99 protein-coding genes and 2 tRNA genes (1 of these 101 cut by a window edge) are annotated in these 105,083 nt (G+C 70.8%); 38 read left to right on the top strand and 63 right to left on the bottom strand.

The annotated features are described in order from the left end of the window. The 6 genes from ACZ59A_RS06640 to ACZ59A_RS06665 all read left to right on the top strand — a co-directional run. Positions 1-577 carry the 3' portion of a glycosyltransferase family 2 protein gene (locus tag ACZ59A_RS06640; protein ID WP_470954328.1) on the top strand. It extends 1,289 nt beyond the left edge of the window, so 577 of the gene's 1,866 nt are visible here — the last part of the coding sequence; the start codon falls outside the window, past its left edge; it ends in the stop codon at positions 575-577. Positions 578-580: 3 nt separating this feature from the next. Beyond that, positions 581-2,524: a radical copper oxidase GlxA gene (glxA, locus tag ACZ59A_RS06645; protein ID WP_470954331.1), complete on the top strand. Its 1,944-nt coding sequence runs from the start codon at positions 581-583 to the stop codon at positions 2,522-2,524. Between the two features lie 9 nt (positions 2,525-2,533). Continuing rightward, positions 2,534-3,952 (top strand): DUF6177 family protein, encoded by a 1,419-nt coding sequence (locus ACZ59A_RS06650; protein ID WP_470954334.1) that lies wholly within the window; start codon positions 2,534-2,536, stop codon positions 3,950-3,952. 152 nt (positions 3,953-4,104) lie between these two features. After that, on the top strand, positions 4,105-4,533 hold the full coding sequence (locus ACZ59A_RS06655) for a DUF6507 family protein (protein ID WP_470954337.1): 429 nt from the start codon (positions 4,105-4,107) through the stop codon (positions 4,531-4,533). After that, complete coding sequence (locus tag ACZ59A_RS06660; RefSeq protein ID WP_470954339.1) at positions 4,530-7,337, top strand: hypothetical protein; 2,808 nt, start codon at positions 4,530-4,532, stop codon at positions 7,335-7,337. Before ACZ59A_RS06655 ends, ACZ59A_RS06660 begins: the two co-directional genes overlap by 4 nt. 11 nt (positions 7,338-7,348) lie before the next feature. Further along, positions 7,349-8,206: an immunity 49 family protein gene (locus ACZ59A_RS06665; RefSeq protein WP_470954341.1), complete on the top strand. Its 858-nt coding sequence runs from the start codon at positions 7,349-7,351 to the stop codon at positions 8,204-8,206. A 33-nt stretch (positions 8,207-8,239) separates the two neighbouring features. Here ACZ59A_RS06665 and ACZ59A_RS06670 read toward each other — a convergent pair whose 3' ends face one another. The 5 genes from ACZ59A_RS06670 to ACZ59A_RS06690 all read right to left on the bottom strand — a co-directional run bounded on the left by ACZ59A_RS06670 (position 8,240) and on the right by ACZ59A_RS06690 (position 11,957). Next, positions 8,240-9,319 (bottom strand): glycoside hydrolase family 6 protein, encoded by a 1,080-nt coding sequence (locus ACZ59A_RS06670; RefSeq protein WP_470954343.1) that lies wholly within the window; start codon positions 9,317-9,319, stop codon positions 8,240-8,242. A gap of 156 nt (positions 9,320-9,475) precedes the next feature. After that, entirely contained in the window at positions 9,476-9,838 is a 363-nt protein-coding gene (locus tag ACZ59A_RS06675; RefSeq protein ID WP_470954346.1) for a hypothetical protein, read from the bottom strand. Continuing rightward, positions 9,835-10,542, bottom strand: coding sequence for a class F sortase (locus ACZ59A_RS06680; protein WP_470954349.1), 708 nt, complete (start codon positions 10,540-10,542; stop codon positions 9,835-9,837). The genes ACZ59A_RS06675 and ACZ59A_RS06680 overlap by 4 nt, the downstream gene beginning before the upstream one ends. Further along, complete coding sequence (locus tag ACZ59A_RS06685) at positions 10,535-11,080, bottom strand: hypothetical protein (protein WP_470954352.1); 546 nt, start codon at positions 11,078-11,080, stop codon at positions 10,535-10,537. The genes ACZ59A_RS06680 and ACZ59A_RS06685 overlap by 8 nt, the downstream gene beginning before the upstream one ends. Before the next feature lie 94 nt (positions 11,081-11,174). Further along, entirely contained in the window at positions 11,175-11,957 is a 783-nt protein-coding gene (locus ACZ59A_RS06690; protein WP_468052865.1) for an HAD-IIA family hydrolase, read from the bottom strand. Positions 11,958-12,097: 140 nt separating this feature from the next. On the opposite strand from ACZ59A_RS06690, the gene ACZ59A_RS06695 reads away from it, so the two are divergent. Beyond that, a complete protein-coding gene (locus tag ACZ59A_RS06695) occupies positions 12,098-12,286 on the top strand; it encodes an antitoxin (RefSeq protein WP_470954355.1) in 189 nt (62 codons plus the stop codon). Between the two features lie 31 nt (positions 12,287-12,317). On the opposite strand, the gene ACZ59A_RS06700 is transcribed toward ACZ59A_RS06695, so the two are convergent. Together ACZ59A_RS06700 and ACZ59A_RS06705 are read right to left on the bottom strand one after the other, a co-directional pair. Continuing rightward, positions 12,318-13,724, bottom strand: coding sequence for a hypothetical protein (locus ACZ59A_RS06700; RefSeq protein ID WP_470954358.1), 1,407 nt, complete (start codon positions 13,722-13,724; stop codon positions 12,318-12,320). 117 nt (positions 13,725-13,841) lie between these two features. Beyond that, positions 13,842-14,990, bottom strand: coding sequence for an ROK family transcriptional regulator (locus tag ACZ59A_RS06705; protein ID WP_470954679.1), 1,149 nt, complete (start codon positions 14,988-14,990; stop codon positions 13,842-13,844). A 68-nt stretch (positions 14,991-15,058) separates the two neighbouring features. Between ACZ59A_RS06705 and ACZ59A_RS06710 the strand changes: the two genes are divergently transcribed. The 5 genes from ACZ59A_RS06710 (at position 15,059) to ACZ59A_RS06730 (ending at position 20,683) form a co-directional block, all read left to right on the top strand. After that, positions 15,059-16,174, top strand: a complete 1,116-nt coding sequence (locus tag ACZ59A_RS06710; RefSeq protein ID WP_470954361.1) for a Gfo/Idh/MocA family oxidoreductase — start codon at positions 15,059-15,061, stop codon at positions 16,172-16,174. After that, the gene (locus ACZ59A_RS06715; RefSeq protein WP_470954364.1) at positions 16,171-16,656 is read left to right on the top strand and encodes a heme-degrading domain-containing protein; all 486 of its coding nucleotides are present in this window, start codon (positions 16,171-16,173) and stop codon (positions 16,654-16,656) included. The genes ACZ59A_RS06710 and ACZ59A_RS06715 overlap by 4 nt, the downstream gene beginning before the upstream one ends. A gap of 54 nt (positions 16,657-16,710) precedes the next feature. Beyond that, complete coding sequence (locus ACZ59A_RS06720) at positions 16,711-18,108, top strand: DHA2 family efflux MFS transporter permease subunit (RefSeq protein ID WP_470954367.1); 1,398 nt, start codon at positions 16,711-16,713, stop codon at positions 18,106-18,108. A gap of 7 nt (positions 18,109-18,115) precedes the next feature. Beyond that, a complete protein-coding gene (locus tag ACZ59A_RS06725; protein WP_470954369.1) occupies positions 18,116-18,622 on the top strand; it encodes a GNAT family N-acetyltransferase in 507 nt (168 codons plus the stop codon). A 99-nt stretch (positions 18,623-18,721) separates the two neighbouring features. Then, complete coding sequence (locus ACZ59A_RS06730) at positions 18,722-20,683, top strand: alkaline phosphatase family protein (RefSeq protein WP_470954372.1); 1,962 nt, start codon at positions 18,722-18,724, stop codon at positions 20,681-20,683. A gap of 76 nt (positions 20,684-20,759) precedes the next feature. On the opposite strand, the gene ACZ59A_RS06735 is transcribed toward ACZ59A_RS06730, so the two are convergent. The 5 genes from ACZ59A_RS06735 to ACZ59A_RS06755 all read right to left on the bottom strand — a co-directional run bounded on the left by ACZ59A_RS06735 (position 20,760) and on the right by ACZ59A_RS06755 (position 25,154). Continuing rightward, positions 20,760-21,626, bottom strand: a complete 867-nt coding sequence (locus ACZ59A_RS06735) for a fumarylacetoacetate hydrolase family protein (RefSeq protein WP_470954373.1) — start codon at positions 21,624-21,626, stop codon at positions 20,760-20,762. Positions 21,627-21,755: 129 nt separating this feature from the next. Continuing rightward, entirely contained in the window at positions 21,756-22,463 is a 708-nt protein-coding gene (locus tag ACZ59A_RS06740; RefSeq protein WP_470954375.1) for a YidC/Oxa1 family membrane protein insertase, read from the bottom strand. 120 nt (positions 22,464-22,583) lie between these two features. Beyond that, positions 22,584-22,892: a DUF6412 domain-containing protein gene (locus ACZ59A_RS06745; protein ID WP_470954378.1), complete on the bottom strand. Its 309-nt coding sequence runs from the start codon at positions 22,890-22,892 to the stop codon at positions 22,584-22,586. 36 nt (positions 22,893-22,928) lie between these two features. Further along, positions 22,929-23,768 (bottom strand): class E sortase, encoded by an 840-nt coding sequence (locus ACZ59A_RS06750; RefSeq protein WP_470954380.1) that lies wholly within the window; start codon positions 23,766-23,768, stop codon positions 22,929-22,931. A gap of 48 nt (positions 23,769-23,816) precedes the next feature. Beyond that, entirely contained in the window at positions 23,817-25,154 is a 1,338-nt protein-coding gene (locus tag ACZ59A_RS06755; protein ID WP_470954382.1) for a DUF445 domain-containing protein, read from the bottom strand. A gap of 274 nt (positions 25,155-25,428) precedes the next feature. On the opposite strand from ACZ59A_RS06755, the gene ACZ59A_RS06760 reads away from it, so the two are divergent. After that, the gene (locus ACZ59A_RS06760; RefSeq protein ID WP_470954383.1) at positions 25,429-26,736 is read left to right on the top strand and encodes an SGNH/GDSL hydrolase family protein; all 1,308 of its coding nucleotides are present in this window, start codon (positions 25,429-25,431) and stop codon (positions 26,734-26,736) included. Between the two features lie 22 nt (positions 26,737-26,758). Here ACZ59A_RS06760 and ACZ59A_RS06765 read toward each other — a convergent pair whose 3' ends face one another. The 4 genes from ACZ59A_RS06765 to ACZ59A_RS06780 form a co-directional block, all read right to left on the bottom strand. After that, positions 26,759-27,499 carry a DUF1707 SHOCT-like domain-containing protein gene (locus tag ACZ59A_RS06765; protein ID WP_470954681.1) on the bottom strand — a complete coding sequence of 247 codons (741 nt, stop codon included), beginning with the start codon at positions 27,497-27,499 and terminating at the stop codon, positions 26,759-26,761. Between the two features lie 90 nt (positions 27,500-27,589). Further along, entirely contained in the window at positions 27,590-28,624 is a 1,035-nt protein-coding gene (locus tag ACZ59A_RS06770) for an ABC transporter ATP-binding protein (protein ID WP_470954684.1), read from the bottom strand. 18 nt (positions 28,625-28,642) lie between these two features. Next, positions 28,643-29,407, bottom strand: a complete 765-nt coding sequence (locus tag ACZ59A_RS06775; protein WP_470954687.1) for an ABC transporter permease — start codon at positions 29,405-29,407, stop codon at positions 28,643-28,645. A gap of 58 nt (positions 29,408-29,465) precedes the next feature. Then, positions 29,466-30,266, bottom strand: coding sequence for an ABC transporter permease (locus ACZ59A_RS06780; protein WP_470954384.1), 801 nt, complete (start codon positions 30,264-30,266; stop codon positions 29,466-29,468). Between the two features lie 269 nt (positions 30,267-30,535). On the opposite strand from ACZ59A_RS06780, the gene ACZ59A_RS06785 reads away from it, so the two are divergent. Next, the gene (locus ACZ59A_RS06785) at positions 30,536-32,827 is read left to right on the top strand and encodes a transglycosylase domain-containing protein (protein ID WP_470954386.1); all 2,292 of its coding nucleotides are present in this window, start codon (positions 30,536-30,538) and stop codon (positions 32,825-32,827) included. Positions 32,828-32,905: 78 nt separating this feature from the next. On the opposite strand, the gene ACZ59A_RS06790 is transcribed toward ACZ59A_RS06785, so the two are convergent. Further along, the gene (locus tag ACZ59A_RS06790) at positions 32,906-33,247 is read right to left on the bottom strand and encodes a GroES family chaperonin (RefSeq protein ID WP_123104969.1); all 342 of its coding nucleotides are present in this window, start codon (positions 33,245-33,247) and stop codon (positions 32,906-32,908) included. A gap of 66 nt (positions 33,248-33,313) precedes the next feature. Further along, the gene (locus tag ACZ59A_RS06795) at positions 33,314-33,664 is read right to left on the bottom strand and encodes a DUF3618 domain-containing protein (protein WP_470954388.1); all 351 of its coding nucleotides are present in this window, start codon (positions 33,662-33,664) and stop codon (positions 33,314-33,316) included. A gap of 158 nt (positions 33,665-33,822) precedes the next feature. Here ACZ59A_RS06795 and bcp point away from each other — a divergent pair, with 158 nt between their 5' ends. Further along, positions 33,823-34,290, top strand: a complete 468-nt coding sequence (bcp, locus tag ACZ59A_RS06800; protein ID WP_470954390.1) for a thioredoxin-dependent thiol peroxidase — start codon at positions 33,823-33,825, stop codon at positions 34,288-34,290. Between the two features lie 494 nt (positions 34,291-34,784). Here bcp and ACZ59A_RS06805 read toward each other — a convergent pair whose 3' ends face one another. Then, on the bottom strand, positions 34,785-35,201 hold the full coding sequence (locus ACZ59A_RS06805) for a hypothetical protein (protein WP_470954392.1): 417 nt from the start codon (positions 35,199-35,201) through the stop codon (positions 34,785-34,787). A 122-nt stretch (positions 35,202-35,323) separates the two neighbouring features. Here ACZ59A_RS06805 and ACZ59A_RS06810 point away from each other — a divergent pair, with 122 nt between their 5' ends. Beyond that, a complete protein-coding gene (locus tag ACZ59A_RS06810; protein WP_470954394.1) occupies positions 35,324-35,782 on the top strand; it encodes a DNA-processing protein DprA in 459 nt (152 codons plus the stop codon). 25 nt (positions 35,783-35,807) lie between these two features. Beyond that, positions 35,808-37,151: a hypothetical protein gene (locus ACZ59A_RS06815; protein WP_470954397.1), complete on the top strand. Its 1,344-nt coding sequence runs from the start codon at positions 35,808-35,810 to the stop codon at positions 37,149-37,151. Between the two features lie 1,892 nt (positions 37,152-39,043). Here the strand turns inward: ACZ59A_RS06815 and ACZ59A_RS06820 are convergent. Continuing rightward, positions 39,044-39,463 carry a hypothetical protein gene (locus ACZ59A_RS06820; protein ID WP_470954400.1) on the bottom strand — a complete coding sequence of 140 codons (420 nt, stop codon included), beginning with the start codon at positions 39,461-39,463 and terminating at the stop codon, positions 39,044-39,046. Between the two features lie 610 nt (positions 39,464-40,073). Continuing rightward, positions 40,074-41,339, bottom strand: a complete 1,266-nt coding sequence (locus tag ACZ59A_RS06825) for a TerD family protein (protein ID WP_470954403.1) — start codon at positions 41,337-41,339, stop codon at positions 40,074-40,076. A 1,094-nt stretch (positions 41,340-42,433) separates the two neighbouring features. Here ACZ59A_RS06825 and ACZ59A_RS06830 point away from each other — a divergent pair. The 3 genes from ACZ59A_RS06830 (at position 42,434) to ACZ59A_RS06840 (ending at position 43,928) form a co-directional block, all read left to right on the top strand. After that, entirely contained in the window at positions 42,434-43,123 is a 690-nt protein-coding gene (locus ACZ59A_RS06830) for an HNH endonuclease signature motif containing protein (RefSeq protein WP_470954406.1), read from the top strand. Further along, on the top strand, positions 43,120-43,791 hold the full coding sequence (locus tag ACZ59A_RS06835) for an HNH endonuclease (protein ID WP_470954409.1): 672 nt from the start codon (positions 43,120-43,122) through the stop codon (positions 43,789-43,791). The genes ACZ59A_RS06830 and ACZ59A_RS06835 overlap by 4 nt, the downstream gene beginning before the upstream one ends. A gap of 53 nt (positions 43,792-43,844) precedes the next feature. After that, positions 43,845-43,928: transfer RNA gene (locus ACZ59A_RS06840), tRNA-Leu, on the top strand. A gap of 57 nt (positions 43,929-43,985) precedes the next feature. Here ACZ59A_RS06840 and rdgB read toward each other — a convergent pair. From rdgB to ACZ59A_RS06860, 4 genes are all read right to left on the bottom strand, one after another. After that, complete coding sequence (gene rdgB / locus ACZ59A_RS06845; protein ID WP_470954412.1) at positions 43,986-44,627, bottom strand: RdgB/HAM1 family non-canonical purine NTP pyrophosphatase; 642 nt, start codon at positions 44,625-44,627, stop codon at positions 43,986-43,988. 14 nt (positions 44,628-44,641) lie between these two features. Continuing rightward, entirely contained in the window at positions 44,642-45,046 is a 405-nt protein-coding gene (locus ACZ59A_RS06850; RefSeq protein WP_470954414.1) for a hypothetical protein, read from the bottom strand. Positions 45,047-45,106: 60 nt separating this feature from the next. Then, positions 45,107-45,832: a ribonuclease PH gene (gene rph / locus ACZ59A_RS06855; RefSeq protein ID WP_468052823.1), complete on the bottom strand. Its 726-nt coding sequence runs from the start codon at positions 45,830-45,832 to the stop codon at positions 45,107-45,109. Between the two features lie 101 nt (positions 45,833-45,933). Then, entirely contained in the window at positions 45,934-46,227 is a 294-nt protein-coding gene (locus ACZ59A_RS06860) for a PTS sugar transporter subunit IIB (RefSeq protein ID WP_470954690.1), read from the bottom strand. A gap of 196 nt (positions 46,228-46,423) precedes the next feature. Here ACZ59A_RS06860 and ACZ59A_RS06865 point away from each other — a divergent pair, with 196 nt between their 5' ends. Then, positions 46,424-47,659, top strand: a complete 1,236-nt coding sequence (locus ACZ59A_RS06865) for a PTS transporter subunit EIIC (RefSeq protein ID WP_470954417.1) — start codon at positions 46,424-46,426, stop codon at positions 47,657-47,659. A gap of 74 nt (positions 47,660-47,733) precedes the next feature. On the opposite strand, the gene ACZ59A_RS06870 is transcribed toward ACZ59A_RS06865, so the two are convergent. The 8 genes from ACZ59A_RS06870 to clpS all read right to left on the bottom strand — a co-directional run bounded on the left by ACZ59A_RS06870 (position 47,734) and on the right by clpS (position 53,292). Continuing rightward, a complete protein-coding gene (locus tag ACZ59A_RS06870; protein WP_470954420.1) occupies positions 47,734-48,486 on the bottom strand; it encodes an MBL fold metallo-hydrolase in 753 nt (250 codons plus the stop codon). Positions 48,487-48,678: 192 nt separating this feature from the next. Beyond that, the gene (locus tag ACZ59A_RS06875) at positions 48,679-49,629 is read right to left on the bottom strand and encodes a PLP-dependent cysteine synthase family protein (protein ID WP_470954422.1); all 951 of its coding nucleotides are present in this window, start codon (positions 49,627-49,629) and stop codon (positions 48,679-48,681) included. After that, on the bottom strand, positions 49,629-49,907 hold the full coding sequence (locus ACZ59A_RS06880) for a MoaD/ThiS family protein (protein ID WP_358633090.1): 279 nt from the start codon (positions 49,905-49,907) through the stop codon (positions 49,629-49,631). Before ACZ59A_RS06880 ends, ACZ59A_RS06875 begins: the two co-directional genes overlap by 1 nt. Positions 49,908-50,017: 110 nt before the next feature. After that, positions 50,018-50,134, bottom strand: coding sequence for a putative leader peptide (locus tag ACZ59A_RS06885; RefSeq protein ID WP_468052815.1), 117 nt, complete (start codon positions 50,132-50,134; stop codon positions 50,018-50,020). Positions 50,135-50,225: 91 nt separating this feature from the next. Further along, positions 50,226-50,648 (bottom strand): M67 family metallopeptidase, encoded by a 423-nt coding sequence (locus tag ACZ59A_RS06890; RefSeq protein WP_470954425.1) that lies wholly within the window; start codon positions 50,646-50,648, stop codon positions 50,226-50,228. A gap of 80 nt (positions 50,649-50,728) precedes the next feature. Then, positions 50,729-52,135 (bottom strand): amino acid permease, encoded by a 1,407-nt coding sequence (locus ACZ59A_RS06895; RefSeq protein ID WP_470954428.1) that lies wholly within the window; start codon positions 52,133-52,135, stop codon positions 50,729-50,731. 237 nt (positions 52,136-52,372) lie between these two features. Further along, positions 52,373-52,981, bottom strand: a complete 609-nt coding sequence (locus ACZ59A_RS06900) for a DUF2017 domain-containing protein (protein WP_470954429.1) — start codon at positions 52,979-52,981, stop codon at positions 52,373-52,375. Then, a complete protein-coding gene (gene clpS, locus ACZ59A_RS06905; protein ID WP_063735273.1) occupies positions 52,981-53,292 on the bottom strand; it encodes an ATP-dependent Clp protease adapter ClpS in 312 nt (103 codons plus the stop codon). The genes ACZ59A_RS06900 and clpS overlap by 1 nt, the downstream gene beginning before the upstream one ends. An 82-nt stretch (positions 53,293-53,374) precedes the next feature. Here clpS and ACZ59A_RS06910 point away from each other — a divergent pair, with 82 nt between their 5' ends. After that, entirely contained in the window at positions 53,375-54,709 is a 1,335-nt protein-coding gene (locus tag ACZ59A_RS06910) for a nicotinate phosphoribosyltransferase (RefSeq protein ID WP_470954432.1), read from the top strand. Between the two features lie 95 nt (positions 54,710-54,804). Further along, the gene (locus ACZ59A_RS06915) at positions 54,805-55,389 is read left to right on the top strand and encodes a nicotinamidase (RefSeq protein WP_468052805.1); all 585 of its coding nucleotides are present in this window, start codon (positions 54,805-54,807) and stop codon (positions 55,387-55,389) included. Positions 55,390-55,541: 152 nt separating this feature from the next. Here the strand turns inward: ACZ59A_RS06915 and ACZ59A_RS06920 are convergent, their stop codons facing one another. Together ACZ59A_RS06920 and ACZ59A_RS06925 are read right to left on the bottom strand one after the other, a co-directional pair. Beyond that, complete coding sequence (locus tag ACZ59A_RS06920; RefSeq protein WP_468052803.1) at positions 55,542-55,853, bottom strand: hypothetical protein; 312 nt, start codon at positions 55,851-55,853, stop codon at positions 55,542-55,544. Between the two features lie 112 nt (positions 55,854-55,965). Then, positions 55,966-58,353 carry an immune inhibitor A domain-containing protein gene (locus tag ACZ59A_RS06925; RefSeq protein ID WP_470954436.1) on the bottom strand — a complete coding sequence of 796 codons (2,388 nt, stop codon included), beginning with the start codon at positions 58,351-58,353 and terminating at the stop codon, positions 55,966-55,968. Between the two features lie 331 nt (positions 58,354-58,684). Between ACZ59A_RS06925 and ACZ59A_RS06930 the strand changes: the two genes are divergently transcribed. Continuing rightward, positions 58,685-58,957, top strand: coding sequence for a hypothetical protein (locus ACZ59A_RS06930; RefSeq protein ID WP_470954437.1), 273 nt, complete (start codon positions 58,685-58,687; stop codon positions 58,955-58,957). On the opposite strand, the gene ACZ59A_RS06935 is transcribed toward ACZ59A_RS06930, so the two are convergent. From ACZ59A_RS06935 to ACZ59A_RS06945, 3 genes are all read right to left on the bottom strand, one after another. Next, entirely contained in the window at positions 58,943-59,449 is a 507-nt protein-coding gene (locus ACZ59A_RS06935) for an RDD family protein (RefSeq protein ID WP_468052798.1), read from the bottom strand. The two genes, ACZ59A_RS06930 and ACZ59A_RS06935, sit on opposite strands and share 15 nt — an antisense overlap. 61 nt (positions 59,450-59,510) lie before the next feature. Continuing rightward, positions 59,511-60,092 carry an RDD family protein gene (locus ACZ59A_RS06940; protein WP_470954440.1) on the bottom strand — a complete coding sequence of 194 codons (582 nt, stop codon included), beginning with the start codon at positions 60,090-60,092 and terminating at the stop codon, positions 59,511-59,513. A gap of 76 nt (positions 60,093-60,168) precedes the next feature. Continuing rightward, on the bottom strand, positions 60,169-61,857 hold the full coding sequence (locus ACZ59A_RS06945) for an RDD family protein (protein ID WP_470954443.1): 1,689 nt from the start codon (positions 61,855-61,857) through the stop codon (positions 60,169-60,171). A 286-nt stretch (positions 61,858-62,143) separates the two neighbouring features. Between ACZ59A_RS06945 and ACZ59A_RS06950 the strand changes: the two genes are divergently transcribed. Together ACZ59A_RS06950 and ACZ59A_RS06955 are read left to right on the top strand one after the other, a co-directional pair. Beyond that, positions 62,144-63,049 (top strand): helix-turn-helix transcriptional regulator, encoded by a 906-nt coding sequence (locus ACZ59A_RS06950; protein ID WP_470954446.1) that lies wholly within the window; start codon positions 62,144-62,146, stop codon positions 63,047-63,049. Positions 63,050-63,145: 96 nt separating this feature from the next. Continuing rightward, positions 63,146-64,195: an NAD(P)-dependent alcohol dehydrogenase gene (locus ACZ59A_RS06955; RefSeq protein ID WP_470954448.1), complete on the top strand. Its 1,050-nt coding sequence runs from the start codon at positions 63,146-63,148 to the stop codon at positions 64,193-64,195. A 98-nt stretch (positions 64,196-64,293) separates the two neighbouring features. On the opposite strand, the gene ACZ59A_RS06960 is transcribed toward ACZ59A_RS06955, so the two are convergent. Then, a complete protein-coding gene (locus tag ACZ59A_RS06960; RefSeq protein WP_470954451.1) occupies positions 64,294-65,661 on the bottom strand; it encodes an FAD-binding oxidoreductase in 1,368 nt (455 codons plus the stop codon). Positions 65,662-65,740: 79 nt separating this feature from the next. Next, on the bottom strand, positions 65,741-66,811 hold the full coding sequence (locus ACZ59A_RS06965) for a phage baseplate protein (RefSeq protein WP_470954454.1): 1,071 nt from the start codon (positions 66,809-66,811) through the stop codon (positions 65,741-65,743). 216 nt (positions 66,812-67,027) lie between these two features. Between ACZ59A_RS06965 and ACZ59A_RS06970 the strand changes: the two genes are divergently transcribed. The 3 genes from ACZ59A_RS06970 to ACZ59A_RS06980 are packed head-to-tail and all read left to right on the top strand — an operon-like array spanning position 67,028 to position 69,267. Continuing rightward, positions 67,028-67,528, top strand: a complete 501-nt coding sequence (locus ACZ59A_RS06970; RefSeq protein WP_468052787.1) for a SigE family RNA polymerase sigma factor — start codon at positions 67,028-67,030, stop codon at positions 67,526-67,528. Continuing rightward, positions 67,521-67,955 (top strand): hypothetical protein, encoded by a 435-nt coding sequence (locus ACZ59A_RS06975; RefSeq protein ID WP_470954458.1) that lies wholly within the window; start codon positions 67,521-67,523, stop codon positions 67,953-67,955. Before ACZ59A_RS06970 ends, ACZ59A_RS06975 begins: the two co-directional genes overlap by 8 nt. Positions 67,956-67,992: 37 nt before the next feature. After that, positions 67,993-69,267, top strand: coding sequence for a mannosyltransferase family protein (locus ACZ59A_RS06980; RefSeq protein WP_470954461.1), 1,275 nt, complete (start codon positions 67,993-67,995; stop codon positions 69,265-69,267). 30 nt (positions 69,268-69,297) lie between these two features. On the opposite strand, the gene hppD is transcribed toward ACZ59A_RS06980, so the two are convergent. Continuing rightward, positions 69,298-70,443 (bottom strand): 4-hydroxyphenylpyruvate dioxygenase, encoded by a 1,146-nt coding sequence (hppD, locus tag ACZ59A_RS06985; RefSeq protein ID WP_470954463.1) that lies wholly within the window; start codon positions 70,441-70,443, stop codon positions 69,298-69,300. Positions 70,444-70,577: 134 nt separating this feature from the next. Here hppD and ACZ59A_RS06990 point away from each other — a divergent pair, with 134 nt between their 5' ends. The 3 genes from ACZ59A_RS06990 (at position 70,578) to ACZ59A_RS07000 (ending at position 71,930) form a co-directional block, all read left to right on the top strand. Continuing rightward, the gene (locus ACZ59A_RS06990; RefSeq protein WP_468052780.1) at positions 70,578-71,045 is read left to right on the top strand and encodes an Lrp/AsnC family transcriptional regulator; all 468 of its coding nucleotides are present in this window, start codon (positions 70,578-70,580) and stop codon (positions 71,043-71,045) included. Positions 71,046-71,106: 61 nt separating this feature from the next. After that, a complete protein-coding gene (locus ACZ59A_RS06995) occupies positions 71,107-71,727 on the top strand; it encodes an ArsR/SmtB family transcription factor (protein WP_470954467.1) in 621 nt (206 codons plus the stop codon). Between the two features lie 23 nt (positions 71,728-71,750). Beyond that, on the top strand, positions 71,751-71,930 hold the full coding sequence (locus ACZ59A_RS07000) for a hypothetical protein (RefSeq protein ID WP_470954469.1): 180 nt from the start codon (positions 71,751-71,753) through the stop codon (positions 71,928-71,930). Here ACZ59A_RS07000 and ACZ59A_RS07005 read toward each other — a convergent pair. From ACZ59A_RS07005 to ACZ59A_RS07035, 7 genes are all read right to left on the bottom strand, one after another. Next, the gene (locus tag ACZ59A_RS07005) at positions 71,927-72,727 is read right to left on the bottom strand and encodes a S16 family serine protease (RefSeq protein WP_470954471.1); all 801 of its coding nucleotides are present in this window, start codon (positions 72,725-72,727) and stop codon (positions 71,927-71,929) included. The genes ACZ59A_RS07000 and ACZ59A_RS07005 overlap by 4 nt on opposite strands. A 66-nt stretch (positions 72,728-72,793) precedes the next feature. Further along, positions 72,794-73,435 carry an IclR family transcriptional regulator gene (locus tag ACZ59A_RS07010; protein ID WP_468052772.1) on the bottom strand — a complete coding sequence of 214 codons (642 nt, stop codon included), beginning with the start codon at positions 73,433-73,435 and terminating at the stop codon, positions 72,794-72,796. Positions 73,436-73,677: 242 nt separating this feature from the next. Then, positions 73,678-75,474 carry a DEAD/DEAH box helicase gene (locus tag ACZ59A_RS07015; protein ID WP_470954474.1) on the bottom strand — a complete coding sequence of 599 codons (1,797 nt, stop codon included), beginning with the start codon at positions 75,472-75,474 and terminating at the stop codon, positions 73,678-73,680. Between the two features lie 114 nt (positions 75,475-75,588). After that, positions 75,589-77,115, bottom strand: coding sequence for an MFS transporter (locus tag ACZ59A_RS07020; RefSeq protein WP_470954476.1), 1,527 nt, complete (start codon positions 77,113-77,115; stop codon positions 75,589-75,591). An 87-nt stretch (positions 77,116-77,202) separates the two neighbouring features. Next, positions 77,203-78,273 carry a YeiH family protein gene (locus tag ACZ59A_RS07025; RefSeq protein ID WP_470954479.1) on the bottom strand — a complete coding sequence of 357 codons (1,071 nt, stop codon included), beginning with the start codon at positions 78,271-78,273 and terminating at the stop codon, positions 77,203-77,205. Between the two features lie 37 nt (positions 78,274-78,310). Next, a complete protein-coding gene (locus ACZ59A_RS07030) occupies positions 78,311-78,871 on the bottom strand; it encodes a cysteine dioxygenase family protein (protein ID WP_470954482.1) in 561 nt (186 codons plus the stop codon). Positions 78,872-78,958: 87 nt separating this feature from the next. After that, complete coding sequence (locus ACZ59A_RS07035; protein ID WP_468052764.1) at positions 78,959-79,864, bottom strand: LysR family transcriptional regulator; 906 nt, start codon at positions 79,862-79,864, stop codon at positions 78,959-78,961. Positions 79,865-80,021: 157 nt separating this feature from the next. On the opposite strand from ACZ59A_RS07035, the gene ACZ59A_RS07040 reads away from it, so the two are divergent. The 4 genes from ACZ59A_RS07040 (at position 80,022) to ACZ59A_RS07055 (ending at position 86,324) form a co-directional block, all read left to right on the top strand. After that, on the top strand, positions 80,022-80,906 hold the full coding sequence (locus tag ACZ59A_RS07040; RefSeq protein WP_470954485.1) for an alpha/beta fold hydrolase: 885 nt from the start codon (positions 80,022-80,024) through the stop codon (positions 80,904-80,906). A 115-nt stretch (positions 80,907-81,021) separates the two neighbouring features. Next, positions 81,022-81,096 (top strand) — tRNA-Cys (locus tag ACZ59A_RS07045). A 317-nt stretch (positions 81,097-81,413) separates the two neighbouring features. Beyond that, the gene (locus tag ACZ59A_RS07050) at positions 81,414-85,406 is read left to right on the top strand and encodes an amino acid adenylation domain-containing protein (RefSeq protein WP_470954491.1); all 3,993 of its coding nucleotides are present in this window, start codon (positions 81,414-81,416) and stop codon (positions 85,404-85,406) included. 150 nt (positions 85,407-85,556) lie between these two features. Further along, entirely contained in the window at positions 85,557-86,324 is a 768-nt protein-coding gene (locus tag ACZ59A_RS07055) for a sulfite exporter TauE/SafE family protein (RefSeq protein WP_470954498.1), read from the top strand. A 1-nt stretch (position 86,325) separates the two neighbouring features. Here ACZ59A_RS07055 and ACZ59A_RS07060 read toward each other — a convergent pair whose 3' ends face one another. The 12 genes from ACZ59A_RS07060 to ACZ59A_RS07115 form a co-directional block, all read right to left on the bottom strand. Then, positions 86,326-87,087 carry an SDR family NAD(P)-dependent oxidoreductase gene (locus tag ACZ59A_RS07060; RefSeq protein WP_470954500.1) on the bottom strand — a complete coding sequence of 254 codons (762 nt, stop codon included), beginning with the start codon at positions 87,085-87,087 and terminating at the stop codon, positions 86,326-86,328. Positions 87,088-87,128: 41 nt separating this feature from the next. Further along, positions 87,129-87,518: a DUF3592 domain-containing protein gene (locus ACZ59A_RS07065; RefSeq protein WP_470954503.1), complete on the bottom strand. Its 390-nt coding sequence runs from the start codon at positions 87,516-87,518 to the stop codon at positions 87,129-87,131. Positions 87,519-87,604: 86 nt separating this feature from the next. Next, entirely contained in the window at positions 87,605-89,926 is a 2,322-nt protein-coding gene (locus ACZ59A_RS07070; RefSeq protein WP_470954506.1) for a xanthine dehydrogenase family protein molybdopterin-binding subunit, read from the bottom strand. After that, a complete protein-coding gene (locus tag ACZ59A_RS07075; protein ID WP_470954508.1) occupies positions 89,923-92,022 on the bottom strand; it encodes a (2Fe-2S)-binding protein in 2,100 nt (699 codons plus the stop codon). The genes ACZ59A_RS07070 and ACZ59A_RS07075 overlap by 4 nt, the downstream gene beginning before the upstream one ends. Next, a complete protein-coding gene (locus tag ACZ59A_RS07080; protein WP_468052754.1) occupies positions 92,019-92,918 on the bottom strand; it encodes an FAD binding domain-containing protein in 900 nt (299 codons plus the stop codon). The genes ACZ59A_RS07075 and ACZ59A_RS07080 overlap by 4 nt, the downstream gene beginning before the upstream one ends. Positions 92,919-93,193: 275 nt before the next feature. Further along, the gene (locus tag ACZ59A_RS07085; RefSeq protein WP_470954510.1) at positions 93,194-94,861 is read right to left on the bottom strand and encodes a beta-N-acetylhexosaminidase; all 1,668 of its coding nucleotides are present in this window, start codon (positions 94,859-94,861) and stop codon (positions 93,194-93,196) included. 4 nt (positions 94,862-94,865) lie between these two features. Continuing rightward, the gene (locus ACZ59A_RS07090; RefSeq protein WP_470954512.1) at positions 94,866-95,747 is read right to left on the bottom strand and encodes a carbohydrate ABC transporter permease; all 882 of its coding nucleotides are present in this window, start codon (positions 95,745-95,747) and stop codon (positions 94,866-94,868) included. Beyond that, positions 95,744-96,730: a carbohydrate ABC transporter permease gene (locus ACZ59A_RS07095; protein WP_470954514.1), complete on the bottom strand. Its 987-nt coding sequence runs from the start codon at positions 96,728-96,730 to the stop codon at positions 95,744-95,746. Before ACZ59A_RS07095 ends, ACZ59A_RS07090 begins: the two co-directional genes overlap by 4 nt. Then, a complete protein-coding gene (locus tag ACZ59A_RS07100; RefSeq protein WP_470954517.1) occupies positions 96,727-98,091 on the bottom strand; it encodes an extracellular solute-binding protein in 1,365 nt (454 codons plus the stop codon). Before ACZ59A_RS07100 ends, ACZ59A_RS07095 begins: the two co-directional genes overlap by 4 nt. Positions 98,092-98,188: 97 nt before the next feature. Then, a complete protein-coding gene (locus ACZ59A_RS07105) occupies positions 98,189-98,626 on the bottom strand; it encodes a recombinase family protein (RefSeq protein WP_470954520.1) in 438 nt (145 codons plus the stop codon). Positions 98,627-98,765: 139 nt separating this feature from the next. Further along, positions 98,766-99,062: a DUF3039 domain-containing protein gene (locus tag ACZ59A_RS07110; protein WP_079152402.1), complete on the bottom strand. Its 297-nt coding sequence runs from the start codon at positions 99,060-99,062 to the stop codon at positions 98,766-98,768. Positions 99,063-99,077: 15 nt separating this feature from the next. After that, a complete protein-coding gene (locus ACZ59A_RS07115; protein ID WP_470954522.1) occupies positions 99,078-100,268 on the bottom strand; it encodes an MFS transporter in 1,191 nt (396 codons plus the stop codon). A 99-nt stretch (positions 100,269-100,367) separates the two neighbouring features. Here ACZ59A_RS07115 and ACZ59A_RS07120 point away from each other — a divergent pair, with 99 nt between their 5' ends. Continuing rightward, positions 100,368-101,279: a LysR family transcriptional regulator gene (locus tag ACZ59A_RS07120; RefSeq protein ID WP_470954525.1), complete on the top strand. Its 912-nt coding sequence runs from the start codon at positions 100,368-100,370 to the stop codon at positions 101,277-101,279. A gap of 24 nt (positions 101,280-101,303) precedes the next feature. On the opposite strand, the gene ACZ59A_RS07125 is transcribed toward ACZ59A_RS07120, so the two are convergent. Then, positions 101,304-101,894, bottom strand: a complete 591-nt coding sequence (locus ACZ59A_RS07125; RefSeq protein ID WP_468052740.1) for a YqgE/AlgH family protein — start codon at positions 101,892-101,894, stop codon at positions 101,304-101,306. A gap of 240 nt (positions 101,895-102,134) precedes the next feature. Between ACZ59A_RS07125 and murA the strand changes: the two genes are divergently transcribed. Then, entirely contained in the window at positions 102,135-103,478 is a 1,344-nt protein-coding gene (gene murA / locus ACZ59A_RS07130; protein ID WP_468052738.1) for a UDP-N-acetylglucosamine 1-carboxyvinyltransferase, read from the top strand. A 228-nt stretch (positions 103,479-103,706) separates the two neighbouring features. On the opposite strand, the gene ACZ59A_RS07135 is transcribed toward murA, so the two are convergent. Beyond that, positions 103,707-103,988 carry an HU family DNA-binding protein gene (locus ACZ59A_RS07135; protein ID WP_009717479.1) on the bottom strand — a complete coding sequence of 94 codons (282 nt, stop codon included), beginning with the start codon at positions 103,986-103,988 and terminating at the stop codon, positions 103,707-103,709. Positions 103,989-104,243: 255 nt separating this feature from the next. After that, positions 104,244-105,083 (bottom strand): NAD(P)-dependent malic enzyme (locus ACZ59A_RS07140; RefSeq protein WP_470954528.1); only part of this gene is annotated, 840 nt, incomplete at its 5' end.

The following is a 105,083-nucleotide window of genomic DNA, read 5'->3' on the forward strand; positions in this document are numbered from 1 at the left end:
GCTGCCCGCGGGCAAGCTCTTCAACTACACCCTGATGGTGATCTTCTATCCGATGTCGGCGCTGAACTGGATCCTCGCCGGGATCAGCTGCGCGCTGTTCCTCGGATTCGGGGCGTCCGGCATCCAGATCGATCCCGCCATCTGGATGATGCTCTACGGCAACGCCTCCGCGCTCCAGATCGGGCTCTACATCTGGAACCGGCGGCACAACGTCTCGCCGCATGAGCCGGAAGGGTCGGGAGGCGTGGCCGGAATGGTGATGTCGGCGATGTCCGCGCCGATTTACGCGCGCTCCCTGATGGATGCCGTACTACGCCGGAAGAGCCGCTTCGTCGTCACCCCCAAGGGCGACTCGTCGAGCCCCGACACCCTCTTCGGTACCTTCAGGATCCACCTTTTCTTCCTGGTGGTCTTCGGCGGGTCGCTCGCCTCTTCCTTCTACTTCGGCCACAGTCATCCAGCGATGACCGTTTGGGCATCACTCGCCCTGGCTATCACAGCCGCTCCGATCATCGCCTGGCGGTGGACCGTCCGCCAGGAGAAACGGACAACGCAGCCCGCTCTTGGGGGACGATAAGACGTGAAGTACCGACCGAGTCGCCGCACCCGCCGCTTCGGAATCGGTGCGGCGGCCGTCACCGTGCTGGCCGGGATGAACGGCCCGGCGCTCTACCGATTCAGCTCCGAGCAGTATCACGATTACAAGATCAACCAACCGGAGTACAAGGCCGAGAACGGCCACTGGGACGTCGTCAACGTCCCGAAGGCATATCGGATCAATACGATCCACGCCGCTCTGCTGCACACCGGAAAGGTGCTGCTGGTCGCCGGTTCCGGGAACAACGCCAAGAACTTCGACGCGAAGTCGTTCCGCACCGTCCTGTGGGACCCGGAGAAGAACACGTACCGGAACATCCCCACGCCCCAGGACCTCTTCTGCTCCGGGCACAGCCAGCTCCCGGACGGAAAGCTGCTGGTGGCGGGCGGTACGCAGCGGTACGAGAAGCTCAAGGGCGACGTCGAGAAGGCGGGCGGACTGATGTTCGTCCACAACGAGGACCCGGACAAGCCGAAGACCTTCCCGTCCGGGACGCGCTTCACGGGCAAGGAGAGCGGCAAGACCTTCGAGTCCAAGGACCCGGTCCTCGTCCCGCGCGCGAAGAAGAAGACGAACGCCAAGACGGGAAAGGTCACCGTCACCGCCAGCACGGCGCGGGTCTATGTCGAGGCGCGCCGGAAGGGGAAGAAGTACCAGACCGGGACCGAGGACAATTACCGGATCGCCGGGCTGAAGGGCAAGGACAAGCAGAACTACTACGGCATCGCGCAGAAGCTGTCGTTCGACAAGAAGGACTTCCAGGGCATCAGGCAGGCCTACGAATTCGACCCGGAGTCGGAGCGGTACATCACCGTGGACCCGATGAACGAGGCCCGCTGGTACCCGACCCTGACCACCCTTCAGGACGGCAAGGTGCTGGCCGTGTCCGGGCTCGATGAAATCGGCCAGGTCGTGCCGGGCAAGAACGAGGTCTACAACCCGAAGACGAAGAAGTGGAAGCGTCTGCCGAAGCAGCGCTTCTTCCCCACCTACCCCTCGCTCTTCCTCACCGAGAAGGGCCGCGTCTTCTACACCGGGTCGAATGCCGGATACGGCCCGGACGACAAGGGCCGCACCCCGGGGATCTGGGATCTGAAGAGCAACAAGTTCCAGGTGGTGCCGGGCATCAGCGACCCGAAGCTGCTGGAGACGTCGATGTCGGTCATGCTGCCGCCGGCCCAGGACCAGCGGTTCATGGTGGTGGGCGGCGGCGGGGTCGGCGAATCCGCCGCGGCCACCGCCGGAACCCGGATCGTCGACCTGAAGGAAGACAAGCCGCGATTCAAGGACGGACCGGATCTGTACGAGAAGGTGCGCTATCCGAGCAGCGTCATCCTCCCGGACGACACGATCCTGACCACCAACGGCTCCGGCGACTACCGCGGACGCAGCGACACCAACGTCCTGAAGGCCGAGCTGTACAACCCCAAGACCAACCGCACCCGCGGCGTCGCCGACCCCCTGGTCGGGCGCAACTACCACTCGGGCGCCCTGCTCCTGCCGGACGGCCGGGTCATGACCTTCGGATCCGACTCGCTGTTCCAGGACAAGGCGAACACCAAGCCGGGCGAGTTCCAGCAGCAGATCGACCTCTACACACCGCCGTATCTGTTCCGCGACTCACGCCCCAAGCTCGCCACCGAGGGCGGCCCGAGGACGGTCAAGCTGGGCGCGACGACCACGTACAAGACCGCACACGCCTCGGCGATCAAAAAGATGCGCCTCATCCGGCCCAGCTCCTTCACCCATGTGACCAACGTCGAGCAACGGTCGATCGCACTCGACTTCAAGCGCACGAAGGACGGCATCACGGTGACCCTGCCGAAGGACCCCTCACTGGTACCGCCGGGCTACTACATGCTCAACGCGGTGGACGACGAGGGCACGCCGTCGAAGGCGCTGTGGGTGAAGGTGCCGAAACGTTAGTCTCGCCGCATGACCAAGGACGTCATAGCCCTCACCCGGCAGATGCCCGACCCCTGGGCCGTGCTCGCGGGTCTGCTCTCCGGGGGCCCCGACAAGCTGGTGGACACGACGGGTGAGGGGGCGGTCGTACAGCTCTGCGACGAGCACGGTCGGCCGCTCGTTTCGGTGGAAGCACCGATGCTGGTGCAGGTCCCGGGTGAGGCCGAGCGGCTGCTCGGGGCCACCGCGCCGCCGGTCCCCTTCTGGTGGACCGAGGCCCGCGCCGCCACCGGTGTCGCAGAGGCCGAGCGGCTCGCCGGAACGTTCGCGGCCCGCCTCGCCTCCCTGTCCGGCGGGGCGGCCTGGCCGCGGGAGGCCACGCGCTCGCTGGGGGTGGTGGAGACCGACGGAGTAAGCGTCGCCCCCACACCCGCCGCGGCGCAGCCCGCCGTGGACGTGCTGACCTCCAAGGTCGCCGTCATCATCATGGACCGCCCGGTCGTCGCCATGACGGCCTGGCTTTCGGACGCCTTCCGGGGCGCCGCGGCTGCCGAACGGGGCCTGCAGATCGTCACCCCGCCCGGGACGACGCTCTCCCCCGCGGTGCTGGGGAACATGCCGGACTGGCCGTCGCGGTGGGTCGTGCAGGACGAGCGGGAGGGCTACTTCGACGGCCTTTCGGGCGCGGTGCTGCGCTGGCAGGACGGCATGTTCAGCGCGGTGGCGGCCCCGGACGCCACGGAGGAGAACCCGCGCACCCCGGCCGCGGCCTCGTACAAGGAGGTCGCGAACACGGGAGAGCGGCAGCTGTCCCTCACCTTCCGTACGATCCACCCCGCGGACGAGCGGCTGGTCCTCGGCGGGGCCCTGGAGACGGTGTGGCGCGAGCTGACCGGTGAGCCCCCGGCGGGCTGGGGCACCGCCGAACCGGCGAACCTGCCCTGGTCGCCGGGGCGGCTGACCGAGGTGGCCTTCGCCAGGGCTCCCGAGCCGACGTGGTTCGTGGTGGTCGGCGGCCCGGAGCGGCCCGGTCTCGCCACGGTGCGGATCAGCCGTACGAAGGCGGGCGTCGAGGAGACCGTGACGCTGGCGTTCGGCTACGGCGCCGACGAGGAACCGCCGCTGGATGCCCTGCGCGGGACCGCGGAAGCGCTCGTCACCCGTCACCGTCTCCAGTCGATGCTCGTGCAGCTCCGCAAGGCGCGCCGCGACCTGCTGGTGCCGCCCCGATTCGAGGGACCGGGGGTCCCGCTGGCCTTCGTGCTCGGGGCGGAGGAGGTCCGGGCGATGCCGGGCGACCGTGCGCGGCGAACGCCGCTGGCCGAAGCGCCGGTCGAGCTGGGGCCGAAGGCGCGCCCGGCGTACTACTACCCGCTGCCCGGGGACCCGTCGGACCTGGCCGGGTGGGCCGACTTCGAGCGGCTGATGCGGCACTTGAAGGGCGAGTGACCAACGCCCCATCGGTGTCATGCGTTGGTCACAAGTGGCCGGTGGAACGTCAATAGGGGCGACACGTGTTGGCAGAAACGGACATACTTGCGGTAGTTGGTAGTTCGAGTCAGTCGCCAAGATGACAGGTTGAAACGCCCGGGGGGACGTCGATGGCGTGGTGGGACATCAAGCCGCAAGGCGTACAAGGTCAGTTGAAGACCGTCGGCGGGAACGCCGGTGAGCTGGAAAAGGCCCTGAACGCCCTGGTGAAGAACATGTCGGAGGCGGCCCAAGCGGCGGGTACGGCCGTGCCCGGCTCGCAGGCGGAGACGAAGCTGCAGGGCCCGGTGGCCCCGGGGCAGCAGCCCCTGTCGCACAAGGCGATGGGTCCGGTGGCGGCCGCTCTGAGTGAGTACCTGGAGGGGCGTCAGAAGCAGTTCACGTCGATGGCCGAGCGGATCGAGGCGTGCGTGCTCGGCGCGGCGAAGGCGACGAACGAGTACGTCGCAGGGGATCTGGACGCCGCCAAAGAGGCGCAGAACGCGGCGAAGTCCGTGAATCTGGAGGCCCTGCGGGAGCAGCCGGGGGGCAAGAAGTGAGTGGGGACGCGCCGGTCGACCCGGCCGAGGTGCCGGTGTTCACCGGCGATCTGACGGTGCTGGACGAGAAGGTGAAGGCGATCTCGTCGGGCGGAGTCACCGTCTCGACGAAGGCCACCGACGTACACACGAGTTTCGGCGGGCTGTCGGCGTTCTATCAGGCGCCGGAGGCCGACCAGCTGTTCGCGACGACGAAGCCGGTCTCGGACGTGGGCCTGACCGTCAGCTCGGACATGTGCACCATCGCGGGGGCGCTGGGCACGTATGGGCGCGATGCCGAGCCGCTGGTCAAGAAGCTGGACAGCCTGAAGCAGGAAGCGGCGGACTTCCGCACGAAGGTCGCGGACGACGACGACTGGCGCGAGGACGGCGACCTGATCGAGGAAAACCTCAATCGCCGCAATGAGATCGCCGAGGTGTGGGCCCAGTTCCAGGAGGTGGAGCGGACCGCCTACGCGAAGATCGTCGCGCTGGTGGGCGGTAAAGCGCTCAAGGTGAACGACGGTTCCAACGGCAAGGGCATGTACGGCTATGACGCGGAGGCGTTGAAGCAGTCGAAGTCCCTGCCGTGGGGCGATGCGGTGGAGGAGTCGGTTCCGGCCTGGCAGGTGTGGGAACACGCCTGGGACTTCGGCAAGGGCCTGATCGTCGACGGCGTGTGGGGCACCATCAAGGGTCTCGGCGGTCTGGTCGGGCTGTCCGGCTGGGACACGTTCAAGGCGTCCTGGACGGGGCTGGGGAAGCTGGCGACGGGCCTGGCGATCTCCTCGATTCCCGGTGTGCGTGACCTGTACTGGGCCGCTCCCGACGACAAGCTCCCGTCGTGGCTGCGTGATTCGCGTACGGCGATGAAGGAAACCGGCAAGGCGCTGCTGGCGTGGGACCAGTGGGGTTCGAACCCTTCCCGTGCGGCGGGTGCGGTGACCTTCAACGTGCTGACGACGGTGTTCACCGGTGGCTCGGGGGGCGCGGTGTCGGGCGCCGGAAAGGCGGGCGCGGTGGCCAAGACGCTGTCCTTCGCCGGCAAGGCGGGCAGGGCCATCGACCCGATGACGTACATCTTCAAGGGCGCTGGGGCGGGCGTCTCGAAGATCGGCGATGTGCTGGCCGGTCTCAAGGGCATGGGCAAGGTCGAGATCCCGAAGATCGACGTGGACGGTGCGGTGGCCTTGCCGGACGGCGCGCGCGTGCTGCCGGACGGCACGATCGACGTGCCTCCCGGCACGGCGATACCCGAGGGGGCGACCAAGCTCCCGGACGGCACCATCAAGCTCCCCGAAGGCACCGCGACCCTGCCGCCCGGCACGGTCAAGCTGCCGGTCGACGGGCCACCGCAGTTCATGGACCTCAAGGGCAACATCTACGACGCGGACGGCGCGATCACTCAGCACGCCGCCGACGCCCCGCCGGGCAAGCCGGGGACGGGGGCGGGGGCGGACGTCCCGAAGGGCGACTCCCCGACGATGGACAGCCCGGCCACGGCCAAGGTGCCGGACCGCGAGCTGGTGGGTGTCGGTGGCCGTGGCGACGACGTGGTCCGCGTCGGCAGCGACATCTCCGACCCGGTCCGCGTCGGCGACGAACTCCCGGGCGGCCGCCCGGACACCACCCCGGGCGGCACGGCGGGCCACACGCCCGGCGGTCACGCGGGCGACCACATGCCCACGAACAGCTTGGACAACCCTCCTCGCGGCGGTCACGCGGACACCCCGGGCACTGGCGGCCACGCCGACACCCCGGGCACGGCGGGCGCAGCGGGCCACGCGGACGGGCCCGGCGGCACCACGCACGCCGATGGCCCCGGCGCGGGTGGTGGCGGCCACCATGAGCCCCCATCGCCGGGCGGCGCCCACCCGGGCGGAGCGGACGACGCGGCGCGGGGTGCGGACGACGCTGCGCACCGCGCGGAGTACGAGGCCGCCCGGGAGAAGCCGGCCAGCGAGCGGACCGCCGCTGAGCGGATGGCCATCAGCCGCGAGCACGTCCGGCTCGCCGATGAGAACCCGGCCTGGCGCGCGAAGCACTACGACATCCTCGGCCGACGTATCAGGTCCCGCGAGCTGGTCGATGGCCAGGTGCTTCCGGTCCTCAAAGAGAAGCCCGGCGGCGGCTGGATGGCAGCCGATGACGTACCGTACGCGTCCCCCGAGCACTACCGGCCCGGCACCTTGGAGCGGGACCAGTCCACGGTCCCCGCCCACAACATCAACGACCTAGACGATGTCTCGGCCAAACGCCGGGCGGGCATGGGGCTGACCCAGGCCGAGACCAAGTTCGAAGCCGACCCGAGCAGCAAGCACGCCCAGGAACTCGCCGCCGCGCAGAAGCACTACGACGACACCGTCGGCGCTGATGTACCCAACAACAGCAAGCTCGGCGAGGCCCTCGGCGAGGAGGCCGCACGGCGCCACATGCTCCGACAGCCGGAGTTCCAAGGGGCAAAGGAGATCACCGACCTCCCCGAAACGCCCAATGGTGCGAAGCGGTTCGACCAACTCTGGCGCACCAAGGAAGGCAACCTGCTCATCGTCGAGGCGAAGGGTCCCAAGGCGGACTTGGACTGGCGTATGGGCAACGGCCGACTCGACCAAGGCACCAAAGTGAAGCAGGGCACGATCGAATACGTCCGCACCATCGTGGCCGACATGGAGAAACGCGCCCTGACCTCGCCGGAGGACGCCAAGTACGCCAAGGAAATCAAGGACGCGATCAAGAACAAGACCCTGCAGTACGTTCTCGTCCAGGCCACCGAGAACACCGGTACGTATGCTGGAGCCAAGCTCAAGTATTTCAAGCTCTTCTAAGGAGAGACGCGTTGGTCTCGATCGTTTCCCGCCACCCCTTTCCCACAGGGAACGCGGCTGCGGGCCTCGCCGTACTCCAGGAGAACTCGTCAGAGCTGATCGAAGGACTTGAGGCCGACTCCAGCGACCTGGGCGACGCCCTGAGTACCACGCTCACCCTGGCGGAGGGGCACTTCCTTCTGGACCCCATCGGGCAGAATCTTCCCACCTGGCTGTCGTGGGTGAGCGCGATGCAGCTCGGCTCCGCCGTGTTCGCCGCCGCCACCACCACCGAGCCGACCGTGACCTGCCGTATCGCGGACAAGGACCGTACGCTCCAGGCCACGGGAGTGCAGCCGTATACGCACGCGGGCACCTGGCTCACCGCCTTCTACCTGGCAGCGGTGTGCCGGGAGAGGGACCGGATCACGGCCCTGTGCCGGGTGCCGGTGTCCCTGCTGCGGGAATCCGGGGCCCAGTTCGATGAGTTCCAGTACCAGTGGATCGAGACGCTCCAGGAGTACTGGGTCGGCACTGGCGATATCGTCCCGCCGCTGACCGCCGCAATCCATGGAACGGACCCGGAGGCGTTCACCATCGCGGACCCGGAGACGGTGGCGAAGCAGCTGTATCCGCCGATGGAGATGTTCCATCGGTTCATCACGCGGAACCACGAGAAATTCAACCGGGCGCTCGTCGATGCCCTGGAGTGGCACAAGGACTACTGGAGCGAGGAGAGCCGGGCCGTCATGACCTCGGGCCTCGTCGCCCTCGCCCCGCTCGCGATGGCCTGCTTCGCCCACGACGCGGGGATGCCCATCGAGGTGGAGTCCGAGTACCTGCCCATCGCGCTCCTGGAGCGCGACCGGATCGGCGAGTGCCAGACCTGAGGCTGAGCGCGGCCCGCGCCCGGGGGTGCGGGCCTACTCGGCGTTCCGGGCGAGGTCGAGGGCGTAGCGGGGCCACCATTGGCCCGCCCTGGGGCCGCCCTTGCAGGGGCCGTCCGACTCGCCCGGGCGCTTGATCCAGAGGTAGGCGTCGACGTTCTTGTCGCCGGTGACGGTGGTCGGCGGCTCGCCCAGGGCTCGGCCCTTCGGGTTGCACCAGGCTTCCGGGTCGTCCTTGCCCGGGGCCGGGCCGTTGCCGTTGCGGCTGGTGTCGATCACGAAGGGCTTGCCGCCGACCATCGCGGACAGCCTCTTGCCGTAGGTCTTGTTCTCCGCGGTGGTCTGGTAGTTGGAGATGTTGAGCGCGAAGCCGTCCGCCTTGGCGATCCCGGCGCGCTTCAGGGGTCCGGCCATCGCCCGCGGGTCCTTGATCCAGTGCGGGTTGCCCGCGTCCAGGTAGACCTTGGTGCGGGGCAGGCCCTTGAGCTTGTCGACGGCGCCGGTGAGCAGGTCGTACCGCTCCTCGTGGAACTTCTTCGGCGTGCAGCCGTCCGCCGCGTGGGGCAGCGCGTCGGGTTCCAGTATCACCGTGGCGGGGCGGTTGCCGATGCCCCGGACGGCCTTGTCGAGCCATGCCCGGTAGGCGTCGCCGTCCGCCGCGCCGCCCTTGGAGTACTGGCCGCAGTCGCGGTGCGGGATGTTGTAGAAGACCAGTAACGCGTCGCGGTCCGCGTGCGCGGCGGCCTCGGTGAAGCCGCGCGCCTGTCCCTCTGGGTCGTCCACCCCCAGCCACTCCGCGACCGGCTGCTCGGCGATCTTCTGTATCAGCCGGGCGTCCTTGTCGGAGCCCTTCTTGCGGTACGAGGCGACCTGCTTGGCGGCGCTGCCGTCGGGGTTGACCCAGAAGGGGACGGTGGCCTTGGGGCGCTGCTTCTGATGGGCGGGCGGGGCGGCGTGGTCGTTCCCCTTGGGGCCCTCGGAGGCGCCGAAGCAGCCGGTGAGCGTCGCGAGCGACAGCAGCGCTCCGGCGGCCGCCACGCTGTTGCGCCTGGGATTCCGCTTACGGTTGTGGTGACGGGCAACAGTGTGCCGACGGCCGGTGTAACTGCCGTACATCCACTCCCCCTTGGGTGCACGCTCCGGGGGTGGACAGTGGGCCCCCGGGTGGGACAAGCCGGTCGAATCCATCCTTGCACAGGGCCCCTGCCGCCCGGGGACGCATCGTCAACGGGAGGCGGGTTTTCGCCCGTCCGGCGCGATTCGCACGGTGTTCTACGCACCTCCGCGACGGAAGCGACGGCGCAGGCTCCGGCGGAGGCGGCCACGGCGGGGAGCGTGGGCCGCCGGGCGCGGCGAGCCCAGGTCGCGGCTGGCCGGACGCCAGGGGTGATCGGGGGACTCGATCGGTGCTTTGCGTTCCGCTTGTGCCCGGACCTCAAGGTGGGACTGATAGCCCGACACCTGCCACGCCTGGTCGTGGGCCGCGACGGCCGCGCGGATCGCCGAGCCCGCGACGCCCCGGCGGCGGGCTATGACCGCCAGCCGGGCGAACAGGCCCATGACGGCGGCCAGTACACCGACGAAGATCAGATATGGCAGCACTCCACCCATGCGGTCGGAACGGGCGAGCGTCACTCCGCGTTCCCCGCGGTCGAGGGGGTGCTCCGGCGCGGGAGCCGCTTCGTGTCCGTCAGGTACGCCGACACCACCACGTTCGCCGCGTACGTCCGCGTCTTCCGGTCGAACCGTCCCCCGCACGTGATCAGCCGCAGCTCCGCCCGGCCGCCGGTCCGCGCCCCGTACACCCGGCGCGCGTCGAACCGCTTGGCGGTCACCATCGCCACGTCCTCCACCGTGAACTCCGCCGTCGAACCGTCCGACCGCGTGACCCGGACCGTCTCCCCGCGCCGGAGGTCGCGCAGCCGGTAGAAGACCGCGGGCTTGGACCGGGTGTCGACGTGGCCGACCAGCAGCGCCGCCCCCGCCGTGCCCGGCTCGGGCCCGCCCCGGTACCAGGCGACGGAGTTCGCGCGGCTGAACGGCGGCGGCTTCACCGCCCCCTTGCGGTCCAGTCCCGCACCGAGGACCGGGGCGTGGACCCCGGCCGCCGCGATGTCGACACGTTGCGGCCGCGCGGCCGCAAGCGGGGCGTGCGCCTCGGGCAGCGGATGCGCCGGGGGGCGGCCGACCGCGGCGGCGTCCCCCGTCATCGGCGCCGGGGCGCCCGTACCGTCGGTGATGTCCCGGCCCCACATCCACAGCCCGAGCAGCAGGGCCACCCAGGCCAGGCCCATGGCCAGCCGTCCGGCCCCGGAGAAGCGCGTATCGGAATCAGACATCGCCGCCCACCCGCTGCCGTCGCCGCCGTACCGCGAGCCCCGCGACGGCCACCGCCGTGCCGCCGGACAGCACCAGGCCGTACGCCGTCGCGCCGCCGATGCCGTCCTCAGGCGCCCGGCCCTCGTCGGTGTCGGCGGGCCGCGGGGCACCGCCGCCGCCCGCCTGGACGGGCGCGACGGGCGAGGGTGGGCGCTCCACGGCGACGGACACCTTCCCGGTGCCCGGCTCCAGCGCGCCGCCGCAGTCCACGGAGACCCGATGCGCGCCCTTGGCCGCCGTCGAGCGGATCGTCGCCTCGCTGAACAGCCCGTCGCCGTCGGGGGTCAGCTCGGCATCGCTGACGAACACCGGGGATGTGGCCGTCGCGATCGTGCCCTGGCAGCCGAAGGCCCGTACCTCCACCTCGGCGCCGGGCGCGATGGCGAGGGGGCTGACCCGGATCGTGGCGGTTCCGTCGTGGCGCTGATCGGCGAGCGCGGGGCCTGAGGCGATGAGGCAGAGAGTTGCCGCACAGAGCGTGAGGGTGGCGATGCGCATCGTGAACCTCCCACTTCGAGGCTCACGCGCCGGGCCGGGCACCGCATCCGCTGCGGACCCGGCCCTGCTCCGAATGGGTGCTCGGAACGCGCGCTCAGACGACGCGGTCCACGAGGTCGGCGATCGAGTTCACGACGGTGGACGGCCGGTACGGGAAGCGGTCGACCTGGTCCGCCTGGGTCACGCCGGTGAGCACGAGGAACGTCTCCATACCCGCCTCCAGACCGGCTCGTACATCCGTGTCCATCCGGTCGCCGATCATCGCGCTGCTCTCGGAGTGCGCGCCGATCGCGTTCAGTCCGGCGCGCATCATCAGCGGATTCGGCTTGCCGACGAAGTACGGCTCCTGGCCGGTCGCCTTGGTGATCAGCGCCGCGACCGAGCCGGTGGCGGGCAGCGCGCCCTCGGCCGAGGGGCCGGTCTCGTCCGGGTTGGTCGCGATGAACCTGGCCCCGTCGTTGATCAGGCGGATCGCCTTGGTCAGCGCCTCGAAGCTGTACGTACGGGTCTCGCCGAGGACGACGTAGTCCGGCTCGACGTCGGTGAGGACGTAGCCGATGTCGTGCAGGGCGGTCGTCAGCCCCGCCTCCCCGATCACATACGCGGTGCCGCCGGGGCGCTGCTCGTCCAGGAACTGGCCGGTGGCCAGCGCCGACGTCCAGATGTTCTCCACCGGTACGTCGAGACCGATACGGGACAGGCGGGCGTGCAGGTCGCGCGGGGTGTAGATGGAATTGTTCGTGAGCACGAGGAACGGCCTGCCGGACTCGCGCAGCCGCTTGATGAAGGCGTCGGCCCCGGGCACCGGTATGCCCTCGTGCATCAGCACCCCGTCCATGTCGGTAAGCCATGACTCGATCGGCTTGCGCTCTGCCACTGGTTGCTCTCCGCTCGGCTTGACCGTCTGGTCGACGTCCACAGCCTAACCGGGGGCTGCTCAGCCTCAGCGCGACAGACCCGCACAGGTGTCCGATGCTGAGGGGAGGGGGAACGCGAGCCGACGGTTAGGAGACCGCCATGGGCATCATGGACAAGCTGAAGGACGCGATCGGCAAGAACCCCGACAAGAGCCGACAGGGCGCACGCAAGGGGGCGGACGTCGCCGACAAGAAGACCGGCGGTAAGCACTCGGATCAGATCCAGCGCGGCGCGGACAAGGTCGACGACGAGCTCCGCCGCCGGGGCGAGGGGCCCCGGGGCGGATAGCGGCCACGTCCTCAGCGCCTAGCGCCCATCTCTAGCCCCAGCGCTTCGCGCGCCGGGACTTCACGACGAGGGCGGCGCCCCCGGCCACGAGTCCGATACTGACGACGCCGAGCCCGGCGAGGCGGACGTCCCGGCCCGTGGCGGCCAGCTCGGGCTTCCAGTGCCCGGGGTGGCGGGCGCCGTCCTCGTTCCTGTCCTCGTCCTGACCCTGACCCTCGTCCTCGTGCCGGTCGTCGCCCTTGTCGGGGTCGGTGCCGGTCTCGGTGCCGGGGTCTTCGGTGCCGGTCTCGGTGCCAGGGTCTTCGGAGTCGTATCCGGGGTCGGTTCCGGTGTCGGGATCGGTTTCGGTACCTGTTTCGGTATCGGATTCGGTACCGAGGTCGGTGCCGGAGTCGGTTTCGGTGTCGGTACCGGCCTCGGTGTCGGTGCCGGGGTCCACGTCGGTGCCGGGGTCCGCCTCCGTATCCGCCTCGTCCGAGCCCGTACCCGTACCCGTATCCGTGCCCAGATCCGTGTCCACGCCCAGGTCCTCGTCGGTGCCGGAATCCGCCTGGTCCTCGGTGCCCTCATCCGTCTCGCTGTCGGGGCTCGGCGGCACCGCGACGGGGCTCCGGTCCAGACGGCGGGCCGGGCTCGGCGCGACATTCGGCTCAGCGGTCGGGTCGGCGTTCGGCTCGGTCTTGGGCTCGGCCTCGGGCTCGGGCTCGGCGCTGGGGACAGGATCCAGCCCGGCGCTGGGCTCACGTTCCGGCGGCTCGGCGCTCGGCTTCGTCTCCGGAACCGGAACCGGCACCGGCACCGGCACCGGCGCGCTGTCCGCCCCCGACGTGCCGTCCGCGCTGGGGCCCGGCCCCGCGTCGATCCGGAACGCGTAGTCGTTCGACTGTCCGACCCAGCCCCCGTCGTCCGCGCGCCGCTGTACGGCGATGGCGTTGGCCGTGACCGGGCCGAGGGGCGCGTCGGTAGTGAAGCGGGAACGTATGCGTACGTCGACCGTCTTCCCGGCCGCCACGGTGAACCCCTTGAAGTCCTTCTCGAACACCCCGATGTTCTCGTCCTCGTCGGTCATCTGGAAGGAAACCTCCCGCCAGGTGCCGCCGTCCGCGTACGGGTCCAGGAACTCCAGCTGGATCTGGCGGGGCCGCAGCGCATGGCCCTGGTCGGCGAGGACCGCGACGGGGTGGACCGCCCGGCAGCCGGTGTCCGTGGTGTTGCGCAGTTCGAGGTGCCACTGCTGCCACCCGGCACCCCGCGCGTAGTGGTCGGGGCCGCCGCGCAGCCGCGTCTCGATGGGGAAGTCGGACGTGGTCTCGTCCCCGCAGGCCGGGGCGGGTTCGGCCGCGGCGGCGGGCGCTCCGAGCCCGTACAGGGCCGGGGCGAGCGCGAGCGCGGCCGCGGGCAGGGCGGTACGGAGGGACAGGGCGGTGGGCAGGCGCATGGGTGACCTCTGCTGGCAGCGGCGTATCCCCGAGCACTCCGCCACATTCCGCGCGCGCACGCCGACACACCGCAAGAGCCGCCGATTGACCCCGACTGGCCGTCAAGAAGCCCTCGATCAGCCCAATGCGAAGAGCTGGCCGAGCACGAGCTGCGCCGCTCCCTCGACCACCGCCCGCGCCCCGCCGCGTACGACGTCGACCGGGACCGTGGGGCGGCTGGCGCGGGCGGCGTCCTCGGCGAGCACGGCGGCCACGCCGCGTACGTACGGGGCCGGGTCGGCCAGCACGATCCGGCCGCCGAGCAGCACCCGGTCGATGTCGAGGAGCCGTACGAGGTTGGCCGCGCCGACGCCGAGCAGCCGAGCCGCCTGCCCCTGTGCGCCGCGGGCGACGGCGGCCAGGCACAGGGCTTCGAGGCAGCCGTAATTGCCGCAGCCGCAGCGCGGCCCGTCGAGCTGCACTACCTGGTGGCCGAACTCCCCCGCGTCCGTCCGCGCGCCCCGGTACACGCCGCCGTCGAGCACGAGCCCGGCGCCCAGGCCGGTGCCGAGGTGCAGATACGCGAACGAATCGACGGAGGCGCCCGGGGCGGCGAGGCCGAGGGCGGCGGCGTTGGTGTCCTTGTCGAGGACGACGGGCAGGCCGAGCCGCCGGGCGAGCGCGTCGCGCAACGGGAGCCCGTCCCACTGCGGGAAGCCGGTGACCCGGTGCAGCACGCCGGAGCCGTGATCGAGCGGACCGGGCGCGGCGACCCCCACCCCCAGCAACCCGCCGCTGGGCGACCCGCCGCCCGGCGGCCCGCCACTGAGCACCCCGCCCCCGGCCAACCCACCCCCGCCCGCGTCGGCGATCAGCGCCTCGACCTCCGATGCCGCCGCCGTCAGGGCCCGCTCCGCCTCGGCGCCGAAGTCGAAGCGTGCCGTACGGAGGGCCACCGGCGTGCCCGCGAGGTCGACCAGGACGGCCGTCAGCTCGTCGCGGTCCAGGTGCAGGCCGATCGCGTGACGGGCGTCCGGCACCAGGCGGAGCACGGTGCGCGGCTTGCCGCCGGTCGAGGCGCGGCGGCCCGCCTCGGCCGCCAGGCCCTCGGCCCGCAGCCGGGCCGTGATCTTGCTGACGGCCTGGGGGGTGAGGCCCGTACGGTCGGCCAGTTCCAGCCTGCTGACACCGTCCTCGCCCGCGTCGCGCAGCAGGCGCAGGACAAGGGCGGCGTTGTGGCTGCGCAGGGCGGACAGATTGGCTCCGGGCCCGGCCGCCCCCGACATCGTGCTGTTCACACCCCCATTGTGGTCATCGCTTGCGCTTTAGCAACACTGTTGTCAAAGTGAACGGCATGGATGACAAGAGCAGCGATGAGAACAGGACCCTCCGCGCGGGGCTGATCGGCTACGGCCTCGCGGGATCCGTCTTCCACGCCCCCCTGATCGCCGCCGCCGACGGCCTCGCCCTCGACACCGTCGTCACCGCCAGCCCCGAGCGGCAGCAGCAGGCCCGCGACGAGCACCCCGGCGTACGGATCGCCGCGTCCACCGACGAGCTGTGGGCCCGCGCCGATGAGCTGGACCTGATCGTCATCGCCTCCCCCAACCGCACCCATGTCCCGCTCGCGCGCGCCGCGCTGCGGGCCGGGCTGCCGGTCGTCGTGGACAAGCCGCTGGCCGCGACCGCCGCCGAGGCCGAGGAGCTGGCCGCGCTCGCCGAGGCCCGCGGGCTGCTGCTGAGCGTCTTCCAGAACCGCCGCTGGGACAACGACTTCCTCACCCTGCGCGCGCTGCTCGCCGACGGCTCGCTCGGCGAGGTGCTGCGCTTCGAGTCGCGCTTCGAGCGGTGGCGGCCGCAGCTCAAGGGCGGCTGGCGGGAGTCCGGCGACCCGGCCGAGATCGGCGGGCTGCTGTACGACCTCGGCAGCCATCTGGTCGACCAGGCGCTCACCCTCTTCGGCCCGGCCGACTCCGTCTACGCCGAGGTCGACGTACGCCGCGCCGGGGCGGAAGCCGACGACGACACCTTCATCGCCATCCACCACGCGAACGGCGTCCGCTCACAGCTGTGGATGAGCGCGCTCACCGCCCAGCTCGGCCCGCGCTTCCGGGTGCTGGGCAGCGAGGCGGGCTATGTGAAGTACGGCCTCGACCCGCAGGAAGCGGCCCTCCGCGAGGGGTTGCGCCCCACCGAGTCCGCCGCGTGGGGCGCCGAGCCCGAGTCCGCGTGGGGCCGACTTGGCGCGGGCGAATCGCCGCTGACCGGCGGCGGGCGGCCCGTCCCGACCGCCCACGGCGACTACCCCGCGTACTACGCCGCCATCGCCACCGCCCTCCGCGACGGCACCCCGCCCCCGGTCACCGCGGCCGAGGCGGCGGCGGCGCTGCGGGTGCTGGAGGCGGCCCGGGTGTCGGCGACGGAAGGCCGTACGGTCCGTATCGCCGAGCGCATCGGAGGCGCCGCATGAGCACCCCCGCATTCGACCTCACCGACCTCATCGCGCAGTTGGAGGAGCAGGAGCGGCGGCTGCGCCTGCCGTCCCTGAGCAACGACGACGCCTGGCGCCTCGGCTGCCTGATCGCCGACATGGCCGAGGAGCGCGGCGCGGCCCTGACCATCGGTGTACGCCGCAACGGCCAGCGCCTCTTCCACCGCGCCCTGTCCGGCACCTCGGCCGACAACGACGCCTGGCTGGAACGCAAGTGCCGGGTCGTCGACCGCTACGCCGCCTCCTCCTATCTCGTCGGCACCCGCTTCCGGGCGAAGGGCACGACGTTCGAGGAGTCCTCCCGGCTCGACCCCGACCGCTACGCGGCGCACGGCGGCGCGTTCCCGCTCCATGTGACGGGCGCGGGCGTCGTCGGCACCGTCGCCGTGTCGGGCCTGCCGCAGGCCGAGGACCACGCGCTGGTGGTGGGGGCTCTGGAACGGTTCCTCAACCTGCCCTGACCCGCGGCATCGCTTCGCCGGGCGCCGAAGCTTTCCGCGCCTACGGTGAAGTGCATGGCGACGAAAACCGGCACCCCGGACATACCGGCCACCCGCGAACCCGCGCGCGTCGTGTCGTTCGCGCTGGTCGCGGTGTGTACGGGCTACTTCATGGTCATCCTCGACAGCACGATCGTGAACGTCGCCCTGCCCGCCCTGCGCACCGATCTGCGGGCGGGCGTGAATGGCCTCCAGTGGGTCGTGGACGGCTATCTGCTGGTGCTCGCGGCCGGGCTGCTGTCCGGCGGGGCGCTCGCGGACCGCTTCGGCGCCCGGCGGGTGTTCCAGGCGGGGCTCGCGGTGTTCGTGGCGGCGTCGCTCGGCTGCGGGCTGGCCCCCGGCATGCCGGTGCTGGTGCTCGCGCGGGTGGCGCAGGGCGCCGGGGCGGCCCTGTCGGTACCGGCCTCGCTGGCGCTGCTGCGGGCCGCGTACACCGACCGGACGACGCGCGCCCGCGCGGTCGGGGTGTGGGGCGGGATCGCCGGGGTGGCCGCGGCGGGCGGCCCGCTCCTCGGCGGCGTGCTGGTCGCCGCGGTGGGCTGGCGGTGGGTGTTCTTCGTCAACGTGCCGATCGGGCTGGCCGCGATGGCGCTGACCGCGCGATACGTTCCGGCACCGCGCCCGCAGACCGGGAAGGGGCTGGACCCGGCCGGGCAGATCATCGGCGTCACGGCACTGACCGCGCTGGCGCTCACCATGATCGAGGGCGGCCGCTCCGGAGTGAACGCGCTGGTGGCGTGCGGTGCCCTGGCGTTCGTCCTGGCGGGCGCCGGGTTCGTCGCCGTCGAACGGACGGTCCGTACGCCGATGCTGCCGCCCAGCCTGTTCCGCGACGCCACCTTCGCCGGGGGCACGGCGGTCGGCCTGCTCATCAACCTCGGTTTCTACGGCGAACTGTTCGTCGTCAACCTCTACTTCCAGCAGACGCTGCACTACTCCGCGCTGCTCGCCGGGCTCGCGCTGCTGCCGCAGATGGGCGTGGTCGCGGCCGGTTCATGGCTGTCCGGGCGCTTCACCGCCCGGGTCGGCAGCCCGCGGCCCACGCTGCTCATCGGCCTGGTCACGGGCGGGGCGGGGCTGCTCGCGCTCACCGGGCTCACCGCCGCGGTGGCGCACGTTCCGTATCCGCTGCTGGTGCTCCCGCTGATGGCCACCGGCTTCGGGATGTCGTTCACCATGCCCGCCGTGACGACGGCCGTCACCGATGGCGTGCCCGGCGAACGGGCCGGGCTCGCCTCCGGCGTGATCAACGCGTCCCGCCAGACCGGCGGCGTCATCGGCGTCGCCCTCCTCGGCGCGCTGGCCGGTGGGGGCGCTGCCGCCGGGCTGCGTACGGCGCTCGCCCCCGCGGGGCTGGCCTTCCTCGCCGGGGCCCTGATCACCCTGCGCACCGTCGACCGCGCCGTGCCATGATCCTGCGGTGCCCGAAGCGACGATACGGCCCCGAAGCGGCCGGGACCTGCCCGCCTGTGTCACCGCGCTCGCGACCGTGCAGCGGGCCGACCGCTACCCGGTCAACTGGCCCGACGACCCGGAGGGCTGGCTGACACCGGACGGGATGCGCGGCGCCTGGGTCGCGGCCGAAGGCCCCGCCGTACTCGGCCATGTGATGCTCACCCGGACCGATCCCGCCCTCGCGGACGCCATCGGCGCACCGGCCGAAGGGCTCGCCGCGGTGGCCAGACTGTACGTCAGCACCACGGCCCGCCGCCGCGGTCTGGCCGCCGGGCTGCTCGGGCACGCGGCGCGGGCGGCCGTGGCGGACGGGCTGCGGCCCGTACTGGAGGTCGACGCGAGCGCCACCGCGGCCATCGGGCTGTACGAGCGTGCCGGGTGGCGCTTCGTCAGGGCCATGACCGCCGACTGGCACACCGCCGACGGACGGCTCGCCGTGGTGCGCGCGTACAGCGGACCTGCTGGTCATTGAACACATCCGGCCGTCGGGCCGTACGGATAACGGCGGCCCTCGCCCCCCGAGCCTGGGCCGCCGTGTCACCACCGGGCCACGCACGGAAGGACCTTCGGGATGCGTCAGCTGCCGAACAAGGACGAGAACGGCAAGGCTGCCCCGGAGGAGGGCAAAACCCCGGAAGACCGCCCGCCGGAGCGGGCACAGGACGAACCCGCCGGTGACGCCACCGAGGCCCCGAAGAGCCAGGACAAGGCCGAGGGCGAGGACAAGGCCGAGGGAAAAGACGAGGACAAGACCGACGACACGGCCGACGACGACGCGCCGACCGAGCTGCTCGGCGGCGCCACCGCCGGTGATGGCGCCGAGGACGACGGCCCGGACCGGGCGGTCACCGGCCGCGGGGGCTGGCGGGGCCGGTATCCCGTCGCGGCGCGCGCCCTGTCGTGGACGGTCACCGGCCTGTCCGTCGCCCTGGTCTTCCTCGCCCTGCTGCTGCCGACGAAGCTCGAACTCCTCACGGTCGACCACTTCGCCCGCATCCCGGTGGAACTGATCTTCGGGGCCGGTCTGCTGCTGCTCCTGCCGACCGTCGCCCGGAGAGTGGTGGCGGTGGTGGCGGGGCTGTTCCTCGGCGCGCTGGCCATCCTCAACATGCTCGACATGGGCTTCAACGAGTTCCTGGGCCGCGGCTTCAACGTGGTGCTCGACTGGATCCTGTTCGACGACGCCCAGTCGTATCTGGAGGACTCGGTCGGCCAGACGGCCGCGGCGGCCGCCGTGGTCGGGGTCGCGGTGCTCGCTCTCGCCTTGCTCGCCCTCATGGCGCTGGCGGTCCTGCGGATCGGCAACGTCATGGCCCGCAACAGCGTCGTGGCGACCCGCACCACCCTGGTGGCCGGGACCGTCTGGGTCGCCTGCGCGTCGGTCGGGGCGCAGGTCGCGGGGCTGCCGGTGGCGTCCCGGAGCACGTCCGAGCTGGTCCAGGACCGGGCGGAGCGGGTGGAGAAGACGATCAAGGACGAGAAGGAGTTCAAGAAGATCGCCGCGTTCGACACCTACGGCGACACCCCGGGCGATCAGCTGCTGACCGGGCTGCGCGGCAAGGACATGATGATCACCTTCATCGAGAGCTACGGCCGCAGCGCGATCGAGGACCCGGCCATCGCGCCCGGCGTCGATTCGACGCTGAAGAAGGCGACCAAGCGGCTGGACAAGGCCGGATTCGCCGCCAAGAGCGGCTGGCTGACCTCGGCGACGTACGGCGGCAACAGCTGGCTGGGCCACTCCACCTTCCTGACCGGCCTGTGGATCGACAACCAGAACCGCTACCGCACCGTCACCGCGGGCGACCATCTGTCCATCACCCGCGCCTTCCAGCGCACCGGGGCGTGGCGAACGGTCGGCATCATGCCGGGCGTTCAGAAGAGCTGGCCGGAGGGCACGTTCTACGGCCTCGACCATGTCTACGACTCGCGCGAGCTGGGCTACAAGGGGCCGAAGTTCAGCTGGTCGACCATGCCCGACCAGTACGCGCTGAAGGCGTTCGAGCAGCTGGAGCACGGCAAGAAGCACGACAAGCCGCTGATGTCGCTGAACATCCTGACCTCCAGCCACCAGCCCTGGGCGCCCATCCCGAAGACCATCCCGTGGAGCAAGGTCGGGAACGGCTCGGTCTACAAGGGCATCGAGAAGGCGGGCAAGCGGCCCGAGGACGTGTTCACGGACTCCACCAAGGTGAAGCAGGAGTACGGCAAGTCCGTCCAGTACTCGGTGAACAGCCTGATCAACTACATGATCAAGTACGGCAACGAGAACACCGTGCTCGTCTTCCTCGGCGACCACCAGCCGCTGGCCCGGGTCAGCGGCAACCACGCGAGCCGGGACGTACCGGTCTCCATCGTCGCCCATGACCCGAAGGTGCTGAAGCGGATCTCGAGCTGGAACTGGGCGGACGGGCTGATGCCGCGCGCGGACACCCCGGTGTGGAAGATGAACAGCTTCCGCGACCGCTTCCTGAAGGCATACGGCTCGACGCCGAGCGCGTCCCCGCAGCAGGCGAAGCGGGCGGCCGAGTAAGCAGCGCGGCCCCCGGACACCGGTGGCGTCGGGGGGCCGCGCTGAACGTCGGGCGCCAGGCCCCGAGCGTGTGGCGTCAGGCGTCCTTGAACTCCTGGCGCTGGCGGCCCAGCCCGTCGATCTCCAGCTCCACCACGTCCCCGGCCCGCAGATACGGCTTGGGCTCGGGGCGGCCCATGGCGACGCCCGCCGGGGTGCCGGTGTTGATGACATCGCCCGGGTAGAGGGTCATGAACTGGCTGAGGTAGCGCACCACGTGGGCGACGCCGAAGATCTGCTCGGCCGTCGTACCGTTCTGCTTGATCTCGCCGTTGACCCACAGCCGCAGGCCGAGGGCCTGCGGGTCGGGGATCTCGTCGGCGGTGACCAGCCAGGGGCCCAGCGGGTTGAACGTCTCGCAGTTCTTGCCCTTGTCCCACTGGCCGCCGCGCTCGATCTGGAAGGCGCGCTCGGAGACGTCGTGCGCGATCGTGTAGCCCGCGACGGCGGCGAGAGCGGCCTCTTCGGAGTCGAGGTAGCGGGTGGTGCGGCCGATGACGATGGCCAGCTCCACTTCCCAGTCGGTCTTCACGCTGTTGCGCGGGACCAGCACCGTGTCATCGGGGCCGATGACCGTGTCGGGTGCCTTCATGAAGACGATCGGCTCCTCCGGGAGGGCGGCGCCGGTCTCGGCCGCGTGATCGTGGTAGTTCAGCCCGATGCACACGATCTTGCCGATACGGCCCAGCGGCGGGCCGACCCGTACGCCGCCGTCCTGGATCACCGGCAGCGCGTCCGCGCCCTCGGCCCCGGCCGCCGCGCGGATCCGGGCCAGCGCCGCCTCGTCGGCGAGCAGGGTCCCGTCGATGTCGGGGACCAGGCCGGAGAGGTCGCGGAGCGTGCCGTTCTGGTCGAGGAGGGCCGGGCGTTCCGCCCCGGCCGGTCCGACGCGCAGCAGCTTCATCCTCACAACTCCCTGGGGTCAGGACGGTGGCCAGGGGCTACACCATGGCCTCTGGCCGCTCGATCCTCTATGAGCCCCATGCGCCCCGCAAGACCCCGTTCACGGACTGGACCGGGGTCCCGCCACCGCTCACCGCCCGCGGAGCAGCAGGGCCCGCTCCACCGCCGTCCAGGTGGTGCTGGTCGCCAGGTAGAGCGCGGCCGCCAGCGGCACCAGGGCGGCGGTGACGAGCGTGCCGAACGACAGCAGCGGCAGCATCCGCGCCAGCCCGGCCGCGCCGGGCGCCGCGGGGGCAGCGGGAGTGCTGGGGGCCGCCACCGCGTCACGGGCCGCCTTGCGGGTGCGGACATACGTCCAGGTCGCGACGGCCGCGATCAGCGTGAACAGGCCGAGGTAGACCAGCCCCTGCTGCCCGGCGAGCGCCCCGCCCCAGCGGCCGTCGAGCGGGGCACCGGCCAGCGTGTGGTCGAGCAGGTCACCGGCGCCGCTGCCGGTGGAGAACACGTGGTACATGACGAAGAAGACCGGCAGCTGGATCAGGGTCGGCAGACAGCCCGCCAGCGGGGACGCGCCCTCCTTGGCCTGCAGCTCCGCCATCGCGCGGCGCAGCCGCTCGGGGTCGTTCTTGTGCTTGCGGCTCAGCTCGGCGATCTTCGGCGCCAGCGCGGCGCGCGCCTTCTCCCCGCGCGCCGCCGCCCGGGCGAGCGGATGGAGCGCGGCCCGGACGCACAGGGTGAACAGGACGATCGCGGCGGCCGTCGCCGAGGCGCCGAACAGCGGATCGAGCCGGTCGGCCAGGGTGGTCAGCAGGGTGCCGAGGGATGCGAAAACAGACATGGGAGCCCTCCACGGGTCTCGTCATGGGCCGGATGACCGAAGAGAAAACGGATCGGCATGACGAGCCGCGTGAGCGCGGCAGCAGGGAGGTGATGACCGGATGCTGCGGGTGCGTCGCGCCTACGCGGCCGTCGGAAGACGACGGCCGGGCGCCCGGGGCCTGGGGCGGCCCGCGGCATCGGGGTCCCGCTGCGGCAGGAACGCGGTGCGGCGCTCCCGGTCCCGTATAGCGGTGCGTATGCGCCCCGGGGGCGCGGGCACCCGGGCCCGGGCGGCGAGCACCGCGCAGGTCAGCAGCGCGGCCGCGACGGCGGCGGTGGCGGCGAGGGCGACGGCGCTGAGCAGCCCGGTCTGGGTGAGCAGGGTGCCGGTCAGCAGGAAGAGGAGCACGCCCAGGTGCATGCGCAGCAGTTCGGCGCGATGCGTCATCTGGATCTCCCCCCTTCTCGGTCCGTCGCATTCAGTCTAGGGGGCACCACCGACAACGCGCGGCCCGGCCGCCTTCAGCCTCGCCCACACCACCAGCCGGTAGCGGGAGGTGTATTCGGGGGTGCAGGTGGTCAGCGTGAGGTAGGAGCCGGGCTCGGTGTAGCGGTAGCGCGGATGGACCGTGCTGTACGGCACCTTCGCGATCACCGTGCCGTCGGAGGGCGAGGTGCGCGGCAGGGTGCGCTCGACGACGTACGTGTAGCGGGCGTGGAACGTCTCGATGCTCACCCGGTCCCCGGGGCGCAGCTCATCGAGGTGGCGGAACGGTTCGCCGTGCGTATTGCGGTGGCCCGCGAGCGCCACGTTGCCCAACCGCCCCGGCTGGGCGGTCCCCGGATAGTGGCCCACGTACCCCTTGTTGAGGACGTGCGGTTTGCTGATGCCCTCGGCGACCGGGGCCGTGAGCCCGAGGCGCGGGATGCGGATCACCGCGTACGTCTCGTCCCGGCGCGGGGTTCCGGCGCGGAGCGTGGGGGTGGCGGTGCCGCTCCGGCGCTGCGTACCGCCCGCGCCCGTACGCCCCGGTTCCGTACCGCCCGCGTCCGTACCGCCGGATTCCGTGGAGTCGCCACCACCGGACGGGGGATCCTCGGTGCCCCACTGCTGTTCCAGCCGCACCACTTGGCGCCTCGCGCCCTCCCGCGCCTCCCGGTTGGTCCACCACAGCTCGTGGACGACCAGCAGGAGCACGACGATCCCGATCGTGACGGCGATCTCGCCGCCGGTCCACAACACCCGGGCCAGCACCTGTCTTTTCCCTGGGCGCCGCCGTCGCACACCGACCTCCCCACCCCAGACCACCGGGAGGGGCACCATAGGCCCTGCGGCGCGCACCCGCCAGAGACGCGACCCGGCGGACAGGGCCTAACCGCCGCCCAGCGCCCGCGAGACGGTGTAGATGACCAGCCCCGCGAGCGCTCCCACCACGGTGCCGTTGATCCGGATGAACTGGAGGTCGCGGCCGATATGGGCCTCGATCTTCCGGGAGGTGTGCTCCGCGTCCCAGCCTGCGACCGTCTCGGAGATCAGCGAGGTGATCTCGTTCCGATAGGTCGTCACCACATAGACGGCGGCGTCCTCCAGCCAGCCGTCGATCTTGTCGCGCATCCGAGGGTCCGTCACCATCCGCGAGCCCAGCGACAGGATCGCCGCCCGGGCCCGCAGCCGCAGTTCGCTGCGCTCGTCCTCGGCCGCCGCGACGATCATCGACCGCACCGCGGCCCAGGTGGAGGCGATCAGGTCCTGCACCTCACCGCGGCCCAGCACCTCGCCCTTGAGCCGTTCGACCCGGTCGCGGGTGGCGCTGTCCGACTGGAGGTCCCCGGCGAAGTCGGACAGGAAGCGGTCCACCGCCCCGCGCGCCGGATGGTCCGGCATGTCGCGCATCTCACGGACGAACCGCAGCAGTTCCCGGTAGACCCGTTCGCCGACCTTGCGGTCCACGAACCGCGGCGTCCAGCCGGGCGCACCGCCGGTCACCGCGCCCATCACCGACTCGTTGTGCTCGACCAGCCAGTCGTGGGCGTGGACGCAGACCAGGTCGACGGCCCGGTGGTGGCCGCCGTCCGCGACGATCCGCTCCAGCAGCTTGCCGAGCCCCGGCGCGATCTCCTGGGCGTCCGCGCGCCGCGTGATCGCCTCGCCGACCACCGCCTGCACATCGGAGTCGCGCAGCACGGTGAGCGCGCCGCGCAGCGCGGTCGCCAACTCGGCCGTCACCCGGTCGGCGTGCGCGGGTTCGGCCAGCCAGGTGCCGAGCCGGCTGCCGATGCCGACGGCGCGCAGCCGCAGCCGTACGACATCGCCGGACAGGAAGTTCTCCCCGACGAAGTCGCCCAGGGTCGCCCCGAGCTGGTCCTTCTTGGTGGGGATGATCGCGGTATGCGGGATGGGCAGCCCCATCGGCCGCCGGAACAGTGCGGTGACGGCGAACCAGTCGGCCAGCGCGCCGACCATGCCCGCCTCGGCGGCCGCGGCCACATACCCGGCCCAGCCCCCGGCGCCGGAACCCTGCGCCCACTTGGCGACCGCGTACACCAGCGCGACGCCGAGCAGCATGCCCGTGGCGATCGCCTTCATCCGGCGCACGCCGCGCCGCCGCTCCTCGTCGAGGGGCGTGTCCGCGAACGCGACGACGCCACCGGCCGCCGCCCGCGCGCCGGGCGGATTCGGCCCCTTTTCTTCCGTCGTTGTCCGGTTCATACGCTCCACCCGATCGAGCCGTCCCCTCTGCATTGTCTCGTTCCTGTCTCACTCATCCCTGAGTGGAACGAACGGCGAGTTCCCGACGTCTGTCTGGGGGAGCGACCCCGTCCAACCGGGGGCAGGCCGACAGGCGGACCTCTGTCCGGACATGGGATCATGGAGGACCGACCGGACCGCATCGGCGAAGCAGCGTCGCTCGCCGTTCCCGTTCACATTCGGAGCCTGAGGCTCCGGCTGCCCGAGGAGACCTCCGCCCATGAGCGTGCCCCCTATGCCCAGACGCACGGCCTATGCCGTGTTCGCTGCGCTGGCGGCTGTGGTGGTCCTCGTCTCAACCGCGATATTCGTCGGGGTCGGCGGCCGGGACCGGAATGTGAACGAGGCCGCGCAGGGCACCCGCAACTCCGCGGCCCCGGCCTCGTCGGGGTCCTGGGTGGGCACCTGGTCGGCATCCGCGGCCGCGGCCGAGCCGAACACGCTCCGCGGCCTCTCCGGCATGTCGATACGGAACGTCATCCACACCAGCATCGGCGGCACCGGCGCGCGCATCCAGCTCTCCAACCTGTACAGCGCCCGCCCGCTGACGATCACGCATGCCTCGCTGGCGCTGGCGGCCGCCCCCAGCAACCCGACGGCCGCGGCCGACACCATGCGTCGGCTCACCTTCGACAACCGTCCCTGGGTGACCATTCCGCCCGGCCAGGCCGCCACCAGCGACCCGGTGCGCATGAACATCCCGGCCGCCGCCGACCTGCTGATCACCACCTACGCCCCGCAGGCGTCGGGCTCGGTGACGTACCACCCGCACGCCCGCCAGACCTCGTACCTGGCGCGCGGCGACCGTACGGAGGACACGGCAGGCGCCGCGTACACCGAACAGAGCCCGTTCTGGCGGTACCTGAGCAGCGTGGACGTGTGGTCCAAGGAGGCGCAGGGCACGGTCGCGGTCCTCGGCGACTCGATCACCGACGGCATCACCTCCACCGCCGGGGCCAACCGCCGGTGGACCGACTTCCTCGCCGAGCGGCTGCGCACCGAGCCGGGAGCGCCCCGCCTCGGCGTGCTCAACCAGGGCATCAGCGGGAACCGGGTGCTGAGCGACGGCACCCAGTTCCCGCCGAACAACCCCAGCGGACTGTCCCGCTTCGGACGTGACGTGCTGGACCGTACGAACGTCAAGGCCGTGATCATCGAGCTGGGCGTCAACGACATCCTCCGCATCCCCCACCAGACCGACCCGAACAAGATCGTGGAAGGGCTGCGGCGGCTGACCGAGCAGGCGCACGCCCGGGGCCTGCGGGTCATAGGGGCCACCCTGTCGCCGTTCTACGGCCACCGCGGCTACACGCCGCTGCTGGACTCGGTGCGCGAGCGGGTCAACGGCCAGATCCGGGCCGGGAAGGTCTTCGACGAGGTCGTGGACTTCGACAAGGCGCTGCGCGACCCGGCACAGCCGCTGCGGCTGCGGCCGTCGTACGACTCGGGCGACCACCTCCACCCGAGCGACGAGGGCTACCGGGCGATGTCGCGGGCGCTCCCCCTCGACTACCTCCGGGGGAGCGCGGCCGCCGCGCTGTGACGCCCCGGCGGGCCTGGGAGCGCTAGTGACCCCAGTCGTGCCTGCGGGCGCGGCGCTCGGCCTGGCGCTCCTCCAGCTCCGCACGGCGCTCACGGCGCTCGGCGCGCAGTTCCTCCCTGTGCGCCTCCCTCTCCCGGCGGCGCTCCGCCTTGAGCCGCTTCTGCTCCTCCTTGCGGAGCTTGCGCTCGACGCTGACCCCGCCGAAGATCGCCAGGCCCGTGATCGTCACCCGCGGGCCGGTGGGGTCGCCGTCGGCCGACCCCGAGTGGTCGAAACCGCCCATGATGCCGATGCCGCTGACATGCGTCTCCAGCTCCGGCGGCACGATGACCTGTATCCCGCCCATCATCGTGAAGCAGCGGATCACGATCTCGCGGCCCTCGAAGCGGGCCTCCCGCAGATCGATCTCGCCGCCGCCCATGAGGGCGAAGGCGGTGAAGGCGCGGGGCGTGGTCCAGGTGCCCTTGCGCTGGAAGCCGCCCATGATCGCGACGGCCATCTTCGACGTCGGGGTGCCGCCGATCCGCCCGGCCCAGTCGTCCCGGGCGGCGAGGTCCGTGGCGTCGGCGGACAGCGGTGCGGGGGCGGTCGCCGCGCCGGGCACCGGGAGGTCCCGGACCAGCGGCTCCAGCTGGGCGTGGGTGCGCGCCTTGTAGGCCGCGTCCAGCCGCTCCTCGAACTCCTCCATGTCCAGGCGGCCTTCGGCGACGGCATCGCGCAGGACCTCGGCGATGCGCTCGCGCTCGGCGTCGGAGGCACGCATCTCGACGGCGTCGGAGGCGCGCATCGGGGACCCGCCCGGAAGGTCGGGGGCCGCTCCCTGGGAAGATCCCTCAATTGTCATACGGACAGACTAATGCGGACCGACCGACCTGACCGCCCCATACGACGCCCCCTCTTCGGCGCCCGCTTCGGCCTCCCGCTCGGGGAACAGCATGCGGGCGATGACGTCCTCGATCTCCGGCTCCCGCACCGACAGGTCCGCCAGCGGATAGCCGTCGGCCACCGCCGCGACCAGGGGTGCCGCACTGGCGGCGGCCGGGAACGCCAGCCACTGCCGCGGCCCCTCGACCCGCACGGTCCGCGCGCCGGGGACGTCGATCGGCGGCAGCTCCCGCTCCAGATCCACGACCAGGGTGCGTTCGCTCCCGCCCACCGCGTGCAGCCCGTCCAGCCCGCCGTCGTACACCAGGCGGCCATGGTCGATGACCATCACCCGCTTGCACAGTTGTTCGATATCGGTCAGGTCATGGGTGGTCAGCAGCACGGTGGTGCCCTGCTCCGCGTTCACCTCCCGCAGGAAGCCCCGTACCTTCGCCTTGCTGACCACGTCCAGCCCGATCGTCGGCTCGTCCAGATACAGCACCTCGGGATCGTGCAGCAGGGCGGCCGCGATGTCGCCGCGCATCCGCTGGCCGAGCGAGAGCTGACGGACCGGCACGTCCAGCAGGTCGCCGAGGTCCAGCAGTTCGACACAGCGGTCCAGGTTCCGCCGGTAGCGGTCGTCGGGGATCCGGTACATCCGCCGCACCAGCGCGTACGAGTCGCGCAGCGGCAGGTCCCACCACAGGGTGGTCCGCTGCCCGAACACCACCCCGATGCGCCGCGCGAGCCGCGTGCGCTCCCGGGACGGATCGATCCCGGCGACCCGCAGCCGCCCGCCACTGGGCACCAGGATCCCGGTCAGCATCTTGATCGTGGTCGACTTCCCGGCCCCGTTCGGACCGATGTAGCCGACCATCTCGCCGCGCGGCACCCGGAAGCTGATGCCGTCCACCGCGCGCACCTCGCGCCGCTCCCGGCGCAGCAGCCCGGCCCGGCGCCGCACCTCGAACACCTTCTGGATGTCGTCGAGTTCGATGAAACCGTCTTCGGTGATGCCGCTCATGCCGTCCACGCCCCCTCCTCAGCTTCCCGTGCTCTGATACGCCCGCAGCCCCGCCCGCCAGGCCAGCCCCGCGACCGCCGCACAGCCGAGCGCGACCAGCGGCGCGGCGAAACCGAGCCAGCCGGGCAGGCCCAGCGGGTTCGGGCGGCCCAGGACGTACAGCGCAGGCAGCCAGTTGACGAAGGCCAGCGGGATCAGATACGTGACCCCGCGCAGCAGCTCCTCCGCGAACAACGTCGGCGGGTACTGGAGCATCGTCGTCCCGCCGTACGTGAACGAGTTCTGCACCTCGGAGGCGTCCTTGGCCCAGAACTGGAACGCCCCGCCCAGCACGAACACCGCCCCGAAGATCACCGCCCCGCTCAGCAGCATCAGCGGCACCAGCAGCACCCGGTCGGCCGTCCAGCCGATGTCCAGCCGGGTCAGCGACCAGCCGAGCAGCAGCGCCCCCTGGCTGATCCGGCCCAGTCGGCGCAGCGCGAAGCGGTCGGCGGCGACCTGGGCGAGGATCGGCACCGGCCGCACCAGCAGGGTGTCCAGCGTGCCGTCGCGGATGCGCCGCCCGACCCGCTCCATGCTGCCGAGCGCCAGATCGGCCAGCCCGAAGGCGGTGCTGGACGTGCCGTACAGGAAGGCGACCTCGGCGAGGGTGAAGCCGCCGAGCGTGTCGATGTGCGAGAACATCAGTGCGATCGCGGCGAAGTCCAGCGCGTTCACGGCGAAGTTCCCGAACGCCATGATCAGGAACGAGGTGCGGTACGCCATCGTGGAGCGCACCCACATGCCGACGATCAGCGCATAGGCGCGCAGTCCGTCGTACGCCCGGGAGCGGGCCGGGGGCTCAGCCACCCTGGACCACCACCTTCCGGGTCGCGACCGACTGGAGCGCCCGCCCGGCCGCGAACAGCACCACCGCCCACCCCGCCTGGAAGGCCAGCGCCCCCGCCACCGCGGCCCCGTGATGGCGCCCCAAGAGGACATCCGCGGGCACCTGGAGCATCGCCGCCCACGGCAGCGCCTCGGCGATCTCGCCGAGCCGCCCGGGGAAGACGTTCAGCGGCAGCACCATCCCGGAGAAGAACATGCACAGCAGCCCGCTGATCAGGCTCAGCCCCGACCCGTCCAGCAGCCAGAAGGCGGCCAGCGCGACCAGATAGCGCACCGCGAACCCCACGCACACCGCGAGCAGCACCGACAGCAGAAAACACAGCCAGGTCAACGGGGAGCCGGGCAGCGTGAGTTCGAAGGCCAGCGCGCCGCACACCATGGGTACGATGCCGCGCCCCAGCAGCTGGAAGGCGGCCCGGCCGAGGTCCGACGCCAGCCACCACAACTGGAGGTCGACCGGGCGGTAGAGGTCGACGGCGATGTCACCTGACCGGATCCGCTCCTGAAGCTCGTCCTGGAAGCCGCCGCCGAACAGCGCCACGGCCGCCAGCAGCGCCTGCCCCAACCAGACGAACGTGAGGGCTTGGGAAAGGTTGTACCCGCCGAGATGCGGCCGTTCGTCCCACAGCGCGGCGTACGTGTACGCGACGATGAAGCCGAAAACGGTGTTGGTGAACACCCCGGCCACGGTGGCGACCCGGTACGTCGCGTAGCGTTTGAAGCCGCTCAGCGCGACGGCCGCGTAGAGCCGCATCAGCCTGTTCCCCCTCCCCCGTCCGCACGGCACCAAAGCGTGGAAGCCTAGTCCGCGGGCAGGTGACCCAGCCAGATATTTTTCACCGGATGGTGTGAGGGGAATCACTCGTTCGGCCGGTCACAGACCAGTCACGGGTGCGTGCCACGTCCCTGGCCCGGAACGGATGATGCGACAGTGTTTTATGGGGCGTACGACGCGAATCGCCCGACCGTGCACGATTCCGCCGCGGCGCAACCCTCGACGGCGGCCGAGGAGTCTCAGGAGACATGAGCGACGAGCCCCAACTGATCCACGGCGGCGCGGCCGGCGCGGGCGACCCGAGCAGCCGCAACGGCTCCGGCAACGGCGGCACCACGGGCAGAAAGGGCCGCCCCCGGCGCACCGGCTGGCGTCGGCTGCTCCCCACCTGGCGGATGGCGCTGGGCGGCTCGCTGCTGTTCCTCCTGCTCGTCGCGGGCGCCCTGGTCACCGGCTATCTGCTCGTCGACATCCCCGCGGCCAACAAGGCCGCCATCGCCCAGAGCAATGTCTTCCTGTACTCCGACGGCTCCCCGCTCGCCCGCGAGGGCAAGGTCAACCGGGAGAACGTGCAGCTCAGCCAGGTGCCCAAGCGGACCCAGCACGCGGTGCTCGCCGCCGAGGACCGGGACTTCTACACCGAGTCCGCGATCAACCCCGAGGCGATGGTCCGGGCCGCCTGGAACACCGCCACCGGCAAGGGCAAGCAGTCGGGCTCCACGATCACCCAGCAGTACGTGAAGAACTACTACCTGGACCAGGAACAGACGGTCACCCGCAAGGCCAAGGAGTTCTTCATCGCGATCAAGCTGGATCGCGAGGTGAGCAAGGACAAGATCCTCGAGGGCTACCTCAACACCAGCTACTTCGGCCGCAACGCCTACGGCATCCAGGCCGCCGCCCAGGCGTACTACGGCAAGAACATCGACGAGCTGAACACGGCCCAGAGCGCCTACCTGGCCACCCTGCTCAACGCCCCCAGCGCGTACGACATCATCGCCCACCCGCAGAACAAGCCGCGCGCCGAGGCCCGCTGGAACTACGTCCTCGACGGCATGGTCAAGAAGCACTGGCTCAGCCGCGCCGAGCGCAACAAGATGACCTTCCCGGAGCCCACCGAGGCCAAGGCCCCCTCCGGGATGTCGGGACAGCGCGGGTATCTGGTCGAAGCGGTCGAGGACTACCTCACCAGCAACGGCATCATCGACGAGCAGACCCTGGCCCGGGGCGGCTACCGGATCACCACCACGATCGACAAGGGCAAGCAGGACGCCTTCACGGAGGCCGTCCGCGACCGGCTGATGAGCAAGCTCGGCGACGACCGCAAGGTCGACAGCTACGTCCGGGCGGGCGGCGCCTCGATCGACCCCAAGACCGGGAAGGTCGTCGCCCTCTACGGCGGAATCGACTACACCAAGCAGTTCGTCAACAACGCGACGCGCCGTGACTACCAAGTGGGATCCACTTTCAAGCCATTCGTCTTCACCTCGGCGGTGGCCAACGAAGCCACCACCCAGGACGGCCAGACGATCACCCCGGACACCCTCTACAACGGCGACAACAAGCGCGAAGTGATCGGCCCGGACGGCCCCACCGGCTACTCGCCCGCCAACGAGGACGACGTCGACTACGGCGACATCGACGTCACCACGGCCACCGACAGCTCGGTCAACTCGGTGTACGCGCAGATGGCCGAGGACGTCGGCCCCGCCAAGGTCAAGCAGACCGCCCTCGACCTCGGCATCCCCAAGAACACCCCCGACCTGCACGCCTCCCCCTCCATCGCGCTCGGCCCGGCCACCGCCAGCGTGCTCGACATGACCGAGGCGTACGCGACCCTCGCCAACCACGGGCGGCACGGGCAGTACAGCCTGGTCGCCCAGGTCACCAAGGACGGGGCCCAGATCAAGCTGCCGGACCGGGAGGTGCGGCAGGCCGTCCCCCGGACCGCCGCGGACACCACCACCTCGATACTGCAGAGCGTCGTCGACGGCGGCACCGGCACGGCGGCGCAGGGCGCCGAGCGCCCGGCCGCGGGCAAGACCGGCACCGCCGAGGAGGACAAGGCCGCCTGGTTCGCGGGCTACACCCCGGACCTGGCCACCGTCGTGGCCGTCATGGGCCAGGACTCGAACACCGGCGTCCAGAAGCCGCTGTACGGGGCCACCGGGCTGGACCGGATCAACGGCGGCGGCTACCCCGCCGAGATCTGGGCGGACTACGTCTCCGGGGCGCTCGACGGGAAGCCCCCGGCCGACTTCGACCTGAAGCTGGAGGACGGCATCGGCACGCCCGAGCTGCCGACGGAGCCGACCGAGGCCCCGCCGTCCGCCCCGCAGATCCCCACCACACCGCCCACCACGGAGCCCACGGCGCCTACCCAGCCGCCGACGTTCCCGACGTACGACCCGCCGACCGAGCCCACCGTGGAGCCCCCGGAGACCCCGTCCACCGACTTCCCGACCGGCCCGCCGACCGACGGCGGCCCCGGCGGGCCCGGTGACCCGGGCGGGGACATCGGAGGCGCGGACGGCGGCTGAGCCCCGGCGCCCGCCGGACACGGCAGAGGGTGGTGACGGATCTCCGTCACCACCCTCTTGTACGTCTTCTACGTCTGGCTACAGGTACAGCCCCGTCGAGTCCTCCGCGCCCTCCAGCCGCTCGGCGGCGACGGCGTGCAGATCGCGCTCGCGCATCAGTACGTAGGCGACCCCGCGGACCTCCACCTCGGCCCGGTCCTCCGGGTCGTAGAGCACCCGGTCGCCCGGCTCCACGGTCCGCACGTTCTGCCCGACCGCGACCACCTCGGCCCAGGCCAGCCGCTTGCCGACCGCCGCGGTCGCGGGGATGACGATACCGCCGGTGGACCGGCGCTCACCCTCCGGAATGTCGGTACGGACCAGCACCCGGTCGTGCAGCATCCGGATGGGCAGCTTGTCATGGGACGTGTTCGCACTCACGGTCCTGACCGTACCCGCCCGAACGGCCTATCGGCGCCACAGGGCGGCAGGGAACACCTAGAACCCTTACCGACGCCGCTTGCAGCGCTTGGCCTTGCCACCGCCGCCGCCACGGGACGACACCGCCAGCAGGCCGACCAGCCCCACCACGACGAGCGCGACCGGCACGATCCGCTCCATCCGCGGCGCCCCGTCCTCGGTGACCAGCTGGCCGCGCACATTGGTGACGACCCGGTTCGCGGACACATACGCCCGCCCCGCCGTCCGGTCCACGGCCGACGCCGCCTTCGCCTTGGCATCGCCCATGATCGTCTTCGGATGCACCCGCACCCCGATCTCGTCGAGCGTCACGGCGAGCTCCTGCCGCCTCCGGGCGATATCCGCCTCGATCTGCGCAGGGGTCCTGGCATCCGACACCGCGCTGCCTCCGTCGTCGTCCCGATGATTCGTGATGGACAGTCTGTCAGCTTCCCCCCTCCCCCGCCCCACGGCACCCCCGGCGAAGATGCTGGCTAATGTCGTCACGTAACGCCTGCCGTTACGGAACACCCGAAGCCACGAGGAGCACCCAGACCATGAGCGAGCGACTGCAGCCCGGCGACACCGCCCCCGCCTTCACCCTCCCCGACGCGGACGGCAAGCAGGTCTCCCTCGCCGACCACGCGGGCCGCAAGGTCATCGTCTACTTCTACCCCGCCGCCCTCACCCCCGGCTGCACGAAGCAGGCCTGCGACTTCACCGACCAGCTCGAATTCCTCGCCGGACACGGCTACGACGTCATCGGCATCTCCCCCGACAAGCCGGAGAAGCTCGCCAAGTTCCGCGACCAGGAATCCCTGGCGGTCACCCTGCTCGCCGACCCCTCCAAGGAAACCCTGGAGTCCTACGGCGCCTTCGGCGAGAAGAAGCTCTACGGCAAGACGGTCACCGGCGTCATCCGCTCCACCGTCATCATCGACGAACAGGGCAAGGTCGAGCGCGCCCTCTACAACGTCAAGGCCACCGGCCACGTAGCCAAGATCATCAAAGACCTGGGTCTCTGAGCACCGCTCTCCTAAAGCGGGTGCCCCAGGTTCGAACCCCGCCGGGCGCACCAGCTGCGCAGCAGGTCAGAGAGCTGCAGGGCCCCTCGTTCATTCGAACGAGGGGCCTTTCCCGCGTCTGGACGCCACATGGTCATGGCACCGCGCTGCGGGCCGCGCGCCGGACAGCGTCGTGCAGACGCTCACCATCCGGGCATCGCTGACTGGTGCGGCAGTCGGAGCAGACCAAGGCATGGTCGAGGAACCGGCCCCAGGGCGTTCGGTGCATGGCAGGCTCTCGGCGGGCCTTCTTCCAGAAGGTCTTCACGACTGCCGCCTGACGGGATCGGGTCGGGCGAGGAGGCTGCCGTCGAACGGGTCCCGCTGCTGCGGAAAGGTGGGCGCGCAGTCGGGGCAGGCGTAGACCGTGCCCCCACCCGCGCTCGCGCCGTACCCGATCGCAACCACGACCGGCTGCCTGGTGGTCGTTTGGCAACGGGCGCAGACCTGAGGCATCACCGGGCCGTCGCCCCCTCGGCGGGCTCTGCGGCGATTGCCCGCACCAGTGCCTCACGAAGCCGGACCGCGTCGGTCAGGTACCGGTCGGGACCCACGGGCACGCGCCAGTGCAGACGTGGCCCGCCCCTCCAGTGCGCGGGCGGCACGCCGACGTACGTAACCTCGGCCCCCTGCGCACCCAGCGCGTGGATCCCCTCCCAGATACGTCGCCAGCCCTGAGCATGCCCCGCCGGGATGAGCCAGTACATCAATCCGTAGTCGGCGATGACGGCACCGGACGCATCACCGAGTAACTCCAGCGCCCGTTCGCCGATCTCAGCGGGCGCGCGCAGCACGTCCCAGTGAGGGCCAACCTTGACCATCTCGACGTCGCTGCCACGCGGCGGCGTCCATGGAACGGTTCTGGTCGTCATGTCGCTGCACCCGGAGCGATGCTGTTGTCGGCGAGGCCGCGATAGCTGGATGTGTCCATGCATCGATGTCACCGCACCGGCAGACACGGCGGAATATGACAACCTATGACATGGAGTGGATCATGACTCGGGTCGTGACCATCACCGGCACCCGATCGACAGGGCACCGCGGCCTCGACAGTTATACCGAGCTGTTCACCCGCTACCTCGGCCCGTTCGCTGGTGAGGAGACGCGCTTCTACATCGGCGGCGCCAGGGGCATCGACAGCCTGTCCCTGCTCTGGCTGGCCGCGAACACCCACGCGCAGATCACCATCGTCGTCCCCGGCACCGTCCGGCAACAGCCCCCTGAGGCACAACAGGCCATCACCCACAGCCGCAGCAGCATCACGGAGGTCGTCGAGCTGCATGCGACAGCGCTGGGCAGCCCGGCCTTCCACGCCCGGAACCGGTGGATGGTCGATCACTCCGACATGGTGATCGGGTTCCCTCTCGTAGGGCTTCAGGGGGCAGCGGGTACGTGGCAGACCCTCAACTACGGTGCCGAACAGGGGAAACCACGCCTAATCGTGCCCGTGTGATGTGAGTCACCGGCATGATGAGGGCATGAGCACGTGCGAAGCCCTCCTCGGTGCTGCTGCCCTCAAGTCCCTCCGAAAGGCGCGGGGCTGGTCTCTGGCCGATACGGCGCGGGCGCTCATCGAGACGGCGCGCCACCTCGGCCAGCCCCTCGCCCCGACTATCCCGAGCGTGCAGCGATCCGTTGCCCGGTGGGAGAGCACGACGAACCCCATCCTCCCCAGCGAGCGGTACCAACTCCTGCTGGCCCACCTCTACGCCCGAGGCGCTGACGGTCATATCTCCCTCGGTCCCGGCAGCGACTTCGCCGAACTGCTCGACGCCCTCGCGCACCTGGGCGAAGCAGAGACCCAACTACACGAACTACGCACCCTCCTGGCCCGCACGGCAACCAACAGCGGGTCTGGCCTCCTCGCCCTGCTCGGCCCCACCACCCAGGTGTCCATGGCAGCTGCGCTCGCCGATCCGGCACTCGCCGATGACGCACTCCTCGATGGCCTGCGGACGGCAGTCGAAGACGTCAACGCACACGTAGGTTCGCTCCCCTTCGCCCGACTGCAGCTCCTACTCGCCCCCGTAACCGAGTCCTGCCAGCGACTCCTGGCCAGCGGCGTGCCCGAACCGCTGCTGCCCGAGTTACGCACGGTCGCCGCTCAGGCGTACACCCTCGCCGGACGGTTGGCGTTCGAAACCAGCGACGACCAGGCATCCCGCGCCCTGTACGCGGCCGCAACACACACAGCAGGACAGCTCGACACCACGTGGCACCGAGCTATCGTTCACATGAGCCACGCTCTGGTGACGCTCTACTCAACCCCCGGTATCGGCGCGGCCCGTGAGCTGGTCGACGCCGCAGTGCACGATGCCCGCACGGGCGACAGCATCCGCGTACGGGCCCGAGCCCATGCGCTGCAGGCCGAGATCGCCGCCCGGTCGGACGCCGAGCGACATGCGCAGACCGCGCTGGCGCTGGCCTGGTACGACGTCGAACGCAACACGGACGGCGACCCGGTGCCCACGAGCTTCAGCGCGGATCACCTGCGGGGCTTCGAGGGCCTGTGCCAGCTGTACGTAGGAGACGCGGCGGTCGCCCACGACGTCTTCGCCAGCAGCGCAAAGGCCCTGCGAGGACCACGTGAGCGCGTACAGCGAACCATCGTCACCACCGATCAGGCCCTGGCCTGCATCCGCCTCAACGCACCGGAAACAGCCGTGGACCTCCTGCACGACTGCATCACCACCACAGCCACCACCGGCGGACGCGTGCCCGCGCTTCGCCTACGCCAGGCGCGCAAGGCCCTGCGCCCCTGGCGCCACGAGAAGTTCGTCGCGGACCTGGACGACCACCTCATCGACATACTCGGCAGCTGATGCCACGAAATAAGTCCCTCAGCCTCGGCTGAGAGCACGACCGGCACGAGCGCCTCAAGCAGAAGACCACAGCCCAGGCGTAATCGATGATCGCCAGTTTTAGAACGCCAAGCGCCAACAGTGAGTTACAACCTCATCTACGGGGTCAAGGCGCGGCGCACGCGGCCCGGCGGCACGGGCCGCCGCTTCTGTCTCCGCCCCACTCCGGCGCCCGGCCCGCCCGGGTGCCGCGTACGACAAGCAACGGCGAGGACCGTCAAAGACATGCCTCCGGCGGGGGCGCTCCGGCTCCGGGATGGACGGGGCACCGTGGGCGAGTGCCGGTCAGTAGCGGCGTGCGCAGGGAGCTCCCATCCCATCTGCCGTCGACCCAGGCAGAGCCGAGCAGACGCGGCCCCTGGCGTCCGGGGCGTTCGTACAGTGGCGCGCTCCACCTGGACGCCAGGAACCACGCCCGCTCCACGGCGTGTGGGTCGACGGCAGACGGGATGGAAGCTGGGAAAGTGGTGGGTTTGGGGCCGCAGGCATGGAAGCCACCGGGCGCCACAAGATGCCCTCAGCCACTCACGCCGGTGGTAATCTCATCGTGCGCCGGGCGCAGTTCCACCCGAAGCCGACAAGCTAACCAGCTAAGCGCCTGGCCAAGTGGCCAGGAACGCTGAAGGTGCGAGAATTCGCACCGGCTGGGATCCTACGCAACTTGCCAGTAGTGGGTTTGCTGGCTCGGGCTGAAGCGCACAGCCCCGGACCGACAGTTCCGGGAGCCTGTGCATGCTTCTCCCGGAAGAGGCCCAGGCTCTCGGAGGATCACCTCAGGAGCCCTTGTGGATCTTCTCCAGGTCATCGTGCAGCTCATCAGTCTCGCCTCGGCGCTGCTCGAATTCGGGCGGAGGGTCGAAGCTTGGCGTCGCCGACGCGGCGACGGAGGGGGCGAGGAGTAGATATTGCAGCGAGAGGCCACCAGACCTCAGCGATCGCACCGCTGGCAGTTCGGGATGAAGCGGCGCCGCACCAGATAGAGCGGTAAACAGCGGTCAATGGCGGGTGCTACTGCGGGCACGCCAGCCCACCGCCAGCACTCGTTTACACTGGCCAGCGCCATGATCAGCACCAACCGCCCCGTGATTCCCTAGCTCAGAGCACGAGTTCGATTCTCGTCATCTCCGCCCCGCCCAAAGCTGCCCTGCCGACCCCAACAATGCCCACGACTCCCAGAAGGTTCACATAAAACCGTGGGGCCGAACCCCGAATATTTCCGGGCCAGCCCCACCGTTGAACCTACGTGTACGCGTTTCCTGCTTACCGTGCTACAGCGTGGCAGAGGACCTCCATGGATCGCGTTGCCTGCTTAACGGCAACTTGCGATTGGTGCGCTATCCGCTCTCTAGGCTTCTCTGACTCCTCTAAAGCAGCCAAGAGGCCCTGAGCGGCATTCTTCAGCCTCCGGAGGACGCGATCGAGCCGGTGCAGCCACAGCCTCGATCGCAGGTCGAGGGGGCCTAGAGCCTCTCTCGCCGCCCCTAACGCCAGATCCATTGACCCATCCGCATACCGCAAGTAAACACGCAGGCATGCTACAGCCGATTCACAATGCCTCTTTTTCTCTCCTGCATCTTCCGCCCGAGACGCAGCCTCTAGATGCCCTTTAGCATAGAAGAACTGCTCGACCCCCTCTAGCAGAGCAATATAGAGGGCATTCGTCTTGCGTCGCTTCAGTTCGGCAATCTCAGCCATCTCTGCCGCAGACGGCGCTGCGTAGCCAGGACCGCCGTGAGTTAATGCGTCAAGAAATCGACTTGCCCCCGTGCGCGGGTCCATCCAGACGTCATCCTGAGCTAATTCATACCCCGGACCGCTGTGGGTCAGAGCATCTAAGAAGCGAGTCCCCATACCTACACACCACCTTCCTCAGCAGTTGAACGACCGACAGCTATCCTCGTTACGCCAGGCTCAGTTTCTCCTGATTGCTGAGAAGTTTCCGCCATTGCCGCATGCTGAGTCATCGCGAGCCCGGGCGCTGCTCGCTGCCACTTGTCAAGGATGGCTGGCGCCCCCGCACCAACCACAATTGCCCCAAAGACGCCTAGTTGATCCGTTGCAGCAAGTCCCCATGCAACACCAGCGCCTAATAATATCCGTATGACCTCACCAGTGAAGTACATCGGCTTTGTCGGCCCGTTCTTTACTTTCCAAGGCCATTGATTCCGCATCTGCAGATGCTTATAGAGCGTCACAAGTGACACCATTGCCCCACCAGCAGCGCCGTAGCAGAGCATCTGCCCATGCAGCATGTAGGACTCCCCCAGGGTCACGGCCCAAGCCTGCGATCTACCAGACTAGCGGCGGCCGCCGCGACTGTCATACGCATGCTGTACTATTCCGGCCGCCACTGCGCGCCACGCTAGAACACAAGTTTCCATTACGTAGCGTTAACTGAGATGAGCGTAGCGCAACACAACTCACCCATCAGACCTCGGCCACCTACGTGACCGAAAATCGCCCCAACAAGCCCGGCACCTACAAAGTGCACGCCTATCGGCAGGATGACGTGGCAGTGTTGCTCGTAGTCGACTCTCCTGCGGTGCAGGTCTAACTGCGTGACAGGACCCACGCACAGCGGGGGACAACGGCGCACACCTGTGGACCGTAGCCGCAAGGGAGAGGCGGACTAGCCCAATATCGAGCTCCCCCGCAAACTGCTTCGGGATGAAGAGGTCGCGCGCCACGCCGTGCCAGATGCGCGCCAGAACAGTCGGCGACCAACGGTCAACAGCGGTCACTGCGGCACCTCAGGCCCAGATCGCGCAGGTCAGCCCCAGTATCCGCATGATCGACCCGGTGATTCCCAAGCTCAGTGCCTCCGGGGTGCGGGTGCCCGAGAGCCGCCAAGTACTTGAGGGCTTGCCCTGATCTTGCTACTGACTATCTGGTCTTGAATTCGACCTTTCCCGTACTCATTCGGAAGTTCCCGTTCGAGTACAGCGTGGGGCGGGCCTCGACATGGTTGCCGCTGTACTTCTCCACGTGCCGGATCTGGGCACCGCCGGGCACAGTGAAGTCGATCAGGGCAATGGCAACCCAGTAAGACAGGTTGCGGTTGTTGAATAGCGGCACCGTGACGGTGGAGCCCCGTCCATCAGTGACAACCGCCCGGGCCCCGTAGGACTTGAAGGAACCGGTACCGTTCTCCACCGCGCTGTAGGCACACATGAGGACGAAGCCCTGAAGGTCGGGGCGACGGATCGTGATGGTCTCACGGCCGGGCACCCGGGAGTCGCCGTCCAGTGCGATGTAGGGCGGCGCCGAGGGCGATCCGAGCTGTCGGTAGTAGATGACCTCCTCTGACTTGTTCGGTCGCTTTCCAGGTTGAGTGACAAGACTTCCAGGGACGTAGAGGGCGTAGAGGTCGAGGTCCGCGCCAGCTTGTCGTCGGGCTGCGCTTCCGCCGTTCCACTCAAGTGTGGCCGTCACGACGAGGCTTGGGTCGTCCTTGCGCATGTCAATGGTCGCCTGGCCGGCCTTGGTGAGGGCGACTTTGCCCAGCGGGACGAGAGGGCGAGCCGGTGTCGTCGGCGGGTCTGGTGCAGCCACTGCTGAGATGTGCGGTGCGTAAGTGGATGGCGGCGGCACAGCAGGCAGGCGCCACGTCTGCGCTGGCGTCGCCGCAGATGAGGTCTGCGCCGTAGACGGTCCTGGGTCGTCTACAACGATGCCGAAGTCCGAGGCCAGACCTGCCAGCCCTGTGTCCCATCCTTGACCTACAGCCCTTGCCTTCCAACTGCCTGCACGTCTATAGAGCTCGATCAGGATGGCCACCGTTTCCCGATGCGTGAGCGGTGGCGGCGCAAAGGTGATCCGCGCGCTCCCGCACTCGATGACCGCATGAGGGGTGTTGCTAGCGTCGAAGTGGGTGGCCCGCAGTTCGGGGTCGATGCTGGCGACAACCACAATGCTGTCCACTGTCGTGGGTATGGCGGCCAGGTCCGCGAAGATCGTTTGCCCATTCAGCGCGACGCCGTCCTGTGACGAATGGTTGTAGAAGACAAGATCGTCATCGCTCCGCACCTTGCCGTCCTGCCCGAGCAGAACAGCAGAGACGTCGATGCCCGTAATGAGTGAGGTGAGGGTGACGCGGCAGACCGCTGAGAACAGGACTGCATTGCCGCCCTTGGCAAGAGTGGTAGTCATGTGTGGCCTCTCACGATGGTGCGTACATCGTGGTATCTCTGACCGGTTCGTGTACGACAAACACTGTTTTACTGCGGTTGACCACCTTCAAGTCGATCAGGTTCCCAGCATGGCAAGGTGCACACGATGGTTCTGCCGTCCGTCTCAGTTTCCGTCTCATTCAGAGCCGTTCGCGGCCGTTCAGACCAGGCCCGAAGCCGGAAGCTGATTCCAGGACCGGCCGCCCATGAACCCAAGTGAACGGCCACGTTCGCGGCCTCTGAGCCCATCAACAGACTTGGAAAGCGTGCGCCCTGGCTGTACAGCAGCGGAGTGCCCCTGGAGGGGGTGCCCCGCCCGCAGTTCGCATCTGTGGGGTCCTGGTCGGCGGCACAGCAGGGCAAGATGCTGTCGTGGTTGCTCCGTTCTTCAACGTCCGCGGGAAGGCCGAGAACGGCCCATACCGTTTTTCCCTGCTGCGGCTTCGTGACGCTCGACGAGCGCGGCAACTCCGAGTCTGCCCCGACTGCTTCTGGGAGGACGACGGGCAAGACGATCACGATGCTGACGCGCCGCGGAACCTCCATGCCATGGAAGCCTGCAACGAGCGGTGCGCTCAGTTCGTACGCGAGCCCCTGCCGGAGGAACACCCTTCGATCTGACGTCAACGTCGCTGGACAGCGATGGGTCAGGGCGGTCACAGCTGGACCGGGCGGAGACGCGGACCACGAGCAGGGACGCCCTGGACGCACTCAGGATCGAACTCCTAAAACGGGTGTCGCAGGTTCGAATCCCGCCGGGGGGCACCAGCCGAAACGTCCTGGACCGATCACGGTCGGGGCGGGCACGCGGACCGGCTGGGCCTCGGACGGGCCCTGTTCGGAGACGTCTGCCTCGGCCCGTCGCATGGTCGGGACCAGGCGCCAACCACAGCGCGTCGTCCACAGGGGACCCCGCACGGCGTGGTCAAGGGATCGGCCCCAGGGCGTTGGCTCGGCCGGGGCGGTCGAACTCCGCATGCGAGGTCCCGCACCCGGGGTGCGTAACCACTGGGCGGGTGATTCGTTACTCAGTGCGAGGGTGCGACAGGTGACCGCACCGGGGGGAAGGGAACCATGCCGGTGAGCCCGTATACGCGAGAACGCCTTGCCGAAGCCGCAGGATCCTCGACGACCCTGTCCAAGGCTTTGATCAAACTCGGGGTTGACCCCAGAAGCTCGACGCGCCGCTATATCCACGAGCGCATGAAGAGAATGGGCATCGATACCTCGCACTTCCAACGAGAGGGCGGCCGCTGGACGAGGGAGATCCTCGAATCCGCAGTGGCAGCGTCAACGAACATGTGTGATGTCCTGCGACATCTAGGACTCGACATCGTAGGCGGCCAGCACACTCACATCAGCCGCCGAATTCGCGCCTTCGGAATTGACACATCACATTTCGAACGAGCGCCCCGCAGCGAGAAGACGAAGAACATCGGGCGTCGGCGGTCGCCTGAGGAACTCCTCGTGGAATCAGATCCACTCACCGCCCGTCGCGCGCCCAGCGCGCGCCTCAAGCTCGCGATGCTGGAGCGCGGAGTTGATGAGCGTTGCGCGCGATGTGGCGCCGAGCCGTTCTGGCGCGGGCGCCCCCTCCCCCTGGAGGTCGATCACATCGACGGCGACTGGCGGAACAACCGGCTCGAGAATTTGCGGCTCTTGTGCCCCAACTGCCACTCGACCACGGACACCTATCGCGGACGCGGCAAGGGCCGACGCGCCAGCGGCCAACGGAAGGAAGCCAGGACCGGGGCCGCGGAATGAGCGGCGGTGTCCAGTACACCCAGGAACTCCTGGAAAGGGCGGCAGCGGCCTGCGTGAGCATCGATGAGGTCATCGCCTTCTGCGGTGTTCGTCCCTACCACCAGCTCCGGCGCCACCTGTTCAAGCGGTTCGACCACTTCGGCATCGACATCTCACACTTCGAACCGAGCGGCATCCGCGAGGCCGCACCCCGGCCCTCCAAGGCCCGGCTTCGGGAAGCCGTCGGCAACTCCATTTCCATCGCCGGCGCATTGCGACAACTGGGCAGACCTGACAGCACCAGGGCTCGGACACTCTTCCGCCGGTGGGTGGCAGAGGACGGTCTCGACACCGAGCACTTTCTCGGGCAGGCCCATCAACAAGGAAAGCGGCGGCAAGCCAAGCCACCCGAGCAGGTGCTCGTCAAGCATGACGGCGCACGGCGCACACGAACATCTGCCTTACGTCGAGCGCTTCACGACATCGGCGTACCCGAACGGTGCTTCGAACGCGGGACCGGAGCGTCGTGGGGCGGCAGACCCATGACGCTGGAAGTCGACCACGTCAACGGCGACTGGAGCGATGACCGGCCCGAGAATGTACGGCTCCTCTGCCCGAACTGCCACGCCGTCACGGCAACCTGGTGTCGGGGCGGCAGATCCCGGGGAAAGCCTCAGGCCGGTCCGTGACGCATACCCGCGTGTCACAGGAGCCGTCGGCCCGCTAGGATGGCTAGCACCTGGCGGTCGTTGCTGAATTGGTATAAGCGAGGGTTTTAGGTGCCCTTGGGAGAAATCCCATGTGGGTTCGAGTCCCACCGGCCGCACGTACCTTGGATTCGAAGGCGCGGTCCGCACATCAGCGGACCGCGCCTTCGTGTCGCTCACCCCAGCAGCTCGCGCACCACCGGTGCCATCGCGCGGAACGCCTGGCCTCGGTGGCTGATGGCGTTCTTCTCGTCCGGGGTGAGTTCGGCGCAGGTGCGGGTGTCGCCGTGGGGCTGGAGGATCGGGTCGTAGCCGAAGCCGCCGCCGCCGGTGGGTTCGTGGCGGAGGGTGCCGGTGAGGCGGCCGGAGACGACGCGTTCGGTGCCGTCGGGGAGGGCGAGGGCCGCGGCGCATTCGAAGTGGGCGGTGCGGTGCTCGTCGGGGACGTCGCGGAGCTGGCCGAGCAGCAGGTCGAGGTTGGCGTGGTCGTCGCCGTGGCGGCCGGACCAGCGGGCGGAGAAGATGCCGGGGGCGCCGCCCAGGACGTCGACGCAGAGCCCCGAGTCGTCGGCGATGGCCGGGTGGCCGGTGGCCTGGGCCAGGGCGTGGGCCTTGAGGAGGGCGTTCTCGGCGAAGGTGACGCCGGTTTCCTTGACGTCCGGGACCTCCGGATAGGCGTCGGCGCCCACGAGTTCGACGTCGAGCCCGGCGTCGCCCAGGATCGAGCGCAGCTCGGTGATCTTGTACGCGTTACGGGTGGCCAGGATCAGGCGTCGGGGGTGGGCGCTGTCCGCCCCTGCGGTGTGCTGTGGCTGCATAGCTGTCGATTAGATCAGGGCGTGCAGACGTTGGTCAGTTCGGCGGTGGCGTCCTTGACCGGGGTCAGGTCGGGGTGCTTGCCGCTGTCGACGGAGGTCTGGACGTTGTCCACGGCCTTCCGGAGGTCGCCCAGGGCCTTGCCGACGTCCGCGTTGTCGGTCTGGTCGCCGACCTTGCCGATGTCCTTGTCGAGGGCGTCGAGGACCTTGTCGGCGTCGGTGGGGTTGTCGGCGGCGCCGGAGAGGGCGTCCTGGAGGTTGTCCACGTCGTTGGATATGTCGACCGCGAGACGGCCGCAGTCGAGGGCCTTGTCGACGGCATCGCAGCCGACGGTGAGCGGCGCCAGGAAGGCGACGGCGGCGAGTGTGGTGGCGGCGGCGAAACGGTGGCGGTCGCGGCGGGCCTGGCGCGGCGTCATGGACGGTCCCCCTGGGATCGGATGCGGGCGCGCGCGGGTTCGCGCGCGCCCCTCATCTGACTAAACGCCCAGCGCCGCCCGCTGGTTGCCCGCCAGCTCGACGCATCCGCCGACGGCGAGGTCGAGCAGGCTGTTCAGCTCGTCGCGGGCGAAGGGCTCGCCCTCCGCGGTGCCCTGGACCTCGACGAAACGGCCGTCGCCGGTGCAGACGACGTTCATGTCGGTTTCGGCGCGCACGTCTTCCTCGTAGCACAGGTCGAGCAGCGGGACGCCGCCGACGATGCCGACGCTGACGGCCGAGACCGTCCCGGTGAGCGGCTGGCGCCCGGCCTTGATGAGCTTCTTGCCCTGGGCCCAGGAGATCGCGTCGGCGAGGGCCACGTAGGCGCCGGTGATGGCGGCGGTGCGGGTGCCGCCGTCGGCCTGGAGGACGTCGCAGTCGAGGACGACGGTGTTCTCGCCGAGGGCCTTGAAGTCGATGACGGCGCGCAGCGAGCGGCCGATGAGGCGGGAGATCTCGTGGGTGCGGCCACCGATCTTGCCGCGGACAGACTCGCGGTCACCGCGGGTGTTGGTGGCGCGCGGCAGCATCGCGTACTCGGCGGTGACCCAGCCCTCGCCGCTGCCCTTGCGCCAGCGCGGAACGCCCTCGGTGACGCTCGCGGTGCACAGGACGCGGGTGTCGCCGAAGGAGACGAGGACAGAGCCCTCGGCGTGCTTGCTCCATCCGCGTTCGATGGTCACGGGGCGGAGCTGGTCGGGCGTACGGCCGTCGATACGAGACATGGGATGAGCCTATCGGCAACACCGAGGGCCCCGGTCCGGTGAGGGAGCGGGGCCGGGACGGGCTTCAGACCACGGCCGTCAGCGCGTTCGCATCAGGTCGTTCACATCAGGTCTTCGATCTCGGCGGCGATGGGGTCGGCGTCGGTGCCGATGACGACCTGGATCGCGGTGCCCATCTTCACCACGCCATGGGCGCCGGTGGCCTTCAGGGCGGCCTCGTCGACCAGGGAGGGGTCCTTGACCTCGGTGCGGAGACGGGTGATGCAGCCCTCGATCTCGACGATGTTGTCGATGCCGCCGAGCCCCGCGACGATCTTCTCAGCCTTGCTGGCCATGTCCACTCCCTGTTGTCCTGAGCTGTCCTGTGTTGTCCTGTTGTCTCGGCCCTTCGGGATACCGGATGAACGGCCTTCTTACGGTAACCACGCGGGCCCGGCCGCGCAGGATCGCCAGTGGTTCAGACCACATCGGAACGAAAGATTCCTTTATCCGATCCTCACGTGCTACAACAGGTCTACACCACATGTGGTGTAGACCATATCGCGGGCCGTCCCCAGTATCCCGAGCGCCCGCCTCACCAGGAGGAATCCGATGAGCACGGCCACCGCCTCGGCGGCGCCCGCCCAGAAGCGGGGCGCCGGTCTGATCAAGGGTATGCAGAAGATCGGACGCAGTCTCCAGCTGCCCGTCGCCGCCCTGCCCGCCGCGGGCATCCTGAGCCGACTGGGCCAGGACGACGTCTTCGGCAAGGCGGGGCTCGGCTGGAACAAACTCGCGGAGATCTTCGCCCACGCGGGCGGCGCGCTCTTCGACAACCTGGCCCTGCTGTTCTGCCTCGGTGTCGCCATCGGCTTCGCGAAGAAGTCGGACGGCACGACGGCGTTCGCGGCCCTGGTCGGATTCCTCGTCTACAAGAACGTGCTGACCGGCTTCGTCAGCGACGTCACCGGCAAGCCGCAGGACCCGGGCGTCCTCGGCGGCATCGTGGTGGGCATCACGGCCGCCGTGCTGTGGGAGAAGTACCACCGCACCCGGCTGCCGGACTGGCTGGGCTTCTTCAGCGGCCGCCGCTTCATCCCGATCCTGATGTCCTTCGCGGGCGTGCTGTACGGCGTCATATTCGGCTTTCTGTGGGGGCCGATCGGCGACGGTCTGAACAGCTTCTCCGAGTGGCTCTCGGCCAACGGCGCGATCGGCTCCGGCATCTTCGGCGTGGTCAACCGGCTGCTGATCCCCGTCGGCATGCACATGCTGCTGAACTCGTTCGCCTGGTTCCAGTTCGGCGACTTCTCCTCGGGCGGGCAGACCTGGCACGGCGACATCGCGCGCTACTTCCACGACGACCCGTCGGCCGGAATGTTCATGACCGGCTTCTTCCCGATCATGATGTTCGCCCTCCCGGCGGCCGGTCTGGCGATCGCGCACTGCGCGCGCCCGGAGCGCCGCAAGGCCGTGATGGGCATGATGATCTCGGTCTCGCTGACCGCCTTCGTGACCGGGGTGACGGAGCCGATCGAGTTCTCGTTCATGTTCATCGCGCCGGTGCTGTACGGAATCCACGCCGTGCTCACGGGCGTGTCCATGGCGCTGACCTGGGCGCTCGGGATACGCAGCGGCTTCACGTTCTCGGGCGGGCTCTTCGACTACCTGCTGGGGTGGTCGCACAGCGAGAAGGCCTGGATGATCATCCCGATCGGGCTGGCGTTCGCCGTCCTCTACTACGTGGTGTTCCGCTTCGTGATCACGAAGTTCAACATCCCGACGCCAGGCCGAGAACCGGAGGACTCCCTCGACGACGCGGCCGCGACGAGCGCCGCCAAGCCCTAGGGGGCACCACGTGAAACGGGCCGGATCCGCGGAGGCGGATCCGGCCCGTTCGCGTACGAGGAGGGCCCGGGCGCTCAGACCTCGTAGACGGCGCCCGCGCGCGCCAGGGTCACCGGGCCGTCGAAGACGGCCTCGGCGTCGCGCTGGTTGAGCTGCGGGTCGGTCCACGGCGGGATGTGGGTGAGGACCAGGGCGGCGGCGCCCGCGGTCTGCGCGTGCTCACCGGCCTGGCGGCCGTTGAGGTGCAGCTCCGGGATGTCTTCCTTGCCGTGGGTGAAGGCCGCCTCGCAGAGGAAGAGGTCGGCGTCCCGGGCCAGGTCGGTCAGGGCCTCGCAGGGGCCGGTGTCACCGGAGTAGACCAGGGCGCGGTCCCCGTGCTCGATGCGGAAGCCGAAAGCCTCCACGGGGTGGCAGACCCGGGCGGTACGGATCGTGAAGGGGCCCAGTTCGAAGGTGCCCGGGGTCAGGGTGCGGAAGTCGAAGACCTCCTGCATCGACTTCTCGTCGGGCACGTCGTCGTACGCCTGGACCAGCCTGCGTTCGGTGTCCTCGGGCCCGTAGACCGGGATCGCCTCGGCGCGGCCTCCGTCGTGCCGGTAGTAGCGCGCGACGAAGTAGGCGCACATGTCGATGCAGTGGTCGGGGTGGAGATGGGAGAGGATCACGGCGTCGAGGTCGTAGAGACCGCAGTGGCGCTGCAGCTCGCCGAGGGCGCCATTGCCCATGTCGAGGAGCAGCCGGAAGCCGTCGGCCTCTACGAGGTAGCTCGAACAGGCCGATTCCGCGGACGGGAACGACCCCGAGCATCCGACGACGGTGAGCTTCATGGAGCAGGAACCTCCTTGGAGGGTCCCCATGCCGAGGGCCATGGGCGAGGCGACGGGTGCGGGGTCATACGGGGTGCCCACGAGCGTAAGGCGCTAAAGCCCTGGTAGCTCCTCCACAGGCCCGCGTTGTGGGCGGAATCACCAGGACGGAGCCCCGGACAGCCACGTATGCCCGCACCCGGGCCGGGATACCTACGCCCAGAGCTGGCCGTGCAGGGTCTCGACCGCCTCCTCGGTGGTGGCCGCGGTGTAGACGCCGGTCGACAGGTACTTCCAGCCGCCGTCGGCGACGACGAAGACGATGTCGGCGCTCTCGCCCGCCGCGACCGCCTTGCGGGCGACGCCGAGGGCGGCGTGCAGCGCGGCGCCGGTGGAGACGCCCGCGAAGATGCCCTCCTCGGAAAGGAGTTCACGGGTACGGGCCACCGCGTCCTCGGAGCCGACGGAGAAGCGGGTGGTCAGCACGGACTCGTCGTACAGCTCGGGGACGAAGCCCTCATCCAGATTACGCAGCCCGTATACGACGTCGTCGTAGCGCGGCTCCGCGGCGACGATCCGTACGTCGGGCTTGTTCTCGCGCAGGAAGCGGCCGACGCCCATCAGGGTGCCGGTGGTGCCCAGACCCGCCACGAAGTGGGTGACGGAGGGCAGGTCGGCCAGGATCTCGGGGCCGGTGGTGGCGTAGTGGGCGCCCGCGTTGTCCGGGTTCCCGTACTGGTAGAGCATCACCCAGTCGGGGTGCTCGGCGCTCAGTTCCTTGGCCACCCGGACGGCGGTGTTGGAGCCACCCGCGGCGGGCGAGGAGATGATCTCCGCGCCCCACATGGCGAGCAGCTGGCGCCGCTCCTCGCTGGTGTTCTCCGGCATGACGCACACGATGCGGTAGCCCTTGAGCTTGGCCGCCATGGCGAGCGAGATGCCGGTGTTGCCGGAGGTCGGCTCCAGGATGGTGCAGCCGGGCGTCAACCGGCCGTCCTTCTCGGCCTGTTCGATCATGTGGAGCGCGGGGCGGTCCTTGATCGAACCGGTCGGGTTGCGGTCCTCCAGCTTCGCCCAGACCCGGACCTCCGGGGAGGGCGAGAGCCGTGGCAGCCGGACGAGCGGCGTGTTGCCGACCGCTGCCAGGGGGCTGTCGTACCGCATCAGCGCATTCCACCGGCGACGGCCGGGAGGATGGTCACGCTGTCGCCGTCGGAGAGCTTGGTGGTGATGCCGTCGAGGAAGCGGACGTCCTCGTCGTTCAGGTAGACGTTGACGAAGCGGCGCAGCTCGCCACCGTCGACCAGGCGCTCCTGGATGCCGGTGTGCCGGGACTCCAGGTCGGCGAAGAGCTCGGCGACCGTGGTCCCGCTGCCCTCGACCGCCTTCTGGCCGTCGGTGTAGGTGCGGAGGATGGTCGGGATGCGGACCTCGATGGCCATGTCTGGATCTCCTGTGGGAGGGCGGGGTGGGCTTCCGGACCGGATCGATGGGGCCGGAGGGCGTCGTCGATGGGCTTCGGGCGGCGGGCAGCGAGACGGTGCGTACGCGCTCAGGCGGCCTCGGCGCGGCGCGGACACATCGCGCTGGCGAGACGGCACAGGTCGACGTGGAGCCGCGCCACGAGCAGCATGCCCGGCGTCTTCTCGCTCACGTCATCGAAAACCATGAACTCATCGTATCGATTCCCGATCCGGCCCCCGGAAGCGTGTCCCGTGATACGGACGGGTAACAACCGTGATGCGAGACGACCTTTCGGGTCAGCCCGGGATGATCTCGACTTCTTCCTCGGAGACCTCGCCGTCGACGATCCGGAAGGACCGGAACTGGAAGGGCCCCTCCTCGTTGCCGCAGTCGGCGGTGGACACGAGGACGTAGTGCGCCCCGGGCTCATTGGCGTACGTGATGTCCGTACGGGAGGGGTATGCCTCGGTCGCGGTGTGCGAGTGATAGATCACGACCGGCTCTTCGTCGCGGTCGTCCATCTCGCGGTAGAGCTTGAGCAGATCGACCGAGTCGAACTCGTAGAACGTGGGAGAACGGGCCGCGTTCAGCATCGGGATGAACCGTTCGGGGCGGCCGCTTCCGGCCGGGCCCGCGATCACGCCGCACGCCTCGTCCGGGTGGTCGGCCCGGGCGTGGGCGACGATCTGGTCGTGGAGGGCCTGGGTGATGGTCAGCATGCCCCAAAGAATAGGAGGCGGGCTCCGGACTTAAGTCCGGAGCCCGCCTGCTGAGACGATGCGCCCAAGGGGCGGAAGCGTCAGTCCTTGGCGAACTCGGGCTCGCGCTCCGGGTCGGTCACGTCGGGCGTCCGGTTCTTGAGCACGAACCAGCCGACCACCATGATCACGGCCCAGCCCGCGCCGACGTACAGGCAGATGCGGGTGTCCTTGTCGTACGCGATCAGACCGGTGACGCCGATGAGCCAGACCAGCGCGACCCAGCTGAAGACCGAACCGCCGGGCGCCGGGAAGGACGAGGCGGGCAGCCGGCCGGCCACGACGGCGCGGCGGTAGCGGATGTGGCTGATCAGGATCATCGCCCAGGCCCAGATGCCCGCCACGGTGGCCACCGAGGTGACGTAGACGAAGACCTTGTCCGGGACGGTGTAGTTCAGTATCACGCCGATGCCCATGAGGAAGGCGGAGAGGGCGATACCGGCGAACGGGGTCTTGCGGGCGTTGAGCTTGCCGAAGACGCCCGGCGCCTCGCTGTTGGCGGCCAGGTCGCGCAGCATGCGGCCGGTGGAGTACATGCCGGAGTTACAGGAGGACAGGGCCGCGGTGAGGACGACGAAGTTGACGATGCCCGCCGCGAAGGGGATGCCGATCACCGAGAAGGCGTGCACGAAGGGGCTCTCGCCCGCGGAGAACTCGGTCCACTTCACGACGGAGAGGATGACGAGCAGGGCGCCGACGTAGAAGACGATGATGCGCCACGGCAGGGTGTTGATCGCCTTGGGCAGGGTCTTCTCGGGGTCCTGGGACTCACCCGCGGTGATGCCGACCAGCTCGACGGCGAGGTAGGCGAACATGACGCCCTGAAGCGTCATCAGGCTGTCGCCTATGCCGTTCGGGAAGAAGCCGCCGTGGGACCAGAGGTTGGAGGGAGCCGCGGTGTCACCGGCCTCCGAGAAGCCGAGGGTCAGCACGCCGAGGCCGATGACGATCATGCCGATGATCGCGGTGACCTTGACCATCGAGAACCAGAACTCGACCTCGCCGAAGATCTTCACCGAGATCAGGTTGACGCCGAAGAGCAGCACCAGGAAGACCAGGGCGCTGACCCACTGCGGGATCGACGGGAACCAGAAGTGGATGTAGATGGCCGCGGCGGTCAGCTCGGCCATTCCGGTCACGACCCACATGAGCCAGTAGGTCCAGCCGGTGACATAGCCGAAGAACGGGCCGAGGAACTCGCGGGCGTACTCCGCGAAGGACCCCGAGACGGGGCGGTACAGGAGCAGCTCACCGAGCGCTCGCATGATGAAGAAGATGATGACGCCCGCGAGGGCGTACATCAGTATGATGCTGGGCCCCGCCTTGGCGATGTTGGCCCCGGCCCCCATGAACAGACCGACACCGATGGCACCGCCGATGGCGATCATCTGTACCTGGCGACTACCCAGGCCGCGCTCGTAGCCCTCTTCGGGCGCCGCTGAGGTCATGTGGTGTGCCTTTCTCCCTATGCGGCTGGCGATCGTGAAGATTTATCACGACAGCAGCACTGATCCACTCAGCGGAATGTGAGGCACGCCACAAGAAGAAGGGGACAAACGGCGTCGCGCGCAACAAAGAGCGCGGACGCGGTGATGCGATCGTTATTCGGAGTTGAGCACTCCCTAAACGAACACTCAGTGATCACAAGCGGAAGCAACCACACCATAGGCGTCACGCCACACGCGTCACGCCATCAGCGTCTCGATGAGCGTCTCCTGAAGCCCGCCGAGCCAGAAGTACGCCATCACCATCGGCTTGCGGGGATCGGAATCGGGGAGTCCGAGCAGCTCGCCGCCGTCGTCGTCATCGGTGACCTCCAGCCGGGTCCCGATCGCGAGCCGCAGATCGTTGAGGGCGCCGAGCCACTGCCGGGACTTCTGCGGGGCCAGCTCCAGCACCGCCTGGTCCTTGGCGGCCGGGCCGGTGGGCAGCGAGTCCAGGTCGCGCACCATCGCCAGGACGTCATCGCGCTTACGAGCCCGCAGGTCGTTCTCGGTGTACCGGCGGAACTCCGCCGAGGCGGCGCGCGCCTCCTTCTCCGCGTCCTCGCCCAGCTCCTGGTCCGGCGCCACATAGGCGTCCGGGAACAGCCGGGCCAGCGCCGGGTCGCTCGGCGGCTTGGTGGGCCCCTCGGCGAACAGCGCGTCCAGCGGGTCCTCGCCCCCGGCCGGCTGGTCGCCGGGGCCGATCAGCTCCGCGAGCTGCACGGCGAGGCTGCGCAGGATGGAGATCTCCACCTCGTCCAGGGCGACGGCGGCACCACCGCCGGGCAGCGGCTCGAATCGTCCCGACATCAGCGCTCCTGCGTGAGCGTCGCCCACAGCCCGTACCCGTGCATCGCCTGCACGTCGCGCTCCATCTCCTCGCGGCTCCCACTGGAGACGATCGCGCGGCCCTTGTGGTGAACGTCGAGCATCAGCTTGTGCGCCTTGTCCTTGGAGTAGCCGAAGTAGCTCTGGAACACATACGTGACATAGCTCATGAGATTGACGGGGTCATTGTGGACCACCGTCACCCAGGGAACGTCCGGCTCGGGCACCTCCATCGGCGCCTCGCTGGCTTCAGGACGTTCGATCTCCACCGGACTGACACTCACACCCCCAATGCTGCCACCCGGCAGGGGCGGTTGCCTAAACCGGCACCCAGATCTCGTCACTCTGACGAGTATGCGAGGTAACATCATCAACATGGACACTGCGGACTTGGGACTGCCGGTGGACGTGCCGTCGACTGCGCTGTTCACCGACCGGTACGAACTCACCATGCTGCAGGCCGCGCTGCGGGCCGGCACCGCCGACCGCCGCTCGGTCTTCGAGGTCTTCACCCGGCGCCTGCCCGAGGGACGCCGCTACGGCGTCGTCGGGGGCACCGGGCGGGTCCTCGACGCCGTCGAGAACTTCCGCTTCGACGGCGGCGTCCTGGACTTCCTCGCCCAGCACCGGATCGTGGACGAGCCGACCCTCGCCTGGCTCGCCGACTTCCGCTTCCGCGGCGACATCTGGGGCTATCCGGAGGGCGAGGTCTACTTCCCCGGCTCGCCGATCATGCGGGTGGAGGGCACCTTCGCCGAGGCGGTGCTGCTGGAGACCGTGATCCTCTCCATCCTCAACCACGACTCGGCGGTCGCCGCCGCCGCGTCCCGGATGTCGGTCGCGGCGGGCGGGCGGCCGCTGATCGAGATGGGCGCGCGCCGCACCCATGAGCTGGCCGCCGTGGCCGCCGCCCGGGCCGCGTACGTCGGCGGCTTCGCCACCACCTCGGACCTCGCGGCCGGATTCCGCTACAACATCCCCACTGTCGGCACCAGCGCCCACGCCTTCACCCTGCTGCACGACAGCGAGCGCGACGCCTTCGTCGCCCAGGTCGACTCGCTCGGCAGCGACACCACTCTGCTGGTGGACACCTTCAATGTGGCCGAGGCCGTGCGCACCGCGGTGGAGACTGCCGGTACGGAGCTGGGCGCCGTCCGGATCGACTCCGGCGACCTGCTGCTGCTCGCCCACCGGGTGCGGCAGCAGCTGGACGACCTGGGCGCCAAGGGCACGAAGATCGTGGTCACCAGCGATCTGGACGAGTACGCCATCGCCTCGCTCGCCGCGGCCCCCGTGGACGCGTACGGGGTCGGCACCCGGCTGGTGACCGGCAGCGGCCACCCGACCTGCTCGATGGTCTACAAGCTGGTCGCCCGCGCCGAGTCCAACGCGGCGGACGCGCCGCTGGTCTCGGTGGCGAAGAAGTCCATGGGCGCGAAGACTTCGATCGGCGGCCGCAAGTGGGCGGCGCGGCGGCTGGACGCGGAGGGGGCGGCCGAGGCCGAGGTCGTCGGCAGCGGGCCCGTCCCGGAGGAGCTGGCCGACCGCCTGCTCCAGGTCGAGCTGGTGCGCGGCGGCGAGATCGTGGCCCGGGAGCCGCTGGACTCGGCGCGCGACCGCCATAAGGCCGCACGGGCGGGGCTGCCGCTGTCCGCGACGCAGCTGTCGCAGGGCGAGCCGGTTCTGCCCACGGAGTACTTGCAGACGTGAGGGGTACGTCCATGGCGTCCGCCGCTGCCGATTCCACCACCGCTCTATCTATCGCTGTTGTGACCACCACGGGACGAGCCGGAAGGCGTGCGTGAATGCACCGGGCACTGATCGTCGTCGACATCCAGAACGACTTCTGTGAAGGCGGAAGCCTCGCGGTGACGGGCGGCGCGGATATCGCCGCCGCGATCACCGACTACATCGGGGAGGCGACGCCCGGATACCGCCACATCGTGGCCAGCCGCGACCGCCACATCGACCCGGGTGATCACTTCTCCGACCACCCGGACTACGAGCGCAGCTGGCCGCCGCACTGCGTCGCGGGCACCGAGGGGGTGGGCTTCCACCCCAATTTCGCGCCCGCGGTGGCCTCGGGCGCGATCGACGCGGTCTTCGACAAGGGCGCGCACGCCGCGGCGTACAGCGGCTTCGAGGGCGTCGACGAGCACGGGACGCCGCTGGCGGCGTGGCTGCGGGAGCGGGGCGTGACGGAGGTGGACGTGGCCGGGATCGCCACGGACCACTGCGTGCGGGCCACGGCGCTGGACGCGCGGCGTGAGGGGTTCGTGACGCACGTACTGCTGGGGCTGACGGTGGGGGTGGCCCCGGCCACCACCGAGCGCGCCCTGGAGGAGCTGCGGGACGCGGGCGTCCATCTGAGCGGGCAGCCGGTGGCCTGACGCTCCCCCGGGCCCCGGGAGGCCCTGCGGGGCGCCCCGGGGCGGTCGCGGGCACGGCCGGGGTGCCGGGACCCTCAGACGGGCACCGAGGGGTCCCGGCGGGCCGCCAGAGGGCCGCCCGGCGAGCCGTCAGGCGGTCGGCAGGCGGGCCGTCAGGCCGTCGCCGCGGGGCGCAGGAGGGCGGCGATGCCGTGCCACAGCTCGCCGCCGATGTCGGGGGACGTACGCCAGACGAGGCCGTCGGGGTGGTGGAGCACCGCCGTCACCTCGTCGGGCGTCGGTGGCGCGCTGTTGCCGCGCAGATACACGGCGCGAAGCCCCAGGTTGCGCAGCCTGGTCAGGGCGCGCGCCCGGTTCGCGGCGTGCACCAGCACGCGCACGCCGCCTTCGCCCAGTGGGCGGGGCAGGGTCAGTGCCACCACCACACTGCCGCCCGGCAGCTTGGTGAATCCTCCGTCGGCCATACGGTTCATGTCCCCCGTGAGACGTCGTGTCAATAAGAAGGTCTAGGTGCATCTAAACGCGAACGGCCGTCGCCCGCTAGTGGGTGACGGCCGTCACGGCTTTGACCTGCGATTATGACGACGGGCCCACCTGAAGGGTCATCGTCTGGCCATCCGGGCGCTCCCGGAGGATCGAGATCCGGGTGTTGGTGTCAGCAACCTGCACCCCGGCGGTGGGGTTGGCTTTGTCCCAGTACATACCCTTGCGGTCGTCGAAGACCGGGACGCCCCGCTTGCCCTTGATCTTCGCGGCCTTCCCGTCCTTGTGGAGGGTGAAGCCGTCGGCCCGGTACCAGCTGAAGGTCGAGTCGTACGCCTGGATGCGGTTGCGCATCAGCGTGCCGTCCGCCCACTTCTCCGGGGTGGCGTGCGCGTCGACCGGGAGGATCAGGCCGGAGCCGGGGTGGACGCCGGTGTTGTTGTCCGGCTGCGAGGTGTCCCACTGCCAGATCAGCAGACCGTTCTGGTACGGGAAGTGCTCGACCCAGGAGGGGCGGGTGGAGGCCCAGCCGAAGTTGTACGGGCCGGCCTTGAGGGTCTTGTCGTAACTGACGTACTGGCGGTTCTCGGCGAGGTAGTACTGCGGGTAGTCCTTGGTGAAGGACTTGCCGACGCGCGAGAAGCCGTTCGCCGTCCAGCCGTTGTCGTCGCCCTCGGCGCCGTCGGTGACGACGGGCGTGCCGTCCGCGGTGAGGGTGAGGGCGTCGGCGGTGAAGCCCTTCTGGGCGACCCCGCTGTCCGTCTGGTAGCGGAAGCGGAGGTCGATCTTCTTACCGGCGTAGGCGTCCAGCGGGAAGGAGAGCTTCCGGTACGCCCCGGAGGTGCCGGTCAGCGCGGGCTTGTCGCCCGCGTCGCGCGGGATGGCCTTGCCGTCCGCGGTGCCGTCGACCGGCGTCCAGTTGGCGCCGCCGTCCGTGGAGACCTCGGTGTAGAGGTAGTCGAAGTTCTCCTCGATGTCCCACCAGCCCTGCAGGTCCAGGTTGGCCTTCGACTTGCCGGTGAGGTCGACGGACCGGGTGAGGGTGTTCTTCAGGTCGTCGCCCATTCCGCTCCACCACTGCTTGGTGCCCTCGGCGGGTGCGGTGATCTCGGTGGTGACGGGCTTGTCGGGGAGGCTGACGACCAGCGCCTGCTTGTTCTTGGTGTTGTACTCGGCGACCCCGAGGGTGTGCCGGGACTTCGTACCGGCCTTCGCGGTGCCGTAGTTGAGCCAGCCGAGCTGGAGCTTGTCCCAGGCGGACATGTCGCCCGGGAGGTCGCCTATAGAGTCCTGGCCGGTGCCCAGCCAGGAGCCCGCGGACATCAACGACCAGTAGGCGACGGAGGATTCGCCCTTGCCCGTGGTGTCGTACTCGTCGGGCAGGCCGAGGTCGTGGCCGTACTCATGGGCGTAGACGCCGAGGCCACCGTTCTCCGGCTGCATGGTGTAGTCGCCGACCCAGATGCCGGTGTCGCCGATCTGGGCGCCGCCCGCCTTGTTGGCGCCGGGGCCGGTGCTGCCCGCGTCGGAGCCGTACGCGTACCAGCGGTGCGCCCAGATCGCGTTCTCGCCCTCGGCGCCGCCGCCCGCGGACTCGTCCTCGCCGGCGTGCACGATCTGGAAGTGGTCGATGTAGCCGTCGGGCTCGTTGAAGTTGCCGTCGCCGTCGAAGTCGTAGCGGTCCCACTGGTCGTACTGGGCCAGGTCCGCCTTGATCTGCGCGTCGGTGCGACCGGCCGCCTTCTGGTCCTTGGCCCACTGGTTGACGCCGTCGCGGATCAGGTCCCAGGCGTTGGCGCAGTTGGTGTCGCCGCAGTAGTTGGAGCCGTAACGGGCCTCGTTCCAGTCGACCTTGACCCAGTCGGAGACCTCGCCGTCGACCGAGTAACGGCCCGAGGACTGCTTCTCGTAGTACTTCTTCAGGGACTCCTTGCCCTTGGCCTTCGAGAAGTAGAGGTCCTGGAAGTGCTTCCGGTTGTAGTCCTTCTGCCAGGCGGTGCTGTTGTCGACGGCACGGTCCGGCTCGGCGATCGTGTTGTGCGCGGGGCCCGGGGCGCCGCCGTACTTCTTCACCGGCGGCTCGGGGCCGTCGGCGCCGTCCGGGTCGTACATCGTGGTGTCGTCGACCTTGTCGCCGAACTCGACGAGCACGGTGAAGATCTTGTCGGTCTTCTCCCGGGCCAGCTCGACGTACTTGCCCTTGCCGAGCTTCACCACCTGCGACGCGCCGCGCCGCGTGGCCTCCTTGTCCCCGGATATGACCTGGCGCAGCGCGTCCTGGCGCTGGGCCTCCTGCTGCTTGCTGAACGGGCCCGCCAGATCGTGGTCGACGTCCGTCTTCGCGGGCGCCGGGTCATGGCGTTCGACACGCGTAGACGGCGCGTCCGCCTGGGCGATCCCCGTCGACAGCGCGGCCGCGCCGAGCGCGGCTACGACCGTGGCCACGGCGGCCGATCTGACCGCCCTCCGTTGACTGTTCACTTGTTCCTCCCCTTCCACACACCGGTGCCGCACATTTGACCGGAGAGGCAAGGGAAAAGACAGTCCTTGACTTGGACTTGAGGGATCGTTACGTTTCCCGGTCCGCCGTGTACCGGTTACCGGACACCCGCGGCCGCGCCGTTCGGGCAGGGGGAAACACGGTTGCACGCGACGGTGATTCCGTGCGCCCCCCGTGCACCGCCGTCGTGGGTGAGGTCACGCTTAGTCCCGCTCCCCATGGGGCATCCAGCACCGTAGAGTCATTTTGACGGCGCACATCTGCCCGATTCATGCCCCCGCATCCCGATGCCCCCTGAGGACGGATCCCGCCATGCCGCGTCCGACTTCTGCCCAGCTCGCCTACGGTTCGGCCACCGTCGTCCTGTCGACGCTGGCCATGCTGCTGCTGTCCGAAACCCGATCGGGCCTCGGGGTGGGCCTCGTGACCGTGGCCGGTCTCGCGCTCGGGCTGCTGGTAGCCCTCACCGTGCCGGTATCCCGTCCGACCCGCGCCGCCCGCGCCGGGCGTACGGTGCACAGCCACCGCCCGCTGGCCGGATCCGCGGCGGCCGAGTCCCCGCGGGAGCACTCACTGCACGGCTGACACCACGACCGTCCGCGCCGCCTTGTCGTGCAGGCAGCGCTGGAACGGCTTGTCCCACAGCAGCCACACCGCGTTCAGCACCCAGAACAGGGTGCCGATGAGCACCGGGATCAGCAGACCCGGCAGCGTGTAGACCGCTGCGCGCACCCAGCCCTGGCGGCCCGGAATGTTCCCGTCCGAGAGCATCGCCACGCGGATGCGCATCGCCTTCTTGCCGAGGGTCTGACCACTGCGGGCCAGCATCGTGCCCTCGTAGCCGAAATAGACCGCCATCGTGATGACCAGTCCGGCCATCACCTTGCCGAGGTCCTGCTGGCCCGGGTGCTCCATGCCGTACTGGAGCGCACCCGTCATGCCGAGCGCCACCGACCAGATGACGCCGAGCACGAGGCCGTCGATCAGCCGGGCCGCGAAGCGCTGGCCGGGCGTGGCCAGCGGGGGCATCCCGGCGAGGTCGGGGGACGGGGGCGACGACAGCGGGTCGGGGCTCATGCCTCCGATTACATCAGCAGCCCTCCGGGCGTCCCTCGGCGGGCCGATGGCTGCCGCGGGCTCACTCCTCGGTCGAGACGACGACCGTCCTGGCCACCTTGTCGTGCAGACACTGCCTATACGGCCGGTCCCAGGTGCACCACAAGACGTTGACCAGCCAGAAGACAAAGCCGCAGCAGGGCACGATCTCGGGGAGCGTATACGTGGCGGCGCGCGCCCAGCCGGGCCTGCCCACCGGGGGCTCGCCGGTCTCCAGCATGGCCACCCGGATCTTCATCGCCTTCTTGCCGAGGGTCTGCCCGTAGTGGGTCAGCATCAGCCCCTCGTAGACGAAGTACACCACCACGTAGACGAGCGTGAACACGGACGAGCGGGCGTCGCTGCCGTTGCCCATCGGGTAGTAGGTGCCCAGGATCAGGGCCATGATCAGACCGAGCGGGATCCCGACGATCAGCCCGTCGATGATCCGGGCGACGAGGCGGCGGCCGAGGTGGGCGAGCGGGGGCATGCCCGCGAGCGGATCGTCCCCGCCGTCGTGATCGCCGTAGGGGGAACCGTTCGCCCGCGGCGGCGGCTGCTGCTTGGCGAACGGATCCCGGTCACGCGGCTCGTCCCCGGGTGGCGGCGGCTGGTCGGTGCTCATCTCCCGAGTCGACCGCCGATCGGGGGCGATCGCATCCGGCGCGCCCCGTTCGGGCGATCCGGATGGTCCAATCGCCTCAGCCCGCCGTGGCGACGAAGGTGCGCGCGACCTTGTCGTGCCAGCACTGCCGCCAGGGGCGGTCGACCAGGCACCACAGCACGTTCACCACGCCGACCACCAGCACCCCGAGCACCCCGTACACCAGCCAGCGGCGCAGGGCGGCGCCGAACGACGGGGTGTCGTGGTCCTCGATGTCCAGCACCCGCACCCCGCACAGCTTCTTGCCGAGCGTACGGCCCCACAGGGACGTCGGCAGGGCCTCCAGGAGGATCCCGGCGAGCAGCAGCACGCCCAGCACGATGGCGAGATAGCCGCTGGTGGTGCCGTCGAGGAAGTAGACGGTCACGGTCTCGCCGGACTGCTTGGCCGTCTCCACCTTCTCGTCGATGTGGTCGGCGGCCTTCCCCCACAGCGGGAAGCCGGCCCCGCCCGCGATGGCGAGCAGCACGATCATGTCGATCAGCCGGGCGGCGAAGCGACGGCCGAGCCCGGCGGGCCGCCCCTGGGCCTGGGCGGCCTGGAGGAACGGGTTGTCGACCGGCGGCTTCCAGGGGATGACGCTCTCGGGCGCGCCCTGCTGGGGCGCCGGGGGCTGCTGGGGCTGCTGGGGCTGTTGCGGCTGCGGTGGCTGCTGGGGGTGGTGCTGCTGGGGCTGTTGCTGGGCGAGCTGGTGCACCTGCTGCTGCCAGCCGGGGCCGCCGTGGGAGGGCTGGGCCGGGATGCCGCCGAAGGGCTGCTGCGGGGGTTGCTGGTGCGGCTGTGACTGCTGGTGCGGCTGCTGGGGTTGCTGAGGCTGCTGGGGCTGAGGCTGCTGGGGCTGAGACTGGGGCGACTGCTGGGGGCCTTGCGGGGCCCCGCGGTCGAGCGCACGGAACGTCATCGTGCCCTCGTCGCGGCCGGTCGGCCGCAGCGCACGCATCGCCATCGTGCCGTCCGGCACACCGGACTCGGCCGAGGGCGAGGACGGGGACGAGGACGAAGGCGAGGCCGAGGGCAGCTCGGGGTTGCCGCGTATGGCGGGGAGGGCGTGGGTGCCGCGGTCCCGGTGGTCGCCCGCACCGCCCGTACCGTCCGTGGCGCCGCCGCGCATCATCAGCGTGCCCTGGTCACGACCGCCTTCACCACGGCCGCTTCCGTCATGGTCCGGGGAGCCGTCCGCCGCGCCGCGCGGATCGGGCACCCCCGCGCGCGGGTCGTCCGACTCCGAGCCCCAGGAGATCCGGCGGTCCTGCTCGCCGCCGAACCCGGACTGATGGGACGCGTCGGCCTGCCAGGCGGCCCCGGCTCCGGGGCGGATGCCGTGCAGCCGCTGCGGATCGTCCCAGTCCACCGGGGCGGCCATGCCACCGGGCGGCACCGGCTCGGTGCCCATGACGCTGCCCGGGCCCAAGTCCCGTACGTCCATCTCACCGCGCGGCCGCACCTCGGGCAGTGCCGCGCCCCCGGTCTCCTCCGCGGGCAGCGGCTGCGGCTCCTCGTCGAGGAACATCGGGCCGGTCTCGTCCGGTACCGGGCTGGTGACCTGGGTGTGGGTGACTCCGGGCGGCGCGGCGGGCATGGCCTCGCCCTCGGCCGGGGCGGGCCGACTGGTGCCGGGCACCCATGCCGCGCCGTTCCAATACCGGATGTAGTGGGGAATGGACGGATCCGGATAAAAACCCGGAATGGAGCTGCCGTCAGCGGATCCTGAGGAAGGGGCGCTCATGATCTCCGATGTCCCGTATCTGTGCTCGCCGTGCTGCTGTGCTGCGCTGCGTCTGTGCGGTGCCTCGCGGTGGGGGCGGTAGGAAGTCTGCCGTAAAGGTGCCGCAGTGCAACCCGGAGCGCGCTGGTCAAGGTGTATCAGACGGGCCCGCGGCCCGTACCCTCCCTTCCGTGCACCGCCCGCCGGTGTGCGGGTGGGGAACCGCTGCCTGGGCACGATCGGCCTAGGTTCAACAGACCTACTTTGACACCGCCCGGCGCCATTTTGGACGCCAATACTGGAAGCCATGGACCGCAACACCGAGCTCAGTGAGTTCCTGCGGAGCCGCAGGGCACGGCTGAGCCCTACGGACGCGGGAGTCAGCGCCAGCAGCCCCACCCGCCGCCGGGTCCCGGGGCTTCGCCGCGAGGAGCTGGCACACCTCGCCGGAATGAGCACCGACTACTACACGCGGCTGGAACAGGGACGCCACCTCAATGTCTCGGAGGCGGTCCTGGACGCCGTGGCCCGCGCGCTGCAGCTGGACGACACCGAGCGCGCGTACCTCTTCGAACTGGCCCGGCCGCGCCCGCGCAGCGCGGTGCGCCGCCGCCCGTCCCGCCCCCAGCGGGTGCGGCAGGGGGTGCACGACATGCTGCGGATGCTGGACGGGGTCTCGCCCGCGTTCGTGGTGGGCCGCCGGAGCGATGTCCTGGCCGCCAACCGGCTGGCCAAGGCGCTGACCATCGACTTCGACGCGCTTCCGTACCACGAGCGGAACCTGGCCCGTTTCATGTTCCTCGACGAGGCGGCGCGCGAGCTGTGGCCGGAGTGGGAGGCGGTCGCGGCGGATACGGTGGCCACCCTCCGGCTGGAGGCGGGCCGCCGCCCCGACGATCCGCGGCTGACCGAGCTGGTGGGCGAGCTGACCATCAAGAGCGCGGAGTTCCGCAAGTGGTGGGCGGACCACAACGTGCGGGAGAAGACGCACGGCACCAAGCTCTACCGGCACCCCGTGGTCGGGGACATGACGCTCGCCTACGAGATGGTGCACTTCCCCGGCGATGCCGACCAGGCGATGTGCATCTACACGGTCGAGCCCGGGTCGCCCTCGGAAGAGGCGCTGCGGCTGCTGGCGAGCTGGACGGCGACCCCGTCGGGCGACCGCCCGGCCCCCGCCCCGCGCTCGCCCGGTTCCCCGCGCCTTTCCTGACACCCCCTTCACCCCATTTCCACCCGTACTTTAACTTTTCTCTCTCACGTTCCCTTTCGCGCGACTTCGCGCTGTTCCACCAAGGAGAGCACCGATATGACCCTCAGCGTCACCGCCTACGCGGCTTCCGCCCCGAAGGCACCGCTGGAGAAGACCACCATCGAGCGCCGCGCACTGCGCGAGCACGACATCCTCATAGAGATCGCCTACGCGGGTATTTGCCACTCCGACATCCACCAGGCCCGCGAGGAGTGGGGCGCCGCCCAGTTCCCGATGGTGCCCGGCCATGAGATCGCCGGTGTCGTCACCGAGGTCGGCCCGGGCGTGACCAAGTACGCCGTGGGCGACCGGGTCGGCGTGGGCTGCTTCGTCGACTCCTGCCGGGAGTGCGAGAACTGCCTCGCGGGCGAGGAGCACTTCTGCCTCAAGGGCGAGGTGCAGACGTACAACGGCACCGAGTACGACGGCGCCCCCACGTACGGCGGCTACAGCACCCACGTCGTCGTCGACGAGAACTACGCGCTCCGCATCCCCGAGGGGATCGGGCTGGACGTCGCGGCCCCGCTGCTGTGCGCGGGCATCACCCTCTACTCGCCGCTGGCCCACTGGAAGGCGGGCCCCGGCAAGAAGGTCGCGATCGTGGGCCTGGGCGGCCTCGGCCACATGGGCGTCAAGATCGCCGACGCGATGGGCGCCGAGGTCACCGTGCTGAGCCAGACGCTCCGCAAGAAGGACGACGGGCTTCGGCTGGGCGCCGACCACTTCTACGCGACCGGCGACGAGTCCACCTTCACCGAGCTGGCCGGTACGTTCGACCTGATCGTCAACACCACGTCGGCGAACCTCCCGCTGGACGCCTACCTGTCGCTGCTGAAGCGGGACGGCACGCTCGTTCACGTGGGCGCGCCGGAGAACCCCAGCGCCTTCAGCCAGTTCTCCCTGATCCTGGGCCGCAGGACGATGGCGGGCTCGAAGATCGGCAGCATCCGGGAGACGCAGGAGATGCTGGACTTCTGCGCCGAGCACGGCTTCGGCGCGGAGATCGAGGTGATCAACGGCGACCAGATCAACGAGGCTTACGACCGCGTCGTGAACAGCGATGTGCGGTACCGCTTCGTGATCGACATCGCGTCGCTGAAGGCGTAACCGCCGTACGGGAGCCAGATGAGAAGGGGGCGCGCGGTCCGGCCGCGCGCCCCCTTCCGGCATGTCCCGGTCTCCGGTCTCCGGTCTTCGATCAGAACTCAGAAGAGCTTGCCCGGGTTGAGCAGGCCCAGGGGGTCGAAGACCTGCTTGACGCCCTGCTGCAACTCCACCCCCACCGGTCCCAGTTCGCGCGCGAGCCACTCCCGCTTCAGCACGCCCACGCCGTGCTCCCCCGTGATCGTGCCGCCCAGCTCCAGGCCCAGCGCCATGATCTCGTCGAACGACTCGCGCGCCCGCCGCGACTCGTCCTCGTCGGCGGGGTCGAAGCAGACCGTCGGATGGGTGTTGCCGTCGCCCGCGTGGGCCACGACGCCGATCGTGAGGGCGTACTTCTCGGCGATGGCCGCCGTGCCGTCGATCATCTCGGCGAGGCGGGAGCGCGGCACGCAGACGTCGTCGATCATCGTGACGCCCTTGACCGCCTCCAGCGCGGTCAGCGTCATGCGGCGGGCCTGGAGCAGCAGGTCGGACTCGGCCGCGTCGTCCGCCGGGACCACCTCGGTCGCCCCGGCGGCCGTGCACAGCTCGCCCACGGCGGCCAGGTCGGACGCCGGGTCCGGGGTGTCGAAGGCGCACATCAGCAGGGCCTCGGTGGACTCGGGGAGCCCCATGTCGCCCAGGGCGTTGACGGCGCGCACGCTCGTACGGTCCATCAGCTCCAGCAGCGAGGGCACATGGCCGCGCTCCATGATGCGGCAGATCGCGTCGCACGCGGCCGCGGTGGAGGGGAACTCGGCGGCCAGGACGAGCTGTTCGGGCGGGGCGGGCTTGAGCGCCAGGACTGCCCGTACGACGATGCCGAGGCTCCCCTCGGAGCCGACGAAGAGGCGGGTCAGGTCGTAGCCCGCGACCCCCTTGGCGGTGCGGCGGCCGGTGGACAGCAGGCGGCCGTCGGCGAGAACGACGTCCAGACCGAGGACGTACTCGGCGGTCACGCCGTACTTCACACAGCACAGCCCGCCCGACGCCGTGCCGATGTTGCCGCCGATGGTGCACTGCTCCCAGCTGCTGGGGTCGGGCGGGTAATACAGCCCCTTCTCCAGCACCGCGCGCGACAGCGCCGCGTTCACCACGCCCGGTTCGACGACCGCGATCCGGTCGATCGGGTTGATCTCCAGGATGCGGTCCATCTTGACCAGGGACAGCACGATGCAGCCGTCGGACGCGTTCGCCGCGCCCGACAGGCCGGTGCGCGCGCCCTGCGGGACGATGGGGACGCGCAGCGCCGTGGCCGTACGGCAGACATGCTGCACCTGCTCCACGGTGCGGGGGAGGACGACCGCGGCGGGCACGCCCGCGTCGCAGAAGCTCGCCATGTCGTTGGCGTACGCCGCCATGACATCGGGGTCGGTGAGCACTGCCTCCTCGGGGAGGCCCTCCCGCAGCGACTCGATGAGGTCGGTCATACCTCCAGGCTCGCACTCGGCCGGGCGCCAGGGAAGATCGGCGCGGCGACCGGGTTAAGAGACGTTCACCGCGGCCCGGTCACTGCGGCTTGTAGTAGACGCTCAGTTCGCGGGCGCCGGAGAGGCCGGAGGCGAAGCCCATGCACAGCCTGCGCGGGCTGGTGAGCTGGACGGCCATGCCCTCGGGCTCGCGGTAGCCGAGCGAGTATCCGGCCTCGGTGCGGGAGCGCTGGACCAGCTCGCCGGTGCGCAGATCGACGCAGGAGACATGGGCGTTGCCGTGGCCGGAGGGCGGGTTGGGGCCGTTCTCGTCGGAGTACGCGGTCCCGGTCAGCTGATAGACGTAGTCGCCGAGCACCGCGAAGCCCTGGAAGACCTCGTCGTCCGCGACGCCCGCCTGGGGTATGTCGTCGTACACCGCGGTGTAGTCGCCCGCCGTGACCCCGGCCAGGCTCATCAGCCGGTACCGGACCCCGCCGCCCTGGCGGTAGCGCAGCAGCAGCCGCTTGTTGAGCATGTCGACGGCGGGCTGGTTGCTGGTCGAACCGGCCACCGGGCGGTGGGTGGCCAGGCCGGACGCGCCGCTGTCGAGGACGGCACCGTCCTTGAACACGAAGCGGCTGATCGCGCGCCCGTAGCCGGAGTCGGGGTTGGCGTCCGACTCGGTCCACAGGTGGGCGGTGGCGCCGACCGGCTCGCAGCCGATCGAGACGCCGTGGCCGAAGCCCCGGACGTACATGTGGCCCAGCTCGCTGCCGGTGAGGGAGAGCTTGGTGACGCACATGTCGCCGCGCGCGGCCCGGTCGGCGCCGGAGACGGGGGCGGATTCGCCGCTGAGCCGGATGCCGCCCTGCATCAGCTGGATCGTGTAGAGGTGGCCGTTGACGTCGTCGAACGCGAAGGACTGCAGCACGGTGTTGTTGTGCGGTGCCTTCTCGCGGATCAGCTGCGTGGAGGGCACCGAGAGGTCGAACCGGCCACCGGCGGCGGCCTCGGCTATCGCGGCGGCCTCGATGGCCTCGGCTTCGGCGGCTTCGGCATCGGTGGGCCGTACCGCGAAGGCCCCGAGCGCGCCCGCGGCGGCGGCGCCGCCTGCCAGGGCGAACCTACGCCTCGTCAACCGGCCCGCAGCGTACTTTTCCGTCTGCATGCGTACTCAACAACTCCCAAAAGAACACACCGTGTTGGGGTGAACAGGAAACGCCGAGAGTGTAGACGGTGCGATTCTCCGCCCGAGCTGGTGTTCAATTTTTCTGGCATGTGTGGCGCATTGTGTGCTGTATCACTCTCTTTCTCCGCGATCGGGTAGACCGAATGCCCCACGGCGGGCGTATACCCGGCGAGGACAGAGACCCGGGAGTGACAGGTGACCGTCGAGGAGTTCGAAGAGTTCTACGCCCAGGCGGTCACGCGTCTCACGGGGCAGCTGTACGTGATGCTCGGCGACCTGCACGAGGCGCAGGACGTCGTGCAGGAGGCGTTCGTCAAGGGGTGGAGCCGCAGACGGCAGCTCGACCGCGGGGGCCAGCCCGAGGCATGGATCCGTACGGTCGCCTGGCGGCTGGCGGTGAGCCGGTGGCGCTTCCGGCGGCGCACGGCGGACGCCTGGCATCGCGGCGGCGTCTCACCGCCGCATGTCGAGGGCCCGGGACCGGACCAGGTGGTGCTGGTCGAGGCGCTGCGCGAACTCCCGCCCCAGCAGCGGCGCACGCTCACCCTGCACTACCTGTGCGACCTCACCGTCGAGCAGATCGCCGGTGAGACCGGCCTGTCCACCAGCACCGTCAAGACGCACCTGGTCCGCGGACGCGCCGCGCTCGCCCACCGCCTCCAGGACCCGCGCATCGAGGAGGTCTCCGATGTCTGAGCTCCAGGATCCGCTGCGGACGCTGTTCCGGCAGGCCGGTGACCTCGGGCAGGACCGGGCCGGTGCGGCCCCCGTGGCGCACATCGCTGAGCGCGGCAGGCGGGCGCACCGGCGCCGCGTCGCCGCGCTGGCGGCGGGGGCCTGCCTGGTCCTCGCGGGCGGCACCGCGGCCGCTGCCGTGCTCCTGCCGGGCACGCCGCCGCCCGCCGCCCCGGCCACGATCCCCTCCACCGGCCACCCCTCCACCGGCCATTCGCCCTCGGGCCTTCCCTCGACGGGCGTTCCGTCGACGGGCCTTCCGTCGTCCGGGGCGCCGAGCCTGCCGCCGACGACGGGCGGCGCGACAAGAGAAGGGTCGGGCGACGTGACATACCCGCCCACGACGACGTCTCCCCCAGGGAGCAGCACCTCGCCGCCCGGCTCCTGACCCCCGCCCGTACGCCGCCTACGCGAAAGATCCCCGTATGTCAGTCGCCCCGCCCGAGCCGCGCCCCACCGCGCCCAGCACCACGCCCCGTACCGCGCCCAGCCGCCCCACGTGGTCCTCAGCGCCCCCGGAGCGGCCCTCGGCCCGGGGGCGGGTCTTACGCCTCTCCCGGCTGCGCTCCCGGCTTGGCCCGGGCGACCGCGAGGTGCTGTGGCTGTATCTGCTGACCCGAATATCCATATGGATCACCGCCTACGGTGTGCGGTGGCTGTTCCCCGGGAACGGCGACGCGCGCCAGCCCTCCTCCCTCCTCGAACCCTTCGAGCGGTGGGACTGGGGGCACTACCTCCACATAGCGCGCGACGGCTACTTCCCCGGGGAGAGCGGCCCCTGGGACAAGAAGTGGGACAGCCGCGAGGCGTTCTTCCCCGGCTTCCCGATGCTGCTGCGCGCCCTGCACACCGTCATCCCGAGCTGGACCGCGGCCGGGCTGCTGATCTCCTTCGTCGCCGGGGCCGTGGGCGTCCTGGCGCTGGCCCGGATCGCCCGGCTGTATCTGCCCGGCCCGGACGGCGACCGGCGCACCGTGCTGTTCTTCCTGCTCTCACCGTGCGCGATCTTCCTGGCCGTCGGCTACACCGAGGCGCTCTTCCTCGCGTTCGCCCTGCCCGGCTGGCTCGCCGCCCAGCGGCATCGCTGGGCCGCCGCCGCCCTGCTGACCGCCCTGGCCACCACCGTGCGGGTCAGCGGCCTCTTCCTCGCCGCCGCCATCGCCGTCCACTTCGTCCTCACCGCCGCCCGCGCCCGCGGGCACTGGCGGTCGCTGCCCTGGCTGGCCCTGCCCGCGCTGCCCGCCGCGTTGTTCGCCTGGTTCCTGCACGCGCACACCGACGACTGGATGGCCTGGAAGCACGCCCAGGAACGCGGCTGGTTCCGCACCTTCCACACCCCCTGGGAAGGCTGGTCCAACACCTGGCACGCGGCCTTCGACGAGACGCAGACCACCGGATACGCCGCCATGTTCCAGGCCGAACTCGTGGCCATGGTCCTCGGGCTCGTCGTCCTCGGCGTGCTGCTGTGGCGGCGCCGCTGGGCCGAGGCCGTCTACATCGGCGTCACCCTGTGGGCGCTGGGCACCTCGTACTGGTTCATGTCCATCCCCCGCTCCACCCTGCTGTGGTGGCCCCTGTGGATCGGACTGGCGGGCTGGAGCCTGCGCACGCCCCGGGTCAGGACCGTCTACCTGTACCTCGTCGCGCCCGTGAGCACCGTCTTCGGCCTCGCCTTCCTGTCGGGCCGGTGGGCGGGCTGACCAGCCGGGGCCGAGGGCCCCGGCCCGCCGTCACAGATTGCCGCGCTTGGCCTGCTCGCGCTCGATCGCCTCGAACAGCGCCTTGAAGTTCCCCTTGCCGAACCCCATCGACCCGTGCCGCTCGATCATCTCGAAGAAGACCGTCGGCCGGTCCTGCACGGGCTTGGTGAAGATCTGCAACAGGTACCCGTCCTCGTCCCGGTCCGCGAGGATCTTCAGCTCCCGCAGGGTCTCGATCGGCACGCGCGTGTCCCCGACCCACTCCCCCAGCGTCTCGTAGTACGAGTCGGGCGTGTCCAGGAACTGGACGCCCGCCGCGCGCATCGCGCGCACCGTCGCGACGATGTCGTTCGTGGCGAGGGCGATGTGCTGGACGCCGGGTCCGCCGTAGAACTCCAGGTACTCGTCGATCTGCGACTTCTTCTTCCCCACCGCCGGTTCGTTCAGGGGGAACTTGACCTTCCGGGTGCCGTCCGCGACGACCTTCGACATCAGGGCGGAGTACTCGGTGGCGATGTCGTCGCCGACGAACTCCTTCATGTTGGTGAAGCCCATGACCCGGTTGTAGAAGGCCACCCACTCGTCCATATGGCCCAGCTCGACATTGCCGACGCAGTGGTCGATGGCCTGGAACAGCCTCTTCTCGGGCGCCGCGACGATCGGGGCGGCGGCGACGTAACCCGGCAGATACGGGCCGTCGTAGCCGGAGCGCTCGACAAACGTGTGGCGGGTGTCGCCGTACGTACGGATCGAGGCGAGGACCACCGTCCCGTGCTCGTCCTTGACGTCGTGCGGCTCCTCGATCCCGGTGGCGCCGTGCTCGATCGCGTACGCGTACGCGGCCCGCGCGTCCGGGACCTCGACGGCGAGGTCGATCACGCCGTCGCCGTGCTCGGCCACATGCTCGGCGAGGAAGCGCCCCCAGGGACCGGACGGCTTGACGACAGAGGTGAACACGAAGCGGGCGCTGCCCGAGACCAGGACGTAACTGGCGGTCTCCCGGCTGCCGTTCTCCGGTCCGGAGTAGGCGACGAGCTTCATGCCGAAGGCGGTGGCGTAGAAGTGGGCGGCCTGCTTGGCGTTGCCGACGGCGAAGACGACCGCGTCCATACCCTTCACCGGGAAGGGGTCTGCCTGCCGCGCGGTGGTCGGGGTGGGGTTCAGGATCTCAGTCATATGTTCAGCGTCTCTCCGCCTCTCAGGGTGCGCAATAGTTCCCGAAATCGCTGGGCATGTTGCATAGCACAGCGCGGAATCCGGGCAGCATTCTGCACAGAGTGACTACCATCACAGAGGCCCCAGGAGGTCCCATGGGAATCGACGCGCTCGACGCCCGCCTGATCGAACTCCTCGCCCGGGAGCCACGCATCGGCGTGCTGGAGGCATCCCGCCGCCTCGGCGTCGCCCGGGGCACCGCCCAGGCGCGGCTGGACAGGCTGCGCACCCAGGGGGTGATCCGCGGCTTCGGCCCGGACGTGGACCCGGCGGCCCTGGGCTACCCGGTCACGGCCTTCGCCACGCTGGAGATCAAACAGGGCCAGGGCCCGGACGTACGGAGCCATCTGGCCGGGGTCCCCGAGGTGCTGGAGCTGCACACCACCACGGGGGAGGGCGACATGCTCTGCCGCCTGGTCGCCCGCTCGAACGCCGACCTGCAGCGGGTGATCGACCGGGTCGTGGGCATCGAGGGCATCGTCCGGGCCTCGACGGCGATCGTGATGGAGAACCCGGTCCCCCTGCGGATCATCCCCCTGGTCCAGCAGGCCGCCGAGGACTGACCCGGACGGGCGTGCAAAAAACCCGTTGCAAAGGAGTCTTTGCACCCTTACTCTGCTCCGCATGGCCCAGAGCGAGGACTCAGCCGACTCGGCGAACGCAGCGGACTCAGACGACAACGTACGGGTACTCGACCCTCGCTCCCTGCGCGGGCTCGCCCACCCGCTGCGCATGCGGCTGCTCGGGGCGCTGCGCGAGTACGGGCCCGCCACCGCCTCCCAACTGGCCGACCGGCTGGGCGAGTCCAGCGGCGCCACCAGCTATCACCTGCGGCAGCTGGCCGCCCATGGCTTCGTCATGGACGACCCGGAGCGCGGCAAGGGGCGCGAGCGGTGGTGGAAGGCGGCGCAGCCCCGCATGCGGTGGGGCACCGAGGAGCTGCTGCGGCACCCCGACCCGTCCGTGCGCGGCGCGATGAACACCCTGATGCACGAGGTGGCCACCGTGCACGGCCAGGACCTGTCCACCTGGCTCGGCACCCAGCACGAATGGCCCACCGAGTGGCGCACGAACTGGGACATCAGCGACTTCACGCTGCGCCTCACGCCCGCCATGGCGCGGGAAATGCTCGACAAAGTGCACGAAGTGATCAACGGCTATCGCGAGATGGAGCTCGACCCGGACACCGAGCACTCCGCCCGGTACCGCGTCCATCTGCACGGCTTCCCGCGTGACGAGGACTGACCCGATCCCTGGGGGGACAGCGAATGTACGGCGACCAGGTCCATCACCTGCTCCACCAGCTGCGCGAACGGCAGCTCCGGCGCGAGGCCCCGCACAGACCGCCGCGCGCGGATCCGCTGCGGACCCGGCTCGGCTGGCGGCTGGTGGAGGTGGGGCTGCGGCTGGCGACGCCGCGGGTGTCCCCTGTGCCCCGGCTCGACTAGCAGTGCGGGACCGCGCCGCCCGACTGGAGGTTGTTCAGGGCCTGCACGGCGCCGTCGAGGGTGGTCACGGGGATCAGCCGCAGGCCCTTCGGCAGCTCGGCCTCGGCGTCACCGCACTCGGCCTTGGGGACCAGGAAGACCGTCGCGCCGTCCCGCTTGGCGGCCTGGGTCTTGAGCGGGACGCCGCCCACCGCGCCGACCTTGCCGCGGGCGTCGATCGTGCCGGTGCCCGCGATCGTACGGCCGCCGGTGAGATCGCCGCCGCGGCCGTCGCCGTCCAGCTTGTCGACGATGCCGAGGGAGAACAGCAGCCCGGCGCTGGGGCCGCCCACGTCCGCGAGGCGCAGCTTCACCTTGACGTCGCCGGGCGACTTGTTGAGGTGGCCGAGGGCGGCGCTGGTGGCCGTGTTCTGCGACTTCCGCATCTCGTCGGCGTTGTGCCGCTCGATCTCCTTGGTCGTGTCGCCCACGTACACCGCCTCGCGTGGCAGCACCGCGCGGTCGGTGCTGAACCAGCCGCTGATCACGTCCCCCAGCCGGACGGTGGCGTCCGGTCCGGTCGCCGCGATCGTCGTCATCCGCAGCTGGCCTTTGGTCTTACGGGTGTCGCTCCCCGAGATGGTGATCACCTGCTTGCCGCCGTCCGCGCCGAGGACGTTCACGGTGGTGCCCGGCTGGGCCACGGTGAACGGCAGGGGGGCGAGCGCGGCGACCGCGAGCAGGGCGATGACCAGCGCGGCGCAGACGGTGAGGATCCGGGTGCGGGGGGAGAGCGCGCGGAGGGAGACGGCAGGCATAGGAGTGAATTTAGTTGACCGGCGGGACGGATGACGTGCCGCCCCGGGACGAGCCTTACGGCCGCGTCACCGCAGGGCGTCCGCGACCTCCCGCGCCGCGTCCACCACCCGTGGTCCGACCCGCTCCGGCACCGCGTCGGACAGCATGACCACGCCCACGCTGCCCTCGATACCGGTCACCCCGACCAGCGGGGCGGCCGCGCCGCTCGCGCCCGCCTCCAGCTCGCCGTGGGTGAGCGCGTACCCAGGGTCGTCGGGGCGGCCCGCGCGGGCGGCGAGGATGGCCCGCCCGGCGGCGCCCCGGTCCAGCGGGTGCCGGAAGCCGGGCCGGTAGGCGACGTGGTAATCGGTCCAGGTCGGCTCGACGACCGCGACGGCGAGCGCCTCGGTGCCGTCGACCAGGGTGAGGTGGGCGGTGGCGCCGATGTCCTCGGCGAGGGCCCGCAGCGCGGGCAGCGCCGCCTCCCGCACCAGCGGATGCACCTGGCGGCCGAGCTGGAGCACCCCGAGCCCGACCCGCGCCCGGCCGCCGATGTCGCGGCGGACCAGGGAGTGCTGTTCGAGGGTGGCCAGCAGCCGGTAGACGACGGTGCGGTTGACGCCGAGCTTGGTGGACAGCTCGGTCACGGTCAGCCCGTGGTCGGTGTCCGCGAGCAGCTTGAGGACACGCAGTCCCCGGTCGAGCGTCTGTGAGGTCTCCGCGGTCACGACGCCCCCTCCTCGGTGATGGGTGGCGGCTCCCCGCGAAGGTGCTCCGCCGGTCGCGGTGGTACGCACCGGCTGCACGCCGCGGCGACGCTGCCACGGGGCGTGTGCGTGCACGAACCGTAGCGAGCGGGTCCGCTCAGCGGAAGTGCTTGTCCAGAATCCGAGCAGATCCCTCGCTCACCGCACACATCGCGGCATGCGCTGCCGCGATGCGCGTTCGCCGGGGGTGATGGAGCAGCGCGTCACCGCATCCGGGTGGCCCACTCCTGCACCTTCTTGATGCGCTCGCGGAGCTGCCCCGCAGTCGCCTCCGCGCTCGGCGGCCCGCCGCAGACCCGGCGCAGCTCGGTGTGGATCACGCCGTGCGGTTTGCCGCTCTGGTGGACGTACGCCCCCACCAGCGTGTTCAGCTGCTTCCGCAGCTCCAGCAGTTCCTTGTGGGTGACCACCGGCCGCCGCTCGGCGGGCATCTCCAGCAGATCCGCCTCCGCGTCCGGCTTCTTACGGCTGTGCGCGATCTGCTTGGCCTGCCGCTTCTGGAGCAGCATCTGCACCTGGTCGGGTTCGAGGAGCCCGGGGATGCCGAGGTAGTCCTGCTCCTCGTCGCTGCCCGGGTGCGCCTGCATGCCGAACTCGGCGCCGTCGTACAGCACCCGGTCGAAGACGGCGTCGGACTCCAGCGCCTCGAAGGGCAGCGCGTCCTGGTCGCCGGTGTCCTCGTCCTGCTGCTTCTCGGCCTCTTCGAGGAGCTTCTCCTCCTCCGCGTACGGGTTCTCCTCCTCGCCCTCCTTCTTCGGCTTGTCGAGGACGTGGTCGCGCTCGACCTCCATCTCGTTGGCGAAGCCGAGCAGGTTCGGGATGGTGGGCAGGAAGACGGACGCGGTCTCGCCGCGCCGCCGCGACCGTACGAAACGGCCGACGGCCTGGGCGAAGAACAGCGGCGTGGAGATGGTGGTCGCGTACACCCCGACCGCGAGGCGCGGCACGTCCACGCCCTCCGACACCATGCGGACCGCGACCATCCAGCGGTCGTCGGAGTGGGTGAAGTCCTCGATGCGCTGCGAGGCGGCGTCCTCGTCGGACAGCACCAGAGTGGCCTTGCTGCCGGTGATCTCGCGGATCAGCTTGGCGTACGCGCGCGCCGAGTCCTGGTCGGAGGCGATGACGAGGGCGCCCGCGTCCGGAATCGCCTTGCGCACCTCGGACAGCCGGTGGTCGGCGGCGCGCAGCACGTTCGGCATCCAGTCGCCGCGCGGGTCGAGCGCGGTACGCCACGCCTGGGAGACCGCGTCCTTGGTCATCGGCTCGCCGAGCCGGGCCTCGATCTCGTCGCCCGCCTTGGTGCGCCAGCGCATGTTGCCGCTGTAGGAGAGGAAGATGACGGGCCGCACGACGCCGTCGTTCAGGGCGTTGCCGTAGCCGTAGGTGTAGTCGGCGGAGGAGCGGCGGATGCCGTCGTTGCCCTCTTCGTAGGTGACGAAGGGGATGGGGTTGGTGTCGGACCGGAAGGGCGTGCCGGTCAGCGCGAGCCGCCGGGTCGCGGGCTCGAACGCCTCCAGGCATGCCTCGCCCCAGGAGCGGGAGTCACCGGCGTGGTGGATCTCGTCGAGGATGACGAGCGTCTTGCGCTGTTCGATCCGGTTGCGGTGCAGCATGGGCCGTACGCCGACACCCGCGTAGGTGATGGCGATGCCGTGGTACTCGCGGCCCAGCGGGCCCGCGCTGTACTCCGGGTCCAGCTTGATGCCGATGCGGGCCGCGGCCTCCGCCCACTGCTTCTTCAGATGCTCGGTGGGCGCGACGACGGTGATCTGCTGCACGACGTGGTGGTGCATCAGCCAGGAGGCGAGCGTCAGCGCGAACGTCGTCTTACCGGCGCCGGGGGTCGCGACCGCGAGGAAGTCCCGCGGCTGCTCCTCGATGTACTTGTCCAACGCGCCCTGCTGCCAGGCGCGCAGCTTGCTCGCGGTACCCCAGGGCGCCCGTCCGGGGAAGGCGGGCGAGAGGTGATGGCTGGTGGAGGCGGCAGTAGTACTCACGGTCTCCGTCGCGGGCTGACTCGGCGGGGTCGATCGGGAACCGCGTCAGCCTACCGGTGCCGCTCTTCATGCTTCAGGGGTACGCCCCGATCCCACCCGGGGGTGGGATCAGGCTCACACCTTTCCCGGCTGTGCCCGCTCCGCGGAACGCGGTCGCAGGCGGGTGGTCACCCAGGCCCCGGCCAGGGCCACGGCCGCCATCGCCGCGTACACGGCGGCGAAGGCGGCGGGGTGGGAGGACACGGCGGCCGGGGCGGCGGTGGCCTGGTGGGTGGGGGCGATGGCGCCGCCGCCGAAGGCGACGAAGAGGACGCCGCTCACCCCGACCAGGGTGATGTTGCCGAGCGCGTCGGAGACCTGGAGCGAGGAGGAGTTGCTTCCCGCGTCGTCGGGCCCGGACAGCTTCAGCATCAGCACGCTCGCGCTGGAGATGGTCACCCCCATCCCGCAGCCGCCGACCGCCCACGCGACGGCGACGGTCCACACCGGTACGGAGTCGGCGAGCGCCAGCGGCACCAGGGCGATGGCCACGGCTATCAGCAGCATGCCCAGCCCCATCAGCCGCTCCCGGTACGGCTCCATCCGGGGGCGGCTCTGGGTGTACGAGCCGAGCGCCCACGTCAGCCCGCCGCCCGCGAGAGTGAGCCCGGCGGCGGTCGGGGACAGTCCGCGCTGGGTGACCAGCATCAGCGGAACGAAGCTCTCCGCACCCAGGAACGCGCCCGCCGCGACCCCGCGCAGCAGCACCACCGACGGCAGCCCGCGGGCGGCGCGGAAGGTGCCCGCGGGGAGCAGCCGCAGCACGCACGGCACGAGCAGGGCGAGCCCGGCGGCGGCCGGGAGGAGGGAGTACCAGGCCAGGTCCTGGGCCGCGTACTGGAGCAGCCCGGCGCCGCCCGCGACGGCCAGCGCGAGGAGGATCCGGCGGCGGTCCATGGCCGGGGAGCGGCCGCCGGGCGGCAAGGTGCGCAGGGCCGGGAGCATCACAGCGAGCGGCAGCAGCACCAGCACCGGGATGGACAGGAACACCCAGCGCCACCCGGCCTGTTCGGTGACGGTCCCGGCGACGACCGGCCCGACGATGACCGGCAGCACCCACGCGGCGGAGAACGACGCCAGGATGGCGGGCTGGAGACGCCGCGAATACGCCCGGCCGACGACGACGTACAGGGCGACGATCACCAGGCCGCCACCGATGCCCTGGACGGCGCGCCCGCCCACGAACATCCACATCCGCTGCGCCGTCCCCGCGACCACCAGTCCCGCGCCGAACGCCACGATGCCGCCGAACAGCGGCGCGAGCGGCCCCTTGCGGTCGCACCACTCCCCCGACAGCGCCATCGCGAACAGGCTCGCGGTGAAGTAGGCGGAGAAGGCGTACGCGTACAGCTCGACGCCGTCCAGGGCGCGGGCCGCGATCGGCATGGCGGTGTTGACCGCGCTCGCCTCGAAGGCGATGAGGGACACGACGGCGACGATGCCGAGGGTCAGCGCGCGGTGGCGGCGGCCGAGGATGGTGTCGCCCGCTCGGTCGGTGGCGGTGTCCGTGCCCGTGCCGGTGTCCGTGCCCGTATAGGCGTCCGGCTCGGCCGTGCGTGAGGTGGTGCCCAGGTCCGCGTCAGGCGGGTCGAGAGCGGTCATGCCCGTCAGGGTAAGAGCCGTGGCGCGGTGTGACACCTGTCCGAGGTCGGTAGTTCGCCTCGGCCATCGGTCGTACGACGGGGGGCGTCAGGTCGTGAGCAGCACACCCGCGTACGAGACCCCCGCGATCACTCCCCAGGAGCACAGGCCCAGCGCCGCGACCCGGGCGCCGGTGCGGGTGAGGGAGGGCAGATGGACCGCGCTGCCGAGGCCGAAGAGGGCGGCGGCCAGCAGGAGTTCCTGGCCGGTGGCGGCGGTGTCGAGCGCGACGGCGGGCAGCAGACCGGTGCTGCGCAGCGCGACCATGACGAGGAACCCGGCAACGAACAGCGGCACCAGCGGGGGCCGCTTGGCCGCCGCGCTGGTGCGCCGGGCTCCGGCCCGGGCCCGTACGGACACGGCGAGCGCGGCGACGAGCGGGGCGAGCAGCGCCACCCGCATCAGCTTGACCAGCACCGCTTCCTTCAGCGCCGCGGGCCCGGCCGTCTGCGCGGCCGCCACCACCTGGCCCACGTCGTGCACGCTCGCGCCCACCCAGCGGCCGAACTGCGCGTCGCCGAGCCCCAGCGGCTGCTGGAGCAGGGGCAGTACGGCGATGGCGAGCGTGCCGCACAGCGTCACCAGCGCGACGGAGGTGGCCACGTCCCGTTCGTCGCTCTCGGACACCTCGCCGACCGCGCCGATCGCGGACGCGCCGCAGATCGAGTACCCGGTGGCGATCAGCAGCGGCTGGTCGCCGCGCAGCCCCATCCGCCGCCCGAGCCACCAGGTGCCGCAGAAGGTGGCGGCGACCACGCAGAACACCATCGCGACGGTGGCCCAGCCGAGGCCGAGGACGTCATTCAGGCTGAGCTTCAGGCCGAGCAGCACGATGCCGAGCCGCATCAGCCGCTTCCCCGCGAGGGAGAGCCCGGCCCGGCCGCGGCCCCGTACGAGCCCCCGGGTGCCGGGCAGATGCGCGGCGCCGATGCCGAGCACGACGGCGGCGGTGAGCAGGGGTACGGCGGGCACGGCCCGGTGCACGCCCCACGCGGCCACGACCCCGCAGGCGGCCAGCCCGAGCCCGTACGCGGGGGCCGGTATCCGCCGCCGGGGAGCTGTCGTGGTCGACGGTCCCGTCCTGGCGGCCTGAGCCGCCCCCGCCCCGATCACCGCCATGCCGTCACCGCCGTCGCGCGGATGACGCGGGTCCCGGTCACAGGTCGTCCACCGCGGGGGCCTCGTACACCCGGCGGACGCTGCTGCCCAGCCGCACGATGTCCGCGCCGTAGACGTGGATCGAGATCGCCTTCGTGCCACAGGCGTTCCACACCCTGTGGATATCTCCCGGCGGCGCGAAGCCGCAGACCGCGCCCCGCGGGTTGATCACGTCCTCCACTGCGACCAGCCGGGAGGCCGGGCCGTCGGGGACGAGGCGGTAGCGGCGCTCGTGCTCCTCGCCCTCATGGACGCCGGTGACGCACCAGGACACATGGTCGTGGACGGCGGTGCGCTGGCCGGGCAGCCACACCAGGGCGACGACGGAGAAGCTGCCGTCGGGCTCGGCGTGCAGCACGTGCTGGCGGTAGCGGTCGGGATCGCCCTCGCGCTGGGCGGGGGTGAGCAGATCGGACGCGCCGAGGTAGGGGGCGAGGCGTTCGCCCACCAGGTAGGCGGTCACATCGGGCGGCAGGCCGCGTCCGACGGCCTCGCGGACGCCGTCGACGAAGGCGCCGAGGGGGGCCGTGACACGAGAGGACGGATACGCGGTGGTCATATCGGCAGCGTGCGGACGGACCGTCCGGCGCGTCCAACGACAGTTTGTTGGGCGGGGGTCAACCTCCGCTTATAAGTTGACCGCCGGTCAGCAGCCGACCCGGTTCCCGGCCACGGTCTTCAGCTCCTCCAGCACCCGCGCCGTCGCCGGGATCTCCAGATGCTCCCGCAGCAGGTAGGCGGAGACATGGCGCCGCGACGCCGGGTCGAGCGCGCGCCCGGTGACGTTCTGATGGCACAGGAAGGACAGCACCAGGCCCGGCATCATCGCGACGCCGAGCCCGGCCGCGACCATGCTCTGCACCACCAGGTTGTCGTCGGTGGTGAAGGCGATGTCGGGCGCGAAGCCCTGCTCGGCGCATTCGTGCAGGAAGTTGGCGCGGCAGCGCAGACATCCGGCGATCCACCGCTCCCCGCTCAGCTCGGCGAGCTTGACGGCGCGCCGCCGGGCGAGCGGATGCCCGGTGGGCAGCAGGACGGTCAGCTGGTCCTCCATCAGCGGGATCTCGACCAGCTCGGGGGGCGTCTCCTCGCGCAGCCCCGGATAGGTGAAGGCGAGGGTGATGTCGCATTCGCCGCTTACGACGCGGTCGAGCGAGTCCGGCGGCTCGCCCTCCAGCAGGTCGACCCGCACCCCGGGGTGGGCGGCGGCGAGGCGGGCCATGGCCTCGGGGATGAGGGTGGCGTTGGCGCTGGGGAAGGCGCACACCCTCACCCGTCCGGCGCGCAGCCGGGTGATGGCGTTCATCTGCGCCTGGGCCGCGGAGATGGAGGAGAGGATGGTGTCGGCGTGCCGGGCGAGGGTCTCGCCCGCCTCGGTGAGCCGCATGCCGCGGCCGACGCGGATGAACAGCGGGCTGCCGACGGTGCGTTCGAGCGCCTTCATCTGCTGCGTGATGGCGGGCTGCGTATAGCCGAGCACACGGGCGGCGGCCGAGTAGGAACCGGCGCGGACCACCTCGTGGAACGTCCTGATGTGCCGAGAATCGAACACGCGGTCATCTTAGACGGAAAACATAAGCGCGTTTTGGGGGAACGGAATATCACCCCTCCCGGCGCTTTTGAGTCACCCCGCCCCTCCTCCCCCTTCCGCCTCGCCCGATATCCGCGGTCACACCGCCGTTGTCCCGCTGATCAGGCAGGCTGGGCCTATGCCGCACTACACGTCGTACGACCAAACGGAGCTGGCCTACCGCGTCCTGGAGGCCCGCGACGGGTCCGCGCGGCCGCCGCTCATCTGCCTGGCGGGCGGGCCGGGGCGGAACGCCGCGTACCTGGGCGACCTCGGCGGCCTCGACGCGCACCGCACCCTGGTCATCCCGGACAGCCGCGGCACCGGGGACTCGCCGCCCGCCGCCGATCCGAGCGGTTACGCGTTCCCGGGGCTGGCCGAGGACCTGGAGGCGCTCCGCCGCCACCTCGGGCTCACCCGCTTCGCGCTGCTCGCCCACGACGCGGCCGCGGCCACGGCGCAGGCGTACGCGGCGGCCCACCCCGAACACCTCACCCAACTGGTCCTGATCTGCCCGGGCGCGCGCATGCAGGGCGAACTGCCCGAGGACGCCCGGGAGATCTTCGAGTCGCGCGCCGACGAGCCGTGGTGGCAGGAGGCGTACGTGGCGATCCAGATGCTGCCGGACACCACCGACCTCGCCGAGGTGCGCGAGCTGCTGCTGCGGGCCGCCCCGATGGCGTACGGCCGCTGGGACGAGCCCCAGCAGGCGCATGCGGCGAGCGAGGGCGAACAGCTGAACCCGGTCCCGCGCGCGGGCTTCTGGCAGGGCGTGGACGAGGCGGGCCGCCGCGCGGTGCTGGCGCGGCTGCGCGAGGTGCCGTGCCCGGCGCTGGTGATCACCGGGGACCGGGACGCGGTGACCGGCGTGCGGGCCGGTGAGCTGGTCGCCGAGTCCTTCCCGGCCGGGCGCGCCCGGCCGCTGCACGGCGTGGGGCACTACCCGTGGGTGGACGAACCGGAGCTGTTCCGCCCCGTGGTGGAGGACTTCCTGGAGCACCCGCACGCCCCCGGCCGCCCGTAATGTCCGGCCCGTGGGGCCCCTCATGAACGGCGTATGTCAGTCGTATGGCAGCGGCCGCCGAACCGTTGATGCCCCCTGAACCGCTCCGTATGGTCATCAGTACGAGCACGACATTGGCCGTGTGCCCGAGTGGTTCAGGGGCTCGCCTGCAAAGCGAGTTACGTGGGTTCGAATCCCGCCACGGCCTCCACAGCGCCCCCGCGCTTCCGCGCCCCCTCCCGGGCCGCTCACCGTCCTGGCCCGATCTCTCTCGGTGAACTACCGGAAACCCTCTGGACACATAGGCCCTACGAGGCGCATGCTCAGATTTGCGAACGGCGTTCACGCAACTGGTCACCTGACCTTTTTCACATTCTCCCCACTAAATGGTCTCCGACTCCCCGCAGTGAGCGCGTTTTCGGCGCATAGGGTCACCATGGTGCCTGCAGTCCCCGACGGAGAACCCGGCGTGACTGAACAGGCACCCTTTGTTTCGACCTGCGATCCTGTGTTCCGTCTGGGGGAAATGTGCAGCCCGCCGTACCGGCCACCCGTCTGCCACTGTCGACCGGCCAGAGCGAGATCTGGTTCATTCAGCAGCTGGAGCCGCCGGAGAGCACGACGTTCAAGGTCGGGGAATACCTTGAGATCCAAGGCCCCATAGACACCGCGATATTCGAGAGGGCACTGCGTCAGGCGGTCGCGGAAGCCGAGCCGTACAACGTCCGGGTCGGCGAGGACGACGGAGTGCCCTGGCAGGTCCTCGACCCGGTGACCGACTGGGACTTCCCCGTCCTCGACCTCGGCGGCGAGCCCGACCCGCACGCCGCCGCCGTCCGCTGGATGAAGCACGACCTGGCCACCGGGCTGGAGCTGGACGCCCACCCGCTGTTCTCCTTCGCCCTGCTGAAGCTGAGCGACGACTGCTTCCTGTGGTACCAGGGCACCCACCACATCGTGTCGGACGCGGGCAGCGCCGCCCTGCTGGGCCGCCGCACCGCCGAGATCTACACCGCGCTCACCGAAGGCGGCGACCCGGCCGCGGGAGAAACCGTCTTCGGCTCCCTGCGGACCATGCTCGACCGGGACGAGGAATACCGGTCGTCGGAGGATTTCGCCAAGGACCGCGCGTACTGGATGGAACACTTCGCGGATTCCCCGGAACCCGCCCGGCTTTCCGGCCGCCCCGGCGACGAGCTCTCCAGCGTGCTGCGGGAGACCGCGTACCTGACCGAGGAGGAAGCGGTCGAGCTGCGCGCCGCGGCGCGTAAATACGCGACCCACTGGTCGGCGATGATTATCGCGGCGACCGCGGTCTATCTGCATCGATTGACCGGTAAATCGGACATCATTCTGACGCTGCCGGTCACCGCCCGGACCGATGCCACGCTGCGCGGGATTCCCGGGATGTTCGCCAATGTCGTGCCGCTGCGCATACAGGTGCGCTCGGATATGCGGATACGGGATCTGGTCCGTAAGGTCTCGCGGGAAGTCCGGACGGCGCTGCGCCATCAGCGCTACCGCCATATCGACCTGGCCCGGGATCTCCACCTCCCGGACGGCGGAAACGGCTTCCTCGGCCCGCACGTCAATATCATGACGTACGACTACGATTTCGACTTCGCGGGACATCGCGTCATCGGGCACAACCTGTCCAACGGAACCGTCGAAGACCTCTCGATCATGGGATACGACCGCTCCGACGGCAGCGGTATCCGCATCGACCTCAACGCGAACTCCAACCTCTACACCGCCGACGGTCTCGTCGCCCACCGCGAGCGGTATCTGGAGCTCCTGCGCACCCTCGCCGACACCTCCGACAAGGAGCGCACCGTCGGCGGCATCGAGCTGCTGACCGCCGAGGAGCGGCGGCGCGCGACCGAGGAGTGGAACGACACCGCGCACCCCACCTCGGGCACCACCCTGCCCGCGCTGTTCGCGGCGCAGGCCGCCCGCACGCCGGACGCCGAGGCCGTGGTCTTCGGCGACACCCGGCTGAGCTACGGCGAGCTGGACCGCGCCGCCGACCGGCTGGCCCACCGCCTGATCGCGCATGGCGCGGGCCCGGAGCAGACCGTCGCCGTCGCCCTGCCCCGCTCCCCCGAGCTGGTCGTCGCCCTGCTGGCGGTCCTCAAGTCGGGCGCCGCGTATCTGCCGCTGGAGCTGGACTACCCGGCCGACCGGCTGGCGTTCATGCTCGACGACGCCGCGCCCGCGCTCCTCGTCACCCGCGCCGAGCACACCGGGCAGCTGCCCGCGGCGGACGGGGTGGAGCGGCTGCTGCTGGACGAGACCGCCTCGTACGACACCGATGGCGCGCCGCGGGTGGCCCTCGACCGCGAGCACCCCGCGTACGTCATCTACACCTCCGGCTCCACGGGCCGCCCCAAGGGCGTCCTGGTCCCCCACCGCGCCATCGTCAACTGCCTGGAATGGATGCAGGGCAGCCACCCCCTCACCCCCGAGGACCGGCTGCTCCAGAAGACCCCGGCCGGATTCGACGCCTCGGTCGCGGAGTTCTTCTGGCCGCTGGTCAGCGGCGCCACCCTGGTGCTCGCCCAGCCCGGCGGCCATAAGGACCCCGCGTACCTCGTGCGCACCGTCCGCGAAGAGCGCATCACCACGCTCCAGTTCGTGCCGTCCATGCTCCGCGCGTTCCTCGCCGAGCCGGAGGTCGCCGAGCGCTGCGCCGGCAGCCTGCGCCAGGTGTTCTGCGGCGGCGAGGCGCTGCCGCGCGAGACGGCCGAGCGCTTCCACACCCTGCTGCCCGGCATACCGCTGCACAACGTGTACGGGCCCACCGAGGCCACTGTCGACATCAGCGCCCACACCTGCGAGCCCGGCGCCCCCGGCCCGGTCCCGATCGGCACCCCGGTGTGGAACAGCAGGCTGTACGTCCTCGACTCCGCCCTGCGGCACGCCCCCGCCGGGGCCGTCGGCGAGGTCTACCTGGCCGGGCCGCAGCTCGCCCGCGGCTACCACGACCGGCCGTCGATGACCGCCGAGCGCTTCGTGCCCGACCCGTACGGCCACCTCTTCGGCGCGCCCGGCGACCGCATGTACCGCACCGGCGACCTGGCCCGGCGGCTGCCCGACGGCGGCGTCGCCTACCTGGGCCGCTCCGACGACCAGGTCAAGCTGCGCGGCTTCCGCATCGAGACCGGCGAGGTCGAGGCCGCCCTGCGCGCCCTGCCGGACGTCGCGGAGGCAGCGGCCATCGTCCGCGAGGACCAGCCCGGCGACCAGCGGCTGGTGGCCTATCTGACGGCCGAGGGCGGCACGGCGCCGTGCGTCGCCACCGCCCGCGAGATGCTGCACCGCGATCTGCCCGAGCACATGGTGCCCACCGCGTTCGCGGTGCTCGACACGCTGCCGCTGAGCCCCAACGGCAAGCTGGACCGGGCCGCGCTGCCCGTGCCCTCCCACGAGGCCGCCCGCGGCGGCCGCGGGCCCCGCACCGCCCGCGAGGAGACGCTGTGCGCGCTGTTCGGCGAGGTGCTGGGCGTCCCCGACGTCAGCATCGACGACGACTTCTTCCTGCTCGGCGGCCACTCCCTGCTCGCGTCCAAGCTGGCCAGCCAGGCCCGTACCGCGCTGGACACCGAGCTGTCGATGCGTGACCTGTTCGAGGCCCCGACCGTCGCCCGCCTGGTGGCCCGCCTCGACGCCGCCACCCCCGCCGACGCGTCCCAGCTGCACCCGCTCGACACCCTGCTGCCGCTGCGCGGCGAGGGCGGGCGCCCGCCGCTGTTCTGCGTCCACCCCGGCGGCGGCCTCGGCTGGTCGTACACCGGCCTGATGCGCCACCTCGCCCCCGACCAGCCCGTCTACGCCCTCCAGGCGCGCGGGCTGACCGAGCCCGACGTGCTGCCCGCCAACGTCCGGGAGATGGCCGCCGACTACCTGGACCAGATCCGCACCGTCCAGCCCACCGGCCCGTACCACCTGCTCGGCTGGTCCTTCGGCGGGCTCATCGCGCACGCCATGGCCACGCGGCTGCAGAGCGAGGGCGAAGAGGTCGCCACCCTTACCGTCATCGACGCCTACCCCGACAACGACCTGGCCCTGCCGGACCTCCCGGACCTGGGCAAGCGCCGCTGGCTCGGCGTCCTGCTGGACAACATCGGCGGCGGCGACATCTTCGCCCCCGGCTGGCTGGAGGCCCACCCCGACGGCATCGACGACGGCGACCAGCTGATCGCCGACCTCAGCCGCGAAACCGGCCTGCCGCAGCGGCTCCTGGAGGGCGAGCACAGCTTCCCGCTGCTGGACATCTTCCTCAACGACCAGGAGCTGATGCGCAAGTTCGCCCCCGACCGCTTCGAGGGCGACATGCTCCTCTTCACCGCCGACGAGGAGATACCCGGCTACGCGCGCGACGCCACCCACGTCCCGGAGTCCTGGCAGCCGTACGTGAGCGGCGACGTCAAGGTCCACGGCGTCCCGGCCCACCACTACCACCTGCTGCACGAGCAAGCCCTGACGGTGATCGGCCCCACCGTGGCCCGGGCCCTCGGCTGACCCCGCCGGGCGGGGCGCCCTCGGAAACGGCGCCCCGCCGCAGGCCATCGGCCCGGCCGTCGACCCCCCGGTTCGGCGGACACCGAAGCGATCACCGTCTAGCGTCGGGCCCATGAGACGTCCATCAGACAGCGAACGAGGGGTGATCGCGTGACACCGTGGGAGATGGCGGCCGTCTTCGCGGCGGGCGTGGGTGCGGGCGGGATCAACTCCGTCGTCGGCTCCGGGACGCTGATCACGTTCCCCGTGCTGCTCGCCACCGGCCTGCCGCCCGTCACCGCCACGGTGTCCAACGCGCTCGGCCTCATCCCCGGCTCCATCAGCGGGGCCATCGGCTACCGCAAGGAGCTTCAGGGGCAGGGGCGGCGGGTGCTGAAGCTGTGCGCCGGGGCCCTGGCCGGGGGCCTCGCGGGCGCCACGCTGCTGCTGACGCTGCCCAGCACGGCGTTCGAGAGGATCGTGCCGACGCTGGTGGGCCTGGCGCTCGTCCTGGTCGTGCTCCAGCCGCTGATCGCCAAGAAGATGCGCGCCCGCCGCGAGGCGGCGCAGGGCCCGGCCCGGCGGGACGGCGGTCCGCTGCTGTTCCTCGGGCTGACGCTCGCCAGCGTCTACGGCGGCTACTTCGCCGCCGCCCAGGGGATCATCTACATGTCCCTGATGGGCATGCTCCTCGACGAGCCGATGCAGCGGCTCAACGGCATCAAGAACGTCCTCGCCGCCGTCGTGAACTCCGTCGCCGCGCTGTTCTTCCTCTTCGCCGCCCACTTCGACTGGACGGCCGTCGTCCTCATCGCGGTCGGCTCCGCCATCGGCGGCATGACCGGAGCCGCGGTGGGCCGCCGCTTCAGCCCGACCGCGCTGCGGGCCCTGATCGTGACGGTGGGGACGGCCGCCATCGTGCAGCTGGTGCTGCGGTGAATCACCGCAGGGTGATCGTGTTGCCGGTGACGAGCCCGGCTTCCTCGGACGTCAGGAACACGATGGTCTCCGCGACCTCCGCCGGTTCGGCGACGTGGAAGTGGGTGCCGCTCGACGCGACGAACTCCCGCACCGCGTCCGTCACCCACCCGGTGTCGGTCACCGGCGGATGCACGACGTTGGCGGTGATGCCGAGGTCGGCCAGCTCCACGGCGGCGGACAGCGTGTAGTTGACCTGGGCGGCCTTCGCGGCGCCGTACGAGACCTCACCGGGAAAGCCGAGATCCCCGCCCGACGTCAGCCCGACGATCCGCCCCCACCCGGCACCCCGGGCCCGATGGCGCCGCGCCAGCTCGCCGATCAGCAGGGCCGGTGCCCGCGCGTCCACCGCGAACTGCCGCGCCCACGTCTCCGCGGTGACCGGCTGCAACGGACGCCCGAACCGGTCGGCCGGATCCGGGGTGAAGGTGTCCTGCACCCACCCCGAGGCGTTGTTGACCAGAATGTCGACCGGGCCGAGGCGCTCCTCGGCGGCGTCGAAGAGGACCCCGGGCGCGGCAGCGTCGGTGAGATCCGCCTCAAGAGCCGCGGCCCGCCCGCCCCCACGCCGGATCCCCTCCGCCACCTCCTCGCCACCCGGCCCGAGGTACGCGCAGAACACCGCGACGCCACGCGCGGCCAGCGCCCGGGCGGTCGCCGCCCCGATGCCGTGGTTCGCCCCGGTCACGATCGCGACATGGTCCGTTTGCGATGTCTCCCTCATGCGGACAGGAGTAGCAAACGAAGCCCGCCGGGCGAAACCGATTACTGGACGTACGGCACCAGCGTCGTCATCCACATCACGCCCAGCAGCAGGAAGGCCAGATACGAGCGGGTCGCACGCCAGGTGTACGTCAGCATCCGGGCCTCTTCCGGGCGGTCGGCGGGGTAGCCGATCGGGACGCGGGTGCCTACCGCGGGGGCGGCGCGGGTGGTCAGGAGGCGGGTCTCGAACTCGCGGGGACGGCCGTCGTGGTCGGTGAAGGTCAGGGTCAGCTCGGTGTGGTGCTCCTCGCCGTGGTCGACCACCCGGCGGCCGGTGACCTGGCCCTCCGCCTGCCGTCCGGTCCGCTTCAGCCAGTGCGCCCGGACGGGGGTCCAGAGCGCGGTGGCCAGGAGGAGGACCGTACTGATGGACATGAGCAGGAGGGGCACGAGCGGACACCTTCCGAAACCGCGGCCAAGGGGATCACCGTGAAGGACGCGCCCCCTTGGCGCTTCAGTTGCTCCGAAGGGAGCGACTACGTGCGGTTGACCACTGCCGCCTGGGGGCGGATGGGGAGGCGGTTGACCGGGCGGCCGGTGGCGGCGCGGACGGCCGCGGCCACGGCGGCCGGGGAGGTGACGACCGGGACCGCGCTGGCCGCCTTCGCGCCGAAGGGGGCCACCACGTCGCGCTCCTCGACCAGCTTGACGATGCGGATGTCGGGGACGTCCACGGCGGTCGGCAGGGCGTAGCCGGTGAGGTCGGGGTGGCGGATGACGCCGCGGGAGGTGCGCAGGTTCTCGGTGAGGGCGGCGCCGATGCCCTGAGCGATGCCGGACTCGATGCGGGTCCGCAGCTGGCGCGGGTTGAGCACCCGGCCCACGTCCTGGGCGACGGTCATCTCCACCACGCGGACCGCACCGATCTCGATGTCGACGTCCACCACGGCCCGTACCGCGCAGAAGGCGAGGCCGACGAAGGCGTCGCCCTGGCCGGTCTCGTCGAGCGGTTCGGTGGGGTGGGGGCGGCATTGGGCGGTGGCCCACAGCTCCTTGCCCTCGAGGGCTTCCTCGACGGTGGTGCTGAGGACCCCGTCGTACGAGGTGATCTTGCCGTCGGCGATGGTCAGCAGCTCGGTGGACATGCCGAACTTGTGGGCCAGCGGCTGGAGCAGCTGGGTGCGGACCATCTTGGCGGCGCGCTCGACCGCACCGCCCGAGACCCAGGTGTGGCGGCCGCGCGAGGCGGGTCCGGCCGGGGGCTGGTCGGTGTCGACGGGGGCGACGTGGACCTCCTCGATGCCGAGGACGTCCTGGACGATCTGGCGGGCCAGGGTGGTGAAGCCCTGGCCGGTCTCGACGGCCGCGCAGATGACGGTGGCGACCGGGCCGGTGACCTTGACGGTGGCGGTGGACACCTCGTCGGCGCCCTCGGCGCCCAGCATGTGGACCATGCCGAGCGCGTAGCCGACGCCGCGCCGCACCGCGGCCGGGTCCCCGGCGCCCTCGGGGCCGCCGGGGAGCAGCCAGTCCTCCTCCGCGTCCTCGGCGGGGAGGTCGGGCAGCGGGGCCTCACGGACGGCCTCCAGCACCTCGGCGACCGGCGCCGGGCAGGTGACGGTCTGTCCGGTGGGCAGCAGATCGCCGGTGGCCATGGCGTTGCGCATCCGGATCTCGGCCGGGTCGAGGCCGAGCTTCGCCGCGAGCTTGTCCATCTGGCCCTCGTACGCGGCGCACACCTGCATCGCGCCCTCGCCGCGGACATGGCCGGAGGGCGGGTTGTTGGTGCGGACCGCCCAGCCCTCGATGAAGGCGTGCGGGACGACGTACGGACCGCAGGCGAACGACACGGCGGCGGCCAGGGTGTCGTACGAGGAGTCCGCGTAGGCGCCCGCGTCCAGCAGGATCTGCGCCTCGATCTTCACCAGCTTGCCCTGGCCGTCCGCGTGGTGGCGGTAGCGCAGCAGGGTGGGGTGGCGGTGGGCGTGGCCGAGGAAGGACTCCTCGCGGGTGGCGGCGAGCTTGACCGGGTGGCCGGTGCGCAGCGCGAGCAGCCCGAGCGGCAGCTGCATGCCGGGGTCCTCGCGCTCGCCCATGGCGCCGGGCACACCGGTGACGACGACCTTGACGCGCTCCGGCTCCAGACCGAAGCAGGCGGCGGCCAGATCGCGGTCGGCGTGCGGGTCGGTGGAGGCCGTGTAGATCTCCACCCCGCCGTCCGGACGCGGTACGGCGAGGCCCGCCTCGGCGCCGATGGGCGCCGGGTCCTGGCGGCCGATCCGGTACAGCCCCTCCACGATGACCTCGCCCATGGCCTCCGGGTCGCCGAAGGACAGCGGGATGTGGCGGACCAGGTTGCCGTCGGGGTGCAGCGGCTCGGCGGCGAACGCCTGCTCGGGGTCCGTGACCGGCTCCAGCACCTCGTACTCGACGGCGATGGCGGCCGCGGCCAGCCGCGCCGTGTCGGGGTGGTCGGCGGCGACCGCGGCGATGGGCTCGCCGTGGTGGCGCACCAGGTCCTTGGCGAAGACCGGCCGGTCGGCGACCCGGCGGCCGTGGGAGGCGTCACCGGGGACGTCGGCGTGGGTCACCACGGCGTGCACGCCGGGCATCCCGGCGGCCGCGGAGGTGTCGATGGAGACGATGCGGGCATGCGGATGCGGTGAGCGCAGCACGGCGGCCCACAGCAGCCCCTCGGCCCACAGGTCGGCCGCGTACGGGAAGGTGCCGGACGCCTTGGCCGTCACGTCGGCGGGCTGGAGCGACACACCGAGCCCCATGTGGGGCGGCGGCGGGACGGGCGTTCCGGCGGAGGGGGTTGCGGTGACGGCTCCCGCGCCGTCCGCGATTCCGGTCATGCCGATGCCCTTCCCATACCGCTGCCGTTGCCGCCGTCGCCCCGGTTCCCGGTGCCGGGCGGGCCCGCCTGGCGCGGGATGCGGGCCGGGTCGTGTGCCGCCGCCTCGTCCTCCGCGGCTTCGGCGGCCTGTGCCGCCTCCTCGGCCGCCTCGCGGGACGCCACGACCTCGCGCACGGCGTCGACGACTCCGCGGTAGCCGGAGCAGCGGCACAGGTTGCCGCAGATCGCCTGGCGGGTCTGCTGGTCGGTGGGGGCGTGGTTGCCCTCCAGCAGGTCGTGCACGGTCATCGCGAGCCCGGGCACGCAGAAGCCGCACTGGACCGCTCCGCACTCGGCCAGCGCGCGCTGGACGTCGGAGGGCTGGCCGTCCTGGCCCAGGCCCTCGACCGTACGGACCTCCGAGCCCGCGGCGGTCGCGGCGGGCACCAGGCAGGAGGCGACGAGCCGCCCGTCGACCTGGACCGAGCAGGCGCCGCACTCGCCCTGCGAGCAGCCGTCCTTGGCGCCCGCGAGGCCGAGCCGCTCGCGCAGCACATACAGCAGCGACTCGCCGATCCAGGAGTCGGTGACGGGCCGGTCGGCGCCGTTGACGTGCAGCACGTACGACGCCTGGGGGTGCTCGCTGTGGGCAGGGTCCGGCGATTCCGCCGGGGTGGCCTGCTCGTCGTCCTCGGCGGGGGCGTCAGCGGCCTCGGGGGCGTCCGCCGGGGCCTCGGCCGGGGCGGACTCCTCCGGGGCGTCCGTGAACGCCTCCTCGGGCGCGGGCTGTTCGGCCTCGGCCGGGGCGTCGGCCACGGACTCGCCGGTGACGTCGGCGTCGGTCCCGCCGTGCGGCGGGGTGCCGTGCGGCGGGGTGTGCGCGCCGGGGTACGGGGCGTCCATCGCGAACTCGCCCGAGTCCCCGGCGGCGGGGCCGTGGGTTCCGGTGCCGTCGGTGAACTCGCGCTGCCAGGCGGCCTCTTCGGACGGTTCCCGTTCCCGTACGAACGCGCCGGAGTCCCCGGCCGCCGCACCGTGCCAGCCATGGCCGTCGGTGCCGTGCGGCGGAGTGCCGTGGGCCGGGGTGCCATGCGCGGGCGTGCCGTGCGCGGGGGTTCCCTGGGGCGGGGTGCCGTGCGGCGGGGTCGCCGGGGCGGAGTGCTCGCGCGGCTCGTCGTCGTCGGGCATGCGCAGCGGACGGCGCGCCGGAGCGCCCTGCCGGGCGGCCGGGCCGGGATGGCCCTCGACCACGTACTCCCCGGAGTCGTCCACGCTCTCGTCGGCCGCCGGGACCGACCACTGGCCGCTGTGCTGTCCCGCCTGGCCGGCATGCGGCTGCTGAGACTGCTGCGGCTGGTACGGAGCCGTCTGCTGCTGCCGCGCGTTCCGGCCGAACGGCAGCCGCAGCTGGGCGGTCTCCTGCGGATCGCCGATGTCGCCGGGGTCACCGGGGGCGATCGGACCGCCGTGACCCGCCGGGGCGCCGTACGGCGGGGCCGCCGGGCCGGGGTGGTCGTCGACCCGGTACTCGCCGGTCTCGTCCACACCGTCGTCGCCCGCCACCGGGATCGTCCACTGGCTGGTCTGCACCGGGGTGCCCTCGCCGTGGGTGGCCCCCTCGGGCAGCGGCCAGTCGTCGACCGGCTCCTCGGTGCGCATCGGCCAGTGACCGGTGTGCGGCACATGTCCGTTGTGACCCGCGGACTCCTCGGCGGGCGCGGGCCACTGCGGGGTGCCGTGCGGATCCTGGTGGCCGCCGTAGGCATAGCCGCCGCTGTCCGTGTGGGGCATGGTCCAGTGCCCGGTCCCGGAGTGACCGGCCTGGCCGGCCTGACCGGCCTGGTCGTGCCCGGACGGGTCGTACGGGCCGCCGTGCCCCGTGGGCTGCCACTGGCCGCCCTGCGACGGCGCGCCGGGCATCGGCGGCGGGGTGTACCCGGTGCCGGGTGCGGCGAGCGGGTCCCAGCCGCTGGCCGGGTCGCCCGGCTCCGGGAACTGGAAGTCGGGCGGAAGCTGGACGAAAGCCGTCGACTCGGCGTCGTACTCCGGGCCGTGCGGCATCGGCTGCCACCCGCTCCCCGGGTCCGGCCGGTGCGGCTGCTGTTCGTCACTCACGCGAGTGCCCTCCCCAATGCTCGGCGGGCCAGGGCTGCCACCGTACGCCTCAGATGGATCGCCGCGGGCGGCAGGGGGACCGGCTCGGAGCCGTCCTCCGGCGGCGGCTGGTCGGGGATGCACGCGGCGGCCACGTACTCGCCGAATGCCGTGGTGACCTGCGGGTCGAGATGGCCGCGCTCGCCGTCCCAGTCGATGAGCGAGGCGACCCAGCGCTCGGCCTCCAGCGGGCGCAGCGGCATCGGCGCGACCGCCCCGACCGCGCAGCGCACCCCGCGGCGCGCCGGGTCGAGGACGACGGCGACGGACGCCGCGGACCGGCCGGGGCCGGTGCGCCCGGTGGCCTTGAGGAATGCCTGCGGGGCGTGCAGCAGCGGAACCCGGACGAATCCGACGAGTTCACCGGGGCTCAGCATCTCGACTCCGGCGAGCAGATGGCTGACCGGGATCTCGCGGCGCGCGCCCTCGGGCCCGGCGATGACGAGGGTGGCCTCCAGGGCGGCGAGCACGGGCAGCGCGTCGCCGGTGGGGGCGGCGCTGACGATGTTGCCGCCGAGCGTTCCGGCGTTGCGGATCTGCGGGGGGCCCGCGGCGCGCGCGGCCGCGGCCAGGGCCGGGATGAGCGCCGCGAAGTCGGGGCGGCCCATCCGGGCGTGGGTGAGTCCGGCGCCGAGCAGGGCGTGTCCGTCCAGGTAGCGCCAGCCGCGGATTTCGCTGATCCGGCCGAGCCCGACGAGCGCGGCGGGCCGCAGCAGGCCGGAGTTGACCGCGGCCATCAGATCGGTACCGCCGGCGACGGGCACGGCGGCGGGCATGGCGGCCAGCGCCGCCACGGCCTCATCGAGCGAGCCCGGCAACGTCACCGTGTGCGCCGCCTGCGGTGCGTGCGTGGTCAACCCAGCTGCCCCTTCCCCGGTATCCCGGCTGTTGCGCCGTACGGTACGTGCTCACAGCCCGGACGTGGCAACTCTGGCACATCTCGCACGCCTGCCGTCGCGAGGGTCCAGGAAGCGCGGTTCCGTCCCTGACCTGGGGGATGGTACGGGTTTCGGGTGACGTCTCCGTCGGGTGTGGATTGCCACGTTTCAGGGACCCTTGTACGAACTTGCGTAACGGCCGGACGTCCACCGTCCCAGGGGCGGGGCGCGGGGGCGAGCACCTTGCCGTGGGCTCACACGATCGGGGGCGATCCCTCGATCGGACGTCCGATCAGGCCGGGGCGGCGCTGCCAGGGGCGCGGACCGGAGGGCGGGCGGTAGCTCACGCCCAGCGCATCCAGACGGGCATAGTGTGCTTCCATGCGCCCCTCGAATTCCGCGAAGTCCCGCTCGGGCGGCGGCGGAAGGGCGGACCATACGACTTCGGCGAAGGCGGCGAGGCGGGGAAAGGTCTGGTAGTCGACCCGCCGCCGGTCCTCCATCACCTCGGTCCAGACGTTGGCCTGCGCGCCCAGGACGCGCCCTGCCTCGGCCTGGTCAAGCTGCGGGGGAACCGGCTCGAAGCGATAGACGTCCTCCAGGGTGCGGACGTAGCCGATGGGGACCGGCTCGTCCGCACCCGGCGCCTGCCGGTGGTCGAAGTAGACCTGCTGTTCGGGGCACATGACGACGTCGTGACCGGCCCGGGCCGCGGTGATGCCGCCCGCGTAGCCGCGCCAGGAGGAGACGGCGGCGCCGTCGGGCAGCGGGGCGTCCGGCGCCCCGCCCTCCAGGATCTCGTCCCAGCCGATCAGCCGTCGGCCGCGGGCGCCGAGCCAGTGGCCGAAGTGGCGGATGAACCAGCTCTGCAGTTCGTCCTCGCCCGCCAACCCCAGCTCGCGGATGCGGTCCTGGGCGGCCGGGGATGCCTTCCACTGCTCCTTGGGGCATTCGTCGCCGCCGAGGTGGACGAACCTGCCGGGGAACAGCTCCAGCACTTCTTCCAGCACGTTCTCGAAGAAGCGGAGCGTGCTGTCGGTGGGGGAGAGTACGTTCGGGTTGATGCCCCAGGTGGTCCAGACTCCGAGGGAGGCGGTGTCGATGACGTCCGTGTTGCCCAGTTCCGGGTAGGCGGCGATGGCGGCCTGGCTGTGCCCGGGGATGTCGATCTCCGGGACGACGGTGATGTGCCGTTCGGCCGCGTAGGCGACGATCTCGCGGATGTCGTCCTGGCTGTAGTAGCCGCCGTGCGGGCGCTCGTCCCACAGCGGGGAGGCGCGGTGGCCGAGCTTGGTGTGCGTCCGCCAGGCGCCGGTCGCGGTCAGTTCCGGGTAGCGGCGGATCTCCAGCCGCCAGCCCTGGTCGTCGGTCAGATGGAGATGGAGCACATTGAGCTTGTGGGCGGCCAGCAGGTCGATATAGGCGAGCACGCCGTCCTTGGGCATGAAGTGGCGGGCCACGTCCAGCATCAGCCCGCGCCAGGCGAAGCGGGGCGCGTCCTCGACGCCGAGCGCGGGCAGCGGCCACGCGCGCCGGTCCGGGTCGATCGGCGCGCGCCGGAAGGCGTCCGGGCCGAGCAGCTGGCGCAGCGTCTGGGCGCCCCAGAACAGGCCGGGCTCGCCGCCGCCCTGGATGACCACCGCGAGGCCGTCGACCGCGATGCGGTACCCCTCGGGGCCCAGCCGCTCCCCGAGGCCGGGGTCCAGCTCCAGCACGATGTGGTTGCCGTCCCCGGTGCGCGGGGCCAGCGGCAGCCCGGTGGCGGCCCCGACGGTGGCGCGCAGCCAGCGGGCCACCCGCTCGGTGCCGGGCCGGGCGTCGAGCTGGCTGCTCTCGTCCAGTACGTAGCCCTCGGCGCCGCCGGGGGCGGGGCCGGCCCGCAGCGGGGCGGGGATCAGGCCGGTGACGGGCTGCTGTGGCATCGCGTCAGTCCTTAACCGCTCCGCCGAGGCCGGAGACCAGGCGGCGCTGTACGAGTACGAAGAAGATCAGTACCGGGATGGTCATGACGGTGGACGCCGCCATGATGCCGCCCCAGTCGTTGCCCTCGTCCTTGAAGAAGACGAGGAGCGCCATCGGGAGGGTGGAGTTCTCGGTCGCGCTGATGATGAACGACTTGGCGAACAGGAAGTCGTTCCAGGCGGAGATGAAGGAGAAGACGCTGGTGGCGACGAGCCCGGGGAGCACCAGCGGGAACAGGATCTGCCACAGGAAGCGGGCGCGGCTCGCGCCGTCCAGATAGGCCGCCTCCTCCAGCGATTCGGGTACGGCCTTCACGAAGCCGCGCAGCATCCAGATGGCGAACGGCAGCGAGAAGGCGATGTGCGGCAGGATCAGCGAGCCCAGGGTGTTGAGCCCGACCCCCGGCACGGCGTCACCCAGATCCCGCATCAGGAAGAACATCGGGATGGTGAGCGCTTCGACCGGCACCATCTGGGCGACCAGGAACATCACCAGCAGCGTGGTGCGGAACTTGAACCGGAAGCGAGTGACGGCGGTCGCGGCGAGGAAGGCGATCACGCCCGAGGCGATCACCACCGCCCCGGCGACCACCAGGCTGTTGAGGAAGTAGCGGCCGAAGTCGTGCTGTTCGAACACGCGCCGGAAGGAGTCCAGCGAGGGCGCGGCGGTCCACGGCCGGGGGTGGGCGGACTGGATCTCCCCGGCCGGTTTGAAGGCCGAGAGCACCATCCAGTAGAGCGGGAAGGCGACGACGACGGCGACGGCCAGGGCGGTGACCTCGGCCGCGAGCCGCCAGGGGCGGCGGATGAGCGGTGCGCGGCGCGGGGCGGCGCTGGACTGGCTCACAGTTCTTCTCCCTGCCGCCGCAGCAGCCGCAGATAGACCAGGGTGACGGCGAGCAGGATCAGCAGCATGACCACGCCGATCGCAGAGCCCAGGCCGTACTCCGAGGACGCGAACGCCTCCTGGTAGGCGTAGACGTTGAGCACCATGTTCTGGCCCGCTGTGCCGCCGCCGTTGGTCATGACGTAGATCTGGGTGAAGACCTTGAAGTCCCAGATGATGGACTGGATCGTCACCACGACGAGGATCGGCCGCAGCATCGGGGCCATGATCCCGCGCCAGATCCGCCAGGCGGAGGCTCCGTCGAGGGCGGCGGCCTCCAGCACCTCCGCCGGGATGGCCTTGATGCCCGCGTACACGGTGACCATGACGAACGGGAACGAACACCACACGATCTCGAACAGCACCAGGGCGAAGGCGCTGTAGCGCTCGTACGTCCACGAGTAGTCGTGGAAGCCGGAGAGCCCGAACCAGGTCAGGACCTGGTCGACGGGGCCGTAGTCGGGGTCGAACAGGAACAGCCAGACCGTGGAGCCCGTGACCGCCGGGGTGGCCCAGGCGCCGAGCGCGGCCAGCATCAGCGCCAGCCGCGGGATCGCCCGGACCCGGGTGAGCAGCACCGCGAGCGCGCAGCCCACCGCGAGGGTGGAGACGACGCACACGGCGGCGAAGACGACGGTGGTGAGGGTGACGCTCCAGAACTCGCCGTCGCGGAACAGCTCCGCGTAGTTGGCGAACCCCTGGAAGCTGGTCGGCTCGCCCCCGCTCACCTGGGCCTGGGTGTACTCCAGGAACGAGATGAGCCCGAGCTGATAGATGGGATAGATCAGCAGCCCGCCGAGGACGACGAGGGCCGGGGCGAGGTAGAGCCAGGGTGTCCGGCTCCCCCGCCCGGCCCGCCGCCGGGCCTCGCGTGCGGTGCGCCGGGGCGGTGGTTTCCGGGCCGGTTCGGGCCCGGCGTGCTGGGTGAGGGTCCCCGAGGTCACTTGCCGAATGCCTCGTCCATCTTCTTCGCCGCCTCGGCGGCCGCGGCGTCGACGTTCTTACGGCCGCTGATGATCTGCTGGAACATGGTCGGCAGCACGAGCTGGGAGTCGATGGCCGACCAGCCGGGCGAGGCGGGCACGAAGGTGGAGCTGGTGTCCAGGGTCTTCACGAAGGGCTTGAGGAACGGGTCCTTCCGCGCGATGTCCCCGCGCACGTCGGTGAAGGTGGGCAGGAAGCCCATGGCGTCGTACAGCTTGGCCTGGGTCTTCTTCCCGCCCAGCTGCTCCAGCAGGTCGACGGAGAGCGTGCGGTGGGTGCTGCTCTTGAGCACGCCCAGGTTGTTCCCGCCCGCGAACGCCGGAGCGATGCTGTCGTCCTTGACGCCGGGCAGCGGCACGACCGCGTACTTGCCCTTGACCGACCCCGCCTCGATCGCCGCGTGGTTGAAGTCACCGCCGATCGTCATGCCCGACTTGCCCGCGGCGAAGGCGGCGACGCTGTCGTTGCCGCCCCACTGGGCGCACTTGGCGGGCGGGCAGTTGTCGTCGGTGATGAGCGAGGTGTAGCTCTTGATGCCCTTCTTGGCCTCGGGGCTGTCGATGGCCGCGTCGTACTCGTTGGAGCCGAACGCGCCCTTCTCGTTGGCCAGCTCGCCGCCGTTGGCCCAGATGAAGGGCAGCGCGCCGTAGGTGTAGGCGCCGCCGACCGAGATGCCGTAGAGATCGGGCCGCCGCTGGCGGATCTCCTTCGCGGTCGCGATGAGTTCCTTCTGGCTCGTGGGCGGCTTGAGGCCGAGGTCCTTGAAGACGTCGGTGCGGTAGTACAGCGCCCGTACGCCGACGAACAGCGGCACGCCGTACACCTTGCCGTTGACGGTCACCGAGTTCTTGGCGGTCGAGTCGGCGTTCGCCGACTCGTCCCAGGCGCCGAACTCCTTGCTGATGTCGGCGAGTCCGCCGTCCGCCACATAACCGGCCGTGTCGGTGTTCCCGTACTCGATGATGTCGGGGGCGCTCTTGGGGTCGTTGAAGGCCGCCTTGATCTTCTGCGCGCGGGTGTCGATCGGGATGTAGGTGACGTCCACCTTGACCCCGTCGTGCTTCTTCTCGAAGGCGGACACGACGTCATCGACGACGCGTTGCTTCGGCTTGTTGTCGACCTCCTGAAAGAGCCAGACGCGCAAATTACCGCTTTTGTCGTCTTCCTTGGCGCTGTTGTCAGAGGTGGAGGGGGCGCAGGCGGTGACGGTGAGCCCGGCGAGCAGAAGCGCCACGGTGGGGACGGCGACGCGACGGGAGAGAGGGAGGGGCCTGGAGAGCTTCAATGGAAACGCACCCTTGGGGAGGGCGTTGCATAGCATGCAACGCATGTTTCGCACAGCACAATATGCGGCAGGCTAGGGAACGTTTCGGGCCCGGACAAGAGGTCTCGACCAATCTTTGACCGAGGCCACTCGCCTACGAGTGCGTCAGCTTCTCCCCCGGGTAGGCGCGCTCGGGATACGGCACGGCCTCCACCCGGACGCCCGCTGCCGCCAGCCGCTCCACCACCTGGCCCCAGTCCGGCCAAGTTTTCTCGATGCGTCCCAGAATGCGGGCACTCGGCGCGAGGACGATCTCGCAGCCGGGGTCGTCGGCCCACTCCAGCAGCCGCGGCAGACCCGGCTGCGCGGCAGACACCACACAGCTGCCCGCGGGCCGGTAGCCGCGCTCCTCGGCCAGCCGCCCGCACTGCTCCAGCTGGGCGTCCCAGTCCTTCTCGAACTGACAGTAGAGACCGGCGCCTTCCGCGTCCGGCTCGTCCACCTCGCGCGCACCGAACACCAGATACGCCACCCGCGGCGCCCCGTCGTCGCCCGCCGCGTCCCCTAACTCATTCTCCGTACGCCCGCTCATGGGGCCGACCCTACTGGGATCACCCGCCGCGCGACACGGGGCCGGACAGCACGGCACGTCCGACCCGCGGCCCCTTCTCGGACCACGGGTCGGACGTGCCGTCTACGCGAAGCTCCGGCGCGGCCGGGCGGGGAGGCTGCTACTTCTTGCCGTCGCCGCCCTTGCCGTCCTTGTCCTTGTCACCGCCGGCGCCCATGCCCTCGAAGATCTCCTTGCACATGGGACACACCGGGTACTTCTTCGGGTCGCGGCCCGGGACCCAGACCTTGCCGCACAGTGCGACGACGGGAGATCCGGAGAGCGCGCTCTCCATGATCTTTTCCTTCTGTACATAGTGGGCATAGCGCTCGTGGTCGCCGTCACCGTGCGACACCTGAGGTGTCGGCTCAACGAGGGTCCCCGTGCCTGCCCCGCGCTCGGGCTCAAGAGTGCTCATACAGCCCTAGGGTACTCATGCCCGCGATGCCCGTCGGGTGCGCGCCCCGGCCGTCCGCCGGGGCCGTACCGCCATCAGATGCCTGGCCAGACCGAGGGCCGCGACCCCGGCCGCCGCCCAGGGCAGCACGCTCCCGGACAGCCCCGCCGAGAGCGCGGCGCCGCCCAGCGCCGAGCCGACCGCGCTGCCCAGGTACAGCGCCGAGTTGTTGAGGGCCAGGGCGACGGTGCCGCGCTCCTCCTTCAGCTCCAGCAGCCGGTGCTGCTGCGGAACCTGGAGCGCCCAGCCCGCGGCGCCCCAGATCACCAGCGCCGCCCCGGCGAGCAGCGGTACGGGTGCGAACAGGGGCAGCACCGCCTCGGCGGCCGTGACGACGGCCATGATCACGCCGACCAGCGCCGCCACCCGGCCCGCCCCGGCCGCCCGGACCGCCCGGTCGACGAGCCGCCCGATGAGCAGGCTGCCCGCCACCCCGCCGAGCCCCCAGGCCCACAGATACGGCGCCACCTCGTGCGCTCCGCCCGCCGACGCCAGCACCGGGGCGAGATAGGTGTACAGGCCCAGGCTCGCGACCGCCGCGAGGAACGACACCTGGACGATGGGGGCCACGGCCCGGTCGGTGATGGCCGTCAGCCGGGCCCGTACCGACACCGCCGGGGCGGCGGGGACGTCCGGCAGCAGCGCCGCGAGCCCGGTCAGCGACACCGCGCCCAGCCCGGTGACCAGCCACATCGTGGCCCGCCAGCCGGTGTGCTCGGCCAGCAGGACGCCCAGCGGCACCCCCAGCACGGTGCCGCAGCTCATGCCGCCCATCACCACGGCCAGCGCCCGGCCGCGCCGCTCGCCGGAGACCAGCGCGGAGGCGGTGGCGGTGGACATCGCCGAGTACACCCCCGCCCCGGCGCCCGCGATCACCCGCGCGCCCAGCAGCGCCGCCAGCGACGGCGCGAGGGCGGTCAGCGCGTTGCCCGCGGTGAAGACGGCGAGCGCCAGCGGGAGCACCCGCCGCGGCCGGCCGCCGTGCAGCAGCCCCGCGACGAGGGGCGCGGAGATCGCGTAGGCGAGGGTGAAGACGGTGACCATCTGCCCGGCCAGGGACACCGTCGTCCCGATGTCGTCCGCGACGACGGGCAGCAGGCCCGCCATCACATATGCGTCGAGGCCCAGGGTGAACGACCCCAGGGCCAGCAGCCAGACCTTGCGCACAGCTCAACTCCCCTGATCAACCACAGTGACGCCGGAAACGTAGGCACTCTCCGGTACGCCGGGGAAATGCCGCCCGGATCCGATCTATGCTCGATCGGCATGAGTGGACGAGACGGCGAGCGGGACGGTGAGCGGGGCATCGAACGGGACGTGGACGCCATCCGGCTGCGTCAGCTGCGCGCCTTCCTCGCGGTCGCCGAGGAGCGCAACTTCACCCACGCCGCCGACCGGCTCGGCATCGGCCAGCCCGCCCTGACCCGCACCGTCCGGGCGCTGGAGGAGACCGTGGGCGCGCGGCTGCTGGAGCGCACCACCCGCCGCGTCACCCTCACCGAGGACGGCCGGGCGCTGTACGCGGACCTCGGCCCGCTGCTGGCCCGGCTGAACGCCGCGCTGCGCGCGGTGGGCGGCCGGGCCCCGCTGCGGCTCGGCTTCACCTCACTGCTGCCCGCCCGCTGCACCGCGCTCACCAGCACCTTCGAGGCCGCCACCGGCACCGGCGTGCGCCTGGTGCGCCGCGATGCGCCGCTGGCCGGGCTGGCGGCCGGGGCGTGCGATGTCGCGGTCGTACGGAGCGAGGCGGCGCTCGGCGACGAGGTGCGCGCCCGGGTACTGCTGCGCGAGGCGCGGGTGGCCGCGGTGGCGCGTACGGCGGTGGGCGGAACCGCGGCGGAGGTGGCCCGCAGGCGGGTGCTGGACTGGGCCGAACTGGCGCGCTTCCCGCTGGTGGTGAACACGGTCAGCGGCACCACCCGCCCCGAGCTCTGGCCTGAGCATCACCGGCCGAAACTGGCGTGCACCGCGGACAACTTCGACGAGTGGCTGGAGGCCGTCGCGGCGGGCCATGGCATCGGCGTCGTGTCGGAGGCCGCGGCACAGCGCCACAGCCACCCCGGGATCCGGTTCCTGCGGCTGAAGAACGCGCCCCCGGTCACCGTGCGGCTGGCCATCCCGGCCCGTAGCCCGCACCCCCTGGCGGAGCGCTTCTTCGCGATGGCGGCGACCGCGTAAGGGCGACCGCGCAGCGCCGAGGACCTAGTTGAGCGAGGGATCGTCCGGGTACGTCGCGACCATCGCCAGCTCACTGCGCTGACGGCGCAGCACCGCCCGCCACAGCCGCTCCGGGGAGGGCGACGACACGTCCCCCGGCTCCGACTCCACCACGTACCACGCGCCGTCGGACAGCTCGTCCTCCAGCTGCCCCGGGCCCCATCCCGCGTACCCCGCGAAGATCCGCAGCGACCCCACAGCGGCCGCCAGCAGCTCGGGCGGCGCCTCCAGATCCACCAGGCCGATCGCCCCGTGGACCCTGCGCCAGCCGAGTGGCCCGGCGTCCTCGCCGCGCGCCGGGGACCGGCCCGCCTCCCCCGGCACCACGGCCACGCCCAGCGCCGAGTCCAGCGACACCGGGCCGCCCTGGAAGACGACCCCCGGTTCACCGGCCAGCTCGGCCCAGGACTCCAGGATGTCCCCGACGCCCACCGGGGTCGGCCGGTTCAGAACCACGCCGAGGGAGCCCTCCTCGTCATGGTCGAGGAGCAGCACCACCGCGCGGTCGAAGTTCGGGTCAGCAAGCGCCGGTGTCGCGACAAGCAGCCGTCCTGTGAGGGAGGACACCTCGGTCATGGCCACATGATCCCGCATATCCGGTCCGGACGGGGAGTGGAAGGCGAGACCCGTATGAGAGCAGGTCGGGGCGTACGACAGCAGGAGCGGCGCACGTGACCGTCGGTTCTCAGGGCCGAACGGAGTGTGGTGCGACACAATCCGATCCATTTCGAGGCTGCAACAGCCTTACGGACGCGACCTCACGGGCCATTAGTCTTGCCTTTTGCCCCCTTGCCCGTCACAGGAACGCGAGACCAGATGACCCGCTCGAACGATGTCCTGCTCGTCCACGGCGGCACCCCGCTGGAGGGCGAGATCAATGTCCGCGGCGCGAAGAACCTGGTGCCGAAGGCCATGGTCGCCGCCCTGCTCGGCAGCGGACCGAGCCGGCTGCGCAACGTCCCCGACATCCGCGATGTGCGGGTGGTGCGCGGCCTGCTGCAGCTGCACGGTGTCACGGTGCGCCCCGGTGACGAGTCCGGTGAACTGGTCATGGACCCCACGCACGTGGAGAGCGCCAATGTCGCCGACATCGACGCGCACGCCGGATCCTCGCGCATCCCGATCCTCTTCTGCGGTCCGCTGCTGCACCGCCTCGGCCACGCCTTCATCCCGGGCCTGGGCGGCTGCGACATCGGCGGCCGTCCGATCGACTTCCACTTCGACGTGCTGCGACAGTTCGGCGCGACGATCGAGAAGCGCGCGGACGGCCAGTACCTGGAGGCTCCGCACCGGCTGCGCGGTACGAAGATCAGGCTGCCGTACCCGTCGGTGGGCTCCACGGAGCAGGTGCTGCTCACGGCGGTGCTCGCCGAGGGTGTGACGGAACTCTCCAACGCGGCGGTCGAACCGGAGATCGAGGACCTCATCTGCGTGCTGCAGAAGATGGGCGCCATCATCTCCATGGACACCGACCGGACGATCCGGATCACCGGTGTCGACAAACTCGGCGGCTACAACCACCGCGCGCTCCCGGACCGGCTGGAGGCCGCCTCCTGGGCGAGCGCGGCGCTGGCGACCGAGGGCAGCGTCTATGTGCGCGGCGCCCGCCAGCGCGAGATGATGACCTTCCTCAACACCTTCCGCAAGGTCGGTGGCGCCTTCGACATCGGCGACGAGGGCATACGGTTCTGGCACCCGGGCGGCAAGCTCAACGCGATCGCCCTGGAGACCGACGTCCACCCCGGCTTCCAGACCGACTGGCAGCAGCCGCTGGTGGTGGCGCTGACCCAGGCTTCGGGGCTGTCCATCGTCCACGAGACGGTGTACGAGTCGCGGCTGGGCTTCACCTCCGCGCTGAACCAGATGGGCGCACACATCCAGCTCTACCGCGAGTGCCTGGGCGGCTCGGCGTGCCGTTTCGGCCAGCGGAACTTCCTGCACTCGGCGGTCGTGTCGGGACCGACCCGGCTCCAGGGCTCCGACCTGGTCATCCCCGACCTGCGCGGCGGCTTCTCGTACCTGATCGCGGCCCTCGCCGCCCAGGGCACGTCCCGGGTCCACGGCATCGACCTGATCAACCGGGGCTACGAGAACTTCATGCACAAGCTGGGGGAGCTGGGCGCCAAGGTGGAGCTGCCGGGCGGCGGCGAAGCGGTCTAAACAGCGCTCTCCCCCGCTCAGCCCCTCCCCGCCGCGACGCCGCGACGCCGCGGCGGGGCTGGGCGCGGGCAGACGGGCCGCGCGGGCCCTGGGCCGGGCCTTCGGCCGCGGGGCCGCGCCCGAGGCGTCCAGAGACGGCGCGGCGGGCCGTGAAACGGCGAAGGGCGGCCACCCGCACCGGGTGGCCGCCCTTTTGTGTGTATCGCCAGGCGCTCGCGCGCCCTGGGCTTACTTGCCCTTGGCGGCTTCCTTCAGCTTGGAGCCCGCGGAGACCTTCACGCTGTAGCCGGCCGGGATCTCGATCGGCTCACCGGTCTGCGGGTTACGCGCGGTGCGAGCGGCACGGTGAGTGCGCTCGAAGGTCAGGAAGCCGGGGATGGTGACCTTCTCGTCGCCCTTGGCGACGACCTCACCGGTCACCTCGGCCAGGGCCGCCAGAACGGCGTCGGCGTCCTTGCGGGTCACCTCGGCGCGCTCGGACAGAGCGGCCACCAGCTCACTGCGGTTCATGTTGTACTCCCGTGTTCATCTTGCCATTAGGCGTGAGATCGAAGCCGATGCTGCCAGGGCCCTCGGACAGTCCCCGGACCCGGGTCTGCTGTTTCAGACCCTCGCGCCCGGAACGCATCCTGCCCCCACCTGTGGCGGGAAAGCCAATCCGGAACCCCGGAGAGTCACACGAAATGCGCCGTGGCGGCCGTTTTTCTGCCCGCCACCCTATGGCCGCCCCGGGTAGCCCCGGGGCCGCGACGCGCCGTGCCCGGCTCAGACCGCGGTGGTCCCGGTCACAGGCTTCGCCGCTTCACGCACGGCTCCGGCGACCGCTCCCGCGACCTTGTCGTTGAAGACGCTCGGAATGATGTAGTTGGCATTCAGTTCGTCGTCGTGGACGACATCCGCGAGCGCACCCGCCGCGGCCAGCATCATGTCGGTGTTCACCGTACGGGACTGGGCGTCCAGGAGGCCACGGAAGACACCCGGGAAGACCAGTACGTTGTTGATCTGGTTCGGGAAGTCCGAGCGGCCGGTCGCCACCACGGCGGCGGTCTGACGGGCGATACCCGGGTCCACCTCCGGGTCCGGGTTGGCCAGCGCGAAGACGATCGCGTCGTCCGCCATCGCCGCCACGTCCTCGCCCGACAGCACGTTCGGGGCCGACACGCCGATGAAGACATCCGCGCCCCGCACCGCCTCCCGCAGGGTGCCCGTGACACCGTCCGGGTTGGTGTTGTCCGCGATCCAGCGCAGCGGGGAGTCCGGGTCGGCGGAGACCAGGTCCTCGCGGCCGGAGTGCACCACGCCGTGGATGTCGGCGACGACCGCGTGCCGCACCCCGGCGGCGTTGAGCAGCTTCAGGATCGCGGTGCCCGCCGCGCCCGCGCCGGACATCACCACCCGCACGTCCTCGATCTTCTTGTTGACCACCCGCAGCGCGTTGGTCAGCGCCGCCAGCACCACGATGGCGGTGCCGTGCTGGTCGTCGTGGAAGACCGGGATGTCCACCGCCTCGCGCAGCCGCGCCTCGATCTCGAAGCAGCGGGGCGCGGAGATGTCTTCGAGGTTGATGCCCGCGAAGCCCGGCGCGATGGCCTTGACGATCTCCAC

It is taken from the genome of Streptomyces sp. NPDC040405, assembly GCF_055595765.1.

Bases quoted from the DNA above. Each gene is read 5' to 3' on its own strand.
- ACZ59A_RS06650 (WP_470954334.1), top strand. From the start codon at position 2,534: ATGACCAAGGACGTCATAGCCCTCACCCGGCAGATGCCCGACCCCTGG.
- ACZ59A_RS06655 (WP_470954337.1), top strand. From the start codon at position 4,105: ATGGCGTGGTGGGACATCAAGCCGCAAGGCGTACAAGGTCAGTTGAAG.
- ACZ59A_RS06670 (WP_470954343.1), bottom strand. From the start codon at position 9,319: ATGTACGGCAGTTACACCGGCCGTCGGCACACTGTTGCCCGTCACCAC.
- ACZ59A_RS06680 (WP_470954349.1), bottom strand. From the start codon at position 10,542: ATGTCTGATTCCGATACGCGCTTCTCCGGGGCCGGACGGCTGGCCATG.
- ACZ59A_RS06685 (WP_470954352.1), bottom strand. From the start codon at position 11,080: ATGCGCATCGCCACCCTCACGCTCTGTGCGGCAACTCTCTGCCTCATC.
- ACZ59A_RS06695 (WP_470954355.1), top strand. From the start codon at position 12,098: ATGGGCATCATGGACAAGCTGAAGGACGCGATCGGCAAGAACCCCGAC.
- ACZ59A_RS06700 (WP_470954358.1), bottom strand. From the start codon at position 13,724: ATGCGCCTGCCCACCGCCCTGTCCCTCCGTACCGCCCTGCCCGCGGCC.
- ACZ59A_RS06705 (WP_470954679.1), bottom strand. From the start codon at position 14,990: ATGTCGGGGGCGGCCGGGCCCGGAGCCAATCTGTCCGCCCTGCGCAGC.
- ACZ59A_RS06710 (WP_470954361.1), top strand. From the start codon at position 15,059: ATGGATGACAAGAGCAGCGATGAGAACAGGACCCTCCGCGCGGGGCTG.
- ACZ59A_RS06715 (WP_470954364.1), top strand. From the start codon at position 16,171: ATGAGCACCCCCGCATTCGACCTCACCGACCTCATCGCGCAGTTGGAG.
- ACZ59A_RS06720 (WP_470954367.1), top strand. From the start codon at position 16,711: ATGGCGACGAAAACCGGCACCCCGGACATACCGGCCACCCGCGAACCC.
- ACZ59A_RS06730 (WP_470954372.1), top strand. From the start codon at position 18,722: ATGCGTCAGCTGCCGAACAAGGACGAGAACGGCAAGGCTGCCCCGGAG.
- ACZ59A_RS06735 (WP_470954373.1), bottom strand. From the start codon at position 21,626: ATGAAGCTGCTGCGCGTCGGACCGGCCGGGGCGGAACGCCCGGCCCTC.
- ACZ59A_RS06740 (WP_470954375.1), bottom strand. From the start codon at position 22,463: ATGTCTGTTTTCGCATCCCTCGGCACCCTGCTGACCACCCTGGCCGAC.
- ACZ59A_RS06745 (WP_470954378.1), bottom strand. From the start codon at position 22,892: ATGACGCATCGCGCCGAACTGCTGCGCATGCACCTGGGCGTGCTCCTC.
- ACZ59A_RS06750 (WP_470954380.1), bottom strand. From the start codon at position 23,768: ATGGTGCCCCTCCCGGTGGTCTGGGGTGGGGAGGTCGGTGTGCGACGG.
- ACZ59A_RS06755 (WP_470954382.1), bottom strand. From the start codon at position 25,154: ATGAACCGGACAACGACGGAAGAAAAGGGGCCGAATCCGCCCGGCGCG.
- ACZ59A_RS06760 (WP_470954383.1), top strand. From the start codon at position 25,429: ATGCCCAGACGCACGGCCTATGCCGTGTTCGCTGCGCTGGCGGCTGTG.
- ACZ59A_RS06765 (WP_470954681.1), bottom strand. From the start codon at position 27,499: ATGCGTGCCTCCGACGCCGAGCGCGAGCGCATCGCCGAGGTCCTGCGC.
- ACZ59A_RS06770 (WP_470954684.1), bottom strand. From the start codon at position 28,624: ATGAGCGGCATCACCGAAGACGGTTTCATCGAACTCGACGACATCCAG.
- ACZ59A_RS06775 (WP_470954687.1), bottom strand. From the start codon at position 29,407: ATGTGGGTGCGCTCCACGATGGCGTACCGCACCTCGTTCCTGATCATG.
- ACZ59A_RS06780 (WP_470954384.1), bottom strand. From the start codon at position 30,266: ATGCGGCTCTACGCGGCCGTCGCGCTGAGCGGCTTCAAACGCTACGCG.
- ACZ59A_RS06785 (WP_470954386.1), top strand. From the start codon at position 30,536: ATGAGCGACGAGCCCCAACTGATCCACGGCGGCGCGGCCGGCGCGGGC.
- bcp (WP_470954390.1), top strand. From the start codon at position 33,823: ATGAGCGAGCGACTGCAGCCCGGCGACACCGCCCCCGCCTTCACCCTC.
- ACZ59A_RS06805 (WP_470954392.1), bottom strand. From the start codon at position 35,201: ATGACGACCAGAACCGTTCCATGGACGCCGCCGCGTGGCAGCGACGTC.
- ACZ59A_RS06810 (WP_470954394.1), top strand. From the start codon at position 35,324: ATGACTCGGGTCGTGACCATCACCGGCACCCGATCGACAGGGCACCGC.
- ACZ59A_RS06815 (WP_470954397.1), top strand. From the start codon at position 35,808: ATGAGCACGTGCGAAGCCCTCCTCGGTGCTGCTGCCCTCAAGTCCCTC.
- ACZ59A_RS06825 (WP_470954403.1), bottom strand. From the start codon at position 41,339: ATGACTACCACTCTTGCCAAGGGCGGCAATGCAGTCCTGTTCTCAGCG.
- ACZ59A_RS06830 (WP_470954406.1), top strand. From the start codon at position 42,434: ATGCCGGTGAGCCCGTATACGCGAGAACGCCTTGCCGAAGCCGCAGGA.
- ACZ59A_RS06835 (WP_470954409.1), top strand. From the start codon at position 43,120: ATGAGCGGCGGTGTCCAGTACACCCAGGAACTCCTGGAAAGGGCGGCA.
- rdgB (WP_470954412.1), bottom strand. From the start codon at position 44,627: ATGCAGCCACAGCACACCGCAGGGGCGGACAGCGCCCACCCCCGACGC.
- ACZ59A_RS06850 (WP_470954414.1), bottom strand. From the start codon at position 45,046: ATGACGCCGCGCCAGGCCCGCCGCGACCGCCACCGTTTCGCCGCCGCC.
- rph (WP_468052823.1), bottom strand. From the start codon at position 45,832: ATGTCTCGTATCGACGGCCGTACGCCCGACCAGCTCCGCCCCGTGACC.
- ACZ59A_RS06865 (WP_470954417.1), top strand. From the start codon at position 46,424: ATGAGCACGGCCACCGCCTCGGCGGCGCCCGCCCAGAAGCGGGGCGCC.
- ACZ59A_RS06870 (WP_470954420.1), bottom strand. From the start codon at position 48,486: ATGAAGCTCACCGTCGTCGGATGCTCGGGGTCGTTCCCGTCCGCGGAA.
- ACZ59A_RS06875 (WP_470954422.1), bottom strand. From the start codon at position 49,629: ATGCGGTACGACAGCCCCCTGGCAGCGGTCGGCAACACGCCGCTCGTC.
- ACZ59A_RS06880 (WP_358633090.1), bottom strand. From the start codon at position 49,907: ATGGCCATCGAGGTCCGCATCCCGACCATCCTCCGCACCTACACCGAC.
- ACZ59A_RS06885 (WP_468052815.1), bottom strand. From the start codon at position 50,134: ATGGTTTTCGATGACGTGAGCGAGAAGACGCCGGGCATGCTGCTCGTG.
- ACZ59A_RS06890 (WP_470954425.1), bottom strand. From the start codon at position 50,648: ATGCTGACCATCACCCAGGCCCTCCACGACCAGATCGTCGCCCACGCC.
- ACZ59A_RS06895 (WP_470954428.1), bottom strand. From the start codon at position 52,135: ATGACCTCAGCGGCGCCCGAAGAGGGCTACGAGCGCGGCCTGGGTAGT.
- ACZ59A_RS06900 (WP_470954429.1), bottom strand. From the start codon at position 52,981: ATGTCGGGACGATTCGAGCCGCTGCCCGGCGGTGGTGCCGCCGTCGCC.
- ACZ59A_RS06910 (WP_470954432.1), top strand. From the start codon at position 53,375: ATGGACACTGCGGACTTGGGACTGCCGGTGGACGTGCCGTCGACTGCG.
- ACZ59A_RS06915 (WP_468052805.1), top strand. From the start codon at position 54,805: ATGCACCGGGCACTGATCGTCGTCGACATCCAGAACGACTTCTGTGAA.
- ACZ59A_RS06920 (WP_468052803.1), bottom strand. From the start codon at position 55,853: ATGGCCGACGGAGGATTCACCAAGCTGCCGGGCGGCAGTGTGGTGGTG.
- ACZ59A_RS06930 (WP_470954437.1), top strand. From the start codon at position 58,685: ATGCCGCGTCCGACTTCTGCCCAGCTCGCCTACGGTTCGGCCACCGTC.
- ACZ59A_RS06935 (WP_468052798.1), bottom strand. From the start codon at position 59,449: ATGAGCCCCGACCCGCTGTCGTCGCCCCCGTCCCCCGACCTCGCCGGG.
- ACZ59A_RS06940 (WP_470954440.1), bottom strand. From the start codon at position 60,092: ATGAGCACCGACCAGCCGCCGCCACCCGGGGACGAGCCGCGTGACCGG.
- ACZ59A_RS06945 (WP_470954443.1), bottom strand. From the start codon at position 61,857: ATGAGCGCCCCTTCCTCAGGATCCGCTGACGGCAGCTCCATTCCGGGT.
- ACZ59A_RS06950 (WP_470954446.1), top strand. From the start codon at position 62,144: ATGGACCGCAACACCGAGCTCAGTGAGTTCCTGCGGAGCCGCAGGGCA.
- ACZ59A_RS06955 (WP_470954448.1), top strand. From the start codon at position 63,146: ATGACCCTCAGCGTCACCGCCTACGCGGCTTCCGCCCCGAAGGCACCG.
- ACZ59A_RS06960 (WP_470954451.1), bottom strand. From the start codon at position 65,661: ATGACCGACCTCATCGAGTCGCTGCGGGAGGGCCTCCCCGAGGAGGCA.
- ACZ59A_RS06965 (WP_470954454.1), bottom strand. From the start codon at position 66,811: ATGCAGACGGAAAAGTACGCTGCGGGCCGGTTGACGAGGCGTAGGTTC.
- ACZ59A_RS06975 (WP_470954458.1), top strand. From the start codon at position 67,521: ATGTCTGAGCTCCAGGATCCGCTGCGGACGCTGTTCCGGCAGGCCGGT.
- ACZ59A_RS06980 (WP_470954461.1), top strand. From the start codon at position 67,993: ATGTCAGTCGCCCCGCCCGAGCCGCGCCCCACCGCGCCCAGCACCACG.
- hppD (WP_470954463.1), bottom strand. From the start codon at position 70,443: ATGACTGAGATCCTGAACCCCACCCCGACCACCGCGCGGCAGGCAGAC.
- ACZ59A_RS06990 (WP_468052780.1), top strand. From the start codon at position 70,578: ATGGGAATCGACGCGCTCGACGCCCGCCTGATCGAACTCCTCGCCCGG.
- ACZ59A_RS06995 (WP_470954467.1), top strand. From the start codon at position 71,107: ATGGCCCAGAGCGAGGACTCAGCCGACTCGGCGAACGCAGCGGACTCA.
- ACZ59A_RS07000 (WP_470954469.1), top strand. From the start codon at position 71,751: ATGTACGGCGACCAGGTCCATCACCTGCTCCACCAGCTGCGCGAACGG.
- ACZ59A_RS07005 (WP_470954471.1), bottom strand. From the start codon at position 72,727: ATGCCTGCCGTCTCCCTCCGCGCGCTCTCCCCCCGCACCCGGATCCTC.
- ACZ59A_RS07020 (WP_470954476.1), bottom strand. From the start codon at position 77,115: ATGACCGCTCTCGACCCGCCTGACGCGGACCTGGGCACCACCTCACGC.
- ACZ59A_RS07025 (WP_470954479.1), bottom strand. From the start codon at position 78,273: ATGGCGGTGATCGGGGCGGGGGCGGCTCAGGCCGCCAGGACGGGACCG.
- ACZ59A_RS07030 (WP_470954482.1), bottom strand. From the start codon at position 78,871: ATGACCACCGCGTATCCGTCCTCTCGTGTCACGGCCCCCCTCGGCGCC.
- ACZ59A_RS07040 (WP_470954485.1), top strand. From the start codon at position 80,022: ATGCCGCACTACACGTCGTACGACCAAACGGAGCTGGCCTACCGCGTC.
- ACZ59A_RS07060 (WP_470954500.1), bottom strand. From the start codon at position 87,087: ATGAGGGAGACATCGCAAACGGACCATGTCGCGATCGTGACCGGGGCG.
- ACZ59A_RS07070 (WP_470954506.1), bottom strand. From the start codon at position 89,926: ATGACCGGAATCGCGGACGGCGCGGGAGCCGTCACCGCAACCCCCTCC.
- ACZ59A_RS07085 (WP_470954510.1), bottom strand. From the start codon at position 94,861: ATGCCACAGCAGCCCGTCACCGGCCTGATCCCCGCCCCGCTGCGGGCC.
- ACZ59A_RS07100 (WP_470954517.1), bottom strand. From the start codon at position 98,091: ATGCTATGCAACGCCCTCCCCAAGGGTGCGTTTCCATTGAAGCTCTCC.
- ACZ59A_RS07105 (WP_470954520.1), bottom strand. From the start codon at position 98,626: ATGAGCGGGCGTACGGAGAATGAGTTAGGGGACGCGGCGGGCGACGAC.
- ACZ59A_RS07110 (WP_079152402.1), bottom strand. From the start codon at position 99,062: ATGAGCACTCTTGAGCCCGAGCGCGGGGCAGGCACGGGGACCCTCGTT.
- ACZ59A_RS07120 (WP_470954525.1), top strand. From the start codon at position 100,368: ATGAGTGGACGAGACGGCGAGCGGGACGGTGAGCGGGGCATCGAACGG.
- ACZ59A_RS07125 (WP_468052740.1), bottom strand. From the start codon at position 101,894: ATGACCGAGGTGTCCTCCCTCACAGGACGGCTGCTTGTCGCGACACCG.
- murA (WP_468052738.1), top strand. From the start codon at position 102,135: ATGACCCGCTCGAACGATGTCCTGCTCGTCCACGGCGGCACCCCGCTG.
- ACZ59A_RS07135 (WP_009717479.1), bottom strand. From the start codon at position 103,988: ATGAACCGCAGTGAGCTGGTGGCCGCTCTGTCCGAGCGCGCCGAGGTG.